Origin of the sequence: Pseudomonas sp. ES4, assembly GCF_050586665.1 — a bacterium.
GTDB lineage: Bacteria > Pseudomonadota > Gammaproteobacteria > Pseudomonadales > Pseudomonadaceae > Aquipseudomonas > Aquipseudomonas frederiksbergensis.
This window is the reverse complement of record NZ_JBOBDO010000008.1, coordinates 115,344-213,849: the sequence shown is the minus strand read 5'-3', so window position 1 is coordinate 213,849 and position 98,506 is coordinate 115,344. Positions and strand designations below refer to the sequence as shown.

Below are 98,506 nucleotides of genomic sequence, written 5' to 3'. Positions count from 1 at the left end.
GTCGACCGAGAAGATCGAACCGTCAAAAGAGCCAAACAACCCTGCTCTTTCAACTCCTTCTGGGCTTCGATGACCTGAAGCAACTCGCTGTCGAAAACTGCATAACTCATTGTTTACCAAGGAGTTTTCCGTTTCGACTGCGCCGGAAGTGGGGCGAATTATAGACTTCCAGAATCTGCCGTCAACCCCTAATTGCATTTTTCTATCAAGTACTTGCAGAGCGCTCAAAACAGCTCACACCCTCTTCTATATAGAAGAAGTCCTCAGAGCACTCCGGCCTCTTTGAATGCCGCCACAGCACCAGCATCCAGACCCAACACCCGCTGCAGAACCTCCAGCGTATGCTCCCCTAATAGAGGAGGTGCATTGCGATACTCCACAGGCGTTTCGGACAGGCGAATCGGACTCGCCACTTGCGGCACCATCCCGGCCAGCACATGGGGCAGTTCGATGGCCAACCCGCGCGCCTTAACCTGAGGATCAGCAAACATCTGAGCCAGATCATTGATCGGCCCGCACGGCACACCTGCCTGCTCCAGCTGCAGCACCCACTCAGCAGTCGTCTTGAATACAGTCGCCTGGCGAATAAGTGGGATCAACTCCGCGCGATTCGCCACCCGCAATTTATTGGTCGCAAAGCGTGGATCATCTGCCCATTGCGGCTGTCCAGCCACTTCAGCGAATTTGCGAAACTGCCCGTCATTACCCACGGTGAGGATGAAGTCTCCATCCGCCGTAGGAAAGTCCTGATAAGGCACGATATTCGGATGAGCATTGCCCAGGCGCTTAGGAGCATTGCCGGTAGTCAGGTAATTCATTGCCTGGTTAGCCAGGCAAGCCACCTGAACATCCAGCAACGCCATATCAATATGCTGACCGCCACCGTCATGATCCCGATGCGCAAGCGCTGCAAGGATCGCCACAGTGGAATAGAGACCGGTCAAAATGTCCGTCAGCGCCACGCCAACCTTCACCGGCCCGGCACCCTCATCCCCCTCGGGTCGCCCCGTCAGACTCATCAGGCCGCCCAACCCCTGGATCATGAAGTCATAACCCGCGCGCTTGGCATAAGGGCCGGTCTGACCAAACCCGGTAATCGAGCAATAAATCAGATTTGGATTAATCGCTTTTAGCGACTCATAGTCCAAACCATAGGCCGCCAACCCACCGACCTTGAAGTTCTCGATCAGGATGTCCGACTTCGCCGCCAGATCACGCACCAGCTTCTGCCCTTCAGGCCGAGTGAAGTCGATGGTGACCGATTGCTTGTTGCGATTGGCCGACAAGTAATAGGCGGCCTCGCTAGTGTTCTCGCCATAAGCGTCTTTAAGGAAGGGAGGCCCCCAGGCGCGCGTGTCATCGCCATTACCCGGGCGCTCGACCTTGATCACTTCGGCGCCAAGGTCAGCAAGGATCTGCCCGGCCCAAGGCCCAGCCAGCACCCGCGATAAATCCAGTACCCGTAGATGCGAAAGCGCGCCCATGGCCGTTCTCCTATTAATAGAACGCCTGAATGCCAGTCTGCGCACGACCGAGGATCAGCGCATGGACGTCATGCGTACCTTCGTAGGTATTCACCACTTCCAGGTTGACCAAGTGGCGAGCAACACCGAATTCATCGGAAATACCGTTACCACCCAGCATGTCGCGCGCCATGCGAGCAATGTCCAGGGACTTGCCGCAGGAATTGCGTTTCATCATCGAAGTGATCTCTACCGCTGCAGTACCCTCGTCCTTCATACGACCCAGACGCAGGCAGCCTTGCAGCGCCATGGTGATCTCGGTCTGCATGTCGGCCAGCTTCTTCTGGATCAGCTGAGTGGCGGCCAATGGGCGACCGAACTGCTTGCGATCCAGAGTGTACTGGCGAGCGGTATGCCAGCAGAACTCGGCAGCACCCAGCGCACCCCAGGAGATGCCATAGCGTGCGGAGTTGAGGCAGGTGAACGGACCTTTCAGACCGCGCACATCCGGGAAAATGTTTTCTTCGGGGACAAACACGTTATCCATGACGATCTCGCCCGTGATGGATGCACGCAGGCCGACCTTGCCGTGAATCGCTGGAGCGCTCAGGCCTTTCCAGCCCTTCTCCAGAACGAAGCCACGGATGTCACCCGCATCGTCCTTGCCCCATACGACGAACACATCGGCGATCGGGCTGTTGGTGATCCACATCTTGCTGCCGGTCAGGCTGTAGCCGCCTTCCACTTTGCGGGCACGAGTAATCATCGCGCCTGGGTCGGAGCCGTGGTCAGGTTCGGTCAGACCAAAGCAACCGATCCATTCACCCGAAGCCAGTTTCGGCAGGTACTTTTGCTTCTGCGCTTCGGTGCCGAATTCATTGATCGGCACCATGACCAGCGAGGACTGCACACTCATCATAGAGCGATAGCCGGAGTCGACGCGTTCGACTTCACGGGCAATCAGGCCGTAGCTGACGTAGTTCAGGCCGCTGCCACCATACTGCTCAGGGATAGTCGCGCCCAACAGGCCTACTTCTCCCATCTCGCGGAAGATTGCCGGGTCGGTCTTTTCATGGCGGAAAGCTTCGAGAACACGCGGCGCGAGCTTCTGCTGAGCGAATTGCTCAGCGGTGTCGCGGATCATGCGTTCTTCTTCGGTGAGCTGTTGATCCAGCAGCAGGGGATCGATCCAGTTGAAGCTAGCTTTACCGCCCATGAGTGTGTCCTCTCGAATCGGGTCAAATAACGTGGGCTGATCCTAGGCCGGGTTCGGCGTTACGGCAAACGAGGATTTTGCATACTGTTGTGCTAATTTCTCACTCCGAAACATCGCAAAATAGCTTTTATGCGATGTATTAGTGAGGTTGACGTACATGCGCAGGAAAATCCCCAGCACAACGGCCCTGATCAGCTTTGAAGCGGCCGCGCGGCACGAAAGTTTTACCAAGGCAGCTCAGGAACTTTCGCTCACTCAAGGCGCCATTTGCCGACAGATCGCCAGCCTTGAGGAGTTCCTCAGCGTAGAACTGTTCCGACGCTCGCGACGTGGGGTCAAGCTGACGGAGGCCGGTCTTTCCTACAGCCGCCGGGTGGCCACCCAACTCGATGCCGTTGAACGGGACACCTTGTCAGTGATGGGCCAGCAAGGAGCCAACGTGATTGAGCTGGCGGTGGTTCCAACCTTCGGCACTCAATGGCTGCTGCCAAGGCTCAAGGATTTCCAGCAAAAACACCCGGAAGTGACGGTCAACCTCACTAACCGAACGCGGCCCTTTCTGTTTGCCGACACCGACTTCGATGCCGCGATCTATTTTGGCGACGCGGACTGGTCGGGTACCGAATCCCACAGGCTGATGGGCGAAAATCCGATGCCGGTGTGCAGCCCCAATCTCATGGGGAAAAACACAACCCTGTCTCCCGGCGACATCGCCGAATTGCCCCTGTTGCAGCAGACCACTCGCCCTTATGCCTGGCGCCAGTGGTTCAACTCTCAAAACCTAAATATCCCGCGAGACATGACAGGGCCGCGCTACGAGCTATTCTCCATGCTTGCCCAAGCGGCCATGCACGATATGGGAATAGCACTGATTCCGCCGTTCCTGATTCAACGCGAATTGGCCGAGAAGCGCCTGGTCATTGCCAACCCCCAGGCGCTATCAAGTATCAAGGCGTATTACTTGATGATTCCCGAGCGAAAGGTCGAATCAGCCTCTTTAAGGGCATTTCGCGATTGGTTGGTCAATCAGGCACAGAGCTACAGCCTAGAAGGATAAAGGCTTTTCGCAACAATCTGACTGCGTAGTCAACAAAACCAAAACACTACAGATATAAGTATTTGTCGCATATTTGATAACTGTACCGACAAGCAGTACAAACGTCCCACAAGCGCCTGAAAACGTGGCCTTGAGCCTCTATTGCGGAGCAATAACGCCTCATTCACCTGACCGATGCGTAAATTCTCCAATTTTTATAAAAATCCTTACAAGGCACGGCCTGCAAGGGATTGAACCGGTTAGTTGCGACATTCGGTCACGGGGTGACTTGTAGTTAATTTTCCGTCACCCCTCATAAACCCTTGAAGGGCACTAAGTTCGCCTGCAAAATGCCGCGCCCCGCCCTGATTTGGCGGGATCGTGCTGATCGGCCGCCCCAGCCGCACCATCCGAAGTGCCTGGGTTTACTCAATAAGATCACGCAGGAGATTTGACGTGCACATTGGTGTTCCTCTCGAAACCCAGACGGGTGAAACGCGGGTTGCTGCAACCCCGGAAACCATCAAGAAGCTGATCGGCCAGGGTCATAAGGTCACTGTGCAAAGCGGCGCCGGTATTAATGCCAGCGTTGTCGACAGTGCCTATGAAGCGGCAGGCGCAATTATTGGCAGCGCCAACGATGCGTTTGGTGCCGAACTGATTCTCAAGGTGGTCGCCCCCAGCGACAGCGAGCTGACGCTGATTAAGAGCGGCACCGTTGTGGTGGGCATGCTCAATCCGTTCAGCAATGAAACCATTGCCAAGCTGGCCGAGTGCGGCATTACCGCGTTTGCGCTGGAAGCCGCGCCACGCACCTCCCGCGCTCAGAGCCTGGATGTTCTGTCCTCCCAGGCAAACATCGCCGGTTATAAAGCCGTGTTGCTGGCCGCTCACCACTATCCACGCTTCATGCCGATGCTGATGACGGCTGCGGGTACCGTGAAAGCGGCGCGCGTGCTGATTCTTGGCGCAGGTGTAGCCGGTTTGCAGGCGATAGCTACAGCGAAACGTCTGGGTGCAGTGATCGAAGCGTCTGATGTACGCCCTGCGGTAAAAGAGCAGATCGAATCCCTCGGCGCCAAGTTCGTCGACGTGCCTTACGAAACCGATGAAGAGCGCGAATGTGCCGTTGGTGTCGGTGGTTACGCGCGACCAATGCCTGCCAGCTGGATGCAACGTCAGGCCCTGGCCGTGCACGAACGCGCCAAACAGGCTGACATTGTCATCACCACCGCACTGATCCCGGGCCGTAAGGCGCCAGTATTGTTGAGCGCGGAAACCGTGGCGCAGATGAAGCCGGGCTCGGTGGTCATCGACCTCGCGGCAGCCCAGGGCGGCAACTGCCCGCTGACCGTGGCGGACCAGGTTGTGGTCGAGAACGGCGTAATCATTTGCGGCCCGACCAACCTGGCCGGCGCCGTCGCCGCAGACGCTTCGGCCCTGTACGCACGCAACCTGCTGGACTTCCTGAAGCTGGTCTTCAACAAAGAAGGCCAGTTCGAGATCAACCTCGAAGACGACATCGTCGCCGCGTGCCTGATGTGCCGCGACGGCCAAGTCATCCGCAAAAACGCCTAAGCAGGGATTCAGACGATGGAAGAGCTTATCTCCCCCGGTATCTACAACCTGATCATCTTCGTGCTGGCGATTTATGTCGGTTATCACGTGGTCTGGAACGTTACGCCCGCACTGCACACGCCTTTGATGGCGGTAACCAACGCAATCTCGGCGATCGTGATCGTCGGCGCCATGCTGGCCGCGGCTTTGACCGTAACGCCACTGGGCAAGACCATGGGCACCCTGGCGGTAGCCCTGGCAGCGGTGAACGTATTTGGCGGCTTCCTGGTTACCCGCAGGATGCTTGAGATGTTCAAGAAAAAAGCCCCGAAAGCAGTAAAAGAAGAGGCGCCTAAGTAATGAGCATGAATCTCGTAACGACGCTCTACTTGATCGCGTCGATCTGCTTCATCCAGGCCCTGAAAGGCCTGTCGCACCCGACCACCTCGCGGCGCGGCAATATGTACGGCATGCTCGGCATGGCTTTGGCAATTCTCACCACAGTGGGTCTCGTCTATAAGCTAGGTGCCGAATTGGCCACCGCCGGCATCGGCTACGTCATCGTAGGCCTGTTGGTCGGAGGTACCGCCGGGTCGATCATGGCCAAGCGCGTTGAAATGACCAAAATGCCGGAACTGGTCGCCTTCATGCACAGCATGATCGGTATGGCCGCGGTGTTCATTGCCATTGCAGCAGTTGTCGAGCCGCAATCGCTGGGCATCGTCAAGCAACTGGGCGATGCGATTCCTGCCGGTAACCGTCTGGAGCTGTTCCTCGGTGCGGCCATCGGTGCAATCACCTTCTCCGGTTCGGTGATCGCCTTCGGCAAGCTGTCGGGCAAGTACAAGTTCCGCCTGTTCCAGGGCGCACCCGTACAGTTCGGCGGTCAGCACAAGCTGAACCTGCTGCTGGGCCTGGCGACACTGGGCCTCGGCGTGACTTTCATGCTGACCGGTAACCTGAACGCCTTCGCGCTGATGCTGGCCTTGGCCTTCGTGCTGGGCGTGCTGATCATCATCCCGATCGGCGGCGCGGATATGCCGGTGGTTGTGTCGATGCTCAACAGTTACTCCGGCTGGGCAGCAGCAGGCATCGGCTTCTCGCTGAACAACTCGATGCTGATCATCGCCGGCTCGCTGGTAGGTTCGTCCGGTGCGATTCTCTCGTACATCATGTGCAAAGCGATGAACCGCTCGTTCTTCAACGTGCTGCTCGGTGGTTTCGGCAACACCGCGGACGCCGCCGGCCCTGCTGGCTCGAAAGAAGCCCGCCCGGTGAAATCCGGTTCGGCTGACGATGCAACCTTCCTGTTGACCAACGCCGACACCGTGATCATCGTTCCGGGCTACGGCCTGGCGGTAGCACGGGCGCAGCACGCGCTGAAAGAGCTGACCGAGAAGCTGACCCATCGCGGCGTGACCGTGAAGTATGCGATCCACCCGGTCGCCGGTCGTATGCCTGGCCACATGAACGTATTGCTGGCCGAGGCCGAAGTGCCTTACGACCAGGTGTTCGAAATGGAAGACATCAACTCCGAGTTTGGCCAAGCCGACGTGGTGCTGGTACTGGGCGCCAACGACGTGGTCAACCCGGCTGCCAAGAACGATCCGAAATCGCCAATTGCCGGCATGCCGATTCTCGAAGCGTTCAAAGCCAAAACCATCATCGTCAACAAGCGCTCGATGGCCAGCGGCTATGCCGGTCTGGACAACGAGCTGTTCTACCTCGACAAAACCATGATGGTCTTCGGCGACGCCAAGAAAGTCATCGAAGACATGGTCAAAGCCGTCGAGTAAAACCTGCTCCAGCGCAATACCCAAAACCTCAGCCTTTAGTAGGCTGGGGTTTTTTATTGCCCGCTAAAAACCGACCAAAGGCTCTAAATCGGGGCTCTGCATTCGACCATGGTAGCGGGAGGATTTTTTTTGAAATCACTAGACTGCACTCCTTGCTTTCGTTGCCCGAGATAACAATCCATGTACCGTGACCGTATCCGCTTGCCTTCGTTGTTGGATAAAGTGATGAGCGCTGCTGACGCCGCCGCTCTGATTGAGGACGGCATGACCGTCGGCATGAGTGGCTTCACCCGCGCCGGCGAAGCCAAAGCCGTGCCCCACGCACTGGCCGAACGCGCCAAAATCACCCCGCTGAAAATCACCCTGATGACCGGCGCCAGCCTGGGCAACGACCTCGATAAACAGCTCACCGAAGCTGGCGTATTGTCACGACGCATGCCCTTCCAGGTCGACAGCACCCTGCGCAAGGCTATTAATGCCGGCGAAGTGATGTTCATCGATCAGCACCTGTCGGAAACCGTGGAGTCGCTGCGCAATCAGCAACTCAAGCTGCCGGACATCGCAGTGATTGAGGCTGTGGCGATCACGGAGCAGGGCCATATCGTGCCGACCACGTCGGTGGGTAACTCGGCCAGCTTCGCGATTTTCGCCAAGCAGGTGATCGTCGAGATCAACCTCGCGCACAACCCGAATCTCGAAGGTCTGCACGACATCTATATCCCGACCTATCGGCCGACCCGCACACCGATTCCGCTGGTCAAGGTCGACGATCGCATTGGCAGCACTGCCATCCCGATTCCGCCGGAAAAGATCGTCGCCATCGTGATCACCAATCAGTCCGACTCGCCATCCACCGTGCTGCCGCCGGACGTTGATACCCAGGCCATTGCCGACCACCTGATCGACTTCTTCAAGCAGGAAGTGGCTGCCGGGCGCATGACCAATAAGCTCGGCCCGCTGCAAGCCGGGATTGGCAACATCGCCAACTCGGTGATGTGCGGGCTGATCGACTCGCCGTTCGAAGACCTGACGATGTATTCCGAAGTGCTTCAGGACTCGACCTTCGACCTGATCGACGCCGGCAAGCTGAGCTTTGCTTCAGGCAGTTCAATCACCTTGTCGAGTCGTCGCAATACCGATGTTTTTGGCAACCTTGAGCGCTACAAGGACAAACTGGTCCTGCGCCCGCAGGAGATTTCCAACCACCCGGAAGTGGTGCGCCGGCTCGGCATCATCGGCATCAACACGGCGCTTGAGTTCGACTTGTATGGCAACGTCAACTCCACCCACATCTGTGGCACGCGGATGATGAACGGTATCGGCGGCTCGGGCGACTTTGCGCGCAATGCTCACTTGGCAATCTTCGTGACCAAGTCGATCGCCAAGGGCGGTGCGATTTCCAGCGTGGTGCCGATGGTCAGCCACGTTGACCACACTGAGCATGACGTCGACATCCTTGTCACCGAGATCGGCCTGGCGGACTTGCGTGGCCTGGCGCCGCGAGAACGCGCACGGGTCATCATCGACAACTGCGTGCACCCGGACTATCGCCAAGCCCTGGATGACTACTTCACAGCCGCTTGTGCGCTCGGCGGTCACACACCGCACATCCTGCGTGATGCCCTTAGCTGGCACATCAACCTGGAAGAAACCGGGCAAATGCTCGCGGTGTAATTGGTACAGATAGCAGCTGACGCAAACACAGTTTCGTCAGCTTGCTGTTGCCAGACCAAATACTGAATAAAACTGTACTGCTGTACCGGTCTTTTCCTACCGTAATTGCCTACCTTTCCAAGTCAATCCAGCAAAAACGCACGATATTAGTGCAGACAAGTACAGTTGCCTCAATTTCGACCAGTACACCACCCTTTAACAGTTAACTGGTACCTCACAATACAGGTGAACTGTATCTAGAGAGACTGGCCAAACGAGAGGATCATTGGCATCAGTTAAACCACTACCTAATCCCGCCATAAGCGGAAGGATGTCAACCATGGAACGTACACTCAGTTCCGAGCTGTTTTTCGAAGACAACGCTGTAAAAACCCAGGCTTCCACGCCTCTTCGCGTTCTCGCCAACCTGATGCTGTGGCAGCGCCGCATCTCCAGCCGCCATCAACTGGCTCGTCTGGATTCGCGTCTGCTGGCTGACGCAGGGATTAGCGAAGCACAACGCTACGAAGAGCTGAGCAAGCCGTTCTGGCGCTAAGTTAGCGTCGCTGGCTCTGACCCACCGGGTCCACCGCCAGCACTCCAAATTGAAAAAACAAAGCCCGTCGTGGGAAACCACGACGGGCTTTGTCGTTTTGGCCCCTCAAAACGGGTAATACAGTAGAGACCCTGCTCGACAGGTACAGTTTTACTATTTAAACAATTGAACCAGTACAATTTTAGCGCGGTGTATCTGTTGCGGAAGAGAGGACGGGATCACCATGAAATCCTCAACTGCCAGCAAAAGGACCGCGCCATGAATCACTTACTGGATGTTTCCGTTTCTACACCCCAAACAACGCCTCGTTTCCTTGGGTTTCGTAGATGGCTGAGGGGCGTTGCCAACCACCTGGAAAGGGCCCGAACCCGGCGTTTGCTGGGCCAACTGGATGACCGGCAACTCTCGGACCTGAACATCAGCCACGCGGATCGTCTCCACGAAATGAATAAACCGTTCTGGCGTTAACTTCCTGCTTGAACAGACGGGACTGTGCGAACCGATACCATAGGCCTAATATCCAAATGGAGCGTGGCGAACGCTGCACGACTGGCGTCTGAATAAACAGACACTGCGCCACCTCTCAATCGGTTTTCCAAAGGAGTTCCACCATGTCCCGTCTTCGTCTGCTCAGCGCTGCAGCCCTGCTTGCCGTGGCCGCCAATTCCCACGCCACCAGCTTTATCGTGACCACCGATGCCGTCGTCGGCGCGCTCAAGGCCACGTCCGATGCGACCTCCGATGTCACTTCTTCCTTTCGCGATGACAAAATCGTACGTGCCGCACGCGACGACGCCGCCAGCTTCGTGGCCAGCGAAGGCGCCATTCGTGGCGTGAAACTGGAAAGTGCACTCGACCATATTCGCCACCAGGCACCTCAGTTGAACGCGAGTGACGCACAACTGGCGCAAGCCATACTGACTATCTAAGCGTCACCACTGAAGTGGGACACGCCCGCCGTGTCCCAATGTTTCGGCGCTGGCTCTAGACCGGGCGTTGCGCTAGCCTTGGGACTCGCCTTCAGCTATCGAGTCTCATGCGTTTTCTTTCAAATCTGCTGATCTCCCCGCTTTTCGTGGCAGCCTGCTGGGTGGGCTCGGTCCATGCCTATGACGCCTTCAATCTGTCTACCCAAGGCATCGTGGCTACCGGCTACGCCTCAAGCATGGTGACCTCCGCCCCCTTCGACCGTAAGCTGCTACTCGCGGCACACGATGACGCTGCGGCGTTCATCGCCAGTGACGGCCAACTGCGAGGAGCACAACTGGAGTCCGCCCTGGTTTATCTGCGCCGGACCCAGCCAAAACTTCGTGCCAGCGACCTTGAACTGGCGCAGGCAATTCTCGTCCAATAGTTATCCTTGTTCTTGCGGAGTCGTTCCATGCGTAGCCCTCTGATTGTTGCCGCCCTTGGCCTTCTGTTCCTGGTCGATGTGGCCCAGGCGCACACTCTGGTCGCCACCAGTAACATCCTCATCAATGCCACCCAGCGCACACTTGATTTCACTTCCGATACCACGACGTCCATCCGAGACTCAAAGATCGTTCGTGAAGCCCACGACGATGCGGCCAGTTTCGTCGCCAGCGATGGCGAGATTCGTGGCGCGCACCTGGAAGCGGCCTTCAACACGTTGCGTACCCGCGTACCGGAAGCTCGCGACGCCAGTGATCAGGTTCTCGCCGAAGCCATCCTCGCACTGTGAGGTCGCCAGGCGCCTGGCTGTTGGCCGGGGTCATGTTGCTGCTCGGCAACACGGCCCAGGCTGACTTGCAATTAAGGCTTAAAACCGAAGGCCTCAGCCCCGCTCAACAACAGGCCAGCCAGGCGCTGCTGGATGAAGCCATGCAGGCGCTGCCGCCGCGGTTCATCGAGCAGCTCGACCGACGCATCGACGTCGGCTGGACCGATAACATGCCGAGCAACGCTTATGGCCAGGCGTCGCTGGTGTCGGAGCTCGACCTGAACCGCAACCTGCTTGCCAGCCTCACTGACGGCAGCGCCGCGACCAAAAAGACTTATCGCCCCCATGGCACCGTGCGCCGCGAAATGCTTGCCACGGTGTTGCACGAGCTCACCCACATTTATGACCGCTCGCGCCTGTGGCCAGATGCGGAGCGCAGGCTGATTCAACGCTGCACCCGCCGTAACAGCAGCTCAGGGTTGATTGGCATTCCCGATCAATGCCGCGGCCAGTTCGACCGACGCTTTACGCTCAGCGACGACCCGCGCCTGCTGGACCTCGCCGGCTGGCCGCAATACGTAGGCCGTCGTGGCGAGCGCGAACAGCACAACCGGCAAATTGCTCGCAGCCCGGACATTTACGAGACGAGCAGCCCCAAGGAGTTCGTCGCGGTCAACATGGAGTATTTCCTTCTCGACCCGGCATACGCCTGTCGCCGTCCTGCGCTGTACCGTTATTACAAAGAACATTTCGGCTGGGCGCCCGCCGCTAAAGACACCTGCGGCAAATCCTTTTCCTTCCTCAATGCCGGCAATGATTTCGCCAAAACGCCCCTGGGCCAGGTCGATCCGGAACGGGTCTACGCCGTCGACTATCTGCTGGCTGAAGCCAACCAGAACTGGGTCAGCCGCTGGGGTCACAGCATGTTGCGGTTGGTGATCTGTGCACCCGGACGACCACGCGGGCCGGATTGTCGATTGGATCTGGATCAGCACCTGGTGTTGTCCTACCGCGCCTTCGTCGGTGATGTGCAACTGTCGAGCTGGGACGGATTGGTAGGCAAATATCCGTCACGCCTGTTTGTCCTGCCGTTGGCCCAGGTGATCGATGAATACACCAAGACCGAATTGCGCAGCCTGGCCTCGGTGCCGCTGACCCTGTCGCGCAGCGAGATCGAAGACGTGGTGGAACACGCCGCCGAAATGCACTGGAGTTACGACGGCAACTACTTCTTCCTGTCCAATAACTGCGCGGTAGAGGGCCTGAAGCTACTGCGTAGCAGCACCAACAATACAAAACTGGTCGGGTTGGACAGCATCATGCCCAACGGTTTGCTGGAAGTGCTCAAGGGCCGTGGGCTGGCGGACACCAGCGTGCTGGATGATCCCCGCGAAGCGCTGCGCCTGGGTTATCGTTTCGACTCCTTCCGCGATCGTTATCAAGCGATGTTCGAAGTGCTGAAGAAGCACTTGCCGATCAAGCAGGAAAAGGTCGAAGACTGGCTCGCCTTAAAAGCTGAAGAGCGCCGGCAATGGATCGACCAAGCCGATTTGCGCACCAGCGCAGCCCTGCTGTTACTGGAGCAGGCAGCCTTCCGCCAACAATTGGTGCTGGCCCAGGACGAAGTAAAGCAGCGCTATCTGGGCGCTCGGGAACTGAAAAATGGCGGCATGGACAAGGCCAACGCGACTTTGCAGCAAATCCTTGCCAACAGCGGCTTCCTCAGCCGTCCGGCAGAACTGCTCGGCACCGGTGGTTATGGATTGCCGCAGCCGAGCGAGTGGCAACGTCTTGAATCGGAAAGCAATCTGAGGCAGAAACAGCTTCAGGCGCTCACAGGCGATCTGGACAAAGAGGTAAGAGCGTTGCTCGAACCGAGTCGTGCAGCCGAGATGGCCGCCAACGAAGCCAACGTGAAACAGGTGGGTGAGCACCTGCGAAAGCTGCACAAAGCGTCAGGCGGATTGGAGTTGCCGTGATAGAAACACCGCGGACTTGTAGCAACTGCACATACAACAAAAAGGGCTTCAGAACGTAGTCCTGAAGCCCTTGATCTTGCTGTTTGTCTGTGACGCGAGCTCTGATTCCTCTAGCTGACGCGGGCTTTACGCACGCCATCAGCCAGCGCCGAGCAAAGGCTCAACACGCCATCAACTGCCTGATCCGGCGTCGAGGCATTGGCGATGTGATCGATCAACGCCGACCCCACCACCACGCCATCCGCCAGGCGCGCGATGGACGCCGCTTGCTCCGGTGTCCGAATGCCGAAACCGATGCTGATCGGCAGATCGGTATGGCGGCGCAGACGGGCAACGGCTTCTTCAACGTGTTCCAGCGTCGCCGCGCCCGCACCGGTCACACCGGCGACAGACACGTAATAGACGAAGCCTGAGCTGCCGTTCAAGACGGTCGGCAGGCGCACATCATCGGTCGTCGGGGTGGTCAGGCGGATGAAGTCCAGACCGGCAGCCTGAGCCGGGTCGCACAGCTCGCCGTTATGCTCGGGCGGCAGGTCGACCACGATCAAACCGTCAACGCCGGCCTCTTTTGCGTCCGCGATGAAGCGCGGCACGCCGTACATGTGGATCGGGTTGAAGTAACCCATCAGCACCAGCGGCGTCTCGGTATTGCCTTCACGGAACTCACGAACCATTTGCAGGGTTTTCGCCAGGTTCTGCTTGGCGCCGAGGGCGCGGATGTTGGCCAACTGGATGGCCGGGCCATCGGCCATTGGATCGGTGAAGGGCATGCCCAGCTCGATCACGTCGGCACCCGCGCCGGGCAAGCCTTTTAGGATCGCCAGGGAGGTGTCATAGCTCGGGTCGCCAGCGGTCACGAAGGTCACCAGGGCGGCGCGATTCTGTTCCTTGAGTTCGGCAAAACGCGTTTGCAGGCGGCTCATCAGTGTTTCTCCTGCTTCGATTGTTCCATATGGTGCATCACGGTTTGCATGTCTTTGTCGCCACGACCGGAAAGGTTGACCACCATCAGGTGATCTTTCGGCAGGGTCGGTGCGCGCTTGAACACTTCGGCCAGGGCATGGGCGCTTTCCAATGCAGGAATAATCCCTTCCAGGCGGCAGCATTTGTGGAACGCATCGAGGGCTTCGTCGTCGGTTACCGAGGTGTACTGAACGCGGCCGATGTCATGCAACCAGGCGTGTTCCGGGCCGATGCCTGGATAGTCGAGGCCGGCAGAGATCGAGTGAGCGTCGATGATCTGACCATCGTCGTCCTGCAGCAGGAAGGTACGGTTGCCGTGCAGTACGCCCGGTACGCCGCCGTTCAGGCTGGCCGCGTGTTTACCGGTTTCGATGCCGTAGCCGGCCGCTTCAACGCCAATGATCTCGACGCTCTTGTCGTCCAGGAACGGGTGAAACAGGCCCATGGCGTTGGAGCCGCCACCGATGCACGCCACCAGGCTGTCCGGCAGACGACCTTCCTGATCTTGCAGTTGAGTACGGGTTTCTTTGCCGATAACGGACTGGAAGTCGCGAACCATCGCCGGATAAGGGTGCGGGCCGGCCACAGTGCCGATCAGGTAGAAGGTGCTGTCAACGTTGGTCACCCAGTCACGCAGGGCTTCGTTCATCGCATCTTTCAAGGTGCCGGTACCGGCCACGACCGGGATCACTTCGGCACCCAGCAGCTTCATTCGAAATACGTTGGCCTGCTGACGTTCGATGTCAGTGGTGCCCATGTAGATCACGCAATCAAGGCCGAAACGTGCAGCCACGGTGGCAGTCGCCACGCCGTGCATGCCAGCGCCGGTCTCGGCGATGATGCGTTTCTTGCCCATGCGTCGCGCCAGCAGGATCTGGCCGATGCAGTTGTTGATCTTGTGCGCGCCGGTATGGTTCAGCTCTTCGCGCTTGAGGTAAATCTTCGCGCCGCCGCAGAACTCTGTCAGACGCTCGGCAAAGTACAGTGGGCTTGGACGACCCACATAGTCGCGCTGGAAGTAGGCCAATTCCTCTTTGAATGTAGGATCATCCTTGGCCAATTCGTATTCACGGGCCAGATCGAGGATCAACGGCATCAGGGTTTCGGCGACGTAACGGCCGCCGAACGCGCCAAACAGGCCGTTGGCGTCGGGGCCGTTGCGCAGGTTAGTCTGGGTCATGGGTCGCTCCAGTTGAATGCGTGGGATGCGTTTGAAGAGAGAGTGGGCTAACTCTACCCCTGACGCCTCAGGCTGAAAACCGATAAGATCGCGTCAACCTGTCAGGAAAACTCACAGATCTCATGAGCCATGACCTTCCCCCGCTAAACGCCCTCCGGGCCTTCGAAGCGACTGCCCGCCTGAACAGCGTCAGCAAGGCCGCCGAACAGCTGCACGTCACCCATGGCGCGGTCAGCCGACAACTCAAGGTGCTTGAAGAACACTTGGGCGTAAGCCTGTTGATCAAGGACGGGCGCGGCCTGAAACTCACAGATGCCGGTATTCGCTTGCGCGATGCCAGTGGCGAGGCGTTCGAGCGATTACGGACGGTTTGTGCAGAGCTGACCCAAAGCACCGCCGATGCCCCGTTCGTGCTGGGTTGCTCGGGCAGCTTGTTGGCACGCTGGTTTATTCCCAGGTTGGGACGATTGAATACCGACCTGCCGGACTTGCGCCTGCACCTGTCGGCTGGTGAGGGTGATCTCGATCCGCGCCGGCCGGGGCTGGACGCCTTGCTGGTATTTGCCGAGCCACCGTGGCCTGCGGACATGCAGGTCTATGAGCTGGCGAGCGAACGGATCGGCCCGGTCATGAGCCCGCGATTCGCGGGCTACGAACGACTGCAAAACGCACCGCCCGCAGCGCTGTTGGGCGAGCCATTGCTGCACACGACTTCACGCCCTCAGGCCTGGCCAAGTTGGGCACAGCAAAGCAGCCTCGACACCAAAGCATTGAAGTACGGACAGGGTTTCGAGCATTTGTATTATTTGCTGGAGGCCGCAGTGGCTGGCCTGGGTGTGGCGATTGCGCCCGAACCGCTGGTGGCCGAGGATTTGAAAGCCGGGCGCCTGGTTGCGCCTTGGGGCTTCAGTGAAACCCCGGCGCAACTGGCGTTGTGGCTACCCAAGCGCGCCGCGGACGGGCGCGCTCGGCAACTGGCGCAGTGGCTCAAAAACGAGCTGCGCCAGACGGATTAGTCACCGCGTTTGAACAGCAGATAAGCCGCGAGCAAACCCAATGCACCGACAGCCACACCCGCTGTCGTCCAAGGGTGTTCCTGGGCGTAGTCCCGCGTGGCAATCCCGGTTTCACGGGTTTTGACTTTGACTTCTTCGTAGGCATCGCTGAGCAGATGGCGCGAATGCTTCAGCGCGTTCTCGGCGTTGCTTTTCAGGACTTTCAGGGTTTTACGCGACTCGTCCGAGGCGTCGTCCTTCAGATTTTCCAAAGACTTCAGCAGACTCTCGATTTCGGCTTCCATGCTTTGCAATGAGGCTTTACGTAAAGAGGTGTTGGCCATGGTGGCTCTCCTGCATTGATTGAGTTGCGTGTGTTGGTTGGGACTTCAGGGCTTCGAGAAAGTGCAGTAAATCTGAACTTTCACTTCGGATTGGCCGACAGAAGTAATACGAAAAATCACTGCTAGGCTGTATTTCACACCCTGAGGAGAACGCCATGACCGACCATCACACCTACAAAAAAGTCGAACTCGTCGGTTCGTCCACCAGCAGCATCGAAGACGCCATCAACAACGCACTGGCCGAGGCCAGCAAAAGCCTTAAATATATGGAATGGTTCGAAGTGACCGAAACCCGCGGGCACATCAAGGACGGTAAGGCAGCGCACTTTCAGGTGACGCTCAAGGTCGGGTTCCGGATTGCCAGTAGCTGAGGTTGAGCTAATCTTCTGAGCCTGCGCGCTGGCCGAGCGCCATAGGGAATGGCAAAGCGCTACATATTTACACCCACTGATTGCTGGGTGCCCCTATTGATCCGACCAGGGAATGCGACCGATGAAGCATTTTATTTTAGCGGTAGGTTTGTTGAGTCTTGCGGGAACAGCCCTGGCTCAGAGCAAGTCGTGCGAAGAACTGAAAGCCGAAATCACAGCGAAACTCGATGCCAAGGGCATTTCTAATTATTCACTGGAAATCATCGATAAAGGCGCCGCTGCTGACGGGAAAGTCGTCGGCACCTGTGAAAAAGGCTCCAAGCAAATCGTCTACAAGCAAGGCTGACCACCCTCGAAAATGAAAAAACCGACGCAACGACGTCGGCTTTTTTGGGCTCGCTATTTGAACGTCAGCCCTTCATGACCTGCGCCAGCAGCTCATAGGAATGCACGCGATCGGCATGTTCGTACAAGTCGCAGGTAAAAATCAGCTCGTCCGCCTGGGTCTGCTCGATCAGCACGTCCAGTTTGGCGCGGATTTTCTGCGGACTGCCAACCATCGCCAGACCAAGGAAATCGCCGACGGCTTCTTTTTCATGAGGCAGCCACAGGCCGTCCATGGTTTTTACCGGCGGACGTTGCACCAGGCTCTGGCCACGCATCAACGCCAGGATGCGCTGATAGACCGAGGTCGCCAGATAATCGGCCTGCTCGTCGGTATCGGCCGCCACCAACGGCACACCGAGCATCACGTAGGGCTTATCCAATACCGCTGAAGGCTTGAAGTGATTGCGATAGACGCGAATGGCCTCATGCATGAAACGCGGTGCGAAATGTGAAGCGAAGGCGTAGGGCAAACCGCGTTCACCTGCCAGTTGTGCACTGAACAGGCTGGAGCCCAACAGCCAGACCGGGACATTGGTGCCGGTGCCTGGCATTGCGATAATCCGTTGGTCCGGGGTGCGCGGGCCGAGGTAGCGCATCAGCTCCGCCACGTCTTCCGGAAACTCGTCGGCGCTGCCAGAGCGTTCACGACGCAAGGCGCGAGCGGTCATCTGGTCGGAACCGGGAGCACGGCCCAGACCCAGGTCGATCCGGCCCGGGTACAGGCTTTCGAGCGTGCCGAACTGCTCGGCGATCACCAGCGGCGCGTGGTTTGGCAGCATCACACCGCCCGAGCCAACTCGAATGGTCGAAGTGCCGCCGGCCAGGTAGCCAAGCAGTACCGAAGTCGCCGAACTGGCAATGCCGTCCATGTTGTGGTGTTCGGCAACCCAGAAACGGTTGTAACCGAACTTTTCGACGTGCTGCGCCAGGTCCAGGGAATTGCGCAGCGACTGGGCCGCGCTGCCGTTCTCCCGCACGGGCACCAGATCGAGGGTGGAAAACTTGATATCGGACAGTCGTTTCATAAGCCTGCTTCTCCAATTGGGGGGCGCAGGTTTTTTCTTACAAACGAAAACCTGCCGAATCTATAAGCGTGATTCATGCAATGAGGGCATATACCCGAGTTTCAATGGCAGAGCCAAAATTCCTACGAAATAAGAGGAACAATCAGATCAGGTGAACTTTGCACCACGGTCTATCCTCAGAACCCTAGCAACCGAAAACCACGAAGGCGCGACGCTCGCGCCGGAATCTTGAGGAGGCATTCATGGCTATCACAAAGAAAGCATCAGCTCATTGGGAAGGTGATCTGAAAACCGGCATCGGCTCGATTTCCACGGAAACCGGTGTTCTCAGAGAAGCGCCCTACGGCTTCAAGGCGCGCTTCGAAGGCGGCAAGGGGACCAATCCGGAAGAGCTGATCGGCGCAGCGCATGCGGGCTGTTTCTCCATGGCATTTTCGATGATTCTCGGCGATGCCGGTCTCAAGGCTGACAGCATCGATACCAATGCCGAAGTCACTCTGGACCAGGTGGACGGCGGATTCGCGATCACGGCGGTGAAACTGATCCTCAAGGCGAAGATTCCTGGGGCGACCCAGGCGCAATTTGAGGAACTGAGCAATAAAGCCAAAGAAGGCTGCCCGGTTTCCAAAGTTCTGAATGCAAAAATCAGTCTGGATGCAACGTTGGTCAGCTGATAGCGGGTTATCGCAATCCCCGATAAAAAGATCGCAGCCTCGGCGGGCTGCGATCTTTTTTGCCCTTAAACAAACAGGGCTGGCGAAATTGTGGTCGAATAAATGGCAGCAGCTAACGCGCATTACTCTGCGCGCTGCCTCAAAGGAGCTTCAACCATGAAACGTTTTGCCTTGGCGATTATCTGTTGCGCGCTGGCCACATCGGCCCTGGCGGCAACGAAATCCTGTGAAGAACTCAAGGCCGAGATCGAAGCCAAGATCCAGGCCAATAACGTCTCGTCCTACACGCTGGAAATCGTCACCAACGACGAAGTACACGATCAGAACATGGTCGTCGGTTCATGCGAAGGCGGCACGAAGAAAATCATCTACCAGAAGAACGACCGCTGATTCTCCTCACATGAGGCAATAGGACTCTCGATCTTGCGCGACGATTTCACGCTTGGCGTTGTACAACCGGGCGCCAGGGGTGAACGCTATCGAACGGCCTTCGAGCACATAACGCTGGCCGGCTTCGAAATGATCGTAGTTGATGGTCAGGTAGCACAAGCGTTCCGAGGGGCCGTTCATCATGCCCAGGCCACCACCACCGGGCACTTCAAAGTCGAATCGAACAGTCAGCTCATGGCTACCGGGGGTGACCTGGAAAAAACGCCCGTCGGTCAACCGCTGATTGTCCAGGCGTTCGGCCATCAGCAATTTATCGTTGGGGAATGGTGTAGAAAACTCGACCCAGGCCATCTGCGGATTAACCGCTGGCAACGGGCTCTGACAGCCTGCAACGATGATTGCAGCAAGCAATAGCGGTAACCTGCGCATGATGATTTTCTCAAGGACCAGTCCTTTAGAATAGCGCCGATCAGGTGCGCTGGCAGCCTGCCGGTACACCTTGGCCAATCACTTTTCGCTGCTGATCATAAAGTTTTGCCCATGGCCGAAAGCCGATATTTCCTGCTTTGAGCTGATACCGCTCGCCGGCGTTGAAGTCGTTGAATTTCACGTTTAGCTGGCAGTCACGCCATAGCGGCTCGGCGTCTGGACCGATATTGGTGGGTGCGACCGGGAATTGATAACGAACCGTCAACTCATGGCTACCCGGCTGAACCTCGAAATAGCGTTTGTCGATGGCGGCCTTGTCATCGACTTCCAGCGCTTGCAGCGCGGTGTCTTCCTGCTTCGAATCCAGGTCGATCCACGCTTGAGACGGATCATGGGGGGGTAATCCGAATCCAGCACAACCTGCCAGCATCAACAGGGTTCCTGTCAGCATCAACGTGCGCATAGCGGAGCTCCAGTCAGGCGGGATAGTCTTGCGGGCAGACTCTCCAGGGATGATTCATTTTGATCAGGCCGCTTCCAAGCCTTGGGTTACTTGATCGCGTTTTACGCATTTTGTTTCCGGGCGTGCTGTTTTTGTTTCTCAACGGTTGCGCCGGCGTCAGCTATTACGGCCAATTGGCCAGTGGTCAGCTGCAATTGCTGCGGGCGCGTGAGCCGGTTTCCAAAGTGATTGCCGATCCCGGTCGCGATCCGCTATTGCGTGCGCACCTGACTCAATCGCAAAGGGCCCGCACGTTCGCCAGCCAACAGCTGCGGCTGCCGGATAACCAGAGTTACCGTTTGTACGCCGACATTGGCCGGCCGTTCGTAGTCTGGAACGTGTTTGCCACGCCGGAATTTTCCCTGACCCCACAGAACCATTGCTTCCCGATCGCCGGTTGCGTTGCCTATCGCGGTTATTACAGTCAGAGCGCGGCCCGCGGTGAGGCTGCGTTGCAACGTTTGCAAGGTATGGACGTGTCGATCGGTGGCGTCGAGGCTTATTCGACGCTCGGCTGGTTCAATGATCCGATTATCAGTTCGATGATGGCCTGGGGTGACGAACGATTGGCCACGCTGATCTTCCATGAGCTGGCGCATCAACGTTTTTATGTGAAGGACGACACGGAGTTCAATGAGTCTTTCGCCACCTTCGTCGAACAGGAAGGCACCCGCCAATGGCGTGCATTCCGCGGCCTGGCACCGGACAGCGGCGCGAAGGTGCAACAACGCAACCAGTTCGTTCAATTGGTTCTGGATACCCGCTCGCGACTCGAACGGCTATACACCCTGCCCCTGCCCGCCGACCAGATGCGTCAGCGCAAAGCCGACGAGTTCGAACGCTTGCGGGATGAATACCGGCAGCTGCGCGACAGCCAATGGGCTGGGGACAAACGCTATGACGCGTGGATCAATGCACCGATGAACAATGCCCGTCTGTTGCCATTTGGGCTGTACGACCAATGGGTGGCGGCGTTTGCGGCTCTGTTCAGACAGGTGGGCGGGGATTGGGTGAAGTTTTATGCAGCAGTCGAGCAGCTTGGTGCGTTGCCGGTCGGGGAGCGCAAGGCGGCGTTGAAGGCTTTGGCGGGATCATAAAATTTCAGTGGCTGAACGGGCGCCTTCGCGGGCAAGCCCGCTCCCACAGGATCCGTGTCGTATACGAAAAATGTGGACGACACGGATCCTGTGGGAGCGTGGCTTGCCCGCGAAAGCAATTTCATTAGCGCCGCAAAAACGCCTGGTGCATCTCCTCCAGCGTCTCGAAGTGCCAGGTCGGGGCTTCTGCGCTCAACTCTTCCCGGCTGCCAAAGCCATAACCCACCGCCGCGGCATCCAGCCCGTTACTGCGCGCCCCGATCAGGTCGTGTTTACGATCACCGATCATCAGGGTGCTGGCCGGGTCCAGGCCTTGTTCGGCCATCAAGTGGGCGATCAGCTCGACTTTGTTGGTCCGGGTACCATCCAGTTCGCTGCCATAGATCACTTTGAAGTGCTTGGCAAAGTCGAAGTGCCGGGCAATTTCCCGGGCAAAAATCCACGGTTTGGACGTCGCGATGTACAGCTGTCGCCCTTGCCCGCCGAGGGTTTGCAACAGGGGAGTGACGCCGTCGAATACGCGGTTCTCGTACAGGCCGGTGACCTTGAAGCGTTCGCGATAGAAGTTCACCGCTTCCCAGGCCTTGGGCTCGTCGAAGTCGTAGAACTGCATGAACGCCTGCAACAACGGCGGACCGATGAAGTGTTCAAGTTTGCTCAGGTCGGGCTCATCGATCCCCAGTTTGCTCAAGGCGTACTGGATCGAACGGGTGATGCCCTCGCGTGGATCGGTCAGGGTGCCATCGAGGTCGAACAATACGGTTTGGTAATGCATGTTGAATCCTGAATAAGGGCGCAGGGTCAGAGCTGGTCGTAGCCTTCAGCCAAGTGCAAATTCTTGAGCTTCACGTAGTTCGCTGCGCTGTAGGTGAAAAAGGCTTTTTCCTTGTCAGTCAGTGGCCGAATCTGCTTCACCGGGCTGCCCACATAAAGGAAGCCGCTTTCCAGGCGTTTGCCCGGTGGCACCAGGCTGCCAGCACCGATGATCACATCGTCCTCGACCACCGCACCGTCCATGACGATGCTGCCCATGCCGATCAGAATCCGATTGCCCACGGTGCAGCCGTGGAGCATGACTTTATGCGCGATGGTCACATCGTCGCCAATCAGCAACGGAAAGCCATCGGGATTGAACGGCCCGGCGTGGGTGATGTGCAGCACACAGCCGTCCTGCACGCTGGTGCGCGCGCCGATACGGATGCGGTGCATGTCGCCACGGATCACCGTCAGCGGCCAGACCGAGCTGTCTTCGCCGATTTCAACGTCGCCGATCACCACCGCCGAACCGTCGACAAAGGCGCCTTTGCCCAGTAGCGGCGTGTGGTTCTGATACTTGCGAAGGGTCACGATAGGCTCTCTCTCTTTTGCTGATAGCTGCGGTGAGCGTCGATTGTAATTAAGATGGCGCAATGTTTCTTCCAGCCAAGGTGCCAACCGTGAGCGTGAACAACCCTCTTTTGCAGTCCTACGACCTGCCGCCGTTCTCGGCGATCCGTGCCGAACACGTGCAACCGGCTATTGAACAGATCCTGGCTGACAACCGCGCCGCCATTACCGAGATCCTCAAAACCCAAGGCAAACAACCGACCTGGGCCGGCCTGGTGCTGGCGATGGACGAGCTGAACGATCGACTGGGCGCCGCCTGGAGCCCGGTCAGTCACCTGAACGCCGTGTGCAATAGCGCCGAATTGCGCGAAGCCTATGAGTCCTGTCTGCCGGCCTTGAGTGCCTACTCCACCGAATTGGGCCAGAACCGCGAGTTGTTCGAGGCATTCGAAGCGCTGGCCAACAGCCCTGAAGCGGCCGGTTTCGAGGTGGCGCAGAAAACTATCCTGGAACACTCCCTGCGTGACTTCCGTCTGTCGGGTATCGACCTGCCGGAAGCCGAACAAAAGCGTTACGCCGAAGTGCAGAGCAAATTGTCGGAGCTGGGCAGCCGTTTCTCCAACCAGCTGCTCGACGCCACTCAGGCCTGGACCAAGCACGTCACCGATGAAGCCGCCCTCGCCGGCCTGACCGATTCGGCCAAGGCGCAAATGGCCGCGGCGGCACAGGCCAAAGGCCTGGAAGGCTTCCTGATCACCCTGGAATTCCCGAGCTACTACGCGGTGATGACCTACGCCCAGGACCGCACCCTGCGCGAAGAAGTCTACGCCGCCTACTGCACCCGTGCGTCGGACCAAGGCCCGAATGCCGGTCAGAACGATAACGGCCCGGTCATGGAAGAAATCCTCGACCTGCGTCAGGAATTGGCGAAGCTGCTCGGTTTCGCCAGCTTCTCGGAGCTGAGCCTGGCCACCAAAATGGCCGAATCCAGCGATCAGGTGCTGAGTTTCCTGCGCGATCTGGCCAAGCGGAGCAAGCCGTTCGCCGCCCTGGATCTGGAACAGCTCAAGGCGTACGCCGCCGAACAAGGCTGCCCGGATCTGCAAAGCTGGGACAGCGGTTTCTACGGTGAAAAGCTTCGCGAGCAGCGCTACAGCGTTGCCCAGGAAGCCCTTCGCGCTTACTTCCCGATCGATAAAGTGCTGGGCGGTCTGTTCGCTATCGTTCAGCGCCTGTACGGCATCGAAATCGCCGAACTGAAAGGCTTCGACACCTGGCACCCGGATGTTCGCCTGTTTGAAATCAAGGAAAACGGCCAGCACGTCGGCCGCTTCTTCTTCGACCTCTACGCCCGCGCCAACAAGCGCGGCGGTGCCTGGATGGACGGCGCCCGTGACCGTCGCCGCACGATCAGCGGCGTACTGCAAAGTCCGGTGGCGAACCTGGTGTGCAACTTCACCCCGGCCGACAGCGGCAAGCCAGCGCTGTTGACCCACGATGAAGTGACCACCCTGTTCCACGAATTCGGTCACGGCTTGCATCACTTGTTGACCCGCGTTGAACACGCCGGCGTATCCGGCATCAACGGCGTGGCCTGGGATGCGGTCGAGCTGCCAAGCCAGTTCATGGAGAACTGGTGCTGGGAGCCTGAAGGTCTGGCGCTGATCTCCGGTCACTATGAAACCGGCGAACCGCTGCCTCAGGACCTGCTGGAGAAAATGCTCGCCGCGAAGAACTTCCAGTCCGGTCTGATGATGGTCCGCCAACTGGAGTTCTCGCTGTTCGACTTCGACCTGCACGCCACCCACGGTGATGGCCGTAGCGTGGCGCAGGTACTTGAAGGCGTACGCGACGAGGTCTCGGTCATGCGTCCGCCGGCCTACAACCGTTTCCCCAACAGCTTCGCCCACATTTTCGCCGGCGGTTATGCGGCGGGCTACTACAGCTACAAATGGGCTGAAGTGTTGTCGGCCGATGCCTTCTCGAAATTCGAAGAAGAAGGCGTACTCAACGCCGAAACCGGCCGCGCCTTCCGCGAAGCGATCCTGGCGCGCGGTGGCTCCCAGGAACCGATGGTGCTGTTCGTCGACTTCCGCGGACGTCCGCCGTCGATTGACGCACTCTTGCGCCACAGCGGCCTGAGTGAGGTCGCGGCAGCATGAGCGAGGGTCCTGTGATCACGAAAAAACGCTTTATCGCCGGGGCAGTCTGCCCGGCCTGCAGCGAGCCGGACAAGTTGATGATGTGGAACGAAGACGCAGTCCCGCACCGTGAGTGCGTGGCCTGCGGTTATTCCGACACGCTGAATGAACAAGGCCTGTCCGTGCCCAAGGAGTTGGGCACGCGGGTCAACACTTCGGCGCTGAAGGTCCCGGACGCCAAGGTTCAGGCCGTGCAGTTTTTCCCCAATCCGAAGCTGAAGAAAAAACCTGACGAGCAACACTGAGTCACCGCCACCTTCCACTTCAGAACGGAGTGGAAGGTGGTATCTATCTACCACCTTTGCCCTGCGCTTCCTTTATAGGCTGACCACATTCAGCCTCTACTCAAGGAAGACGCCATGCCCGACACCAATCCGCTTTTGCAGGCCTGGGACCTGCCGCCCTGGTCGCAGATCCGCACCGAACACCTCGTGCCGGCAATCACAACGATCATCACCGACAACCGACAGGTCATTGCCGAAACCATCATCAGCCAATCCGTACTTCCCAATTGGGATGATCTGGTTCTGGCCATCGATGAAGTCGATGCACGGCTGAGCGAGGCTTTGGACATCATCCAGACCCTGGCGATGACGAAACACGACGATACCGCCTGGAACACGGCAGTTGCTGCATGCAATGACGCCGGAGCGAAGTACCAATCCGAAAAAATGAGCAATCGCGCGTTGTTTGAGGCATACCAGCGGTTGGCGAACAGTTCGATCGCCCTCAACTTCGATGAGCCACGCAAGGCCGCGCTGGCCAAGATTCTGCGCAAATTTCAATTGGCGGGAATCGAATTGCCCCGGGCGCAACGGGAAAAGCTGGCCCGGTTGAACCTCGACATTAATCGACTCGAAGAGCTGTTTCTCATCCATCTGAAAAGTGCCAACGCTGCCTGGACCAAGCACGTCGATGACGTTGCGGTTCTGGAAGGTTTATACCCCACCGTAAAAAATCGCCTGAAACACCTGGCCAAAGAAGCAGGACATGAAGGCTGGCTGATTCCCCTGGATGAAAACACCTGCCAGCAAATCATGATGTACGCCGAAAATCGGGCATTGCGAGAAGAATATTTCGTGGCGTATTCCACGCGCGCGTCCGATCAAGGCCCGAATACCGACGAGTTCGATAATGATCCTGTACTGACGCTGATGCTTTCGCTGCGCCACCAGAAAGCCGAACTGCTTGGTTTCGACAATTTCGCGCAACTGCGTCTGGCCACCGCAGCGGCTGAGTCCACCGATCAGGTTCAGCGTTTTCTGCGTCGGCAAGTTACGTTGAACACACCGTCACTTGCACAGGATTCAAAGGAGCTACAAGCGTTTGCGCTCGAACGGGGCATTTCGGAAGTACAGGCCTGGGACCACGAATTTCTCGCTGAAAAACTGCGCCACCATCGTTTCCCTCAAGCCCTGGAGAATCTGCGCGACTATTTTCCCCTGGACGGCACCTTGCGACGACTCTGCCTGTTCTGCGAACGCCTGTTCGGGATCCGGATTCTCGAGCAGGCTGAATTCAGTCGCTGGCATAACGATGTGCGACTGTTTGAGATCAGCGAGCATGGCCAAACCCTCGGGCATATTTATCTTGACCCGTACCACCGCAAGGAAGCCCCGGATTACGCCTGGACCGGCACGCTGCGAAACCGACGAAGAAACGCCGAAGGCCGCGTAGCACTACCGATTGCCGATCTTCACTGCAACTTCACACCAGGGGTCGACGGCCATCCGTGCCTGCTTGAGCACAAGGATCTGCGGGTGCTTTTTCATGAGTTCGGTCATTGTCTGCAGCATGTGCTGACGAGTTCGCCGCATCACAACCTCTCCGGCATTTTCCAACTGGGGCGCGACAGTGCGGAATTTGCAGGGCAAGTATTCGAGCAATGGTGCCTGTCACGGGAGTTTCTGTTATGGCTGGGTGCCCACCACCAAAGCGCTGAACGCTTGACCGAGGCACGGGTAGACGCGGCATTGTCAGCCCTCGAAACCCAGACCAGCCGACAAACCGCACTCTTGCTGTTGGGCGCAATGTTCGATTTCGAAGTGCATCGCAGCCAAGGCGATGGTCGTAGCATCCAGCAAGTATTCGAAGAGGTTCAGCGGGAGCTTCCCCACGTGCAACTGCCGTCTTATTGTCGGTTCGCAAACAGCTTCGATTATCTGGTGACCGGTTACGCCGCCTCCGTTTACGCCTACCAGTGGTCACACGTATTGGCTATCGAAGCCTTCAAGCGATTCCAACAGGATTGGGTTTTCAATGCGCAAACAGGGCGAGCCTTTCGCGAAGCGTTTTTTTCTTCGGGCGATTCGCGTTCTTTGCTGACCGCTCTGGAAGCGTTTCTTGAACGGCCGATTGCCGAAGATCTGTTCGCGCTTTCGTCAGAGGCCGTTACCCCGCTGAGGCAACGATTTACTCGACATGGGCTGATTTGAACCAGTTCTTCATCGAACAACTGGCGAACGGACTGGTGCTGCAATCGCCGTTGGCCAACGCGGTGCGGAGCTTGTCGACATCGGCTTGCATCATGTAACGGACGCTGTCCTTGAAATGAGTGCTGTCACCAAAGCCGCCCTGGGTCATTTCGTTCAGGGCGTCTTCCTTGCTCCAGCCTTGCAACACGACCCGGTACATCGCCGCCATCAAGCCCGTGCGGTCCGAGCCATGTTTGCAGTGCATCAGCACCGGCCCCTTGGCTTCAGCGGTCTGGATCGTTCGAAGGGCATTGAGTACATCCGCGTCATCCACATGGTTGGTGCGGTAGGGCAGCTGTATTTGTGCGATTCCTGGCGTCGTTAACCAGCTTGAATCCGACTCGGGCAAGAACGAGATAACCGTCCCGACCTTGAGTTTTTCCAGTAACGGCACAGCGCCCCTGTCTGGCAATGCACTGCGATAGAGCGTCGGGGACATTTTGAAAAGGTTGTACTGCACCTCGACCGATTGAGCCCATTCCTCAGGTCGGGGTAATGCACTGTCGTCGGCAAGGGCCAGCGGCAGGTTTAAAAGTGCGGCCAGCGACAGGCAGATCGCCTGGGTACAACGCAGTAGAGACATGCTCGGGGTGACCGTTCAGGAATCGGGAAGATGACACTGAGCTTCAACTCCCAGCGGTCAAAGGCCTGTGACTCCTCTGTCAAAGAATCGTGAATCAGCCGATCGCTTTCGTTGCAAAACCGAGGTTTTTCAGCTGAATCGGTTCATCTTGATGCTTAGCCTGCTACCATTTGTTTCTCAATATTACCGATGCGGGGCGATCTTCATCGGTGCCAAAACGAAAAGTCGTCCTGCGAGACGGCTGAAAAACCGCTACTGCCTGATGAGGTGCCACCCTATGTCCGATCAAGATCGAGACAACCCGCGGCGTGAGTTTTTGCGCAAATCCCTGACCTTGATCCCGGTGGTCACCGTTGCCAGCAGCGGTCTGGGCAGCGCAGTCCTGATGGCCGCGCCCGAAGCAGCCCCGGCCGGTTCCGTCAAAGCGCCGGTCAGCACCAGCACCTATGAACCCAGCTACTTCACCGCCGAAGAATGGGCGTTCATCAACGCCGCTGTCGCCCAATTGATTCCGAGCGATGCCCAAGGGCCAGGCGCTCTGGAAGCCGGTGTGCCTGAATACATCGACCGCCAGATGAACACGCCTTACGCGGCCGGCGCGTTGTGGTTCATGCAGGGACCGTTCAACGCAGACGCCGCTCCGGAAATGGGCTGGCAGAGCAAATTGGTGCCCAAAGAGATTTATCGCCTGGGCATCGCCGCGACGGATGCGTGGTCGAAAACGCTCAACGGTAAAGTATTTGCTGAGCAAGACAGCGCTACCCGAGACGATTTGCTCAAGCAACTCGAAGTCGGAAAACCGCAGTTCGACAGTGTCCCCGCGAAGATTTTCTTCAACCTGCTGCTGCAAAACACCAAAGAAGGGTTCTTCTGCGACCCGATTCACGGCGGCAATAAAGGCATGGTCGGCTGGACCATGATCGGCTTCCCCGGCGCCCGCGCCGATTTCATGGATTGGGTGGACCGCAACGAGCAATACCCCTTCCCGGCAGTTTCAATTCGCGGCGAGAGGGCGTGAGCATGGCAACGGTAATGAAGAAGGTCGACGCAGTGATCGTCGGTTTTGGCTGGACGGGCGCAATCATGGCCAAGGAGCTGACAGAAGCCGGCCTGAATGTGCTGGCGCTGGAGCGCGGGCCGATGCAGGACACTTACCCCGATGGCAACTATCCACAGGTGATCGACGAACTCACCTACAGCGTGCGGAAAAAACTCTTCCAGGACATTTCCAAAGAGACCGTGACCATTCGCCACAGCGTGAATGACATCGCGCTGCCGAACCGCCAACTGGGCGCCTTCCTGCCCGGCAACGGTGTCGGCGGCGCCGGTTTGCACTGGTCCGGCGTGCACTTTCGGGTCGACCCGATCGAGTTGCGCATGCGTAGCCACTACGAAGAACGCTACGGCAAAAGCTTCATTCCCAAGGACATGACCATCCAGGACTTCGGCGTCAGCTATGAAGAGCTGGAACCGTTTTTCGATTACGCCGAGAAGGTTTTCGGCACGTCGGGACAGGCCTGGACGGTGAAGGGTCAGATGGTTGGCGAAGGCAAGGGTGGCAACCCGTACGCGCCGGATCGCTCCGATCATTTCCCGCTGGAATCGCAGAAGAACACTGTTTCCGCACAGCTGTTTCAGAAAGCGGCCACCGCAGTGGGTTACAAACCCTACAACCTGCCGTCGGCCAATACGTCAGGCCCCTACACCAACCCCTACGGCGCACAAATGGGCCCGTGCAACTTCTGCGGCTTTTGCAGTGGTTATGTCTGCTACATGTATTCCAAGGCATCGCCGAACGTAAACATTCTGCCGGCGCTAAAGCCGCTGCCCAATTTCGAGCTGCGGCCCAACTCCCATGTACTGCGGGTCAATCTCGACAGCACCAAGCGCAAGGCAACAGGCGTCACCTACATCGACGGCCAGGGCCGGGAAATCGAGCAGCCGGCAGACCTGGTGATCCTCGGTGCCTTCCAGTTTCACAATGTTCGGCTGATGCTGCTTTCGGGTATCGGCAAGCCGTATGACCCAATCAGCGGCGAAGGCGTGGTCGGCAAGAACTTCGCCTACCAGAACATGGCCACCATCAAGGCCTACTTCGACAAAGACACCCACACCAACAACTTTATTGGTGCCGGCGGTAACGGCGTGGCGGTGGACGACTTCAACGCCGACAACTTTGATCATGGCCCCCATGGTTTCGTCGGCGGCTCACCGATGTGGGTCAACCAGGCCGGCAGCCGACCGATCGCTGGCACATCCAACCCACCGGGCACCCCGGCCTGGGGCAGTGCCTGGAAACGTGCCACCGCCGATTACTACACCCATCAAGTGTCGATGGATGCCCACGGCGCGCATCAATCCTACCGTGGCAATTACCTCGATCTGGACCCGGTGTACCGCGATGCCTACGGCTTGCCACTGTTGCGGATGACCTTCGACTGGCAGGAAAACGACATCAAGATGAACCGCTTCATGGTCGAGAAAATGGGCAAGATCGCCGAAGCGATGAGCCCCAAGGCCATCGCCGTGCTGGGCAAGAAGGTTGGCGATCACTTCAACACCGCGTCTTACCAGACCACCCACCTCAACGGTGGCGCGATCATGGGCACCGATCCGAAAACCAGCGCCCTGAACCGTTACTTGCAGAGCTGGGACGTACACAACGTTTTCGTCCCCGGAGCGTCAGCTTTCCCACAAGGTCTGGGCTACAACCCTACCGGCCTGGTGGCCGCGTTGACCTACTGGTCGGCCCGGGCGATCCGCGAGCAGTACCTGAAAAACCCCGGCCCGCTGGTTCAGGCTTAAGGAGCGATGACCATGAAAGCATTTGTTATCGCGACCCTGGCACTGTTCGGTTGTGGCTTCCTCAACGCCGCAGAAATCGATCAAAACCTGATCAAACAAGGCGAGTATCTCGCCCGCGCAGGTGACTGCGTGGCCTGCCATACCGCCAAGGACGGCAAGCCGTTCGCCGGTGGTTTGCCGATGGAAACGCCGATCGGGACAATCTACTCCACCAATATCACGCCGGACAAAACCGGCCTGGGTGACTACAGCCTTGAGGATTTCGACAAGGCCGTGCGCCATGGCGTCGCCAAAAACGGTAGTACGTTGTACCCGGCGATGCCGTATCCGTCCTACGCCAGCGTCACCGAAACCGACATGAACGCCTTGTACGCCTACTTCATGCATGGCGTGGCGCCTGTCGCTCAGGCGAACAAGGCCAGCGACATTCCCTGGCCTTTGGGCATGCGCTGGCCGCTTGCGGGTTGGCGCTGGATGTTCGCCCCGGCTGTGGCGGACTACAAAGCGCCACCCGGCGAAGATGCCGTGGTCAGTCGTGGGGCGTATCTGGTGGAAGGTCTCGGACATTGCGGCGCGTGCCATACGCCGCGTGCCCTGACCATGCAGGAAAAATCCCTGAATGCAGGCGAAGGCAGCGCATTTCTGTCAGGCAGTGCGCCATTGGAAGGCTGGATCGCGAAAAGTCTGCGCGGTGATCACAAAGACGGCCTCGGCAGCTGGAGCGAAGAACAATTGGTGCAGTTCCTCAAGACCGGCCGCAGTGATCGCAGCGCCGTGTTTGGCGGCATGAGTGATGTGGTGACACACAGCATGCAGTACATGACCGACAACGATCTGACCGCGATTGCCCGTTACCTCAAGTCCCTGCCGGCGAATGATCCCAATGATCAGCCGCACCAGTACGACAAACAGGTGGCACAGGCGCTGTGGAACGGGGACGACAGCAAGCCCGGCGCTTCGGTGTACATCGACAACTGCGCGGCCTGTCACCGTACCGATGGCCATGGCTACACTAAAGTGTTCCCGGCGCTGGCAGGCAACCCGGTGTTGCAGTCGCAGGATCCGACGTCGCTGATTCACATCGTACTCAAGGGCGGCACGCTGCCGGCGACTCACACGGCACCTTCGACCTTTACCATGCCCGGTTTCGCCTGGCGCTTGTCGGATCAGGAAGTAGCGGATGTGGTGAGTTTCATTGCCACTAGTTGGGGAAACAAAGGGGGCCCTGTTAAAGCCAGTGATGTAATGGCGGTAAGGGAAGACTATTTGAGAACAACTTCAAGTGATGACAAGGGCGAAACGACGACTCATTAAATAAAAAAGCGGTATGGGAAATTCCATACCGCTTTTTTTAGATTTCAGTTACAACCTCAATCGCGATTAAGGTTTGACGATCTTCGAATAGGCACTCGCCAAGGCCAGCAGAACAGCCTTGTCTTGTGCGTCGATGTCACCATCGCCGTCCACATCAGCAGGGGCGGTACCCATGGTGAAAGTCACGCCGCCGTCGTTCGATACGGCCTCGCGGGTGCTCGAGTCCAGCAGAGCGTAAGTGACAGCACGGTTTTCCGGATCGTAACCCTCTTCCTTTAGTGCAAACTGCATGGAAACCCGAACTTCTTTTGGACTAACAGTAGAGGCTCGCATCAGTTGCAAAAAAATACCGCGCTGATTGTAATTCGACATTGATTAATTCCATTTAATAGTTGGTCACGACAACTTCGTGCGAGGTGATATTACTAATAGCTCTTAAAATTATTCCAGTCGTTATATGTATCTCATAGTGACGAACGTTTAATACAAAGAACCAGGCGCCGAACGGCACTGGCCGAATCTGCCGAGCCCCTATACTGTATGAACATACAGCCAAAGGACCCTTGTCGATGTCTACTCCCGTGCCACCTCGCGGCCGCGGCACCGCCACCAACCCGCACAACCGTTTCGCGCCGAATCGCTCGGTGGCCGAGGATGACGGCTGGTATCAGGAAGCGCCGATCACCCAGGGCACCGAGGTGCGCATCGAAACGGCGAAAACCATCATCACGCGCAACAACTCGCCGGACTTGCCCTTCGATCGCTCGATCAATCCCTATCGCGGCTGCGAGCACGGTTGCATCTATTGCTACGCACGGCCCAGCCACGCTTATTGGGACATGTCGCCAGGGCTGGATTTCGAAACCAAACTGATCGCCAAGACCAACGCCGCCGATGTACTGGAAGAACAACTGTCCAAGCGCGGCTATCAATGTGCGCCGATCAATCTGGGCTCCAATACGGATCCTTATCAACCGATCGAACGCGAACACAAAATCACCCGAAAAACCCTCGAAGTGCTGCTGCGCTATCGCCATCCCGTGACCATCATCACCAAGGGCTCGCTGATTCTTCGGGATCTGGACCTGCTGGCCGAACTCGCCGAGCAGAGGCTGGTAGCAGTGATGATCAGCCTCACTACCCTGGACGATGAGCTCAAACGTATCCTCGAACCGCGCGCCGCGGCACCCAAGGCTCGGTTGCGGGCGATCCGCGTGATGCGTGAAGCGGGAATTCAGGTGGGCGTTCTGTGCTCGCCGATGATTCCGATGATCAACGACAGTGAACTCGAAAGCCTGCTCACCGAAGCTCATGCCGCCGGGGCGCAAAGTGCGGCCTACATGATGCTGCGCTTGCCGCTGGAGGTTGCACCGCTGTTCGAAGAATGGCTGGCGGCCCACTATCCTCAGCGTGCCGCGCATGTGTTGAGCCTGATTCGCCAAAGCCGTGGCGGCGAGCTCTACGACAGTCGCTTCGGTGCCCGGATGCGTGGCGAAGGGCCGTTTGCCGATCTGCTGGCGCAGCGCTTTGCCAAAACCATCAAACGCCTGGGACTCAATCGTCGGGAAGGTTTTAATCTGGACTGCGAAGCCTTCTGTCCGCCCGGTCGCCAGATGTCGTTGATTTGAGGACAATTGGCCTATGGTTGAGTAGGGTGAAATGCACTTTGCCACTACGCCAGTCACGTTTTTTGTGAGCTGTAACACACGTTCTAGAGCGTTTTATTCAGTTTGAGTTAAGTTTCGACCGCTACCTTGTTCATCGAGTGACTGATGGGTCGAGGCTCTCGACCTGGATGTTTTTTAAACAGCCACTGGCTTCACACCGGACAAAACGGGAAAATTCCCTGACTCCGCCAAAGAGGATGAATCATGAGTGACAAGGATAAACAGCCGTTGGCTGCGTCGGCTTCAGCCCAACCGGAGGCGGAAACCGCCGATGCAGCGCTGCAGCATATCGTTGACGGCTTTTTGCATTTTCATCACGAAGTTTTTCCACAGCAGGAAGAACTCTTCAAAAAACTCGCCACGGCCCAGAGCCCCAGAGCGATGTTCATCGCCTGCGCCGATTCGCGCATCGTTCCCGAGCTGATCACCCAAAGCGCCCCCGGCGATCTGTTCGTCACCCGTAACGTCGGCAACGTTGTGCCGCCTTATGGGCAAATGAATGGCGGTGTATCCACGGCAATCGAATACGCCGTCCTGGCCCTCGGCGTGCAGCACATCATCATTTGCGGGCACTCCGACTGTGGCGCGATGCGCGCAGTGCTCAACCCGCAAAGCCTGGAAAAAATGCCGACGGTCAAAGCCTGGTTGCGTCATGCCGAAGTGGCAAAAACCATGGTCCAGGAAAACTGCCATTGCGCTGACGAAAACGAAAGCATGCACGTCCTCACCGAGGAGAATGTGATCGCCCAGCTGCAGCATTTGCGCACGCACCCGTCGGTAGCCTCGCGCATGGCCAATGGTCAGTTGTTTATCCATGGCTGGATCTACAACATCGAAACCAGCGAAATCAGAGCTTACGACGCGGACAAGGGTTGTTTCCTGCCGCTCGATGGCAGCCATCCGATTCCGGTGGCGACGCCTAAAGCGCGCTTCTAAATCTTCCTAAATCATTGTGTGGTTTAGCCGAGGCTGCCGATCAGGCAGCCTGGCTTCGCCATGCCTGAAGAAAACTTCGGGAGAGTCACCATGCGTGCTGCTCAACTTAAAGCTGTTCTGCCACGGGAGCTGCTAGCGTCCGTGGTTGTGTTTCTCGTCGCCCTGCCCTTGTGCATGGGCATCGCCATCGCCTCGGGGCTGCCGCCATCCAAAGGCTTGATCACCGGCATCATCGGTGGCCTGGTGGTGGGCTGGCTTGCCGGTTCGCCACTGCAAGTCAGCGGCCCGGCGGCCGGCTTGGCGGTTCTGGTGTTCGAACTGGTGCGCCAGCATGGTATCGCCATGCTCGGGCCGATCCTGTTACTGGCGGGTTTTCTGCAGTTGCTGGCCGGGCGCTTTAAATTGGGCTGCTGGTTCCGGGTGACGGCGCCAGCAGTGGTCTACGGCATGCTCGCCGGGATTGGTGTACTGATCGTGTTGTCACAGGTGCATGTGATGCTCGACGCCGTGCCCAAGCCTTCGGGGCTGGACAACCTGGCAGCCTTCCCCGCTGCCGTCGTGCAGGCCTTGCCCTCCTTCGGTTGGCAAGCCGGGTTGCTCGGACTGTCGACGATTGCGGTGATGTGGCTGTGGGAGAAATTCCGTCCCCATTCCCTGCGCTTCATTCCCGGCGCACTGCTGGGTGTAGGCCTGGCGACGGTCGCCAGCCTGATGCTCGCCTTGCAGGTCAAACGCGTGGAAGTCCCGGCCAACCTCGCAGAAGCCATCGACTGGCTGAAGCCTGCCGACTTGCTCAATCTGGCTGACCCGACCTTGCTGATCGCCGCATTTGCCGTGGCGTTTATCGCCAGCGCCGAAACCCTGCTTTCAGCCGCCGCGGTGGACCGCATGCACAGCGGCCAGCGCTCAGACTTCGACCGGGAATTGTCGGCTCAAGGCGTAGGCAACATGCTTTGCGGCCTGCTCGGCGCGCTGCCAATGACCGGCGTGATCGTACGCAGTTCGGCCAACGTCCAGGCAGGGGCCACCACGCGACTGTCGGCGATCTTCCATGGCTTGTGGCTGCTGGCTTTCGTGTTGCTGTTGTCTAGCGTGCTGCAAAGCATTCCGGTGGCGAGCCTGGCGGGCGTTCTGGTTTACACCGGTTTCAAACTGGTCGACCTCAAGGCCTTCCGCGGTCTGGGCCGTTATGGCCGGATGCCGATGTTCACCTACGCGGCAACAGCCCTGGCGATCATCTTCACCGACCTGCTGACTGGCGTGCTGATCGGCTTCGGCCTGACCCTGGCCAAACTGGCCTGGAAGGCTTCGCGGTTGAAAATCAGCCTGATCGACCTGCCCAAGGACGGCGAAATGGAATTGCGGTTGATCGGTGCAGCGACCTTTCTCAAAGTGCCGGCGCTGACCCAGGTGCTGGGAACCATTCCGGCTGGCGCGACGGTGCATGTGCCGCTCAATAACCTGAGCTACATCGATCACTCGTGCCTGGAGTTGCTGGAGGAATGGAGTCGGGCCAATGCGGCCAAGGGGTCAAAACTGTTGATTGAAGCGCGGGGGTTGAAGCGCAGGCTGGAAGGGCGATTGCGGACCACGACGGGCGTCGGCTCCGCAGCCGCTTAAAAAAAATCGCAGCCAACAGGCTGCGATTTTTTATGGGCAACGAATCAAGCCGCTGGCTGATCCAGCTCCAGGCCGACGCCCAACTGGCGCGACAGGCACGGCCAGCGCTTCCATGCAGCGCCGGTGTCGGGGCTGTTAAGTTTCTCGCGGTAGGCCTCGACGGACTCCAGCGCGAAACTGTCTTCATTGAGCATCTCGTCCACGGCGTGATGCACCGCCTCATCCAGTTGATTGGCGAACTCTTCGCCGATCAGTTGGTGGGCAATCAGGTTGGCAACCGTCATGTCCAAGGGGATCAGTGGCTGGCCAAAATGCTTGATGTACAGGTCATTGACCTCTTCGACCAGGCGGTGCGCCAGATAGGCTTCGTCCAGCAGGCTGTCCAGACCCACATGACCGGCCATGATCGCTGGCGGCTGAAGGAAGAACTGCTCGGCGATTTTCAGCACCGGTTTGATCTGTGATTCGATACCCGCTTCCCTGGCGACTTCATTGGCTGCGTCCAGCAGGTCCGGCACTTGCTCTATATACGCGGCCACAAAACGCGTCATCACGCCGTTGGCGTCGACATCCGGCAATTGGATGGCGGAGTGAAGGTGTGGCAATTGGGTTTCCAGCTGACGAGTCAGCAGGCCGGTTTCGGCTTCGTGTTGTTGGGCTTTTTGGATCTGCTCGCGCAATGCGGCGGTGTTCATGAAAACTCCAGGAAACAAAGGCAATGAAATAGGGAAGACATAACTTAGCTGGCATACGAAAAATGCTAAGACGCATTTGTCATAATTATTTCATCCTTGAGACATCAAAGTTATATCGATTTGCCACCACTCGTCTGCATCCTTCTCCATTCGTGCCCTGGAACGCAAGTCCCAGCTGTTTCAGATGATTTACGCCATCACGTTGCGAGGTGGCAGTCGCTGTCTATACTCGGGTGGGAATGGAGTTAGCTGATGACGCCCGACTGCACACGCAGCAAGGCTCGGCGATTCAAGTTCGTAGTCTGAAAAAGCCGCTCCCTTGCCGCAGGTGAAAGCCGGCGGGATAAAAAGAACTATAAGGGGAACCCGCAATGATGCGACATCCACATGTCTGGATGGGCCTCCTGTTGTGGTCGATTTTCAGTCAGGCGCAAGCGGCCTGGACTGTGAATATGGCGCCTGGAGCGACTGAAATCAGTCACGCAGTATTTGACCTGCACATGACCATTTTCTGGATCTGTGTAGTGATCGGCGTCATCGTCTTCGGCGCCATGTTCTGGTCGATGATTCTCCACCGCCGCTCGACCGGGCAGGTGGCCGCAAAATTTCATGAAAGCACCACCGTCGAAATCCTCTGGACCATCGTGCCCTTCCTGATCCTGGTGGCCATGGCGGTTCCCGCGACCGCAACCCTGATCAAGATGTACGACGCCAGTGAGCCGGATATCGATATCCAGGTCACCGGCTATCAGTGGAAGTGGCACTACAAATACCTGGGCCAGGATGTCGAGTTCTTCAGCAACCTGACCACGCCTGCCGATCAGATCAACAACAAGGAAGCCAAGAGCGAGCACTACTTGCTGGAGGTCGACAAGCCTTTGGTGCTGCCGATCGGCGCCAAGGTGCGCTTCCTGGTGACTTCCGCCGACGTTATCCACTCCTGGTGGGTGCCGGCCTTTGCAGTCAAGCGCGATGCGATTCCGGGGTTCGTCAACGAAGCCTGGACCCGTGTCGACAAACCCGGCCTCTACCGCGGTCAATGCGCCGAATTGTGCGGCAAGGACCACGGTTTCATGCCGATCGTGGTCGAGGTCAAGGAAAAGGCCGATTACGAAAAATGGCTGGCCGAACGCAAGGCTGAAGCCCTCCAACTCAAAGAGCTGACCAGCAAGGAATGGACCCTCGAGGAGCTCAAGGAGCGCGGCGACAAGGTCTATCACACCACCTGCGTCGCCTGTCACCAGGCCGAAGGTCAGGGCCTGCCGCCGATGTTCCCGGCGCTCAAGGGCTCGAAAATCGCTACCGGACCGATCAAGGATCACTTGGGCATTGTCTTCCACGGCAAGCCCGGAACCTCCATGGCGGCGTTCGGCAAGCAGCTCTCGGAAGTCGATATCGCAGCGGTCGTGACCTACGAACGTAACGCCTGGGGCAACAATAAAGGCGACATGGTCACCCCTAAAGAAGTGCTGGAGCTGAAACAGGCGGAAAGCAAATGACCCAGTCTATTGCGCACGTAAGCAACCCGTCGGGGCATCGCGCCCCGGCCTGCCCAGCCCATCTGTTTGCAGGAGACAGGACATGACTGCTGTCGTCGACGACCATGTTCATACCGGCACCGCCCACGCCCACGGCCCAGCCAAAGGCCTGATGCGCTGGGTGCTGACGACCAACCACAAGGATATCGGCACGCTGTACCTGTGGTTCGCGTTCTCCATGTTCTTGCTCGGCGGCTCGTTCGCGATGGTGATTCGTGCCGAGTTGTTCCAGCCGGGACTGCAAATCGTCCAGCCGGAATTCTTCAACCAGATGACCACCATGCACGGCCTGGTGATGGTCTTCGGCGCGGTGATGCCGGCTTTCGTCGGTCTCGCCAACTGGATGATCCCGTTGATGATCGGCGCGCCGGACATGGCACTGCCACGGATGAACAACTTCAGCTTCTGGCTATTGCCGGCGGCGTTCATCCTGCTGGTATCGACCCTGTTCACCCCCGGCGGCGGACCGAACTTCGGCTGGACGTTCTACGCCCCACTGTCGACGACCTACGCACCGGAAAGCGTGACCTTCTTCATCTTCGCCATCCACTTGATGGGGATCAGTTCGATCATGGGCGCGATCAACGTGATCGCCACCATCCTCAACCTGCGCGCCCCCGGCATGACGTTGATGAAAATGCCGCTGTTCGTCTGGACCTGGCTGATTACCGCGTTCCTGCTGATCGCGGTGATGCCGGTACTCGCCGGCTGCGTGACGATGATGCTGATGGACATCCACTTCGGCACCAGTTTCTTCAGTGCCGCCGGTGGTGGTGACCCGGTGTTGTTCCAGCACGTGTTCTGGTTCTTCGGTCACCCCGAGGTGTACATCATGATCCTGCCGGCCTTCGGTGCCGTCAGCTCGATCATTCCGGCCTTCTCGCGCAAGCCGCTGTTCGGCTACACCTCGATGGTCTATGCGACGGCGAGTATCGCGTTCCTGTCGTTCATCGTCTGGGCGCACCACATGTTCGTGGTCGGCATTCCGCTGGTGGGCGAGTTGTTCTTCATGTACGCCACATTGCTGATCGCGGTGCCGACCGGCGTGAAGGTGTTCAACTGGGCCAGCACCATGTGGCAAGGCTCGCTGACCTTCGAGACACCGATGCTGTTTGCGGTGGCGTTCGTGATCCTGTTTTCCATCGGCGGGTTCTCCGGGTTGATGCTGGCCATCGCCCCGGCGGACTTCCAGTACCAGGACACCTACTTTGTGGTCGCGCACTTCCATTACGTACTGGTACCGGGGGCGATCTTCGGGATCTTCGCCTCGGCCTACTACTGGCTGCCGAAATGGACCGGCCACATGTACGACGAAACCCTCGGCAAGCTGCACTTCTGGCTCTCGTTCATCGGCATGAACCTGGCGTTCTTCCCGATGCACTTTGTAGGGCTGGCGGGCATGCCACGGCGGATTCCCGACTACAACCTGCAGTTCGCCGACTTCAACATGGTCTCGTCGATCGGCGCATTCATGTTCGGCGCCACGCAGATCTTCTTCCTGTTCATCGTGATCAAGACCATCCGTGGTGGCGAGCCGGCACCGGCCAAGCCGTGGGATGGAGCAGAAGGCCTGGAGTGGAGCATTCCGTCGCCGGCGCCGTATCACACCTTCACCACGCCGCCGGAAGTGAAATGAACACTGCGACCTTTGTGGGGGCGAGCCTGTGTGGCGAGGGAGCTTGCTCCCGCTGCGTCGCGAAGCGGCCCCAAAAGGTTTGCGTCTGCTTCGCAGCCGAGCGGGAGCAAGCTCCCTCGCCACAAAGGGCAGCTCCCATAGGGTTCTCTGCGGAGGTTAGAAGCGATGGCTGACTCTATTTCTTTGAAGAAACTGGTCACGCGCCTGTTGCTGGTGGTGGTGGCGATGTTTGTCTTCGGGTTTGCCCTGGTGCCGATCTACGACGTGATGTGCAAGGCGTTCGGCATCAACGGCAAGACCGGCGGGCAGTATGAGGGCGAGCAAACGGTCGACACCTCGCGGCAGGTTCGCGTGCAGTTTCTGTCGACCAATTCCGCCGACATGTCGTGGGATTTCTACCCCAAGAGCGATGAGCTGACGGCGAATCCGGGAGCGGTGAACGAGATGATCTTCATCGCCCACAACCCTACAGATCAGCCGATGAGCGCCCAGGCGGTTCCGAGCATCGCGCCCAGCGCCGCGGCGGCGTATTTCCACAAGACCGAATGTTTCTGCTTTACCCAGCAAGTGCTGCAGCCCGGTCAACGGATCGAGATGCCGGTACGTTTCATCGTTGACCGTGACATGCCCAAGGATGTGAAGCACCTGACGCTTTCCTACACGCTGTTCGATATCACCGCACGTCATCCGCCCGCAGCTGTTGCTGCAAACACTGGTGGCTAGGCGTTAAAGCGTGCCCGATAAGGAGAACAATAAATGGCAACTCATGAGCATTATTACGTTCCGGCACAGAGCAAATGGCCGATCATTGCCACGATCGGTATGTTCGTCACCGTGTTCGGCCTGGCCACCTGGTTCAACGACCTGAAGGCGGCGCGGCCGGAGTCCCACGGCCCGCTGATCTTTTTCGTCGGTGGCCTGCTGCTGGCGTACATGCTGTTCGGCTGGTTTGGCACGGTCATCAAGGAAAGCCGCCAGGGCTTGTACAGCGCACAGATGGATCGCTCGTTCCGCTGGGGCATGAGCTGGTTCATCTTCTCGGAGGTGATGTTCTTCATCGCGTTCTTCGGCGCGCTGTTTTATGTCAGAGCCATTTCCGGCCCGGCGCTCGGGGGTGAAGGGGCCAAAGGCCTCGCTCATATGCTCTGGCCTAATTTCGAGTTCGTCTGGCCGTTGCTGAACAACCCTGATTCGAAACTGTTTCCGCCGCCCAAGGACGTCATCAGTCCCTGGGGCCTGCCGTTGCTCAACACCGTCTTGCTGGTGAGTTCCAGCGTCACCGTGACCATCGCTCACCACGCCTTGAAAAAGGGCCATCGCGGCGCGCTGAAAATCTGGCTGGCGCTCACCGTGCTACTGGGCTGCGCGTTCCTTGGTTTTCAGGCCGAAGAATACATACACGCCTACCACGAACTGGGCTTGACGCTCGGTTCGGGCATCTACGGCGCGACCTTCTTCATGCTCACCGGTTTCCACGGCGCCCACGTGACCATCGGCACCATCATCCTGTTCGTGATGTTGATGCGGGTCATGCGCGGGCACTTCGATGCCGACCATCAGTTCGCGTTTGAAGCGGCGAGTTGGTACTGGCACTTCGTGGACGTGGTGTGGATCGGTCTTTTCGTTTTCGTCTACGTGCTCTGAGGCTTACCAAGGTACGTGCGACACCAGTTGGCCGCTGAAAAAACCCCAGGCAATCAAGCCGACGGTAATGGCGGCCAGCGCAACACGAACACTCAAGGCAATGACGAGGCGGTTCGAGCTGCTGTCGTCCTTGACCAGAAAAAACAGGCCGCTGAACAGGCTGACAACCGTGGCAATCAGCATCAGGACGATGGCTGCTTTGAGCATGGTGAAACTCCGGGGGAAAGGCGATGCACTTGAGTATAGCTATCGCGACTACCGACTTTCTGGCGACGCCATGAAGCGTTTCCGGCCGGGCATCGTGCCGACCCTGGTGGTCGCGGTGTTGTTGCCCATGCTGGTGTCACTCGGGTTCTGGCAATTGAGCCGGGGCGCAGAGAAAAGTGCGCTGCTGCAAAGCTACGCCGAGCGCCGCGCCGCCGAACCGATGGCCAGTACCGAACTGCAACACGCCGCAGATCCGGCCTTCCGCCGGGTTCACCTGCACGGCCAGTTCGATGCCGCCCACAGCCTGTTGCTGGATAACCGTCAGCGCGACGGCAAGGTTGGCGTCGAACTGCTGCAACCGTTTCAGGATCAGGCGACCGGGCTTTGGCTGCTGATCAATCGCGGCTGGCTGCCGTGGCCGGATCGCCGCATCCCACCGCAATTCACCACGCCGACTCAGGCCTTGAGTCTCGTTGCCTGGGTCTACGTCTCCCCCGGCGCTACCTTCCAGTTGCACGCCGACCCGAACACCACGACCTGGCCACAACTGATCACCGCAGTCGAACCGGCCAGGCTCTGGACGGCGCTGAATCGTGAAGGTTTTGCCTACGAATTACGCGCAGAAAGCGCTCCCGCGACTTACCAGGCTGACTGGCCGGTAGTCGCCATGGGACCGGAAAAACACCTGGCTTATGCCGTGCAGTGGTGCGCCATGTCGATCGCCCTGTTCGGCCTCTATCTCTATCTCGGCTGGCACAACGCAAAGGAGAAACACCATGGGAGCGGCCATGAATCCACCCAGCATGTCTGAAGCGAAATCGCCGGTGAGTCGGCGCAAGGGGCGATTGCAGTTGCTGCTGATCCTGCTTGGGGTGATCGGTCCGATGATCCTCGCCACCGGCATGTACAAATTGCAGTTCTGGGTGCCGGAAGGTCGCAGCTATCACGGCGAACTGATCGGCAACGGCCAGACCCGCGCCGACCTCGGCGTGCAGGCGCAGGAGGATCGTTGGCAGATTTTGGTGACCGCGCCCAAGGATTGCTCGGTGGACTGCCAGCAACTGGTGTACCTAGCGCGGCAGATCCAGATCGGCCTCGGCCGTGATGCCGGGCGCGCCAGTCATGCCTTGGCCATGGCGCAACCGCTGAGCAGTGAGTACGACGCCAAGCTGACGCGCGAGTATCCTCAATTGCAGCGCTATCCACTGAGCCTGACCGAGTTCCACAAAACTGCTGGCGACAAGGCTGTGCCGCAGCTGTGGATCATCGACCCTCACGGCAATCTGGTGCTGCGCTACGACCCGACGGTGAAAGGCAAGGATCTGCTCAACGACCTGCGCCATTTGCTGAAACTGTCGAACATCGGATAAGGGCATCGTCATGGCCAAACCTGGATTTCGCCTCGCGCTGTTTGCCACCTTGCTGGCACTGATTGTGGTGTTGCTCGGGGCCTACACCCGCCTGACCCACGCAGGCCTCGGCTGCCCGGACTGGCCGGGTTGCTATGGCTTTATCAGCGTGCCGCAAAGCGAAGTTCAATTGGCCCATGCCGAACTGCATTTTCCCGACGCTCCCGTGGAAGCCCATAAGGGCTGGAACGAGATGGTTCACCGCTACTTCGCCGGCACGTTGGGGCTGCTGATCTCGGTGCTGGCGGGTCGCGCCTGGGTTCATCGTCGTCACCCCGGGCAGCCGGTGAAGTTGCCGTTGTTTTTGCTGGCGGTGGTGATTGCCCAAGCGGCATTCGGCATGTGGACGGTGACGCTCAAGCTCTGGCCGCAAGTGGTCACCGGGCATTTGCTCGGCGGCTTTGCGACGTTGAGCCTGTTGTTTTTGCTGACGTTGCGCCTGTCCGGCGTACTGCCAGCGCTGACCGTGCCCCGACGTTTGCAGTACTGGGCGACTGCCGGGTTGCTGCTGGTGATCCTGCAAATTGCCTTGGGTGGCTGGGTCAGTTCCAACTACGCGGCGGTGGCCTGTATCGACTTCCCGACCTGTCATGGGCAATGGCTGCCGCCCGCAGACTTCGCCAACGGCTTTCATCTGAGTCAACACATCGGTCCCAATTACCTCGGAGGGCAACTGGACAGCGATGCGCGTACGGCGATTCATCTGACTCACCGCATCGGTGCATTGCTGGTAACCCTGGTGTTGCTGGGGTTGGCCTGGCAACTGAAAGTCGTCGGCATGACGCGGTTGGCCAGGTTGGTGCTGATTGCCCTCGCTGCACAAATCACCCTTGGCATCAGCAACGTGCTGTTTCACCTGCCGCTGCCAGTGGCCGTCGCGCACAACGCGGGCGGCGCGGCACTGTTGCTGACGATGGTGCTGGTCAATTATCACGCGCGAACCAGTCTGGTTCGGGTCAAGCAGCAACCCCCTGCGCGCTGGCGGTTCAGCCCGCGCAAACACTCAGCCGGGCCCATAACAATAAAAGGAGAGATGCCATGGCGACTCTGATCGGCGCACGTCACAGTCAGGCGATCTGGCGTGACTATCTGGAGCTGACCAAGCCGAAAGTGGTGGTGCTGATGCTCATCACCTCGCTGGTCGGCATGTTCCTCGCGACTCGCGCCGGGGTGCCGTGGACGGTGCTGGTGTTCGGCAATCTGGGGATCGCGCTGTGTGCCGGTGGTGCAGCGGCGGTCAACCATGTGGTGGACCGGCGCATCGATGCGGTCATGGCCCGCACACACAAACGTCCCTTAGCCGAGGGCCGGGTGTCGCCGGCGGCCGCGCTGACATTTGCCTTGGTATTGGCGGTGCTTGGGCAAGCCGTACTGCTGATCTTCACCAATCCGCTGACGGCCTGGCTGACCCTGGCCTCGCTGCTCGGCTATGCGGTGGTCTACACCGGTTTCCTGAAACGCGCGACGCCGCAAAACATCGTCATCGGAGGCCTGGCCGGCGCCGCCCCGCCCCTGCTCGGCTGGACCGCCGCCACTGGGCATGTCAGCGCCGAACCGTTGCTGTTGGTGCTGATCATCTTCGCCTGGACCCCGCCGCACTTCTGGGCCCTGGCCATTCACCGCAAAGAGGAATACGCCAAGGCCGACATCCCGATGCTGCCGGTGACCCACGGCGAGCACTACACCAAGGTTCACATCCTGCTTTATACCTTCGCGCTGTTGGCAGTGAGCTTGATGCCGTACGTGATCCACATGAGTGGTGTGCTCTACCTGGTTTGCGCGCTGGGACTGGGCGCGAGGTTTCTGCAATGGGCCGTGGTGCTGTACCGTGGCACTCGGCCGCACGCGGCGATCAACACCTTCAAGTACTCTATTTACTACTTGTTCCTGCTGTTTATCGCCCTGCTCGTAGACCACTACTTACTGTTGAACCTATGACTCGAACCCAGAAAACCGTCTTCATCCTCGTCGCCCTGATCGCGCTGGTCCTGGGCCTGACCATCAACAAAGTGCTGTCCGGCAAAGGCGAGGGCGATCCGACGGCCCTGATCGATGCCGGGATCATTCTGCTACCGCAAAGCCGCAACCTGCCGACCGTCACCATGACCGATCAAAACGGCAAGCCAGTGGCGGTCAACGAGCTGAAAGACAAATGGTCGCTGCTGTTCTTCGGCTACACCTTCTGCCCCGACATCTGCCCGACCACCCTCGCCCAGCTACGTCAGATCAAAAGCGAGCTGCCGCCAGAGGCTGTGGCCAAGTTGCAGATCATTCTGGTCAGCGTCGACCCCAATCGCGACACGCCCCAGCAGCTCAAGCAGTACCTCGGCTACTTCGATCCACAGTTCCAGGGGCTGACGGCTTCGTCGGTGGAAGACATCCAGAAACTGGCCAACGCGGTGAGCATTCCGTTCATTCCGGCGGATACCAGCAAGCCGAACTACACCGTCGACCACAGCGGCAACCTGGCGGTGATCGGGCCGGACGGGACGCAGCGTGGGTTCATTCGGGCGCCGTTGAACAACGTGAAACTGGTAGAGCAGTTGCCGGTGATGCTTAACCGAAAATAAATCGACAAGCCAAAAAAAACCGCAGCCCATGGCTGCGGTTTTTTGTATCTGATCGTTCCCACGCTCCGCGTGGGAATGCCTCACCGGACGCTCTGCGTCCGCTCTTGGGACGCAGAGCGTCCCTGGCTGCATTCCCACGCAGAGCGTGGGAACGATCGGTTGTAGCGGGTTAATTCAGAACGCCGGCACTACCGCGCCTTTGTACTTCTCGAGGATGAAGGCTTTCACTTCCGGGCTGTGCAAGGCAGCAACCAGTTTCTGCATAGCGGCGCTGTCCTTGTCGTCCGGACGAGCAACGAGGATGTTCACGTAAGGCGAGTCGCTGCCTTCGATGACCAGCGCGTCCTTGGACGGATCAAGCTTGGCTTCCAGCGCGTAGTTGGTGTTGATCAGGGCCAGGTCGACCTGGGTCAGCACGCGCGGGATGGTCGCGGCTTCCAGTTCACGGAATTTCAGGTCCTTGGTGTTCTCGGTGATGTCCTTGACGGTCGCGAGGATGTTGTTCGAATCTTTCAACTTGATCAGGCCAGCCTTCGCCAGCAGCAACAGCGCACGGCCGCCGTTGGTGGCGTCGTTCGGGATCACCACGTTGGCGCCGCCTGGCAGCTCGGTCAGCGCTTTGTGCTTGCTGGAGTAAGCGCCCAGCGGTTCCAGGTGCACGCCAGCAACGGCCACCAGATTGGTGCCCTTGGCCTTGTTGAATTCATCGAGGTACGGCTGGTGCTGGAAGAAGTTGGCGTCCAGACGTTTTTCCGCCACCTGCACATTCGGCTGGATGTAGTCGGTGAAGACTTTGACCTTCAGGTCCACGCCTTCCTTGGCCAGGGCCGGTTTAACGAATTCGAGGATTTCTGCGTGCGGGACCGGGGTCGCCGCGACAGTCAGGGTATCGGCAGCGTGAGCGGAAAAGGCTGCAACGGCAGCGAACGCGACGAGTAGTTTTTTCATTCAGCTAACTCCTTTTGAGGCGCCTGAATTCGGCGCCTGCCAGCGAATGGCCGGCTCAATTGTCATTTACGAGAACTGTTTATTTCCTGGAAAAATGTACAACCAACTTGTCGCCAACGGTTTGCAGCACCTGAACGATCACCAGCAGCAACATCACCGTCACGACCATCACATCAGGCTGGAAACGCTGGTAACCGAAACGGATCGCCAGGTCGCCCAAACCACCCGCGCCGACGACACCCGCCATCGCCGTGTAGGACACCAGTGTAATGGCTGTCACCGTAATCGCCGCGAAGATGCCTGGGCGGGCTTCCGGCAGCAAGGCATTGGTGATGATCTGCCGGGTCGTCGCGCCCATGGCCTGGGTCGCCTCGATGATGCCGCGATCCACTTCACGCAGGGCGGTTTCCACCAGCCGCGCGAAGAATGGCGTAGCGCCCACTACCAGCGGCGGGATCGCACCAGCGACACCGAGGGACGTACCGGTGATCAACACCGTGAACGGAATCATCACGATCAGCAGAATGATGAACGGCAGCGAACGCAGGATGTTCACCACCAGCGACAGCATCGCGTAGACGCCCCTGGCTTCCAGCAACTGACGCGGGCTGCAGAGGAACAACAGCACGCCCAGGGGCAGGCCGAGCAAAACGGTAAACAACAGCGAACCGAAGAGCATCAGAAAGGTATCGCCGGTGGCCAGCCAGATTTCGTACCAGTCGATATTGACGAAGAAACTTGTCAGGACTTCCATCAGCGCAGCACCTCCATGTGGACGTCAGCTGCAGTGAAGTGGGCGAACGCCGCTTCCATGTCGCCACCGGTAACAGCCAGGGTCAACTGCCCGTAGGGCACGTCTTTGATGCGGTCGATACGACCGGCCAGGATGCTGTAGTCCACACCCGTTTCGCGAGCGACAGTGCCTAGCAATGGTGCGTAGGTCGATTCGCCCTGGAAGGTCAGACGCACGATACGCCCTGGAACATGAGCAAAGTCGTCGCGCTGTTCGCTTTCGTCGATCTGCTCGTCTTCTTGCACGAAGCGCTTGGTGGTCGGGTGCTTCGGATGCAGGAACACCTCAGCCACCGAACCTTGCTCGACGATCACGCCAGCGTCCATCACCGCAACCTGGTCGCAGACGCGGCGAATCACGTCCATCTCGTGGGTGATCAACACGATGGTCAGCTTCAGCTCGCGATTGATCTCGGCCAGCAATTGCAGGACCGACGCCGTGGTCTGCGGGTCCAGTGCGCTGGTGGCTTCGTCGCACAGCAGGATTTTCGGCTTGGTCGCCAGGGCGCGGGCAATGCCGACGCGTTGCTTCTGGCCGCCGGACAACTGCGCCGGGTACTTCCTGGCGTGGTCGGACAGGCCGACTCGTTTCAGCAATTCGGCCACACGCTGGTCGATCTCGCTGCGGGACATTTCGCCGGCCAGGGTCAGCGGCAGCGCGACGTTGTCGGACACGGTCTTGGACGCCAGCAAGTTGAAGTGCTGGAAGATCATCCCGACCTGCTGACGAAAGCGCCGCAGGCTGTTGGCATCGAGCGCGGTGACTTCTTCGCCGTCGACCAATATCTTGCCGCCACTGGACTCTTCCAGGCGATTGATCAGACGCAGCAGGGTACTTTTTCCCGCGCCGGAATGGCCGATCAGGCCAAAGACCTGACCGTTCTCAATCGTCAGACTGGTCGGATGCAGGGCGGGAATATCCTTACCGGCGACGCGGTAGGTTTTGTGGACGTTTTGAAACTCGATCACGTAGCGAACCTTGTGGGGCGCGTTGGAAAAGGATCAGCGGTTAGCCGGGCGCGCATTTTAGCCTGTCCGTATAGAGGTTATTAGCATTTATTCCGTATTCAACCTTCCATTTGGCAATAACGCGATCAAAGGTTAGAAAAAAGGAACGGCGCAAAACGTCATCAGTCACTAATTAGGCAACTCGAAAACGCCCCCGGTCCGTGCCTGGGGTATTGCTCAAGAATCCTGGCTACGGCGGGAATCGCAACGAGGAGTTTTGTCTGATGAGTATTAAAAAACCTGCCGCAACCAAAAGCGCACTGGCCGGGACCGATACCCCGGACCGCGGGAACACCAATGCCAAGCTCGACAGCCTGGAGCAATTTCGTTCCGACGCCACTGATCAGGCCCTGCGCACCAACCAGGGCGTGAAAATCTCGGACAACCAGAACACGTTGAAGGCCGGCGCCCGCGGGCCATCATTGCTGGAAGACTTCATCATGCGTGAAAAGATCACGCATTTTGACCATGAGCGCATTCCCGAGCGCATCGTCCATGCCCGCGGCACCGGTGCTCACGGTTACTTCCAGAGCTATGAAACCCATTCCGTGCTGACCAAGGCCGGGTTCCTACAAGACCCAAGCCAAAAAACCCCGGTCTTCGTCCGTTTCTCCACGGTGCAGGGCCCTCGTGGGTCGGGCGATACCGTGCGGGACGTACGAGGTTTCGCGGTGAAGTTTTTCACCGACGAAGGCAACTTCGACCTGGTGGGCAACAACATGCCGGTGTTTTTCATTCAGGATGCGATCAAGTTTCCGGACTTCGTGCATGCGGTAAAACCCGAGCCGCACAATGAGATCCCTACCGGTGGCTCGGCTCACGATACCTTTTGGGATTTTGTCTCTCTGGTGCCGGAGTCGGCGCACATGGTGATCTGGACCATGTCCGACCGGGCGATCCCGAAAAGCCTGCGCAGCATGCAAGGGTTCGGCGTGCACACCTTCCGCCTCATCAATGCCGAAGGTAAATCGCGCTTCGTCAAATTCCACTGGCGCCCCACTGCCGGGACCTGTTCGCTGGTGTGGGATGAAGCGCAGAAACTCGCCGGTAAAGACACCGATTACCACCGCCGCGATCTCTGGGAGTCGATCGAGATGGGCGACTACCCGCAATGGGAACTGGGCGTACAGATCATCGAGGAGGAGAACGAACATACATTCGACTTCGACATCCTCGACCCGACCAAGCTGATCCCGGAAGAACTGGTGCCGATCACCCCACTGGGCAAAATGACCCTCAACCGTAACCCCGACAACTTTTTCGCCGAAACCGAACAGGTCGCCTTCTGCCCTGGACATATCGTGCCGGGAATCGACTTTTCCAACGATCCATTGCTGCAAGGTCGGCTATTTTCCTACACCGATACGCAAATCAGCCGACTCGGTGGACCGAACTTTCACGAGATCCCGATCAACCGTCCGGTGGCACCGTTCCACAATGGTCAACGGGACGCGTTGCATCGCTCCACCATCGACAAGGGCCGCGCGTCTTACGAGCCGAACTCCATTGATAGCGGCTGGCCGAAAGAAACGCCGCCGGCAGCACAAGATGGCGGTTTCGAAAGTTATCCAGAGCGCATTGACGCCAACAAGATCCGTCAGCGCAGCGAATCGTTCAGCGACCACTTCTCCCAGGCGCGGCTGTTTTTCCACAGCATGAGCAAGCACGAGCAAGAGCACATCATCTCTGCGTACAGCTTCGAGCTGGGCAAGGTCGAGAGGGAGTTTATCCGCGCGCGCCAGGTGAATGAGATTCTGGCCAACATTGATCTGGAACTGGCCAAGCGCGTGGCGCAGAACCTGGGGTTGCCCGCGCCCAAAGCCGGGACGGTCGAAGTACGCAAAACCTCACTGGATCGCTCGCCAGCGCTGAGTCAGGCCAACTTGCTGCCGGCGGATATCAAAACCCGCAAAGTGGCCATCCTGGCAGCCAATGGCGTCGATGGTGCGGCGATTGACGCAATGAAGAAAGCGCTGAAGGCCGAAGGTGCGCACGCCAAACTGCTCGGCCCGACGTCTGCGCCTGTGACCACCGCCGATGGCAAGGCATTGCCGGTCGATGCGTCGATGGAAGGCTTGCCGTCGGTGGCGTTTGATGCGGTGTTTGTGCCCGGTGGCGCGGCGTCGATCAAGGCGTTGAGCACTGACGGCGTGGCGCTGCATTACGTGCTGGAGGCGTACAAGCACTTGAAAGCGATTGCGCTGCAGGGCGAGGCCAAACAGTTGCTGGATGTGTTGAAGCTCGAGGCTGATGCGGGGTTGATCGTGGGCACGGATGCGAAGTTGATCAAACCGTTTTTTGCCGCGATCGGGCAGCATCGGGTGTGGGACAGGGAGCCGAAAGCCAAGGCGATTCCGGCTTAAGGTTTTGTATCGGTAGTCAGGACGCCATCGCGGGCAAGCCCGCTCCCACAGGGTATGTGGTTGATCACAGACTTGTGATCACCGCCGATCCATTGTGGGAGCGGGCTTGCCCGCGATGCTTTTAGGGTTTACGCGGACTCAAAACCATCTGCGCCGGCACATTGCGCAAAATCTGCTTCTCCAGATTCAGATCAAAATCCGAATCGAGCTTCTTCACGCGCTTGGTCAGCAACGTGGTCAACCAAGGGAAGTCCTGGGTGCGTGGCGCCTGAATGCTCACATCGCACTGGTAATTCACCACATCGGCGGCGATCGCATCCAGTTGGCGACGAAGCTTGGTCATATCCGTCAGGTTCAACGCTACCGTGGTGCTTTCAGCCGTCGGATCAATAACCTTGGCCTGTGGCTTGGCTTCGGCAGCCATGAGCGCAGCTTCGGCTCTATCGAGTTCAGCTTTGCGGGCATCAACAATGGCATTGTTGACCCCACCGGTCAGCGCCGGAGCCTTGGGCATCAACGCCCGAGCACGGCTCAACGCCGTGGCAGCGGCATTCACATCACCTTTTTGCAGCACGATCCGACTGCGGTGCAGATAGGCTTCGGCCAGTTGCCGCTGGTATTGCTCAAGGGATGGATCATTGGGCGACTCGGCCTGCAAGGCCGCCAGTTGATCTTCGGCAGTCGCCAGTTCGCTGCTGGCCAGGCTTTGTTGCAGCTGTGCGATGGCCGTGGCCCGTGCACCGCTAGCCTCGGGGGCCGCCGGTGGCGTGCTTTGACAAGCGCCCAGTAGCAATGAAAATGCGACAAGGAGCAGATAACGGGAGGGGAACAGCTTCATTCCTGCGACTCTCTATTTGCGCAAAAAACGAGCAAGTCTACACCCCTCGACGGGGCAGGACAAAACTCAGCAGAAACAGTGCGGCGGCCGTCACAACAATCGATGGGCCCGCCGGGGTGTCCTTGAACCATGACAATGCCAGCCCGCCACAGACCGCGAGCATACCCAGCAGGCTCGCGCCCAGCGCCATCTGCTCCGGTGACCGGGCGTGACGTTGTGCCGCAGCCGCCGGGATGATCAGCAATGACGTAATCAACAACACCCCGACGATTTTCATCGCCACCGCGATCACCACGGCGATCAGCAACATCAGGGTCAAGCGCAACGCCGCCACCGGCAGGCCTTCAACCCTGGCCAGCTCTTCATGCACCGTGATGGCCAGCAATGGCCGCCACAACGTCACCAGCAACGCCAGGACGGCCGTGCTGCCGCCGAGTATCCAGGCCAGATCGGTCGGGCTGATCGCCAGCAAGTCGCCGAACAGATAAGCCATCAGGTCGATCCGCACTTCGTGCATGAAGCTTAGTACGACCAGGCCCAAAGAGAGCGTGCTCGGTGCGAGAATTCCCAAAAGCGTGTCAGACGCCAGCGGTTGGCGCTGTTGCAAGGTCACCAGCAACACCGCCAGCAGCAAACAGCCTACGGTGACCGCCACGGTCGGGCTGACATCCAGCAGAAACCCCAGCGCCACGCCGAGCAGCGCGGCATGGGAAAGGGTGTCGCCGAAATAGGCCATGCGCCGCCAGACCACGAACGAACCCAGCGGGCCCGCGACCAACGCCAGGGCCAGGCCTGCAAGCAGGGCGTAGAGCAGAAAATCAGCCATGCTTGCAGCTATCTCCGTGAACGTGGGTAGAGGCCGATGGGACGGCGCTGACCACCGAGCCATGCAAGTCATGGGCGTGGTCGTGATGGTGGTGATAAATCGCCAGGCTTTGTGCGTTCTTTCCGAACAGCTCGACGAAAGCCGGATCACTGCTGACTTGCTCGGGATGACCGGAGCAGCAGACGTGACGGTTGAGGCAGACCACCTGGTCGGTGGTACTCATTACCAGGTGCAGATCGTGAGACACCATCAACACGCCGCAGCCGTGACGGTCGCGCAATCGCGTGATCAGGCTGTAGAGCTCGGCCTGTCCGGCCACATCGACGCCTTGCACAGGTTCGTCGAGCACCAGCAGTTCCGGCTCGCGCAGCAATGCCCGGGCCAGCAGCACCCGCTGCATTTCGCCTCCGGAAACACTTTGCACCGGGCTGTCGATCACCTGTTCGGCGCCGACTTCCTTGAGTGCCGACAAGGCCATGGCGCGGTCCACGCCCGGCACCAGACGCAAGAAGCGCAGCACCGACAGCGGCAGCGTCGGATCGACGTGAAGTTTTTGCGGCATGTAGCCGACCCGCAGTTTCGGCTTGCGCCACACGCTGCCACTGTCCGGTTTCAACAGACCAAGTACAGCGCGAACCAGCGTGGTCTTGCCGGCGCCGTTAGGGCCGATCAGGGTGACGATCTGCCCGGGCTCGACGCTCAGCTCGATGTTATCCAGCACGTTTTGCCCGGCAAAGGTGACGGCAACCTGCTCGAGGCGGATCAGCGCGTTGCTCATCAAACCCCCTGGCAACCCGAACAGAGGCCGACCACTTCAACAGTCTGGCCTTCAACGACAAATCCGACATCCTTGGCGCTACTGATGATCGCGTCGCTGATGGATTTCTGTTCGAGCTCGATGGCGGCGTGGCATTCGCGGCAAATCAGGAACTGGCCTTGGTGAGCGTGTCCCGGGTGATTGCAGCCGACAAAGGCGTTCAGCGAGGAGATGCGGTGTACCAGGCCGTTTTCCAGCAGGAAGTCCAGCGCACGGTACACAGTGGGCGGCGCCGCACGGCGGCCATCCTGCTCGCTGAGTACGGCGAGAATGTCGTAGGCACCCAACGGTTTGTGGCTTTGCCAGACCAGTTCCAGCACCCGTCGGCGCAAGGCGGTCAGGCGCAGGCCTTGACGTGCGCACAGGACATCGGCCTCAGACAATGCGCTATGGACGCAATGAGAGTGGTCGTGGGGACGGCTGGCAATCGGTGTTTTAGGCATGAGCGGCGACGAGTTTTGTGAGAGACGTTATTATGTTACCCGTTCTCGCCTCTTCGAGTGGTCATCGTGTCCCGACTTTTTTCTATCTTTGTCGCATTTGTCGCCAGTTTTCTGCTGATCGGTTCAGCTCATGCCGAAGTCAAAGTTCTCACCAGTATCAAGCCTCTACAGCTGATCGCCGCGGCGGTGCAGGACGGCGTGGCGATTCCGGAAGTCTTGCTGCCGCCCGGTGCCTCGCCTCATAACTATGCCTTGCGCCCATCCGACGTACGGAAGGTGCAATCGGTGGATCTGGTTTACTGGATCGGTCCGAGCATGGAAGGTTTCCTGCCCCGCGTGCTGAATGGTCGTACGCTACCCAGCGTCGCCGTGCAGGATCTGCCGGGCCTGAAACTGCGACATTTCGCCGAAGAAAGCCACTCACACGCCGATGAAGCCGACGAGCATGATCACGATCACCGCCCCGGCAGCCTGGACGCGCACTTGTGGCTTTCGCCGGTCAACGCCCGTGTCATTGCCACAAAAATGGCCGCTGATTTGAGTGCAGCCGATCCGGCCAATGCCGCGCGTTATCAGAGCAACCTCAAGGCGTTCGATGAGCGCCTGGACGCCATGGATCTTCGCTTGAAGGCGCGCCTGGCCGGCATCGCGGGCAAACCGTACTTCGTATTCCACGAGGCCTTCGACTACTTTGAAGACGCCTACGGCCTCAAGCATGCCGGCGTATTCAGCGTCGCCGCCGAGGTCCAGCCCGGTGCCCAGCACGTCGCGGCGATGCGCACTCGATTACAGGAAGTCGGCAAAACCTGCGTGTTCAGCGAACCGCCTCTGCGCCCGCGCCTGGCGGAAACCCTGGTGGCGGGTCTGCCGGTGAAGCTGGCGGAACTGGACGCGCTGGGCGGATACACGCCAGCGACCGCCCAGGGGTATGAGCAGGTGCTGGAGAAATTGGGGAATGATTTGGCGGGGTGTCTGGAGTCGTTGTAACCGCCCCCCATATCCTGTGGCGAAGGAGCTTGCTCCCGCTGGACTGCGCAGCAGTCCCCTTCTTTTTAGGTAGAGAGTGGGGCCGCTTCGCGGCCCAGCGGGAGCAAGCCCCCTCACCACAATTTAAAGCGCGAACGGCAGCGGCGTGCTGACCTTCTGCCGCTGCGCCAGACGCTGCTGAAATTCCATCGGATCGTGAATCAACACGTCCTGCCCGGCAAACGACTCGGCGGCGATCAACCGCGACAACCAGAACCGCACACACGCCACTCGGAGCATGGTCGGCCACAATTCCGCCTCGGCCGCCGTGAACGGTCGCAGCGCTGCATAAGCGCCAAGCAACGCCCTAGCCCGCGGCCCGTCGATCAACCCGCTCTCGTCCGAACACCAGTCGTTCAAGGCGATCGCCACGTCGTAGAGCATTGGCCCCGAACACGCGTTATAGAAGTCGATCAACCCGGTCAGGTGCGTGCCTTCGAACATCGCGTTATCGCGGAACAGGTCGGCGTGGATATTGGCTCGCGGCAGCGCCAGAATTTTCGTCTTCTGTTGTGTAATTTCGTCCAGCGCCCGTTGCAGCAAATCGCTTTGCTCGGCATTGAGGTGCGACAGCAACTGCGTGCCCTCTTCCAGCATCCAGTCCAGGCCGCGATCGGTCTTGCGCTTGATCATGTTGGCCTGGGTCGCCAGATGCAGATGGCCGAGCAACTCGCCCACTTGAGCGCAATGCTGCGCATTGGCTTCCTTGATGTGCTTGCCGGCCAGACGTGGCTGCAACAGCGCAGGTTTGCCGGCCAGTTCGCGCAAGGCGACGCCATCGGTGGTGCGCAAGGCATAAGGCACGGGCAGGTCGGCGTCATGCAGCACGTCGAGCAGTTCAATGAAGAACGGCATCTCCTGAACCGGACCGCGCTCAACCAGGGTCAGGACAAATTCGCCCTGCTCCAGGCTGATGAAGAAATTGGTGTTTTCGCTACCGGCGGCAATCCCCTGGAAATCAAGCAGGCGGCCGAGCCCGTAAGGGGCGAGAAAGGTTTCCAGCTCGGGCCGAGCCAGCGGGGTGAACACAGACATGTTTGAACTGCCAGTACGGGCGCCGCTGCTTGAGCCAGCGCCGATTGAAATTAAGAAACTACTTCCACTCAAAGATCTTCCACGACGGAATCAGCATATCCGGCTGATCCGAGCGGATGAAATTTGCATCGGTCCCGTCCGCGCGCACCAGGAAATACGGTGGTGCGCCCTTCGGGGTGACCTTGATTGCATACAGGAAACCGTTTTGACGGTACTCCTGGATGGTTTTATCCCCTTCCGTGCGGATAGTGACTTCCGGCTCTGGTGTCGGTGCATCGTCCGCCGCCATGACGGCCAACGGAACGGTTACAAACAAGCCAGCCAGCAACAGGCGATTTAGTGTGCGCATGATAACCTTGTCCCTTTGTCGTCAACGGTCCCGCTATTCTAGCGCCGGACCCGCCGAAAAGGTTGATCCTGCTCATGAGCCAAGCCCCCCTCGTCCTGGTGGACGGTTCTTCTTACCTGTACCGCGCCTTTCATGCCCTCCCACCACTGACCACGTCCAAAGGTCTGCCGACCGGTGCGGTCAAGGGCGTATTGAACATGCTCAAGAGTCTGCGCAAGCAGTATCCGGACAGTCCGTTCGCTGTGGTGTTCGACGCCAAGGGCGGGACATTCCGCGACGAGATGTTCGCCGAATACAAGGCCAACCGCCCGAGCATGCCCGACGACATGCGGGTTCAGATCGAGCCGCTGCACCAGAGCGTGATCGCCCTGGGCTTTCCATTGTTGTGCGTCGAAGGCGTCGAAGCCGATGACGTGATCGGCACCCTGGCCCGCAGCAGTGCGGCGGCCGACCGCCCGGTGGTGATCTCCACTGGCGATAAGGACATGGCACAGCTGGTCGACGGCCACATTACCTTGGTCAATACCATGACCGGTAGCGCGCTGGACGTGGAAGGCGTGAAGGAGAAATTCGGCGTCGCTCCCGAGCAGATCATCGATTACCTGGCACTCATGGGCGATTCTTCCGACAACATTCCGGGCGTTCCGGGCATTGGCCCGAAGACTGCTTCCGGCCTGTTGGTCGGTGTGAACGGCGGCCTGACCGAGCTCTATGCGCAGCTCGACATCGTCCCGACCTTGCCGATTCGCGGGGCTAAAACCCTGCCCGCCAAGCTCGAAGAACACAAGGAGATGGCCTTTCTCTCCTATCAGTTGGCAACCATCAAGATCGACGTGCCGCTGGATATCGGCCTCGACGACCTGCGAATGGGCAAGCCGGATCACGACAAGCTCGCCGAGCTCTACACCTTGCTGGAGTTCAAGAGCTGGTTCGAAGAGAACCAGCGCGACGCCAAGCGTTCCGGCCAGGAAGTCGTCGCGCCGGTGGCTGAAGAAGCGGCTGTCGGCACCGAACTCAACTACACAACGATCCTCACCCAGGCTGATTTCGACCTGTGGCTGAAGAAGCTCAACGACGCCAAGCTGATTGCCTTCGACACCGAAACCACCGGCATCGATGCGCAGCAGGCGCAACTGGTGGGCCTGTCTTTCGCTGTACAAGCCAACGAAGCGGCCTACATCCCGCTGACTCATTCCTACATGGGTGTGCCGGATCAGCTCGATCGCGACACCGTGCTGCGCGCGCTGAAGCCAATCCTGGAAGACCCGAGCAAACTCAAGGTCGGACAGCACGCCAAGTTCGACATGAACATCCTGGCCAACTGTGCCATCGGTGGCGATCAGAGTTGTGGCATCACCGTGCAAGGCGTCGCTTTCGACACGATGCTCGAATCCTACGTGCTGGACTCCACCGCGACCCGCCACGACATGGACAGCCTGGCGCTCAAGTACCTGAATCACACCACCACCGGTTTTCAGGACATCGCCGGCAAAGGCGCCAAACAGCTGACATTTGACCAAATCTCCCTGGAACTGGCCGGACCTTACGCCGCCGAAGACGCCGACGTAACGCTGCGCCTGCATCAAACCCTGCTGGAAAAACTCAACGCCATCCCGAGCCTGAGCAAGGTCCTGAGCGAAATCGAAATGCCGTTAGTGCCGGTGCTGGCGCGGATCGAACGCCAAGGCGCGCTGGTCGATGCCAACCTGCTGGGCATTCAGAGCGTTGAGCTGGGCGAGAAAATGGTCGCCCTCGAGCGTGAGGCGTTCGCCATTGCCGGGGAAGAATTCAACCTCGGCTCACCGAAGCAATTGGGCGTGATCCTGTACGAAAAGCTCGGCCTGCCAATCCTCAGCAAAACCGCCAAGGGCCAGGCGTCTACCGCCGAAGCCGTGCTGGCGGAACTGGCCGAACAGGATTTCCCGCTGCCCAAAGTGCTGATGCAGTACCGCTCGATGAGCAAGCTGAAAAGCACCTACACCGATCGTCTACCAGAGCAGATCAACCCGCGCACCGGGCGAATTCATACCTCTTACCATCAGGCCGTCGCGGCAACCGGGCGCTTGTCGTCCAGTGACCCGAACCTGCAGAACATTCCGATCCGCACCGCTGAAGGGCGGCGGATTCGTCAGGCGTTCGTCGCCCCCAAAGGCTACAAGCTGCTGGCAGCAGACTATTCGCAAATCGAATTGCGAATCATGGCTCACCTGGCCAAGGACGAAGGGTTGCTGCACGCGTTCCGCAACGACCTGGACGTGCACAAAGCCACCGCAGCGGAAGTCTTCGGGGTTGAACTGGCGGACGTCACCACCGACCAACGGCGCAGCGCCAAGGCGATCAACTTCGGTTTGATCTACGGTATGAGCGCGTTTGGGCTGGCCAAACAGATTGGTGTTGATCGCAAGCAATCCCAGGCTTACATCGACCGATATTTCGCCCGCTACCCAGGCGTGCTGGAATACATGGAGCGCACTCGTACCCAGGCTGCCGAACAAGGTTTCGTCGAAACCATCTTCGGTCGTCGCCTGTACCTGCCGGAAATCAACGCGAAAAACCCGGCACTGCGAAAAGGTGCCGAACGCACGGCGATCAACGCCCCGATGCAAGGCACTGCGGCGGACATCATAAAGAAAGCCATGATTGCCGTGGACAGCTGGCTGACAGCGTCAGGCCTCGACGCCAAAGTCATCCTGCAGGTGCACGACGAATTAGTTCTGGAAGTGCGTGAGGATTTGGTCGATCAGGTCCGCGATGAAATTCGCGTGCACATGAGCGACGCAGCGAAGCTTGATGTGCCGTTGCTGGTAGAGGTTGGCGTAGGAAATAACTGGGATGAGGCTCACTGAACCGTCTGAAAAAAGTGTTTTCCGCTGCGGCATAGTGCCGCGGCAGAAAGACCGAAGGGCGCTTAGTTCGGAAAATTCGAAGGCCTATTCCAAAGGCTTTTTAAAAAATTCTGAACTAATCGTCGGAATCGCCACTCAGAGTTACTGAATGGGTGGTGAAGCCCTTCGATGCTCCTAATGTTGTGTTAAGTGTTGGCAGATATCTGGACCCCGCCCTAGCGGTCCGGAACTTGAACCCCGGAACTTCCCCCTCCCCATAAGAAGTCCGGGGTTTTTTTTGCCCGCGGTTTTTATAAACGAGCTTACTCCGCGAGCTCGGAGCCCTTGTCCGCCAGCTCCATCCAACCTGCCAGTACAGTGTAGGCGTCTTCCAGACCCAGGCGTTTTGGCGCCGAGAACAGCTGGATGCTGATCGCATCTCCCCAACCCTTGCGGATGTCTGCCTGAACCTTGAGCAGGACATTTTTTGCCGCGCCGTAAGTCAGCTTGTCGGCTTTGGTCAGCAAAATGTGCATCGGCATGCCGCTGGCGACAGCCCAGTCGAGCATCAGCAGGTCGAAGTCGGTCATTGGATGACGGATGTCCATCATCAAAATCAGCCCTTTCAAACTCTCACGACCACCCAGATAGGCTTCCAGGTGACGCTGCCAGTGCAGCTTCAACGGGATAGGCACTTTCGCGTAACCGTACCCCGGCAAGTCGACCAGACGACGATCATCGTCTAGCTTGAAGAAGTTCAAGAGCTGTGTGCGACCTGGAGTTTTCGAGGTCCGCGCAAGGCTGGCGTGCGTCAGGGTGTTCAGCGCACTGGACTTGCCGGCGTTGGAACGCCCGGCGAAGGCCACTTCAAAGCCTTCGTCGTCGGGGCATTGATCGACTTTGGCAGCGCTGAGCATGAAGGTGGACTGTTGGCACAGGCCGAGGATGGGGTTCTTGAGTTGCATGGGATTTCCGATGTGGGCGGCGCCGGGAATGGACGCGGCGAGCAGTGTCGTTTCCGTTTCAGTGACGCCAGTATATAATGCCGCAGATTTTGTGTGCGCTTTGTCCCAGCGTAGGATGAAGTTCACGAGAGCGATTGACCTTGATTGCGCACTAGAACGCAGAACGCTCTCAACCCTGAAAAGGTCGTTTTATGACGAAATGGCTGCTAGCTGCCGGTATCTTGATGCCGCTTTACAGCGCTCAGGCTACACAGGATCCGGAAGCTGTGTACAACCGTGTTTGTGGTGCCTGTCATTCCGGCCAACTCCCCATGGCCCCCAAAAAGGGCGATCAGGAAGCTTGGACGCCGAGGTTGGCGAAAGGTATGGAGACGCTGGTGCAACACGTGACCCAGGGTTTCAAGGCGATGCCGCCGCGTGGTTTGTGCATGGACTGCAGTGCCGAGGATTACCAAGCAATCATCCAGTGGATGAGCGAGTGATCCCGGTCCATAACTCTTTAACCCTTAGCCGTAGTTGGATTAGCTGATGAACAAATTGATCGTGAGTCTGCTGTTGACCGTGGGGATCTCCGGCATTGCCCATGCTGCAGGTGATGCGACTGCTGGTCAGGCGAAAGCCGCAGTATGTGGCGCCTGTCATGGCCCGGATGGCAACAGTATGGCGCCTAACTTTCCGAAACTGGCAGGCCAGGGCGAGCGTTATCTGAACAAGCAGCTACACGACATCAAGTCCGGCAAACGCACGGTACTGGAAATGACCGGCCTGCTGACCAACCTGAGCGATCAGGACCTGGCCGATATCTCCGCCTACTTCGCCAGCCAGAAAGGCAGCGTTGGCGCCGCCGATCCGAAAGTCGTTGCTCGCGGTGAAGCACTGTTCCGCGGCGGCGATCTGGCCAAGGGCCTGCCAGCCTGCACCGGTTGCCACTCGCCGGATGGTAAAGGCAACGCAGCTGCCGGCTTCCCCCACCTGGGCGGCCAGCACGCTCAATACATCGCCAAGCAACTGACCGATTTCCGCAAGGAAGAGGCCGGCCGCACCAACGATGGCGATACCAAGCCAATGCAGAGCATTTCCAAAAAGCTGAGCGACGAAGATATCGCAGCGGTGTCCAGCTACATTCAAGGCCTGCACTAAGACCGACGAATCGGGCGTTGCGCGAGGTGTACACCTCTCGCAACGTTAACGCTCGATTAATCCGTCGATGCAAGCATAAAAAGGGTGGCTTTGGCCGCCCTTTTTTGTGGCCGCTGCCGTTACACTACAGAACTCAAGCCCGCCAGTACCTGTCTGAAAACAGGTCGCGCGAGGCGACCAAAATTGTCCAGGAGTAAAGCATGCGTAATCTGATCATCAGCGCCGCACTCGTCGCTGCCAGCCTGTTCGGCATGACCGCCCAGGCTGCTGAAGCACCCGCCGCCCCATACGTCGAACTGACTAACGCGGTTCCGGTGGCTGTACCTGGCAAGATCGAAGTGGTGGAGTTGTTCTGGTACGGCTGCCCGCACTGCTATTCATTCGAACCGGTGATCAATCCTTGGGTTGAAAAACTCCCTTCCGATGTCAATTTCGTGCGTATTCCGGCCCTGTTCGGCGGCCCTTGGGACGCCCACGGGCAAATGTTTCTGACCCTGCAAAGCATGGGTGTCGAGCATAGCGTGCACGCTGCGGTGTTCAACGCCATCCAGAAGGAACACAAGAAACTGACCGACAAGGACGAAATGGCTGACTTCCTGGCGACCCAAGGCGTAGACAAGGACAAGTTCCTCGCTACCTTCGACTCCTTCGCCATCAAGGGTCAGATGACCAAGGCTCGCGAACTGGCCAAGAAGTATGAAATCTCGGGTGTTCCAACCATGATCGTCAACGGCAAGTATCGCTTCGACGTTGGCTCTGCCGGCGGTGCCGAACAAGCTCTGCAGTTGGCCGACAAACTGGTCGACAAAGAGCGAGCGGCTAACAAGGCTGCTGCCAACTAAGCGCGGCGACCACCATGCGCCGCTGGGGCAGTGAACGCGTCGTTGGCCTGCATGATCCGCGGGTCAACGAACATCATCTGGAATCGACGGGCCTGCCCGCAGACAGTCGTCTGCGCTTGCTCAGTTTCAATATCCAGGTCGGTATCAGTACCGAGCGCTATCACCACTACCTGACCCGGGGCTGGCAGCACCTGCTGCCGCACACCGGGCGTGCCGACAATCTGCAAAAGATCGGCAATCTGCTGGGCGACTTCGATCTGGTCGCCTTGCAGGAAGCCGATGGCGGCAGCCTGCGATCAGGCTACGTCAACCAGGTTGAACACCTGGCCCAGCTCGGCGCATTCCCCTACTGGTATCAACAACTCAATCGCAATCTCGGACGCCTCGGCCAGCACAGCAATGGTGTGCTCAGTCGCCTGCGCCCGTGGGCCATTGAAGATCATCCGCTACCGGGGCCCAAGGGTCGCGGGGCGATTCTGGTGCGCTTTGGCGAAGGTCCTGAGGCGCTGGTGGTGGTCATGATGCACCTGGCGCTGGGCGCTCGCGCCCGCAGCATGCAACTGGCTTATATCCGCGAGCTGATCGGCGGCTATAAACACCAGGTGCTGATGGGCGACATGAATACCCACGCCAGTGACTTGCTGCAAAACTCCCCGTTGCGTGACCTCGGCCTGCTCGCGCCGCAACTGGAAGCGACCTTCCCCAGCTGGCGCCCGCAGCGCTGTCTGGACCATATTCTGCTGAGCCCCACCCTGACCCTTGAAAAGGTCGAGGTGCTGGCACAACCCATTTCCGATCACCTGCCGGTCGCGGTAGAGATTCGTCTGCCGGGTTCGCTCACGGCCGATGCATTGCCCGCGTTGAGTCCTGCCCCTCGCGGATCCCATGAATGAGCGACGAAGCACAGCGCTGGAAAGAGAAATACCTCAAAAGCATCGAACAACAGGAAAAGCTCGAACGTCGATGGGACGCCCGGCTCGACCTGCTGCGTCGTGGCCTGGTACGCAGCACGCTGGCAGCCGAGGGCACCGACCGCGCCGTTGACCAATGCATGAAGGAAATGCGTGAAGTCGTGCGCACCGACGACATGGACGCCGGCCTGGCCGCCCTGCTTCCGCGGCTGGAAAAAGCCGTCCTCGACTCCGAACAACGTCGGGAAACCCGGGTCAATCAGACCAGCGCTGCATTGACCGCGCTGGTCTCGCAGCTGCAAACATTACCGCTGCCCCGCGAAGTAAGCAGGCCGCTGAAAAACTTCGCCAAGCAACTGGATGCAAGAGTCGGGCAGGCGCGCGAAATTCCGTTGCTGCTCAGCGAACTGAGTGGCCTGCAAGGCAAAGCCCTGAATCAGCTTGAAAACCCGGCAGAGCCCGGCCGCCCTGGTTTGCTGCAACGACTGTTTGGCAGCCGTGAAGCGGATGAAGCGGCATTGCAGGTTGCCTCCGGCACCTTCTCGACGCCCGCCCCGCAGCCAGCCAAAGCGGTTGCCGCGCCTCATGCCGCAACTCCACAGGTCACGGTCGATCTCGCACCAGGGATCGATATACCGCAAGTGCCCGCCGCACATGTTTCCGCGTCGGCTACTGCATCCGAGCCACCGACAATCGAGACGCCGTTCCCAGCAGCGCCTTCTCCAGCAGTGGTAACACTTGTCCCGCAGGAGCCGGAGCCTGAGCAAGCACGCGCCCAGACTCCAGAGGCGCAACCGCAACCAGACATAGAACATCCAGAAGCACCCGCTCCATCGATCATCGAGCCAGAAATACCGGCTCAATTGGCGATCAATCCCGACGAATTGACTCCGGTGGTCTATCTCGACAGCCTGCCGCTGCCCCCGGCCATGGCCGAGGCGTTGGCCGCCGCAGGCACTGAACAATCCGAGCCGGATGCTCTCTACGCCCTGCCGGACTCACCCGAGCCGTCCTACAGCTCGGTGGCCAAGCATATCGAAGACACGCTACTGGGCCTGCTGGACGACCTGACGCTGCCCGAGCGTCATCGTCCACAAGCCGAAGCGATGCGCGATCGTCTGCAAAACGGATTGAACTGGTACGAATTGCTGCCAATCCTCGACGATCTAGCCACCTTGATGCTGGCAATCACCGACAGCGGCCAGCATGAATTCGAAGCCTACTTGCAACAGCTGAACGAACGTCTCGAGTCGTTCCAAAGCAACTTGCAAGCCGCCAGCGAAGGCCATGCCGACAATCGCTCCGCCGCCCGCGACATGGACACGCAGATCCGTGAACAAGTGGACGGCTTGCAGAGCAGCATGCAGGAAGCCGCCGACCTGGACGATCTCAAGCACGTCCTGGAAAACCATCTGGAAGGCCTGCTCGGCACCATGGACCAGCACCAGAAGCAGCGGGACGAGCGCGAGCAAGAAGTCGCCGCCCGCCTTCACAGCCTGGCCGAACGCGTTGCGCACATGGAGCAGGAAGCCCTGGGCTACCGCGAGCATCTTGAGGAGCAGCGTCAGAAAGCCTTGATCGACCCGCTGACCGGCCTGCCTAACCGGGCCGCCTGGAGCGAACGGCTGGATCACGAAATCAACCTATGGCAGCAACACGGCAACACCCTGTTGCTGGCCATGCTCGACCTCGACCATTTCAAACGCATTAACGATAACTACGGTCACCTGGCGGGCGACAAAGTACTGAAAATCATCGCCAACGTGCTGCGCAAGCGCCTGCGCGGGACGGATTTCATTGCCCGGTTCGGTGGTGAGGAGTTTGTGCTGTTGATGCCAGACACTGGGCCAACCGCTGGTGCGAAATTGCTGGAAAAGCTGCGCGCCTCGATCGAAGCCTGCCCTTTCCACTTCAAGGGTGAGCCGGTAACCATCACCATTTCCATGGGCCTGACGGCCTTCAAACCCGGAGAACATAGCGATCTGGTGCTTAAAAGAGCCGATCAGGCCCTATATCGCGCAAAACATGCCGGTCGCAACCAAGTGGCACTGGGCTGAGAATCAATTGTTCCATTTTGTTTAAAATTGCCCGGCGGCCGTTTGCGTGCAAGGCCGTACGTTACACTGTTGCATTACTGTCTTGCGTGTATTGCCTTCTGCCATGAAATATCTAGCGTTTATCGTGTCTCTGATTCTGTTGGCCGGCTGTGCCAGCGGCCCCCGGTTCAACACCAGTCACCCTTCACCCAACTTTGACAGCCGAATTCAGTTCGTGGTCGTGCACTACACCTCCGCGTCACTGGAGCGTTCGCTGCAACTGCTGACTCACGGCGACGTCAGCAGCCACTATCTGATTGGCGACGACAAGGGCGCCACCATTTACAAGCTGATGGATGAAAACGTCCGAGCCTGGCACGCCGGGGAAAGCGAATGGCAAGGCCGGACCTGGTTGAACTCCAGCTCCATTGGCATCGAAATCGTCAACCCGGGTTTTAAAGACACCCCTGCCGGGCGCCTTTGGTATCCCTACAGCGAAGACCAGATCCAGTCCCTGATCGTCCTGCTCAAGGACATCAGCAAGCGTTACGCCATCAATCCCCGCAGCATCATCGGCCATAGCGACATCGCCCCGCTGCGCAAGCTTGATCCGGGGCCGCTGTTCCCCTGGAAGCGTCTGGCTGCCGAAGGCCTGGGAGTCTGGCCGAATGAGCAGGCCGTAACGCGTCAGCAAGTACAGTTCGAAGTACAATTGCCAACCATCAGCTGGTTTCAGGCACAGCTGGCCCGCGCGGGTTATCCCACGCCGCAAACCGGCGAACTGGATGTTGCGACACGTCATGTGATTGCGGCCTTCCAGATGCATTTCCGACCGACACGTTTCGATGGCACACCGGATGCGCAAACCGCGGCGCTTCTACAAGTCTTGAACCAGACAAAATACTGACGCCCGCCCGACGGTCAGGGCTTTTTTTCAATCAGCAGCTATAACTCATTGGTAATACTTCGGATATTCCTATGACGGCTGCTCGAGAGACACTACGTAGTTGGTTCTTTCGCCCTTGGTTTTTGGCGATGCTGGCTGCTGCCTTGAGCGCGATACTCCTGATGACCGGCAGCCTGTTCGTGGCCATGCATCAAGTCGAGCAGAACGAAAGCGCAGAGATGAATGCCCAGGGCGAGCGCTTCCTTGCTCGCCTGGAGCAGCTGTTCGGGCAATTGCGGGAAAGTCTCGACGACCTTGAAGCCCAGCCGTTACGCGGCTGCGATGACGAAATGATCGCGACCTTGCAACAGGTCAGCTTCAACTACCGTTTCGTTTACGAAGCCGCTTATATGGACGCCTCGCGGATCTGTTCCAACCGCCCCCGCCAGGAAGGGCTGTCGATGATAAGACCGCCCGACATCAAAGGGCCGACCTATAGTTATTGGCTGAACACCACCACCGAACCCGATGAAAACCGCGCCGCGCTGATGCTCGGACGCGGTAATTTTCGCGTCGCGACGTCTCGCGGGCATTTGACCGACATGGTCGACTTGCCACCGGGAAGCAGCCTGCTGGTGGTGCTCGACCACGGTACGCGAGCGATTCCGGTACTGGGTGTCCCCCAGGTCTGGCCACCAACAGAACCCTGGCCCCCGAGAAGCCTCGACGCACTACAAGTAACGCATTCCCGCTTGATCTACCGCATGCCCACCAACAACCCGGAATACCAATTGGTGCTGATCAGCCCGCGCACCGGCATGCATGTGCCCGCCGTCTGGTGGTGGTTGCTGCCGGCCAGCCTGTTACTCGCCTTATGCGTGGGTTTTCTGGTGCTTCTGCTGGTGCGCCAGCGACAGTCGCTGGACGCCGAACTGAGTGGCGCCATACGACGAGGCGAATTGCAGGTGCTGTATCAGCCGATATTCGACCTCGACAGCCGCAACTGTGTCGGGGCCGAAGCCTTGCTGCGCTGGCGAAGACCGGACGGCACCCTGACCAGCCCCGACCTGTTTATTCCAATGGCGGAGAACACCGGCCAGATCCGCCAGATGACCGATTTCGTCCTGCAACGTCTGCTTGAACAGCTGGGACACTTGTTGCGGGCCAATCCGCAGCTGTACATCTCGGTCAACCTGGCGGCCTGCGACGTCATGGTGCCGCGCATCGGCCAGGTAATGGCGCGCCTGCTGACCTTGCACCGCGTCGCAGCCAAGCAAATTGCCTTTGAGGTGACCGAGCGGGGATTGATCGATGTTGTGGTCGCCCGGGAAAACCTGCAAGCCTTGCGGGATGTCGGGCATCAAGTGCTGATCGATGACTTTGGCACCGGCTATTGCAGCCTCGCCTATCTGCAAACCCTGCCAGTCGATTGCCTGAAAATCGACAAGGCGTTTATCGATGCACTGGGTCATGACGCTGCAAGTAGCGGTGTCGCCCCGCACATCATTCATATGGCCCAGGCCCTGCAGCTCAAGGTGATCGCTGAAGGCATCGAACTTGAATCCCAGGCGGCGCTTCTGAGCAGCGAAGGTGTGAAGTTCGGTCAGGGCTGGCTGTTCGCCCATGCCTTGAGTGCGGTGCAATTCATCGAACTGATTACCCGTGGCCGCCGATTGACCGCCCGCCGTCTCGATGACGAAGCCTGAAGCGATTGCGGTCTAAACCGACAACGCCATATAAAACTGAGTCCCCTGCCCCGGTCGCGAATAAACACCCATTCGGCCGCCATGCAACTGCACAATTTCCTTGCACAGTGCCAGACCGAGCCCGGCACCGCCCTTCTTGCGACCCACCTGGACAAAGGGTTCGAAAATCCGCCCCTGCTGGCCATAGGCAATGCCTTCGCCGTTGTCCTCGACACTGATAATCACCCGCTCCCCATGGCGTCGAGCCTGCAAACGTATTTGCCCGCCGGTGGCGGTATGGCGCAACGCGTTGTCGATCAGGTTGTCGAGCACCCGATCCAGCTGCGGCTGATCGGCCTGCAATCGCGGTAATGGCCCTTGCACTTCCACTAGAAGTTCGAGGCCCTGCTCTTGTGCCTGGCCGGCAAAACGTGTCCGGGCCTGCTCCAGCAAATCCTCGATGGAGCACGGTGCCAATGTGAGTTTCTGCAATCCGTTCTGGTAGCGGGAGAAGTTCAGCAGGTCATTGATCAACTGCATCAAGCGCTGCATTTCCTCATTCACGGTGTCCAGCAGATCAGCTTCACGCGAGTCCTTGGCAAAGTGCGCGCGCTCGCGGAACAGGCCGAACGCCATGTGCATTCCAGTGACCGGCGTTCGCAATTCATGGGAGGCGCGCAGCACGAACTCGCTGCGCACCCGCTCAAACGCCCGCTGCTCGGTGACGTCATGCAGCACCATCACGGCGCCCAGAATATGCCCTTGGGTGTGGCTGACTGGCGTCAGGCTAAAGGTCAGCAACCGCGACTCCCCGTCGACCTCGATACTCAGGTCCTCAGGCGCGCGCTCCAGGGTGCCCCCGCGCAGTACCAGTTGCAGCTGATCATCGAGTTCGGGGCGCTCAAGCGCCACCCCCAGACCTTGACCGAGACGATCGCTTTCCCAGCCCAATTGACGTTGCGCAACCGGATTGAGGTGTTCCAGACGGCCATCGCGGTCGATCATCAGCAAGCCATCGTCGATGCTGTCGAGTACGGCCTGCAACCGCTGCTGGCCTGCGAGCAGCTCATCGATATTGGTGGCCTGGTGCTCACGCAGGGCCTCGGCCATGATCCCGAAACGCTTGGTCAGCAGGTTCATTTCCACGGCCGAGGAAATCGGCAGCGTCACTTCGAAATTGCCTTGGCCGATGTTGTCCGCCGCTTGGGCCAGCGCCTCGATCGGCGCACCAAAACGCTGAGCGATAGCGTGGGCGGTGACGAAGCCGATGATCAACACTGCCAGCCCCACCAGCCCGAGCAGGCCGGCAACCAGCAGCGCCCTCTCCCGGGCCTGCCGTTCGGTGGCATTGATGTTATCCAGCGCACGCTTTTGCTCGGCGATCAGACTATTGCGCAGCGCATTGAGTTTTTCGGTGAGCTCTTTGTTGCCACTCAACACCTGCGTCGAGTCACGCGACAGGTCGTACGCCTGGAGAAAGCTCAGGTAGTCCGTCCTGGCCCGTTCGAAACCTTGCTGATGCTCATCGCCAGCCTTGGCTTGGACAATGCCGTCGTCAAGCAACTGGAAATACTGCTGTTTGGATGCCTCGAACGCTACGGGATCCGGCTTCTCACTGAGCATGATCATCATCTGATCACCCAAGCTCTGGCGCAATTTCAGTCCCAGGTCGAGCGTGGCGAAATTGTTGCGAATCAGCGCTTCCTGGGAACTCGCCATCTGCATCACGCTGACCAGCCCGAGCAACAGCCCGAGCAGTGCCACGGTGATCAGCGCGGAAATACTCAAGAACAGCCGCGTGCGCAATTTCATTGCCAGTCTCATCGGAGACAGCTCACAAGTTGTACTGCTTGCGTTTTCGGTACAGCGTCGAGGCATCGATACCCAGGGTCTTGGCGGCCTGGTCCAGCGTATCTGCCGTGGCGAGGACCGCTCCGATGTGGGCTTTTTCCAATTCATCCAGGCTCAGCGCAGCGCCGATGCGAGGCGCGTTGTTCACCGGGGTTTCAGCCATGCCCAAGTGAGTGATCTCGACCCGTTCCTGTGGGCAAATGATGCTTGCCCGCTCCACAACGTTGCGCAGTTCGCGAATATTCCCCGGCCAGCGGTAACCGAGCAGCGCTTCACGGGCGTCATCGCTGAAACCCCGAGCCGGGCGTGCGTATTCCTTGACGAAACGGGCCAGAAAGCGATCGGCCAGATTCAGGATATCCTCCCTGCGCTCGCGCAGTGGCGGCAGGTGCAAGGTGATGACGTTCAGGCGGTAGAGCAAATCTTCACGGAAACGGCCGTCGCGGACCATGTCTTCGAGGTTCTGGTTAGTGGCCGCGAGGATGCGCACATCGGCGCGGCGGGTGATGGGGTCGCCCACCCGTTCGTATTCTTTATCCTGGATAAAACGCAACAGTTTTGGTTGCAAAACCAATGGAAAATCGCCGATCTCGTCAAGAAACAGCGTTCCCCCGTCGGCCTGGTTGACCCGCCCCAGAGTACTTTCGCTGGCCCCGGTGAACGCGCCACGACTGTGGCCGAAGAGCTCGCTTTCCATGAGTTCGGCGGTCAGGGACGGGCAGTTGATCGTGATGCAGGATTTCTTCGAGCGCTTGCTCCAGCCGTGAATGGCCTGGGACAGCTCGCCTTTACCGGTGCCAGACTCGCCGAGAATCAAAATGTTGGCATCGGTGTTGGCCACCTGGCGGGCGGTTTCGAGCACGACTTTCATCGCCGGGCTGTGAGAGTCCAGGCCATCCTTGGGTTTGCGCACTTCGCCTTCAAGAGCTTCCAGGCGTGCCGACAGTTGCCGCACTTCCAGTTGCTTGGCGGTGGCCAGGCGTAATTGGTCGGGGCTGCAAGGCTTGACCAGATAGTCAGCGGCCCCGGCCTGAATGGCATCGACCGCCGTGTCCACGGCCGAGTGAGCGGTGACGATCACTACTCTCATCCAGGGCGCCTGAATGCGCATTTGAGCCAGCACATCAAGGCCGTTGTCTTCCCCCAGGCGCAGATCGAGGAAACACAGGTCGAACACTTGACGCTGAAGCAGTGCATCAGCCTGAGCGGCGCTGTTGGCGGTAGCGACGCTGTAGCCTTCATCTTCGAGGCAATAACGAAACGTACGCAGGATGGCGGACTCATCGTCCACCAGCAGAATGCGGCCTTGATGCTCAGTGGCTGACTCCATTTTCCTACGCTCCTTAATGAATAATCTTGGTTAGTCCCGGAATAATCGGGCAAGTTGCATGGTTGATTCTGGTCGATTTCAGCCACAGCAGCGTAGCTTTCCCCTCACCCTACGGCTAATCGCCTGATTTTGTTGTTTTTTTATCAGATAGCCGGTTCGCAGGCGATTGCCGGTGTCCCCTTGTGACATCCATGTCCCCCTCGCAATTCAAAAATGTTGAAAGTTCCTACACAGCCCATCGTGCATTACGCACGACTTCCAAAGGGCCATCGTGCAGGATGCGTCCGCCACGTTTTCCACACCACTGATAACTAATTGATTTAATTGGATTTTTTTATCTCAAAAAGCTGGCATGGCGCCTGCAACACTCTGATTACCCGGGGCCTTCAAGATGTCGCCCCTAACAAAATCACCACAGAGTGGGAGGAGCTTCAGGATGAGTCGCCAACGTGCCGCCCAGTTGCGTATCTCGCCACTGCATATCCAGCAAGGTCTGTTTGCTGTTCTGGCGCTACTGATCACCTTGATCGCCGGCCAGCAGTTTCAGCGTTGGGAGCAGAACCAACAGCAAGAAGCGCCACGCTTGTCGTTTCAACAACCGACCCAAACCCATTTCAGTGCGGCCAGCAGCAACCAGGCTGACAGCCCCCCAATGCGAATGATGGACGTCGACCAGGCTCAGCCTGCGGATGAGATGCCTCACCAGGAACGTTGGGTGTTCTAAATACATGAACTTGGCGCGCTCGATGCGCCGGGAAACGCACCACAAGCAACACCTCTAATAGAAGTGTAAGGAGAATCACCATGTTGAGCTGGGCAATCACATTCTTGATCATTGCCATCATCGCTGCAGTACTGGGCTTCGGTGGTATCGCGGGCACCGCCACGGGTATCGCCAAGATTCTCTTTGTCGTGTTCCTGGTGATGTTCATTGCTTCCTTCTTCTTTGGCCGTCGCGGTCGAGGGTGAATATGAGCGTTTTGTTAAAGACACTGGCAGCCGCCCTGCTTCTGGGCGGTAGTGCCATGGCAACAGCGGCCAATGACGGCCAGGCGCGGGTCAATGAGTTGCTGACGGCAGACCCGCAGTACCGCGAAACCTGGCAAGGCGTGGTGAAGAAGGAAGAACGCTTGCGGGAATGGGTCATGAACCTGTCCGGCGACGCCGAGCAAATGAATGCCGTTGAAGAAGATGGTGAAAAGTATCTGGTTGGGCCGTTGTGCGAATTGCAGTCGACGTGCCTCAACAAGCGCTTGATCGTCGCCGTCAGCTTCGACAAGAAGGAAGCCTACGCCATGCTGGTCGAAGTGCCTGCGGGACTGCCGGCCGACAAGTCGCCCACGCGGCATGCCGACTACCGCTTTCTTGGAAAGCCAGACCAGGGCATGCAGGACTTGTTGATGGAACAACTGAAGAAAGATCCGAACTGGTACTGAATTCGTAACATGAAAGAAGCAGCATGGCTTCTTCCACTGCGCTACCCGAGGAGGGTAGGCGCATGATCAGGGGGCCGGGACGTTCTGCCTGTTGCAGGGGCGGAGTGACCTACGGGTACAGGGAGTGCCTGCGCAAAAGGGCCGGATCAGGCAGAAGCTGCGACGCAAGTTCGTCGGTCCCCTCGTGGATCGACGGGCTTGCGAAGAGCTTCATCAGCGCAAAGTGTTGTCCTAGAGCGTTCTGCTCGCCTCCTCCGCGCCCTCTTCGCTAATTCCTCGCAAAACCATTTCGCCGTGTTTCGTTGGTGACCGTATATCGAGAAAACTGCCACTCAAAGGCCGAGAGTTTTCGCCCTAGAACGTAGGCTTTTTCCCAAGTTTCAGTCCTCATTCCCTTGATCAAAAAACAACCAACCTCCTCTGCGATGGCCGGTTCACGGCACTTATGCCTGCCGAAATGTCGTATTCGAACCGGTTGGGACGCGAGTTTCAGTTGAAAAAGCTCATGCCGATTCGGCATAGGGTAGGCGTTTACGGCATTAGACGTCGCTTCCTTGCATCTGAATAGTTGCGCCTTTTTTCGCCTGCCAGAGAGCCGATAACAAGCGCTCCGGGGCACCTTATACGGGGGTAGATGCACAAGACTTTTTCGCCACAAGCGTTCCAGTTCTTGCATCTGCCTGAGTCAAACGCAAGTAAGGGTAAAGATATGAAGAAGGCAAAGCTTAGCCTCGCCTGGCAGATCCTCATCGGTCTGGTATTGGGGATTGCAATCGGTGCGCTGCTCAACCATTTCAGTGCCGAAAAAGCCTGGTGGATCAGCAACGTCCTGCAACCAGCAGGCGATATCTTTATCCGTCTGATCAAGATGATTGTGATCCCGATCGTGATCTCTTCACTGATCGTCGGTATTGCAGGCGTCGGCGACGCGAAAAAGCTCGGGCGTATCGGTCTGAAGACCATCATTTACTTCGAGATCGTCACCACCATTGCCATCGTGGTCGGTCTGGTGCTGGCCAACGTGTTCCATCCGGGCACCGGCATCGACATGAGCACCCTGGGTACCGTGGATATTTCCAAGTACCAGGCCACTGCCGCCGAGGTTCAGCATGAACATGCGTTCATCCAGACCATCCTCAACCTGATCCCGTCGAACATCTTCGCGGCCATGGCCCGCGGCGAAATGCTGCCGATCATCTTCTTCTCCGTATTGTTCGGCCTCGGTCTGTCGAGCCTGCAATCGGACCTGCGCGAGCCGCTGGTGAAGATGTTCCAGGGCGTGTCGGAAAGCATGTTCAAAGTCACCCACATGATCATGAACTACGCCCCGATCGGCGTGTTCGCACTGATCGCGGTGACCGTGGCCAACTTCGGCTTCGCCTCTTTGATTCCGCTGGCCAAACTGGTGATCCTGGTTTACGTCGCCATCGCCTTCTTCGCCTTCGTGGTGCTGGGCCTGATCGCTCGCCTGTTCGGCTTCTCGGTGCTCAAGCTGATGCGCATCTTCAAGGATGAGCTGGTGCTGGCCTACTCCACCGCCAGTTCCGAAACCGTGCTGCCGCGCGTGATCGAGAAAATGGAAGCCTACGGCGCGCCGAAAGCCATTTGCAGCTTCGTGGTACCGACCGGCTACTCGTTCAACCTCGACGGTTCGACCCTGTACCAGAGCATTGCGGCCATCTTCATTGCCCAGCTCTACGGCATCGACCTGTCGATCAGCCAGCAATTGCTGCTGGTATTGACCCTGATGGTCACCTCCAAAGGCATCGCCGGCGTTCCGGGTGTGTCCTTTGTGGTGCTGCTGGCCACCTTGGGCAGCGTGGGTATTCCGCTGGAAGGCCTGGCGTTCATCGCCGGTGTCGACCGCATCATGGACATGGCCCGTACCGCGCTGAACGTGATCGGTAATGCCTTGGCCGTGCTGGTCATCGCACGCTGGGAAGGCATGTACGACGATGCCAAGGGCCAGCGCTACTGGAACTCCTTGCCGCACTGGCGCAGCAAGGAAAAATTGCCAGTGGGTGAAGTTTCCAAGGGCTGATGCGTTGCCCTTGTAGGAGCGAGGCTTGTGTGGCGAGGGGGCTTGCCCCCGTTCGAGTCCGCAGCGCTCGCAAATCCGGGTCCGCTGCGCGGCCCAACGGGGGCAAGCCCCCTCGCCACAGTCGCTCCCACAAGAGCCAAAACAAACCCCGGAGAAATCCGGGGTTTGTCGTTTCTGGCTACCCCGCTATCATTCGCCGCATTCTTCGGGGGATTTAACTGATGCTCAATGGCCTGTGGCTAAGCTTCTTCATCGTGGCTGCCGTTTCGGCGCTGGCGCAATGGCTGATCGGCGGTAACGCCGGGATCTTCGCGGCGATGGTGGAAAGCATTTTTGCCATGGCCAAGTTGTCGGTCGAAGTCATGGTCCTGTTGTTCGGCACCCTGACGCTCTGGCTGGGCTTTCTGCGGATTGCCGAGAAGGCCGGGATCGTCGAGTGGCTGGCCAAAGCGTTGGGCCCGTTGTTCCTGCGGCTGATGCCGGGAGTGCCGGCCGGGCACCCGGCCATCGGCCTGATCACGCTGAACTTCGCCGCCAACGGCCTGGGCCTGGACAATGCCGCCACGCCAATCGGCCTCAAAGCCATGAAGGCGCTGCAAGAGCTCAACCCCAGCGACACCATCGCCAGCAACGCGCAGATTCTGTTCCTGGTGCTCAACGCCTCCTCCCTGACCCTGCTGCCGGTGACGATCTTCATGTACCGCGCCCAGCAAGGTGCGCCCGATCCGACCCTGGTGTTCCTGCCAATCCTGCTCGCCACCAGTTGCTCGACATTGGTCGGCCTGCTGTCGGTGGCGTTCATGCAGCGCCTGCGCCTGTGGGACCCGGTGGTGCTCGCCTACCTGATTCCCGGCGCCTTGGCCCTCGGTGCGTTCATGGCGCTGCTGGCGACGCTGTCAGCGACCGCTCTGGCCGGCCTGTCATCGATCCTCGGCAACGTGACGTTGTTCGGGCTGATCATGGTGTTTCTGGTGATCGGCGCGCTACGCAAAGTGAAGGTCTACGAAGCGTTCGTCGAAGGCGCCAAAGAAGGCTTCGACGTGGCCAAGAACCTGCTGCCGTATCTGGTGGCGATGCTGTGCGCCGTCGGCGTGCTGCGGGCATCCGGAGCGCTGGACTTTGGCCTGGACGGGATTCGGCACCTGGTGGAATGGGCCGGTTGGGACACGCGCTTCGTCGATGCGCTGCCGACCGCCATGGTCAAGCCATTTTCCGGCAGTGCCGCCCGGGCGATGCTGATCGAAACCATGAAAACCTCTGGCGTGGACAGCTTCCCGGCGCTGGTGGCGGCGACGATTCAGGGCAGTACTGAAACGACGTTCTATGTATTGGCGGTGTACTTCGGCGCGGTGGGGATCCAGCGGGCGCGGCATGCGGTGGGGTGCGCATTGCTGGCGGAGCTTGCCGGCGTTCTCGGCGCGATCGGCGTCTGCTACTGGTTCTTCGGCTAACCACAAAACCTGTAGCAGCTGGCGCAGCCTGCGTTCGGCTGCGAAGCAGTCGCAAAACCAGACACCGCGATCCACCTGATAGATGCGGGATAACGGATTGACGACTGCTTCGCAGCCGAACGCAGGCTGCGCCAGCTGCTACAAGGGATTCGCGGCGTTTCTGGCGGGCGGCGCAACTTTCTGTCCTTGCTCCACCGCCCAGCTCACCACCTGCGCCGTCAACTGGTCACTGGCCTGGCCAAACCCGGCCACCACCGCCGGTACCTGAGCATCGCTCAACGGCTGGCGCACTTCGAAGCGTCGGCTGGCGAGGATTCGCTGGTCATAACCGCGCACCAGCAACGCATCCAGTCGCACGACGACATTCGCATGCGTTCCTTGGTATTCAGTCTGAAATGCCTGCAGGCTACCGCCCAGTTCAAGATCCGCCTGGAAATTGCTGTCATCGGTGCTCAGCAATGTCACCCGACCATCACGCTGGAAACCATCCAACAGACGATTGCGCAGTAACACCGGTGCCGGGTCGCTCCAGCGTGAGGCCTTGTAGCTGCTGATCAGGTCACCTTGAGGGATCACGGCGATCCTCGAGCTGTTCAAGGCTTCGCTGGTCTGCGGCTTGGACAGGCGCAATGACCAGCGCTGCGGCGTCCCGTGACTGGCCGATGCGCTGCCCTGGGCCGAAGGCAACCGATAGACATCGGACGGCTCGGACTTGGGCAGGATCGAGCAGGCGCTGAGCACCATGAAGCTGGCGAGGAGGGTGAGGTGAAGCAGTTTCATGGCGTGAACTCCTTGTCCTTGTCATTGCCCAGCAAATAACCGGCGGGGTTGGCTTCCAGACGCTGGGAAATAGCCCGCAACGACGTCAGGGTGTCGCGCAGTTCACGCACCGCCGGGGCCAGGCCATTGAGGCCTTGCATGCCGCTGTTGATCGAGTCCTGATTGGTCGTGAGCAATGTGTTGATGGTCGCGCTGCTCTGTTCCAGCGACTTCATTGCCTGCTCGGCACTGCCGAACATCTGCTTGCCTTGATCGTTGAGCATGCCATTGGCGTTGCGCATCAGCGCCGACGTCTGCTCCAGCATGGCGCCGGCCTGCTTGCCGACCGAGGCCAGTTGCTGCATCGCCTGGCGAATATCGCCGCGCTGGTCGGCGATGGTGCCGGTGGTTTGTTCAAGATGCTCAAGGGTCTTGCTGATGCGCTCGACGTTCTGCGAAGAAAACACCTGATTGGCGTTGTGCAGCAGCATGTTCACGCCAGCCACGAGGTCGCCGCTGTCATTGAGCAAACGGGCGATGGGCGAGGGCGATGCAATGATCGTCGGCAAGTTACCGTCCTTGCCCTTGAGCGTCGGACTTTGCGGCGTACCACCGCTGAGCTGGATTATCGAAGTGCCGGTGATCCCGGTCAGCGCCAATATGGCCTGGGTGTCTTCCTTGATCGGTGTATCGCCGCCCAGGCGGATCCGCGCCAGCACCCGGCGCGGGTCTTTCGGGTCCAGACGCAAGGTCACCACGTCACCGACCTTGATCCCGCTGTACTGCACGGCGCTGCCCTTGGACAGGCCGCTGACGGCCTCGTTGAAGACGACTTCGTAATCCTTGAATTCGGTGTCGACGCTGGACTTGGCCAGCCACAAGCCGAAGAGCAGGGCGCCCGCCACCACAATCACGGTGAACAGGCCAATCAATACATGATGAGCTCGGGTTTCCATGTCAGACCTCCTTGAGCTGTTGAGCGGCCGTCAGCGCCGCGCGGCCGCGAGGGCCATGGAAGTATTCGTGAATCCACGGATCGTCGGTTTCCGAGACCTTGTCGATGGCGTCCGCCACCAGTACTTTCTTCTGCGCCAGCACCGCCACGCGGTCGGTGATGGTGTAGAGCGTGTCGAGGTCGTGGGTCACCAGAAACACACTCAGGCCCAACGCATCGCGCAGGGTCAGGATCAATTGATCGAACGCAGCCGCGCCAATCGGATCGAGGCCGGCAGTGGGTTCGTCGAGAAACAGGATGTCCGGGTCCAGCGCCAGCGCGCGGGCCAGTGCCGCACGCTTGATCATGCCGCCGGACAGCGAAGCGGGGTACTTGTCGGCCGCCGACAGCGGCAGACCGGCCAAGGCCATTTTCACTGCCGCCAGGTGCTCGGCGTCCTCTCGGCTCAAACCGGCGTGCTCGATCAGGGGCAGGGCGACGTTCTCGGTCACGGTCAGCGAAGAGAACAGGGCGCCTTTCTGGAACAGCACGCCAAAGCGTCGTTCGACCATCGAGCGTTCGTGTTCAGGCAGCGTCGGCAGGTTTTTGCCGAAGACTTTCACCATCCCTTCGCTGGGCTGGCGCAAGCCGACGATGCTGCGCAACAGCACTGACTTGCCGCTGCCGGACCCGCCGACCACCGCCAGGATTTCGCCCTTGTGCAAATCCAGATCGAGGTTCTCGTGCACGCTCTGACGGCCGAAGCGATTACACAGACCACGGACTTCGATCACCGCCTCGGAGGGCGCTCGGGTTAGACGACTCACCAGCCCATCTCCATGAAAAACAGCGCAGCCACGGCGTCGAGCACGATCACCACGAAAATGGACTGGACCACGCTCGACGTGGTGTGCCCGCCGACGGACTCGGCACTACCGCTGACCTTGAAGCCTTCAAGACAGCCGATGGCGGCGATCAGAAACGCGAAGATCGGCGCTTTGACCATCCCCACCAGAAAGTGCTGAACACCGATGTCGGTTTGCAGCAATGACAGGAACATCGCCGGTGAGATATCCAGCGACAGCGCGCAGACTACGCCGCCGCCGATGATCCCCGACAACATCGCCAGAAAGGTCAGCATCGGCAGCGCGATCAGCAGGGCCAACACGCGCGGCACCACCAGCAGCTCCATCGGGTCGAGGCCCAGGGTGCGGATAGCGTCGATTTCTTCGTTGGCTTTCATCGATCCGATCTGCGCGGTGAAGGCACTGGCGGTGCGGCCGGCCATCAGGATCGCGGTCAGCAACACCCCGAATTCGCGCAGGAAGGAGAACGCCACCAGGTCTACGGTAAAAATACTCGCGCCGAAACTCGCCAACACCGTCGCCCCGAGAAACGCCACCACCGCGCCCACCAGAAAGGTCAGCAGGGCGACGATGGGGGCGGCGTCGAGGCCGGTCTGTTCGATGTGCGCGACCATCGGCGTCAGGCGCCAGCGTTTGGGGCGAAACAGGCCGCGAGCGATAGTTTCCAGAATCAGGCCGACAAAACCCAGCAGTTGCAGAGTGTCCTGCCAGACCGCGTCGACCGCGCGGCCGATGCGGGTCAGCAGTTGAATGCCGACGTTGATTTCCGGTTCCTTGATCGGCACGCAGAAGTCGGTCAGCGAGCAATAGACGGTCTGCAACAACGCGCGGTCAGCCGAGGACAGTGTGCAATCGGGATGCTCGGCGGATCGACCCAAACGCTCGGAACCCAGCAACTCCACCAGCAGCGATGCGCCAGCGGTGTCGAGCGCGCCGAGGCCGTTGAGGTCGATGTGGGTGTTGTTGTCGTATTGGCCGCGGAGCTTTTCGCTCAGGCGGCTGAGATCGGTGTAATGGGCGAGCGTCCAGTCACCCGTGACCCGCAATAGGGCAGGGCTTTGCGAGGTGTCCAGTCGGGCACTGCCAGGCAATGTGCTGCTAGTCATAAGCTCCGTGCTTGTTCGGCTATTACGCAGATCTGACTAATAGCACGAACCGCGTTACTTTTCTTTGATGGGTGTGCTGTCCTTGACCTTGAAGCGCAGCACGCCAATCAACTGACCGTCCTCGGTCAGCACCCGGACCTGCCATTTGCCTGCGGGGTTGCCGGGGAAGTTCTGCTTGTGGGTCCAGGCGCGATAGCCTTCCTTGCGCCCTCCATTGATATCCAGAGGGATACGGTCGACTTCTTTACCGTTGAACATCCAGACGTGATAAATCCGTTCGGCCAGACCTCGCGGGGCGTTGATCGCGGTGTACGCGTACAGCCCACCCCCGCGAATCTGCTCGGCGCTGACTTCTTCCAGGCTCTTGCCGGGGGTGCGGTCCTGCATTTGGGTGCTGATCGCCACATCGGTCATCCACAGGGTCGCCGGCGGAACCCAGGAGCGCAGCACCCAACCGGCGGCGCCGATGCCGACGGTGATGCTGAGAATCGCCAACGCATTGCGCACCGTGCGAATCGGGAAGATCGAGGCCAGGCTCGGGAACGACAGCAACATGGCAATGCCCAGCGCCAGCTTGAAGCTCTGGGCGGTGGTGAGGTGCAAAATGACGGGCAGGGCGGTCAGCAGGGCCGCGAACAGGGTCAGGGTGTGCAGCGCCAGGAACGCCCAGCGGCGCGGTGCCAGCCATTTGTAGTAGAGCGGGTCGATGATCGAAATCAGCGCCGCCATGCTCAGTAATCCAGTGAAGAACAACTGGCCGCTGTTCCAGGTGGTGGTGATCAAAAAGAACGGCAGGACGAAGAACAGGCTTTCCTGATGGATCATCTGCGTTGCATAACGCAGCAATGGCTGGGGTATTTCGCGCTTGAAGACCCTGGCGAACAGCTTGGTGAGGCTGTTTTCCAGCATCAGCCAGACCCAGCTGACCAGCATGATGGTGGTGATCCAGGTCGCCAGCCCCTGTTGGCGATCCACCAGCATGAAGCTGCCGACCCCTGAAATGAACCCACCGAGCGCAATGGCCCCCGGGTAGCGCTTCATCAGCTCCAGGATGCGCTGGACGTATAGGGTCAGATTAGGCATTCGGCGGTTCACAATAGTCGTGGGAAAAATCCTCGACAGGGTAACCGCCGAGAGGGCGGCGTGGCGAGGGGCTACGTCCGATTGCCCCATACAGCATTGTGGCGAGGGAGCTTGCTCCCGCTGGGGTGCGAAACGCCCCCAAAACTAATCGACGCGTATTTTCAGGCCGGTCTAGGATGCCGATTTACGACTGCTGCGCAGCCGAGCGGGAGCAAGCTCCCTCGCCACAGGGAATACTCACTTTCGGCGATGGACGCGCCAAGCCAACAGACTGAGTACAAGCAAACCGAGCACCCCGGCAATCATCCACACAAACTGATCATCACTGATCAACGGCTGTTCGATGCGCAGGTAGCCCGGCTGCATCAGCAATTCACGCATGGCCTTGTTTGCTTCTTCCAGCGTCACCCCTTGGAGTTCCTTGGCCGGGTTGGCGAAGCGGCCATTCTCATAGTCCCCAAGGGCACTCCAGTAATAATCGGCCAGCGCGCTGTTGCCTTGCACGGCCCAGGCCTGGCGGGCGATGGCGGCCTGCTTGATGCGGTTGAAAGTGTCGGCATTCAGACCGTCCCTGAGCAACCCGGCCTTCAAATCATCCAGCACCCGTTTGGCTTGGGGCACGTCGTCGCGCTCAAGGTCCGCGTTCAGGCTCATGAAGCCCACACCGCCAAACACCTCGCGCTCGGCCGAAGGCCCGTAGGACAGGCCATGGGCCAGGCGCAATTGGCGGTAGAGCGCCCAGTCCAGATAATCCTTGAGCAAGTCGAAGGTTTGGTCGTGCTGATCTTCCAGCACCGGCTCTGGCACCAGCCAATGCAACTTGGCACTGCCGCCAACCAGACCGCGACTCAGGGTGCGTTCATGGGCAGCACTGGCCTGGATCGCCGGCAGGGGCAGGTGATCAGTCGGATCGACCGCTTCAAGCGCGCCATAAGACCGCTCCAGATAGGCCGGCAGCAACCGCTCAAGGTCGCCGACGACGATCAGGGTCATGTTGTTGGGCGCGTACCAGGCCTCGCGCACCTTTTCCAGCTGATCGCGGCTCAGGTGATCGACCTCAGGCCGCTCGGGGCATTTGAGGCCCAGTTCCACCGCCAGCTGATTACTCGCCGTGTGGCCAAGATCCTGGCGATCCAGCCAGCGTTGCAGGTGCGTGTAATGGCCGCCGTCTTCACGCTCGACCACTTGTTTGGCGGCGTTGATGGCGTTGTCGTCGATTCGGGTCTGGGTCAGCAGCGCCAGCAGCAGGTCGAGGACCTTGCGCTGGTTTTTCGCCGGGGCTTCGATGACGAACGTCGTATCGGCATTGCTGGTGTAAGCGTTCCACTCTCCACCCAGGGCCTGCATGCGCTCTTCCAGCCCGCCTTCGCCCGTGGCGTCGATGCCGCTGAACAGCAAGTGCTCAAGCAGGTGCGGCAGCGCCTTTTCGGCGCAACTGAAATCATCGATGCCGACGCCGACCACCAGACGAATCGCCACATGCCCGCGCTCGGTACCGGGCTTGAGCAGCAACTGCAGGCCGTTGGGCAGCGTGTAGCCCTCGACCTGAAAGCGATCCAGGGCAAATGAAGGGAATGAGCCAAGCAACAGACAAGCGAACAACAGACAACGCATAACAAGCTTCCAGGCAACCCATCGGAGATCCGTGTCGTCAGCCAGGCCGCCATCGCGAGCAGGCTCGCTCCCACAGTGGATCTCCGGTGAAATCGGAAAGTGTGTCCGACTCAGATCACCTGTGGAAGCGAGCCTTCTCGCGATGGCGGCCTTAATGCTGAATCAATGTTACTGACTGACCACTCTGCCAGACGTTCAAGGTGAATGTGTGATGTCAGCCAAATCGTCGACCGCCAGGGCTCCGGTGTCGGAAGTTTCCAGCACCACATAGGCGCTGCTGCAAAACAGCGAATTCAGACGTTTCATGTCGGCAATCAACTCAAGGTGCAACGAGCTGGTCTCGATACTCTGCATGATCTTACGTTGCAGTCGGCTGACGTGAGCATGGGCCAGGCGCCGTTCCTGTGCGCGAAAGCGCCGTTTCTCACGCAATAACTGGCGGGCACTTTCCTTATCGGCACTAAGGAACACCGACAACCCCAGGCGCAGGTTGGATATCAATTGACTGTGCAGCCCCGCCAACTCTTCCAGGCCAGCCTCGGAAAAAGACCGACGCTGCGAGGTTTTCTGCTGCTGAACCTTGCGCAGCATGCGTTCGATGAGGTCGCTGGCGAGTTTAAGGTTGATCGCCAGCTCGATGATTTCCGCCCAACGCCGGCTGTCCTGCTCGCTGAGGTCTTCGCGGGGCATTTGCGCCAGATACAGTTTGATCGCACCGTAGAGCGATTCCACATCATCGGTCAGGCGCCGCATTTCCTGGGTCACGGCGGTTTGTTTGCCGTGCAGCACGTCGAGCATGGCTTCGAGCATGTTGTCGATCAGGTCGCCGATGCGCAGGGTTTCCCGGGCGGCATTGGCCAGTGCCAGGCTGGGCGTAACCAGCGCTGTTGGATCAAGATGCCGCGGTTTGGCAGTACCGTTGATTTGCGGGCGCTCCGGCAGCACCCACGCACAGAATTTGGCCATCGGTCCGACGCTGGGCAGCAAGATCAGGCAACGCGTGGTGTTGTAGAGCAGGTGAAAGCCAATGACCATTTCCTGAGGGCTGAAGTCCAGGCTGTCGATCCAGTGCACCAACGGTTCAAGCACCGGAATGATCAGCAACAGGCCGATCAGTTTGTAGAGCAGGCTGCCCAACGCCACCTGGCGGCCGGCGGCGTTCTGCATGCTGGTGCTGAGGAAGGCAAGGATACCGCTGCCGATGTTGGCGCCGATCACCAGACCGATGGCCACGGGCAGACTGATCACCGCAGCACCGGCCAGGGTCGCGGTCAGCAGGACGGCGGCGAGGCTGGAGTAGGAAACCATCGCAAACAGCGCGCCGACCAGGGCATCGAGCAAGATGTCGCCGGTGAGCGAAGCGAAAATCACCTTCACGCCTTGGGCCTGGGTGATCGGCGCGGCAGCCTCGACGATCAGCTGCAGCGCCAGGATGATCAGCCCCAGGCCGATACTCACCCGGCCCATCTGTCCTGCCCGGGTCTGTTTGCGCGACAGGAAGAAAATCACCCCGAGAAAGATCAGTAGCGGCGACAGCCATGACAGGTCCAGGGTCAGCACCCGCGCCATCAGCGCGGTACCGACGTCGGCCCCGAGCATGGTCGCCAGGGCCGGGGTCAGCGCCATCAGGCCCTGACCGACAAAGGAAGTGACGAGCATGGCGGTGGCGTTGCTGCTCTGGACCATCGCTGTCACGACGATCCCCGAGATGAACGCCAGCCAGCGCTTGGACATGTTCCGCCCAATCACATGGCGCAGGTTGGAGCCGTAGACCCGCAGAATGCCGGTTCGGACGATATGCGTGCCCCAAATCAACAAGGCCACGGCGGATAACAAATTGAGCAGGGTGAGCATATAGACCCCCTGTGGTGGTAGCGCCCCAAAGGGGCAAGTTGACGGTGCGGCGTGTTCTTCTACGTTCTGTACTTAAGCTGTAGTTGGCTAACGGTCTGCGCGCCAGCATCGCACAGCTAAAGAAGCGATTGAAACAAAACTGTCATGAAAACAGCTTGATGCAGATATGAAAAAGGGACCCGAAGGTCCCTTTGTCATCACATGGCATTCGGGTTACTGCCCCGGAATGTCCTTGCGCAGCTTCACCGGATCCTGCTGTTTGCGCTTTCTCGCCATGGCGGTGCGCATCTTGATGTTGATCGCTTCCACCGCCAGCGAGAACGCCATGGCGAAGTAGACGTAGCCTTTTGGTACGTGAACGTCGAGGGATTCAGCAATCAGCACAGTACCGACAATCAACAGGAACGACAGCGCCAGCATCTTCAGCGACGGGTGCTTGTCGATGAACGCACTGATGGTGCCGGAAGCCCACATCATCACCAGCACGGCCACGATGATCGCCGCGACCATGACCGGTACGTGGGACACCATGCCAACAGCGGTGATGACCGAGTCCAGCGAAAACACGATGTCGATGATTGCGATCTGAATGATGGTGTAGAGGAAGTTGCCGCCTTTGCCGCCCGGCTCCTCATTGGTTTCGTCTTCACCTTCCAGCGCGTGGTACATCTCTTGCGAGCTCTTCCACAGCAGGAACAGGCCACCGAAGAACAGGATCAGGTCACGCCCGGAAATCCCCTGGCCGAACACTTCGAACAAGTCGGCGGTAAGGCGCATGACCCAGGTGATCGACAGCAGCAACAGGATCCGCGTGATCATGGCCAGTGCCAGGCCGAAAATCCGGGTGCGCTGTTGCATGTGCTTGGGCATGCGGCTGACCAGGATCGAAATCATGATGATGTTATCGATACCCAGGACGATTTCCAGGGCGGTCAGGGTAAAGAAGGCAACCCAGATTTCAGGGTTGGTCAGCCATTCCATGTGTATTCCTTTGTGCGAGTGTTAAACCACGAAGGGCCCAGGCTTCAAACAACAAAGCCTGGACCCGTCATGGTGAGTCTTGGGCTTATAGAGTGCTGAACAGCGGAAAAATCCCCATCAGCAAGGCGGCGACCAGTATGCACATGCAAACCAGTACTGCCCACTTCAGGGTGAAACGCTGGTGATCACCGAAGTCGATACCGGCCAGGGCCACCAACAGGTAGGTCGATGGTACCAGCGGGCTCAGCAAGTGGACGGGCTGACCGACGATCGAGGCACGTGCCATTTCAACCGCGGTTATACCGTAATGGCTGGCGGCTTCCGCAAGTACCGGTAACACGCCGTAATAAAATGCATCATTCGACATGAAGAACGTGAACGGCATGCTCACCAGTGCAGTGATCACCGCCAGGTACGGGCCGAGAAAGTCCGGGATGACCGCCAACAGGCTTTTCGACATCGCATCGACCATGCCGGTGCCCGTCAGGATACCGGTGAAGATACCGGCCGCGAAGATCAAGCCGACCACCGCCAGCACGCTACCGGCGTGGGCCGCGACGCGGTCCTTCTGCTGTTGCAGGCACGGGTAGTTGACGATCATCGCGATACTGAACGCCACCATGAACAGCACCGGCAGCGGCAACAGACCGGCGACCAGGGTGCACATCAGGGCCAGGGTCAGGGCGCCGTTGAACCAGATCAACTTCGGACGACGGGCATCCGGGAATTGCGAAACGCTGATTTCACTGTGATCGATTTCCTCGCCCACCAAGTGCAGCTCACCCAGGCGCGCACGTTCACGCTTGCCATAGAAGTAGGCAATCACGAGGATGGCCAGCACCCCGAAAGCCATCGCCGGAATCATCGGTACGAAGATGTCGGACGGGTCCACGTGCAGCGCACTGGCCGCACGAGCGGTCGGGCCGCCCCAGGGCGTCATGTTCATCACGCCACCGGCGAGGATGATCAAGCCGGCCATGATCCGCGGGCTCATGCCGATACGGGCGTAGAGCGGCAGCATGGCGGCCACGCAGATCATATAAGTGGTCGCGCCGTCCCCATCGAGGGAGACGACGAGCGCCAGTACGGCGGTGCCGACCGAAACTTTCAACGGGTCGCCCTTGACCAGTTTGAGGATCTTGCGCACGGCCGGGTCGAACAGGCCGGAATCGATCATCAGGGCGAAGTACAGAATGGCGAACATCAGCATCACACCGGTCGGTGCGAGCTTGGTGATGCCTTCGAGCATCATCGGGCCGATCTTCGGCGCAAAACCACCGAACAGAGCGAACAGGATCGGGATGATGATCAGAGCGATCAGCGCGGACAGGCGCTTGGTCATGATCAGGAACATGAACGTGATGACCATGGCAAAGCCAAGGAAAGTCAGCATGGGAATACTCCAGGCATAGCGCGGCTAGGGAATGGGCGAACCGGGTGGGTCAGCGCAGAACGGGAAGCACAAGGCGTATGGGTGGAGTGACAGCGAAGTGGCGGGTTGCAAAGGACATCAGGATCACCATTGTTGTTGTTAAATGGGCTGTGCGAGCGATAAAACACTGGCATTGGCCGACCGGTCTGTTGCCGGTAGTGGGGGCGATCCTAATCGGGGAAGCTTTCACCCAGCTTTCGCGGATGAAAGCATTGACCAGATGTGCAACCGGTCGTCGGGCGGGTTCAAAGTCCCTGAATACGGGGCAGGAGGACAAAACATGGGCGAAGTTCATACGGGCGGCTGCCACTGCGGACATCTGCGCTATCAATTCAGCGGGCCTTTGCGCGACATCGCCCATTGTCATTGTTCGATTTGTCGGCGGGTCAGCGGCGGGATCGTGACCACTTGGATCACCGTACCTGCGTCAGCCTTTGAATGGGTGAAAGGAACGCCAGCGCAGTACGACTCTTCAACAACCTGCGTGCGGTATTTCTGCGGCAACTGTGGGGCGCAGCTGGCGCTGGTCACCGACCTGAGCCCGGACAGCATCGACGTGACCATCGCCACCCTCGATCATCCCGAGCACGCACCCGCCCAAAGGCATATCTGGACTGACAACCGACTGCCCTGGCTGCACCTGGATGAACATTTGCCCGGCGAAGCCGAGGAACAGTTGTAAACTGATCAAAAAATAGACAGATCCAGTGGCCGAATCGCGCCCATCCAGATCGCGTGCTCAGTGTGGTCGAGCAGATCGTCGCCGGTGTCCGGGTGCAGGAACACCACCAAACCCTTGCGGTTGAGCGCAAGCCAGGGCAGCACGTCGCCGATGTATTGCGGCTCGAACGCCAACTGGCAGCTCCAGTCGGGGTGCGGGCCCACCGGGCGTTCATGGACGCGCCCCATCTTCACTGGAAACAATTGCGCTGCCTCCTCACACAAGGCTCGCGCCTGAGCAAGGGTGTTGGCGTCGAAGTAGACATGGGCGTGGTAGCCCTTGATCTGCTGCATTTGAAACCCTCTGAACCGAGTCGAACCGGCGTTGTTGCCCACAGGTCACACGCCATAAAGATAGGAAGAACGGAGCACGGCCATGAAAAATGCCGAAACCCCCGTAGTGAAAGTAGTGCTTTATGGTGCCATGAGTAGCCTGGGCAGTGCGCTAATGGCTGAAATGCTGCGGCGCCAACATGAAGTGATCGCCATTCTTGATGACCTGACAGCGCTCGCGCCGCGCCCGGGATTGCGCACCAAGACCGGTGATTTGTTCGACGCCAAGCGGGTCAAGCAGAGCGTCGCCGGATGTTCTGCGGTGATCTGCCTGCTGGATGCACCCGGATTGCCGATGAGCAGCGAGCACGTGGAAAAATCCATTGTGCCCGGCCCGGTCGAGCAAGTGCTCGCGGTGGACGCTCTGATCGATGGCATGCAGGCCTCAGGGATTGCCCGGCTGTTTCTGGTCGGTGATTTCGAGGCACTGGACGATCCGGAGATAGAAGATCGACTGCAACGCCACGCCGCCGAAGAAATCCGCGAGGCCCTGCAAAGCAGCACCTTGCACTGGACGCTGGTGAATGCGCCGCGCGGGGTGCCAGGGCTGACCATCGAGCATTTCAGCCACGTCAGCCGCAGCCTGGAGCCGGGCCTCGCCGAGCCGCTTGAACGGCTGAGCCGGGTGGCGGTGGGGATTGCCGATGAATTGCGGTTGAACCTGCATGTCGGCGAACACGTGACCTTTGTCGCGACCGAGGCTATACAGCAATAGACGGCAACGGTAAGCCATTGAGCGATTGCGCACTACTGGCCTGCTCGGCCATCAGCCAGTCCACGAACTGTTGAATCAGCGCACCACGCCGTTTCCGCTGGGGCAGGACCACGTAATAGCCGAGTTTGGAGATCACTGTTTCCGCGATCGGTCGGCACAACAAACCTTGCGCCAGCAAGTTATCCACAAGGTGCCGCCACCCAATCGCCACCCCTTGGCCGCCAATCGCGGCCTGGATCAGCAGCGTGTAATTGTCGAAGCGCAATTGCCCGGGCGCAGGTGCCGAAGCGATCCCCAACTCGCGAAACACGCCGCTCCAGTCGAACCAGTTGCTGCTGTTCTCGCCTCGAAGGTGCAGCAGCGGGAACTCGAGCAATGATTGGCAGGGCAAGGGCAGCGGACGATCCTTTAACAGCAGCGGGCTGCACACCGGAAACACTTCTTCGCTGAACAGCCAATGGCTTTCGCCCTGCTTGAATCGGCCATCCCCAAACAACACCGCCACATCGATATCGGTGCGCAGCATATTAAGGCTGCGTTCGCTGGTCACCAGGCTGACGTCCACCTGAGGATTGGCGGCATGGAAGCGGTGCAGGCGCGGCATCAGCCAATACGCGGCGAAGGCGAAATCGGTGGCGACCTGCAACACTTCATGTTGGTGCTGTGTGCTGATTGCGCTCAATCCTGCATCGATATTCTGCAATCCGAGCTGAACCTGCTCAAACAGGATGGTCCCGGCCTCGGTCAGTTCGATGCCGCGATAGATCCGGTCAAACAGCCGCGTCCCGAGTTGCTCTTCCAACCGTTTGATCTGCTGGCTGATGGCCGGTTGCGTGGTGCCGAGCTCCACCGCGGCCGCCGTGAAGCTGCGCTGACGGGCCGCCGCTTCAAAGGCGCGAAGCAAATCCAGAGACAAATCACCAAGGGCGTCATACATAAGCTGTGCTTATCCTAGTCATTGCCGTGCATGGGCTTTACCACAAATTGCTTGGGCTACATGCTCGATCGCAGCACTTTCGCATAAATATTCACTATGGAATGCCGCGATCACATGAAGCGCAAGAATATTCTTTTCATCATGGCCGATCAGATGGCCGCGCCAATGTTGCCGTTCTACGGCCCTTCGCCCATCAAACTGCCGAATCTCAGCCGCCTCGCCGCCGAAGGCGTGGTATTCGACGCCGCGTATTGCAACAGCCCATTGTGCGCGCCGTCGCGTTTTACCCTGGTCAGCGGTCAGTTACCGAGCAAGATCGGCGCCTACGACAACGCGGCCGATTTCCCCGCCGACGTACCGACTTATGCCCACTACTTGCGTCGACTCGGCTACCGCACCGCGCTGTCGGGCAAGATGCATTTCTGCGGACCGGATCAGTTGCATGGTTATGAAGAACGCCTGACCAGCGACATTTACCCGGCCGATTACGGTTGGTCTGTGAACTGGGACGAGCCAGACGTGCGTCCAACCTGGTTTCACAATATGTCATCGGTGTTGCAGGCCGGGCCGTGCGTACGCACCAATCAGTTGGATTTCGACGAAGAGGTGGTGTTCAAGGCCCAACAGTACCTGTTCGATCATATCCGCGAGGATGGCGATCAGCCGTTTTGCCTGACCGTTTCGATGACTCACCCACACGACCCGTACACCATTCCCAAGGCTTTCTGGGACCTGTACGACGATGCCGATATCCCGTTGCCCGAAACCCCGGCGCAGGCTGAACTGGATCCGCACTCCCAGCGTTTACTCAAGGTTTACGACCTGTGGGACAAACCGCTGCCTGTGGATAAGATTCGCGATGCGCGCCGTGCGTACTTCGGTGCGTGCAGCTATATAGACAGTAATGTCGGCAAGCTCCTGCAAACACTCGAGGAAACCGGCCTGATCGAGGACACCATCATCGTCTTCTCCGGCGACCATGGCGACATGCTCGGCGAGCGTGGGCTCTGGTACAAGATGCACTGGTTCGAAATGGCCGCCCGCGTGCCGCTGTTGATCAGTGCGCCAGGACAATTCGGGGCTGGCCGGGTCAGCGCGGCGGTCTCGACTGCCGATCTGTTGCCGACCTTCGTCGAACTGGCCGGTGGGTCGCTGGAGCCTGGGTTGCCGCTGGATGGCCGCTCGCTGGTCTCGCACCTGCAAGGGCAGGGTGGTCACGACGAGGTCTTCGGCGAGTACATGGCTGAAGGCACCATCAGCCCGCTGATGATGATTCGCCGTGGCAACTACAAATTCATCTACAGCGAAGACGACCCTTGCCTACTCTTCGACGTACACAACGATCCGCGCGAACTGGAAGAACTCAGCCAATCGCCACAACATCAGTCGCTTTTCGATGAATTTCTCGCCGAAGCCCGGGCCAAATGGGATATCCCGGCGATCCATCAACAGGTGCTCGCCAGCCAGCGGCGCCGACGTTTTGTCGCCGAGGCATTAACCATCGGCAAGTTGAAGAGCTGGGATCACCAGCCGCTGGTGGACGCCAGTCAGCAGTACATGCGCAACCACATCGACCTCGACGATCTGGAGCGTAAAGCACGTTATCCACAACCCTGCCAAAACCAATAATGTTAAGGGGAATGCCATGCGTAGGTTATCCACAGCAATGACGGTCGGGCTTCTGGCTCTGGGCAGTGCATCGGCGTATGCCGAGCAGAGTTGCGAGACGGTAAAAATGGCCGACCCTGGCTGGAGCGACATTGCCGCCACCAACGCCATCACCGGGTTTCTGCTGGACGGCATGGGTTACAAGGCCAAGGTCGACACGCTTGCAGTGCCGATCACCTTTGGCGGCTTGAAAGATGGCCAGGTCGACGTGTTTCTCGGTAACTGGATGCCGGCGCAACAGGGTTTCTACGACAAATTCGTGGCCACCGGCGATGTCACGCAACTGGCGAAGAACCTCGACGGCACCGAATTCACCCTCGCGGTCCCGGATTACGTCTGGGACGCGGGTGTGCGTAATTTTTCCGACCTGAACAAATACGCCGACAAGTTCGACAAGAAAATCTACGGCATTGGCTCCGGCGCTCCTGCCAACATCTCCTTGCAGGAAATCATCAAGAAGAACGACTTCGACATGGGCCAGTGGAAACTGGTCGAGTCCAGCGAGCAGGCAATGCTGGCCGAAGTGTCTCGCGCGGTGAAAAAACAGAAGTTCGTGACCTTCCTCGGCTGGACCCCGCACCCGATGAACGTGCAACTGAAGATGCATTACCTCAAAGGTGGCGAGAAGTACTTCGGCGACACCGGCAGCGTTTATACCCTGACCCGCAAAGGTTATGCACAGGCCTGCCCGAATGTCGGCAAACTGCTCACCAACCTGAGTTTCACCCAGGAAATGGAGAACAGCATCATGGCCGAGGTGGTGAACAAGAAGGTCAGCAACGCTGATGCGGCCAAGGCCTGGATCAAGGCGAATCCGGCGGTGCTGGATAAATGGCTGGATGGGGTGAAGACAGTGGATGGGAAGGATGCGTTGGGGGCCGTCAAAGCCAAACTCTGAATCCCTGCCGCCGATCGTTCCCACGCTCTGCGTGGGAATGCCGCAATGGACGCTCCGCGTCCGCTCGGTAATGTGACGCGGAGCGTCACGGGATGCATTCTCACGCGGAGCGTGGGAACGATCAACGGCTAGTCCTGCTACCCTTGCGCAAAATCCCACCCGAGAGGACCCATGGCCTTCCCCAGCCGCCATTCACTCTTCCCTTTCCTGACCTGGATGCCCCGGCAAACCCGCGCCAGTGTCGGTCGTGACCTGATTGTCGGCCTCAGCGGTGCGATTCTCGCGTTGCCGCAATCCATTGCCTACGCGCTAATCGCCGGCCTCCCACCTGAATACGGCCTGTACGCGGCGATTATTCCGGTGCTGATCGCCTGTCTCTGGGGTTCTTCGTGGCACTTGATCTGCGGTCCTACGGCGGCGATTTCTATCGTCCTGTACGCCAGCGTCAGTCCGCTGGCCGTTCCGGCGTCAGAGGACTACGTCACCCTGATCCTGTTGCTGACGCTGCTTGCCGGCATTTTCCAGTGGCTGCTCGGTTTGCTGCGCTTCGGCGCCTTGGTCAATTTCGTCTCGCACTCGGTGGTGCTGGGTTTCACCCTCGGCGCGGCGGTGGTGATTGCCATCGGTCAACTGCCGAATCTGCTGGGGTTGGAGTTACCCAACCAGGCCACAGCGCTGAACAGCTTGGTGACGCTCTTCAGTCACCTCGGCGAAGTGGACAAACCGTCGCTGATGCTGGGCCTGGCGACGGTCCTCGTCGGCGTCATCCTCAAATTGCTCCTGCCGCGCTGGCCGACGCTATTGATCACCCTGGTGCTGAGCGGATTGCTGGTCTGGCTTTGGCCATCGATGTTCGGCCATGTGCAATTGGTCAGCGCATTTGTCGGGCGGCTGCCGCCTTTCAGCCCGCTGCCGCTGGATCTGGAGCTGATTCTACGTTTGCTACCCAGTGCAGTGGCGGTGGGCATGCTCGGGCTGGTCACCAGCCTGTCGATTGCCCGATCCTTGTCGGCCCGCTCCCAGCAGTTGCTCGACGCCAACCAAGAGGTCCGCGCCCAGGGTTTATCGAACATGGTCGGAGCGTTTTTTTCCGGATCGCTGTCAGCCGGTTCCTTCACCCGCTCCGGCCTGAGCTACGAAGCAGGCGCCTGTTCGCCGTTGGCCGGGGTTTTTTCGGCGATGTGGGTGGCGCTGTTCGCCATCTTCGGCGCGAATTTGATCGCGCACATTCCGATCCCGGCCATGGCCGGCAGCATTCTGTTGATCGCCTGGGGGCTAGTGGATCATCGCGGCATTCGCGCGTTGTTGCGGGTCAGCCGCGCCGAATTCCTGGTCATGGCGCTGACCTGCGTCGCCACACTACTGCTGGAATTGCAGACCGCGATCTACGCCGGGGTGCTGGCTTCGCTGTTCTTCTACCTCAAACGCACCTCGCAACCGCGGGTGCAGCATTGGCAGGATGGGGATGAAGACATTCTGCGGGTGGGCGGCTCGATCTTTTTCGGCGCCAGCCATTACCTGCAAGTACGCCTGCAACGGATGCACGGCGCGCGCGTGGTGATCGAAGCGCAGCAGATCAACTTCATCGACTATTCAGGTGTGGAGATGCTGCACCAGGAAGCGCGGCGGCTATTGCGCCAGGATCGCAGCCTGACCCTGCGGCGCGCGCGACCGCAGGTGGTGGAGGAATTGAGGAAGCTGGAAGGGGCGGAGAAGTGCCCGATCCGGTTTGAGGACTGATCTAAATCGGTGTCGCAGCCATCGCGAGCAGGCTCGCTCCCACAGGTTTTCGGTGATCCCCTGTGGGAGCGAGCCTGCTCGCGATGCTTTTAAAGGGCCAACTGCCGACGCAACTCGGCCAGCACCGGCGCCGTATCCGGGCGCACACCGCGCCACAGGAAGAAGGCTTCTGCCGCTTGTTCAGCGAGCATTCCCAACCCATCCATCGACACCGCCGCGCCATGTTCACTGGCCCAACGGCAGAACGAGGTCGGCTCCTTGCCATACATCATGTCGTAGCACACCGTTTTGCCCGGCTCGATCAAACTGCTCGCAATCGGCGGTACATCCCCTGACAGGCTGGCGGACGTCGCGTTGATGATCAGGTCCACCGATTCCTTCAACCAATCAAAACCACTGGCCGACACCGGCCCCAGGTCCGCGAATAATTCCGCTAACAGTTCGGCTTTTTCCACCGTGCGGTTGGCGATGATCACCGAGGCGGGTTGCTCGGCCAGCAGCGGCTCCAGCGCGCCGCGCACCGCGCCACCGGCACCAAGCAGCAGGATGCGTTTGCCCTTGAGGCTGAAACCGGCGTTGACCGTCAGGTCCCGCACCAGCCCGGCGCCATCGGTGTTGTCACCCAGCAGGCCGCCATCAGCGAGTTTGCTCAGGGTATTCACCGCACCGGCGCGTTGCGCCCGCGCCGTCAGACTGTTCGCCAGACGATAGGCTTCTTCCTTGAATGGCACTGTCACATTCGCCCCGCGGCCTTCGAGGAAAAACGTCCGGGCGCAGGTGGAAAAATCGTCGAGGGGCGCCAGCAACGTGCTGTAGTCCAGTTTCTGAGCCGTCTGCTCGGCGAACAGACGGTGGATCAGCGGCGACTTGCTGTGGCCAATCGGGTTACCGAATACGACGTAACGGTCCATCAGGATTCCTCGTTCAGGCCTTGGCCAACCAATCGCGGTCTTGCAGGAAGTACTCGGTCAGCCGCGCTTCTTCGCTGCCCGGCTCGGCTTTCCAATCGTAACTCCAGCGTACTTGCGGCGGCAGGGACATCAGGATCGACTCGGTGCGCCCGCCCGATTGCAGACCGAACAGCGTGCCACGATCGTAGACCAGGTTGAATTCAACGTAGCGCCCACGGCGGAATTCCTGGAACTCACGCTGTTTGGCGGTAAACGCATCGTTTTTGCGGCGCTGCACGATCGGCAGGTAAGCGTCGATGAACGCGTCACCGATGGCACGCATGAAGGCGAAACTGGTGTCGAAGTCCCACTCGTTCAAATCATCAAAGAACAGCCCGCCGATACCGCGTGGCTCGTGGCGATGCTTGATGTGGAAATAGCTGTCGCACCAGGCTTTGTAGCGCGAGTAGACGTCCGGACCGAACGGCGCGCAGGCCTGCTCGGCGACGCGGTGCCAATGCACGCAGTCTTCTTCATTGCCGTAGTAAGGGGTCAGGTCGAAGCCACCGCCAAACCACCACACCGGTTCTTCGCCTTCTTTTTCAGCGATGAAAAAGCGCACGTTGGCGTGGGACGTCGGCACATGCGGGTTGTGCGGGTGAATGACCAAAGACACGCCGAGGGCTTCGAAGCCACGGCCGGCCAGTTCTGGTCGATGGGCGCTGGCGGACGGTGGGAGGCCGCTGCCGAAGACGTGGGAAAAGTTGACGCCGCCCTTTTCGATGACCGCGCCGTTTTCGATCACCCGGGTGCGACCGCCACCGCCGGCAGGCCGGGTCCAGGCGTCTTCGACGAACTGCGTGCCGCCGTCTTCAGCTTCGAGGGCCGCGCAAATGCGGTCTTGCAGGTCGAGCAGGTAGGCTTTTACGGCCTCGGTGCGGGTCGTCATGTCATCACCTTGAATCGGGCAAAGCTACGCGGCGCTCCATGGGAGCGGGGCCGGCGCAAATGGGCGCGTAGCATAACATCGCAGATGGGCCTGCCGCAGTTGACGAAGATCAAGCATGGGAGTTCGATAGGGAGCTTCGCGCTACAACTCCAGTAGCCAAGACCTAAGGAGAGTTCTGATGGCTAAGCGTATCCAGTTCCGCGCCCATGGCGGCCCCGACGTACTCGAGCATGTCGATTACCAACCCGCCGAGCCCGGCCCGCAGCAGGTTCGCGTGACCAACAAGGCCATCGGCCTGAATTTCATCGACACCTATTACCGCAGCGGTCTCTATGCACCCCCAGCCCTGCCATCGGGTGTGGGCTCGGAAGGTGCAGGCGTGGTCGAGGCGGTGGGCAGTGAAGTCACCCGGTTCAAAGTGGGAGATCGCGTGGCGTACGGCAGCGGTCCGTTGGGCGCCTACAGCGATGTTCATGTGTTGCCGGAAGCCAATCTGGTGCATCTGCCGGACGCGATCAGCTTCGAACAGGCCGCCGGGGTCATGCTCAAGGGCCTGACCGTGCAGTACCTGCTGCGTCAGACCTATGAATTCAAGGGTGGCGAAACCATTCTGTTTCACGCCGCGGCCGGTGGCGTCGGCTCCCTGGCTTGCCAATGGGCCAAGGCCTTGGGCGTGAAGTTGATCGGCACGGTCAGCTCACCGGAAAAAGCCGCACTGGCCAAGGCCAACGGCGCTTGGGCGACCATCGATTACAGCCACGAAGACGTCGCACAACGCGTACTGGAATTGACTGACGGGAAAAAAGTCCCGGTGGTGTACGACGGCGTGGGCAAGGACACTTGGCTGACTTCGCTTGATAGCGCGGCGCCTCGCGGCATGGTGGTGAGCTTCGGCAATGCGTCGGGTGCGGTAGACGGGGTGAACCTGGGCATTCTGTCGGCGAAGGGTTCGCTGTACGTGACCCGCCCGACCCTGGCGACTTACGCCAACAATGCCGAGAACCTGCAGCGTATGGCGGATGAGCTGTTCGAGATGATCATCAGCGGCAAGCTGAACGTGGACATCAGCCAGAAGTACCCATTGGCCGAAGCGGCGAAGGCGCAGACCGAGTTGTCGGCGCGACGTACGACTGGCTCGACTGTTTTGTTGCCCTGAGGACGCCATCGCGAGCAGGCTCGCTCCCACATTGGATCGGCGTCGAACACGAAATCCGTGTTCACTGAAAATCTAATGTGGGAGCGAGCCTGCTCGCGATTGGCTGCGCCGCGGTGTCAGTCCGGGCGCACAACGTGACCAGTCGCCAGATCGCGGATCACGCTCGGGTTCTTGCGGCCACCGAGGTTACCGCCGAGCACCAAATCAACCTGCCCACGGAAATACTGCTCCACGCGAATCCGTGTGCGCGCCGCCGGCCGGCCCTGTGGGTTGGCCGAGGTCGACACCAGCGGCCCGACCAAGGCACACAAATCCCGCACCTGCGGATGATCGCTGACCCGCAATGCCACCGTTTCATGCACGCCGGTAATCCACTGCGGCAACATATTCTGATGCGGCACCAGCCAGGTGTTCGGCCCTGGCCAGGTGCTGGCCATGCGGTCCATCCACAATTCAGGAAAGTCTTCGAAGAGGAAGTCGAACTGGCGAATGTTGTCGGCCACCAGAATCAACCCTTTTTCCACCGACCGCCCCTTGATCGCCAGCAGGCGATAGACCGCCTCTTCGTCCCACGGGTCGCAACCCAGACCCCAGACCGCTTCGGTTGGGTAGGCAATCACCGCGCCTGCGCGAATGGCTCGTGCGGCTTGTTGCACACGCCAACTGTTGACCATGAAAAACTCTCCGGAATAAGGCTCTGCGCAGTTTACCGATCTTCCTTATAAAACCTAGCTCACCCGCGCAAACCAACGCCCGCTTTCGCAGACTGCCCGGCCGTCCATTTCCAGCTCGGTCAACGCTGCCAGCACTTTCGGCAAGGCCCAGCCGCTGGTGACGGACAACGCTTCACTGGTGTGTGGCGCGGCATGCAGCAGCATGAGCAACGGATGTGTCACCGCAGGTGTCGCTGTGGATAACGGCAACTGCTGCCAGCCACGCAATGCTTCAAGGATATGCTCGATGGTTTCCACCAGCACCGCGCCGTCGCGAATCAGCTGATGACAACCCTTTGCGCCCGGGTGATGAATCGACCCGGGGATCGCATACACCTCGCGCCCTTGTTCCGCCGCCAGCCTCGCGGTGATCAACGAACCGCTGGCGACACTCGCCTCGACCACCAGTACGCCCAGGGATAAACCACTGATGATCCGATTGCGCCGGGGGAAGTTACTGGCGGTCGGCCCGGCGTCCAGCGGAAACTCCGAAAGCACTGCGCTGCCCGAGGCGATCATGGCGTCTGCCAGCCGTCGATTGCGCTGTGGATAAAACTTTTCAAGTCCCGTGCCAAGTACACCGACCGTTCGACCGCCCACGTCCAAAGCGGCTTGATGGGCGGCGGCATCAATGCCCAGCGCCAGGCCGCTGGTAATGACAAAACCGGCACCGGCCAGACTGCGGGAAAAAGCCGCTGCGGTGTCCATGCCCGGCCGCGAAGCGCGACGGCTGCCGACCATCGCCAGTTGCGGCTTTTCCAGAATGCCGGGATCGCCCGCCACGAATAACAGCGGCGGCGCATCACTGATTTCCGCCAGCAGTGCCGGGTAGTCAGGTTGGTCCCACATCAATAAATGCTGGCCCTGGCGCTCTAACCAGGCCAATGCATGGCTCGCGCCATCACGGATTTCACTGGAGCGCCTGGCCTCTGCGCAAGCGAGGGGCAAACCCAGCGAACGCCAGGCACTGGCCGGCGCGCTGATAGCCTTGGACGCCGAGCCGAAGGCCTCAAGCAATTTCTTGAAACGCACAGGACCGAGTTCCGGCAGGCGATGCAAACGTAAACGAGCTTCCAGTTCCGCAGGGGAAACCGGTGCAAAAGCAGACAGCGACATGGATCATCCTTGATCGTTATGAGCCCCGTTCAAACGGGAATAAGCTGTGGATAACTCTGTTGGTAACTTGTGGAGCCTGTTAAGGATTTCGCACCTTGTCCAGCACCGCCAGGGAGCGTGATGCATTGAGCACCAGACCGTAGCTGAGCTTGTCGTAGGTGCGGAAAACCATCAGCAGACCGGCGCGCTCATCCGGGATTTTCAGTGGTTGACCGGTGATCCGGTCCCGCACGGTCTCGCCGGTCTTCATCACCACCAAGACGTTGCCTTCGACCAGGC

98 protein-coding genes (1 of these 98 running past the window's edge) are annotated in these 98,506 nt (G+C 59.2%); 56 read left to right on the top strand and 42 right to left on the bottom strand.

Annotated features, from left to right (window positions below):
- Positions 1-263 precede the first annotated feature (263 nt).
- A complete protein-coding gene (locus tag ACQ4OB_RS12400; RefSeq protein WP_074872390.1) occupies positions 264-1,484 on the bottom strand; it encodes a CaiB/BaiF CoA transferase family protein in 1,221 nt (406 codons plus the stop codon).
- A 13-nt stretch (positions 1,485-1,497) separates the two neighbouring features.
- Positions 1,498-2,679 carry an acyl-CoA dehydrogenase gene (locus ACQ4OB_RS12395; protein ID WP_008154475.1) on the bottom strand — a complete coding sequence of 394 codons (1,182 nt, stop codon included), beginning with the start codon at positions 2,677-2,679 and terminating at the stop codon, positions 1,498-1,500.
- Positions 2,680-2,836: 157 nt separating this feature from the next.
- On the opposite strand from ACQ4OB_RS12395, the gene ACQ4OB_RS12390 reads away from it, so the two are divergent.
- From ACQ4OB_RS12390 to ACQ4OB_RS12340, 11 genes are all read left to right on the top strand, one after another.
- A complete protein-coding gene (locus ACQ4OB_RS12390; RefSeq protein ID WP_074872388.1) occupies positions 2,837-3,736 on the top strand; it encodes a LysR family transcriptional regulator in 900 nt (299 codons plus the stop codon).
- A 435-nt stretch (positions 3,737-4,171) separates the two neighbouring features.
- Positions 4,172-5,293: a Re/Si-specific NAD(P)(+) transhydrogenase subunit alpha gene (locus ACQ4OB_RS12385; RefSeq protein ID WP_074872386.1), complete on the top strand. Its 1,122-nt coding sequence runs from the start codon at positions 4,172-4,174 to the stop codon at positions 5,291-5,293.
- A 15-nt stretch (positions 5,294-5,308) separates the two neighbouring features.
- Entirely contained in the window at positions 5,309-5,632 is a 324-nt protein-coding gene (locus ACQ4OB_RS12380) for an NAD(P) transhydrogenase subunit alpha (protein WP_003187010.1), read from the top strand.
- Entirely contained in the window at positions 5,632-7,068 is a 1,437-nt protein-coding gene (locus ACQ4OB_RS12375) for an NAD(P)(+) transhydrogenase (Re/Si-specific) subunit beta (RefSeq protein WP_430955758.1), read from the top strand. Before ACQ4OB_RS12380 ends, ACQ4OB_RS12375 begins: the two co-directional genes overlap by 1 nt.
- A 180-nt stretch (positions 7,069-7,248) precedes the next feature.
- On the top strand, positions 7,249-8,742 hold the full coding sequence (locus ACQ4OB_RS12370) for an acetyl-CoA hydrolase/transferase family protein (protein WP_430955757.1): 1,494 nt from the start codon (positions 7,249-7,251) through the stop codon (positions 8,740-8,742).
- 319 nt (positions 8,743-9,061) lie between these two features.
- Positions 9,062-9,277 carry a DUF1127 domain-containing protein gene (locus ACQ4OB_RS12365; RefSeq protein ID WP_008154465.1) on the top strand — a complete coding sequence of 72 codons (216 nt, stop codon included), beginning with the start codon at positions 9,062-9,064 and terminating at the stop codon, positions 9,275-9,277.
- 258 nt (positions 9,278-9,535) lie between these two features.
- Positions 9,536-9,745: a DUF1127 domain-containing protein gene (locus ACQ4OB_RS12360; RefSeq protein WP_074872381.1), complete on the top strand. Its 210-nt coding sequence runs from the start codon at positions 9,536-9,538 to the stop codon at positions 9,743-9,745.
- A 143-nt stretch (positions 9,746-9,888) separates the two neighbouring features.
- Positions 9,889-10,206, top strand: coding sequence for a DUF2388 domain-containing protein (locus ACQ4OB_RS12355; protein WP_074872379.1), 318 nt, complete (start codon positions 9,889-9,891; stop codon positions 10,204-10,206).
- A 107-nt stretch (positions 10,207-10,313) separates the two neighbouring features.
- Complete coding sequence (locus tag ACQ4OB_RS12350) at positions 10,314-10,631, top strand: DUF2388 domain-containing protein (RefSeq protein WP_074872377.1); 318 nt, start codon at positions 10,314-10,316, stop codon at positions 10,629-10,631.
- A gap of 27 nt (positions 10,632-10,658) precedes the next feature.
- Positions 10,659-10,979 (top strand): DUF2388 domain-containing protein, encoded by a 321-nt coding sequence (locus ACQ4OB_RS12345; protein ID WP_074872375.1) that lies wholly within the window; start codon positions 10,659-10,661, stop codon positions 10,977-10,979.
- Positions 10,976-12,937, top strand: a complete 1,962-nt coding sequence (locus ACQ4OB_RS12340; protein ID WP_430955756.1) for a DUF4105 domain-containing protein — start codon at positions 10,976-10,978, stop codon at positions 12,935-12,937. Before ACQ4OB_RS12345 ends, ACQ4OB_RS12340 begins: the two co-directional genes overlap by 4 nt.
- A 110-nt stretch (positions 12,938-13,047) precedes the next feature.
- Here the strand turns inward: ACQ4OB_RS12340 and trpA are convergent, their stop codons facing one another.
- Together trpA and trpB are read right to left on the bottom strand one after the other, a co-directional pair.
- Complete coding sequence (gene trpA / locus ACQ4OB_RS12335; protein ID WP_008152530.1) at positions 13,048-13,860, bottom strand: tryptophan synthase subunit alpha; 813 nt, start codon at positions 13,858-13,860, stop codon at positions 13,048-13,050.
- Positions 13,860-15,080, bottom strand: coding sequence for a tryptophan synthase subunit beta (gene trpB / locus ACQ4OB_RS12330; RefSeq protein WP_430955755.1), 1,221 nt, complete (start codon positions 15,078-15,080; stop codon positions 13,860-13,862). Before trpB ends, trpA begins: the two co-directional genes overlap by 1 nt.
- Before the next feature lie 122 nt (positions 15,081-15,202).
- Here trpB and ACQ4OB_RS12325 point away from each other — a divergent pair, with 122 nt between their 5' ends.
- A complete protein-coding gene (locus tag ACQ4OB_RS12325) occupies positions 15,203-16,096 on the top strand; it encodes a LysR family transcriptional regulator (RefSeq protein ID WP_076029114.1) in 894 nt (297 codons plus the stop codon).
- On the opposite strand, the gene ACQ4OB_RS12320 is transcribed toward ACQ4OB_RS12325, so the two are convergent.
- Positions 16,093-16,419 (bottom strand): DUF883 family protein, encoded by a 327-nt coding sequence (locus ACQ4OB_RS12320; protein ID WP_074872366.1) that lies wholly within the window; start codon positions 16,417-16,419, stop codon positions 16,093-16,095. The genes ACQ4OB_RS12325 and ACQ4OB_RS12320 overlap by 4 nt on opposite strands.
- A gap of 155 nt (positions 16,420-16,574) precedes the next feature.
- Here ACQ4OB_RS12320 and ACQ4OB_RS12315 point away from each other — a divergent pair, with 155 nt between their 5' ends.
- Entirely contained in the window at positions 16,575-16,790 is a 216-nt protein-coding gene (locus tag ACQ4OB_RS12315; protein WP_008027736.1) for a dodecin, read from the top strand.
- 121 nt (positions 16,791-16,911) lie between these two features.
- Positions 16,912-17,136 (top strand): DUF1161 domain-containing protein, encoded by a 225-nt coding sequence (locus ACQ4OB_RS12310; protein WP_074872364.1) that lies wholly within the window; start codon positions 16,912-16,914, stop codon positions 17,134-17,136.
- A gap of 64 nt (positions 17,137-17,200) precedes the next feature.
- Here ACQ4OB_RS12310 and ACQ4OB_RS12305 read toward each other — a convergent pair whose 3' ends face one another.
- A complete protein-coding gene (locus ACQ4OB_RS12305; RefSeq protein ID WP_102615813.1) occupies positions 17,201-18,202 on the bottom strand; it encodes an LLM class flavin-dependent oxidoreductase in 1,002 nt (333 codons plus the stop codon).
- A 242-nt stretch (positions 18,203-18,444) separates the two neighbouring features.
- Here ACQ4OB_RS12305 and ACQ4OB_RS12300 point away from each other — a divergent pair, with 242 nt between their 5' ends.
- Both ACQ4OB_RS12300 and ACQ4OB_RS12295 read left to right on the top strand, forming a co-directional pair.
- A complete protein-coding gene (locus ACQ4OB_RS12300) occupies positions 18,445-18,876 on the top strand; it encodes an OsmC family protein (protein ID WP_008152515.1) in 432 nt (143 codons plus the stop codon).
- Positions 18,877-19,032: 156 nt separating this feature from the next.
- Entirely contained in the window at positions 19,033-19,266 is a 234-nt protein-coding gene (locus tag ACQ4OB_RS12295) for a DUF1161 domain-containing protein (protein ID WP_074872359.1), read from the top strand.
- 6 nt (positions 19,267-19,272) lie between these two features.
- Here ACQ4OB_RS12295 and ACQ4OB_RS12290 read toward each other — a convergent pair whose 3' ends face one another.
- Together ACQ4OB_RS12290 and ACQ4OB_RS12285 are read right to left on the bottom strand one after the other, a co-directional pair.
- Positions 19,273-19,695, bottom strand: a complete 423-nt coding sequence (locus tag ACQ4OB_RS12290) for a hypothetical protein (protein WP_074872356.1) — start codon at positions 19,693-19,695, stop codon at positions 19,273-19,275.
- 40 nt (positions 19,696-19,735) lie between these two features.
- A complete protein-coding gene (locus ACQ4OB_RS12285) occupies positions 19,736-20,158 on the bottom strand; it encodes a hypothetical protein (RefSeq protein WP_074872354.1) in 423 nt (140 codons plus the stop codon).
- A 59-nt stretch (positions 20,159-20,217) separates the two neighbouring features.
- Between ACQ4OB_RS12285 and ACQ4OB_RS12280 the strand changes: the two genes are divergently transcribed.
- The gene (locus tag ACQ4OB_RS12280; protein WP_430955754.1) at positions 20,218-21,294 is read left to right on the top strand and encodes an aminopeptidase; all 1,077 of its coding nucleotides are present in this window, start codon (positions 20,218-20,220) and stop codon (positions 21,292-21,294) included.
- Positions 21,295-21,418: 124 nt separating this feature from the next.
- Here the strand turns inward: ACQ4OB_RS12280 and ACQ4OB_RS12275 are convergent, their stop codons facing one another.
- Together ACQ4OB_RS12275 and ACQ4OB_RS12270 are read right to left on the bottom strand one after the other, a co-directional pair.
- A complete protein-coding gene (locus ACQ4OB_RS12275; protein ID WP_074872351.1) occupies positions 21,419-22,069 on the bottom strand; it encodes an HAD family hydrolase in 651 nt (216 codons plus the stop codon).
- A 26-nt stretch (positions 22,070-22,095) separates the two neighbouring features.
- A complete protein-coding gene (locus ACQ4OB_RS12270) occupies positions 22,096-22,641 on the bottom strand; it encodes a gamma carbonic anhydrase family protein (protein ID WP_102615810.1) in 546 nt (181 codons plus the stop codon).
- A 62-nt stretch (positions 22,642-22,703) separates the two neighbouring features.
- Between ACQ4OB_RS12270 and prlC the strand changes: the two genes are divergently transcribed.
- From prlC to ACQ4OB_RS12255, 3 genes are all read left to right on the top strand, one after another.
- Positions 22,704-24,782 (top strand): oligopeptidase A, encoded by a 2,079-nt coding sequence (prlC, locus tag ACQ4OB_RS12265; protein WP_162842848.1) that lies wholly within the window; start codon positions 22,704-22,706, stop codon positions 24,780-24,782.
- Positions 24,779-25,066, top strand: a complete 288-nt coding sequence (locus ACQ4OB_RS12260) for a YheV family putative zinc ribbon protein (protein WP_074872347.1) — start codon at positions 24,779-24,781, stop codon at positions 25,064-25,066. The genes prlC and ACQ4OB_RS12260 overlap by 4 nt, the downstream gene beginning before the upstream one ends.
- A gap of 114 nt (positions 25,067-25,180) precedes the next feature.
- Positions 25,181-27,256 carry a M3 family metallopeptidase gene (locus ACQ4OB_RS12255; RefSeq protein ID WP_074872346.1) on the top strand — a complete coding sequence of 692 codons (2,076 nt, stop codon included), beginning with the start codon at positions 25,181-25,183 and terminating at the stop codon, positions 27,254-27,256.
- On the opposite strand, the gene ACQ4OB_RS12250 is transcribed toward ACQ4OB_RS12255, so the two are convergent.
- Positions 27,234-27,878, bottom strand: coding sequence for a tyrosine-protein phosphatase (locus ACQ4OB_RS12250; protein ID WP_102615808.1), 645 nt, complete (start codon positions 27,876-27,878; stop codon positions 27,234-27,236). The genes ACQ4OB_RS12255 and ACQ4OB_RS12250 overlap by 23 nt on opposite strands.
- Positions 27,879-28,155: 277 nt before the next feature.
- Between ACQ4OB_RS12250 and ACQ4OB_RS12245 the strand changes: the two genes are divergently transcribed.
- From ACQ4OB_RS12245 to ACQ4OB_RS12235, 3 genes are read left to right on the top strand one after another with little or no spacing between them, the layout of a single operon-like run.
- Positions 28,156-28,896, top strand: coding sequence for a gluconate 2-dehydrogenase subunit 3 family protein (locus ACQ4OB_RS12245; protein WP_074872343.1), 741 nt, complete (start codon positions 28,156-28,158; stop codon positions 28,894-28,896).
- A gap of 2 nt (positions 28,897-28,898) precedes the next feature.
- Entirely contained in the window at positions 28,899-30,683 is a 1,785-nt protein-coding gene (locus ACQ4OB_RS12240; RefSeq protein WP_430955753.1) for a GMC family oxidoreductase, read from the top strand.
- A gap of 12 nt (positions 30,684-30,695) precedes the next feature.
- Positions 30,696-31,997 carry a c-type cytochrome gene (locus ACQ4OB_RS12235; RefSeq protein ID WP_430955752.1) on the top strand — a complete coding sequence of 434 codons (1,302 nt, stop codon included), beginning with the start codon at positions 30,696-30,698 and terminating at the stop codon, positions 31,995-31,997.
- A gap of 66 nt (positions 31,998-32,063) precedes the next feature.
- Here ACQ4OB_RS12235 and ACQ4OB_RS12230 read toward each other — a convergent pair whose 3' ends face one another.
- Positions 32,064-32,369: a hypothetical protein gene (locus ACQ4OB_RS12230; protein WP_074872337.1), complete on the bottom strand. Its 306-nt coding sequence runs from the start codon at positions 32,367-32,369 to the stop codon at positions 32,064-32,066.
- Between the two features lie 197 nt (positions 32,370-32,566).
- On the opposite strand from ACQ4OB_RS12230, the gene ACQ4OB_RS12225 reads away from it, so the two are divergent.
- The 3 genes from ACQ4OB_RS12225 to ACQ4OB_RS12215 all read left to right on the top strand — a co-directional run bounded on the left by ACQ4OB_RS12225 (position 32,567) and on the right by ACQ4OB_RS12215 (position 36,220).
- Positions 32,567-33,625 (top strand): PA0069 family radical SAM protein, encoded by a 1,059-nt coding sequence (locus ACQ4OB_RS12225; protein WP_074872335.1) that lies wholly within the window; start codon positions 32,567-32,569, stop codon positions 33,623-33,625.
- A gap of 243 nt (positions 33,626-33,868) precedes the next feature.
- Positions 33,869-34,600, top strand: a complete 732-nt coding sequence (locus tag ACQ4OB_RS12220; RefSeq protein ID WP_033059830.1) for a carbonic anhydrase — start codon at positions 33,869-33,871, stop codon at positions 34,598-34,600.
- A gap of 90 nt (positions 34,601-34,690) precedes the next feature.
- The gene (locus tag ACQ4OB_RS12215; protein WP_074872333.1) at positions 34,691-36,220 is read left to right on the top strand and encodes a SulP family inorganic anion transporter; all 1,530 of its coding nucleotides are present in this window, start codon (positions 34,691-34,693) and stop codon (positions 36,218-36,220) included.
- Between the two features lie 44 nt (positions 36,221-36,264).
- On the opposite strand, the gene ACQ4OB_RS12210 is transcribed toward ACQ4OB_RS12215, so the two are convergent.
- Positions 36,265-36,915, bottom strand: a complete 651-nt coding sequence (locus ACQ4OB_RS12210) for a hypothetical protein (protein WP_008152480.1) — start codon at positions 36,913-36,915, stop codon at positions 36,265-36,267.
- Positions 36,916-37,286: 371 nt separating this feature from the next.
- Here ACQ4OB_RS12210 and coxB point away from each other — a divergent pair, with 371 nt between their 5' ends.
- From coxB to ACQ4OB_RS12190, 4 genes are all read left to right on the top strand, one after another.
- Positions 37,287-38,414, top strand: coding sequence for a cytochrome c oxidase subunit II (gene coxB / locus ACQ4OB_RS12205; protein WP_074872331.1), 1,128 nt, complete (start codon positions 37,287-37,289; stop codon positions 38,412-38,414).
- 82 nt (positions 38,415-38,496) lie between these two features.
- Positions 38,497-40,089, top strand: a complete 1,593-nt coding sequence (gene ctaD, locus ACQ4OB_RS12200) for a cytochrome c oxidase subunit I (protein WP_074872329.1) — start codon at positions 38,497-38,499, stop codon at positions 40,087-40,089.
- A gap of 165 nt (positions 40,090-40,254) precedes the next feature.
- On the top strand, positions 40,255-40,812 hold the full coding sequence (locus ACQ4OB_RS12195) for a cytochrome c oxidase assembly protein (RefSeq protein ID WP_074872327.1): 558 nt from the start codon (positions 40,255-40,257) through the stop codon (positions 40,810-40,812).
- 33 nt (positions 40,813-40,845) lie between these two features.
- Complete coding sequence (locus ACQ4OB_RS12190) at positions 40,846-41,733, top strand: cytochrome c oxidase subunit 3 (protein ID WP_074872326.1); 888 nt, start codon at positions 40,846-40,848, stop codon at positions 41,731-41,733.
- A 3-nt stretch (positions 41,734-41,736) separates the two neighbouring features.
- Here the strand turns inward: ACQ4OB_RS12190 and ACQ4OB_RS12185 are convergent, their stop codons facing one another.
- The gene (locus tag ACQ4OB_RS12185; RefSeq protein WP_008152470.1) at positions 41,737-41,940 is read right to left on the bottom strand and encodes a twin transmembrane helix small protein; all 204 of its coding nucleotides are present in this window, start codon (positions 41,938-41,940) and stop codon (positions 41,737-41,739) included.
- 70 nt (positions 41,941-42,010) lie between these two features.
- On the opposite strand from ACQ4OB_RS12185, the gene ACQ4OB_RS12180 reads away from it, so the two are divergent.
- Genes ACQ4OB_RS12180 through ACQ4OB_RS12160 form a run of 5 tightly spaced genes read left to right on the top strand, consistent with a single transcriptional unit; the run spans position 42,011 to position 45,919 of the window.
- Positions 42,011-42,751: an SURF1 family protein gene (locus ACQ4OB_RS12180; RefSeq protein ID WP_430955751.1), complete on the top strand. Its 741-nt coding sequence runs from the start codon at positions 42,011-42,013 to the stop codon at positions 42,749-42,751.
- Positions 42,717-43,310, top strand: a complete 594-nt coding sequence (locus ACQ4OB_RS12175; protein ID WP_430955750.1) for a hypothetical protein — start codon at positions 42,717-42,719, stop codon at positions 43,308-43,310. Before ACQ4OB_RS12180 ends, ACQ4OB_RS12175 begins: the two co-directional genes overlap by 35 nt.
- 10 nt (positions 43,311-43,320) lie before the next feature.
- Positions 43,321-44,400, top strand: coding sequence for a COX15/CtaA family protein (locus ACQ4OB_RS12170; RefSeq protein ID WP_430955749.1), 1,080 nt, complete (start codon positions 43,321-43,323; stop codon positions 44,398-44,400).
- A complete protein-coding gene (gene cyoE / locus ACQ4OB_RS12165; RefSeq protein WP_430955748.1) occupies positions 44,388-45,287 on the top strand; it encodes a heme o synthase in 900 nt (299 codons plus the stop codon). The genes ACQ4OB_RS12170 and cyoE overlap by 13 nt, the downstream gene beginning before the upstream one ends.
- Positions 45,284-45,919 (top strand): SCO family protein, encoded by a 636-nt coding sequence (locus ACQ4OB_RS12160; RefSeq protein WP_074872317.1) that lies wholly within the window; start codon positions 45,284-45,286, stop codon positions 45,917-45,919. The genes cyoE and ACQ4OB_RS12160 overlap by 4 nt, the downstream gene beginning before the upstream one ends.
- 174 nt (positions 45,920-46,093) lie before the next feature.
- Here the strand turns inward: ACQ4OB_RS12160 and ACQ4OB_RS12155 are convergent, their stop codons facing one another.
- The 3 genes from ACQ4OB_RS12155 to ACQ4OB_RS12145 all read right to left on the bottom strand — a co-directional run bounded on the left by ACQ4OB_RS12155 (position 46,094) and on the right by ACQ4OB_RS12145 (position 48,628).
- Positions 46,094-46,867, bottom strand: a complete 774-nt coding sequence (locus tag ACQ4OB_RS12155) for a MetQ/NlpA family ABC transporter substrate-binding protein (RefSeq protein WP_102615799.1) — start codon at positions 46,865-46,867, stop codon at positions 46,094-46,096.
- Positions 46,868-46,946: 79 nt separating this feature from the next.
- The gene (locus ACQ4OB_RS12150; protein WP_074872313.1) at positions 46,947-47,621 is read right to left on the bottom strand and encodes a methionine ABC transporter permease; all 675 of its coding nucleotides are present in this window, start codon (positions 47,619-47,621) and stop codon (positions 46,947-46,949) included.
- On the bottom strand, positions 47,621-48,628 hold the full coding sequence (locus ACQ4OB_RS12145; protein ID WP_430955747.1) for a methionine ABC transporter ATP-binding protein: 1,008 nt from the start codon (positions 48,626-48,628) through the stop codon (positions 47,621-47,623). Before ACQ4OB_RS12145 ends, ACQ4OB_RS12150 begins: the two co-directional genes overlap by 1 nt.
- A 263-nt stretch (positions 48,629-48,891) precedes the next feature.
- On the opposite strand from ACQ4OB_RS12145, the gene katE reads away from it, so the two are divergent.
- A complete protein-coding gene (gene katE, locus ACQ4OB_RS12140; RefSeq protein WP_430955746.1) occupies positions 48,892-51,030 on the top strand; it encodes a catalase HPII in 2,139 nt (712 codons plus the stop codon).
- Between the two features lie 121 nt (positions 51,031-51,151).
- On the opposite strand, the gene ACQ4OB_RS12135 is transcribed toward katE, so the two are convergent.
- The 4 genes from ACQ4OB_RS12135 to zur are packed head-to-tail and all read right to left on the bottom strand — an operon-like array spanning position 51,152 to position 53,954.
- Positions 51,152-51,868: a PA5502 family lipoprotein gene (locus ACQ4OB_RS12135; protein WP_076029139.1), complete on the bottom strand. Its 717-nt coding sequence runs from the start codon at positions 51,866-51,868 to the stop codon at positions 51,152-51,154.
- A gap of 37 nt (positions 51,869-51,905) precedes the next feature.
- Entirely contained in the window at positions 51,906-52,694 is a 789-nt protein-coding gene (gene znuB, locus ACQ4OB_RS12130) for a zinc ABC transporter permease subunit ZnuB (protein WP_074872307.1), read from the bottom strand.
- Positions 52,687-53,472, bottom strand: coding sequence for a zinc ABC transporter ATP-binding protein ZnuC (gene znuC / locus ACQ4OB_RS12125; RefSeq protein WP_430955745.1), 786 nt, complete (start codon positions 53,470-53,472; stop codon positions 52,687-52,689). The genes znuB and znuC overlap by 8 nt, the downstream gene beginning before the upstream one ends.
- The gene (gene zur / locus ACQ4OB_RS12120; protein ID WP_074872304.1) at positions 53,472-53,954 is read right to left on the bottom strand and encodes a zinc uptake transcriptional repressor Zur; all 483 of its coding nucleotides are present in this window, start codon (positions 53,952-53,954) and stop codon (positions 53,472-53,474) included. Before zur ends, znuC begins: the two co-directional genes overlap by 1 nt.
- Before the next feature lie 66 nt (positions 53,955-54,020).
- Between zur and ACQ4OB_RS12115 the strand changes: the two genes are divergently transcribed.
- A complete protein-coding gene (locus ACQ4OB_RS12115; RefSeq protein ID WP_430955744.1) occupies positions 54,021-54,941 on the top strand; it encodes a zinc ABC transporter substrate-binding protein in 921 nt (306 codons plus the stop codon).
- A 123-nt stretch (positions 54,942-55,064) separates the two neighbouring features.
- On the opposite strand, the gene ACQ4OB_RS12110 is transcribed toward ACQ4OB_RS12115, so the two are convergent.
- Both ACQ4OB_RS12110 and ACQ4OB_RS12105 read right to left on the bottom strand, forming a co-directional pair.
- On the bottom strand, positions 55,065-56,015 hold the full coding sequence (locus tag ACQ4OB_RS12110) for a homoserine kinase (RefSeq protein WP_046044879.1): 951 nt from the start codon (positions 56,013-56,015) through the stop codon (positions 55,065-55,067).
- Between the two features lie 58 nt (positions 56,016-56,073).
- Positions 56,074-56,364: a DUF2782 domain-containing protein gene (locus ACQ4OB_RS12105; RefSeq protein ID WP_074872303.1), complete on the bottom strand. Its 291-nt coding sequence runs from the start codon at positions 56,362-56,364 to the stop codon at positions 56,074-56,076.
- Between the two features lie 74 nt (positions 56,365-56,438).
- Here ACQ4OB_RS12105 and polA point away from each other — a divergent pair, with 74 nt between their 5' ends.
- Positions 56,439-59,210, top strand: coding sequence for a DNA polymerase I (polA, locus tag ACQ4OB_RS12100; protein WP_430955743.1), 2,772 nt, complete (start codon positions 56,439-56,441; stop codon positions 59,208-59,210).
- 302 nt (positions 59,211-59,512) lie between these two features.
- Here polA and yihA read toward each other — a convergent pair whose 3' ends face one another.
- Positions 59,513-60,154, bottom strand: coding sequence for a ribosome biogenesis GTP-binding protein YihA/YsxC (yihA, locus tag ACQ4OB_RS12095; protein WP_074872299.1), 642 nt, complete (start codon positions 60,152-60,154; stop codon positions 59,513-59,515).
- Positions 60,155-60,345: 191 nt separating this feature from the next.
- Here yihA and ACQ4OB_RS12090 point away from each other — a divergent pair, with 191 nt between their 5' ends.
- From ACQ4OB_RS12090 to ACQ4OB_RS12060, 7 genes are all read left to right on the top strand, one after another.
- Positions 60,346-60,636 (top strand): c-type cytochrome, encoded by a 291-nt coding sequence (locus tag ACQ4OB_RS12090; RefSeq protein WP_074872298.1) that lies wholly within the window; start codon positions 60,346-60,348, stop codon positions 60,634-60,636.
- A gap of 46 nt (positions 60,637-60,682) precedes the next feature.
- Positions 60,683-61,294, top strand: a complete 612-nt coding sequence (locus tag ACQ4OB_RS12085) for a c-type cytochrome (RefSeq protein ID WP_102615793.1) — start codon at positions 60,683-60,685, stop codon at positions 61,292-61,294.
- 200 nt (positions 61,295-61,494) lie between these two features.
- A complete protein-coding gene (locus ACQ4OB_RS12080; protein WP_074872292.1) occupies positions 61,495-62,136 on the top strand; it encodes a thiol:disulfide interchange protein DsbA/DsbL in 642 nt (213 codons plus the stop codon).
- 14 nt (positions 62,137-62,150) lie between these two features.
- Entirely contained in the window at positions 62,151-63,029 is an 879-nt protein-coding gene (locus ACQ4OB_RS12075) for an endonuclease/exonuclease/phosphatase family protein (RefSeq protein ID WP_074872291.1), read from the top strand.
- Entirely contained in the window at positions 63,026-65,104 is a 2,079-nt protein-coding gene (locus ACQ4OB_RS12070) for a diguanylate cyclase (RefSeq protein ID WP_430955742.1), read from the top strand. Before ACQ4OB_RS12075 ends, ACQ4OB_RS12070 begins: the two co-directional genes overlap by 4 nt.
- 103 nt (positions 65,105-65,207) lie before the next feature.
- Complete coding sequence (locus ACQ4OB_RS12065; RefSeq protein WP_074872287.1) at positions 65,208-65,990, top strand: N-acetylmuramoyl-L-alanine amidase; 783 nt, start codon at positions 65,208-65,210, stop codon at positions 65,988-65,990.
- A gap of 71 nt (positions 65,991-66,061) precedes the next feature.
- Positions 66,062-67,675 carry an EAL domain-containing protein gene (locus ACQ4OB_RS12060; RefSeq protein ID WP_430955741.1) on the top strand — a complete coding sequence of 538 codons (1,614 nt, stop codon included), beginning with the start codon at positions 66,062-66,064 and terminating at the stop codon, positions 67,673-67,675.
- Between the two features lie 12 nt (positions 67,676-67,687).
- Here ACQ4OB_RS12060 and ACQ4OB_RS12055 read toward each other — a convergent pair whose 3' ends face one another.
- Positions 67,688-69,478, bottom strand: a complete 1,791-nt coding sequence (locus tag ACQ4OB_RS12055; RefSeq protein ID WP_074872284.1) for a KinB sensor domain-containing domain — start codon at positions 69,476-69,478, stop codon at positions 67,688-67,690.
- 10 nt (positions 69,479-69,488) lie between these two features.
- Positions 69,489-70,835 carry a sigma-54-dependent response regulator transcription factor AlgB gene (algB, locus tag ACQ4OB_RS12050; RefSeq protein ID WP_074872282.1) on the bottom strand — a complete coding sequence of 449 codons (1,347 nt, stop codon included), beginning with the start codon at positions 70,833-70,835 and terminating at the stop codon, positions 69,489-69,491.
- A 436-nt stretch (positions 70,836-71,271) separates the two neighbouring features.
- On the opposite strand from algB, the gene ACQ4OB_RS12045 reads away from it, so the two are divergent.
- The 5 genes from ACQ4OB_RS12045 (at position 71,272) to ACQ4OB_RS12025 (ending at position 75,763) form a co-directional block, all read left to right on the top strand.
- The gene (locus ACQ4OB_RS12045; RefSeq protein ID WP_074872280.1) at positions 71,272-71,559 is read left to right on the top strand and encodes a hypothetical protein; all 288 of its coding nucleotides are present in this window, start codon (positions 71,272-71,274) and stop codon (positions 71,557-71,559) included.
- Positions 71,560-71,639: 80 nt separating this feature from the next.
- Positions 71,640-71,804, top strand: coding sequence for a DUF1328 domain-containing protein (locus ACQ4OB_RS12040; RefSeq protein ID WP_003177151.1), 165 nt, complete (start codon positions 71,640-71,642; stop codon positions 71,802-71,804).
- Between the two features lie 2 nt (positions 71,805-71,806).
- Positions 71,807-72,271 carry an inhibitor of vertebrate lysozyme family protein gene (locus tag ACQ4OB_RS12035; protein ID WP_430955740.1) on the top strand — a complete coding sequence of 155 codons (465 nt, stop codon included), beginning with the start codon at positions 71,807-71,809 and terminating at the stop codon, positions 72,269-72,271.
- 709 nt (positions 72,272-72,980) lie between these two features.
- A complete protein-coding gene (gltP, locus tag ACQ4OB_RS12030) occupies positions 72,981-74,312 on the top strand; it encodes a glutamate/aspartate:proton symporter GltP (RefSeq protein ID WP_074872276.1) in 1,332 nt (443 codons plus the stop codon).
- A gap of 221 nt (positions 74,313-74,533) precedes the next feature.
- Positions 74,534-75,763: a nucleoside recognition domain-containing protein gene (locus tag ACQ4OB_RS12025; protein WP_074872274.1), complete on the top strand. Its 1,230-nt coding sequence runs from the start codon at positions 74,534-74,536 to the stop codon at positions 75,761-75,763.
- Between the two features lie 138 nt (positions 75,764-75,901).
- Here the strand turns inward: ACQ4OB_RS12025 and ACQ4OB_RS12020 are convergent, their stop codons facing one another.
- The 9 genes from ACQ4OB_RS12020 to ACQ4OB_RS11980 all read right to left on the bottom strand — a co-directional run bounded on the left by ACQ4OB_RS12020 (position 75,902) and on the right by ACQ4OB_RS11980 (position 86,353).
- Positions 75,902-76,543: an ABC-type transport auxiliary lipoprotein family protein gene (locus tag ACQ4OB_RS12020; RefSeq protein WP_074872273.1), complete on the bottom strand. Its 642-nt coding sequence runs from the start codon at positions 76,541-76,543 to the stop codon at positions 75,902-75,904.
- Positions 76,540-77,478: an MlaD family protein gene (locus ACQ4OB_RS12015; protein ID WP_102615788.1), complete on the bottom strand. Its 939-nt coding sequence runs from the start codon at positions 77,476-77,478 to the stop codon at positions 76,540-76,542. Before ACQ4OB_RS12015 ends, ACQ4OB_RS12020 begins: the two co-directional genes overlap by 4 nt.
- A gap of 1 nt (position 77,479) precedes the next feature.
- On the bottom strand, positions 77,480-78,283 hold the full coding sequence (locus ACQ4OB_RS12010; protein WP_074872269.1) for an ABC transporter ATP-binding protein: 804 nt from the start codon (positions 78,281-78,283) through the stop codon (positions 77,480-77,482).
- Positions 78,280-79,428 (bottom strand): MlaE family lipid ABC transporter permease subunit, encoded by a 1,149-nt coding sequence (locus ACQ4OB_RS12005; protein ID WP_430955739.1) that lies wholly within the window; start codon positions 79,426-79,428, stop codon positions 78,280-78,282. The genes ACQ4OB_RS12010 and ACQ4OB_RS12005 overlap by 4 nt, the downstream gene beginning before the upstream one ends.
- Positions 79,429-79,482: 54 nt before the next feature.
- Positions 79,483-80,511 carry a DUF5924 family protein gene (locus ACQ4OB_RS12000; protein ID WP_074872266.1) on the bottom strand — a complete coding sequence of 343 codons (1,029 nt, stop codon included), beginning with the start codon at positions 80,509-80,511 and terminating at the stop codon, positions 79,483-79,485.
- Between the two features lie 237 nt (positions 80,512-80,748).
- On the bottom strand, positions 80,749-82,125 hold the full coding sequence (locus tag ACQ4OB_RS11995; RefSeq protein WP_430955738.1) for a M16 family metallopeptidase: 1,377 nt from the start codon (positions 82,123-82,125) through the stop codon (positions 80,749-80,751).
- Between the two features lie 195 nt (positions 82,126-82,320).
- Positions 82,321-83,979 (bottom strand): Na/Pi cotransporter family protein, encoded by a 1,659-nt coding sequence (locus ACQ4OB_RS11990; protein ID WP_074872263.1) that lies wholly within the window; start codon positions 83,977-83,979, stop codon positions 82,321-82,323.
- Positions 83,980-84,192: 213 nt separating this feature from the next.
- A complete protein-coding gene (locus tag ACQ4OB_RS11985; RefSeq protein ID WP_074872261.1) occupies positions 84,193-84,960 on the bottom strand; it encodes a TerC family protein in 768 nt (255 codons plus the stop codon).
- A gap of 85 nt (positions 84,961-85,045) precedes the next feature.
- On the bottom strand, positions 85,046-86,353 hold the full coding sequence (locus ACQ4OB_RS11980; protein ID WP_074872260.1) for a CitMHS family transporter: 1,308 nt from the start codon (positions 86,351-86,353) through the stop codon (positions 85,046-85,048).
- 319 nt (positions 86,354-86,672) lie between these two features.
- Here ACQ4OB_RS11980 and ACQ4OB_RS11975 point away from each other — a divergent pair, with 319 nt between their 5' ends.
- Positions 86,673-87,074 carry a GFA family protein gene (locus ACQ4OB_RS11975; protein ID WP_074872258.1) on the top strand — a complete coding sequence of 134 codons (402 nt, stop codon included), beginning with the start codon at positions 86,673-86,675 and terminating at the stop codon, positions 87,072-87,074.
- Between the two features lie 5 nt (positions 87,075-87,079).
- Here the strand turns inward: ACQ4OB_RS11975 and ACQ4OB_RS11970 are convergent, their stop codons facing one another.
- Positions 87,080-87,406, bottom strand: coding sequence for a DOPA 4,5-dioxygenase family protein (locus tag ACQ4OB_RS11970; RefSeq protein WP_074872256.1), 327 nt, complete (start codon positions 87,404-87,406; stop codon positions 87,080-87,082).
- Between the two features lie 82 nt (positions 87,407-87,488).
- On the opposite strand from ACQ4OB_RS11970, the gene ACQ4OB_RS11965 reads away from it, so the two are divergent.
- On the top strand, positions 87,489-88,160 hold the full coding sequence (locus ACQ4OB_RS11965; protein ID WP_074872254.1) for an NAD(P)-dependent oxidoreductase: 672 nt from the start codon (positions 87,489-87,491) through the stop codon (positions 88,158-88,160).
- On the opposite strand, the gene ACQ4OB_RS11960 is transcribed toward ACQ4OB_RS11965, so the two are convergent.
- Positions 88,147-89,097, bottom strand: coding sequence for a choline sulfate utilization transcriptional regulator (locus tag ACQ4OB_RS11960; protein WP_074872252.1), 951 nt, complete (start codon positions 89,095-89,097; stop codon positions 88,147-88,149). The two genes, ACQ4OB_RS11965 and ACQ4OB_RS11960, sit on opposite strands and share 14 nt — an antisense overlap.
- 114 nt (positions 89,098-89,211) lie before the next feature.
- Between ACQ4OB_RS11960 and betC the strand changes: the two genes are divergently transcribed.
- From betC to ACQ4OB_RS11945, 3 genes are all read left to right on the top strand, one after another.
- On the top strand, positions 89,212-90,726 hold the full coding sequence (gene betC / locus ACQ4OB_RS11955) for a choline-sulfatase (RefSeq protein WP_074872250.1): 1,515 nt from the start codon (positions 89,212-89,214) through the stop codon (positions 90,724-90,726).
- Between the two features lie 16 nt (positions 90,727-90,742).
- Complete coding sequence (gene choX / locus ACQ4OB_RS11950; protein ID WP_076029164.1) at positions 90,743-91,663, top strand: choline ABC transporter substrate-binding protein; 921 nt, start codon at positions 90,743-90,745, stop codon at positions 91,661-91,663.
- 171 nt (positions 91,664-91,834) lie between these two features.
- Positions 91,835-93,403 (top strand): SulP family inorganic anion transporter, encoded by a 1,569-nt coding sequence (locus ACQ4OB_RS11945; protein WP_430955737.1) that lies wholly within the window; start codon positions 91,835-91,837, stop codon positions 93,401-93,403.
- Between the two features lie 89 nt (positions 93,404-93,492).
- Here the strand turns inward: ACQ4OB_RS11945 and aroE are convergent, their stop codons facing one another.
- Together aroE and hemF are read right to left on the bottom strand one after the other, a co-directional pair.
- Positions 93,493-94,314: a shikimate dehydrogenase gene (aroE, locus tag ACQ4OB_RS11940; protein ID WP_076029166.1), complete on the bottom strand. Its 822-nt coding sequence runs from the start codon at positions 94,312-94,314 to the stop codon at positions 93,493-93,495.
- Positions 94,315-94,327: 13 nt separating this feature from the next.
- On the bottom strand, positions 94,328-95,242 hold the full coding sequence (gene hemF / locus ACQ4OB_RS11935) for an oxygen-dependent coproporphyrinogen oxidase (protein ID WP_008155665.1): 915 nt from the start codon (positions 95,240-95,242) through the stop codon (positions 94,328-94,330).
- Between the two features lie 178 nt (positions 95,243-95,420).
- Between hemF and ACQ4OB_RS11930 the strand changes: the two genes are divergently transcribed.
- Positions 95,421-96,398 (top strand): NADPH:quinone reductase, encoded by a 978-nt coding sequence (locus tag ACQ4OB_RS11930; protein ID WP_074872244.1) that lies wholly within the window; start codon positions 95,421-95,423, stop codon positions 96,396-96,398.
- Between the two features lie 116 nt (positions 96,399-96,514).
- On the opposite strand, the gene ACQ4OB_RS11925 is transcribed toward ACQ4OB_RS11930, so the two are convergent.
- The 3 genes from ACQ4OB_RS11925 to ACQ4OB_RS11915 all read right to left on the bottom strand — a co-directional run.
- Positions 96,515-97,072, bottom strand: coding sequence for an L-threonylcarbamoyladenylate synthase (locus ACQ4OB_RS11925; protein ID WP_074872243.1), 558 nt, complete (start codon positions 97,070-97,072; stop codon positions 96,515-96,517).
- Between the two features lie 54 nt (positions 97,073-97,126).
- Positions 97,127-98,227 carry a DNA-processing protein DprA gene (gene dprA / locus ACQ4OB_RS11920; RefSeq protein ID WP_430955736.1) on the bottom strand — a complete coding sequence of 367 codons (1,101 nt, stop codon included), beginning with the start codon at positions 98,225-98,227 and terminating at the stop codon, positions 97,127-97,129.
- A gap of 79 nt (positions 98,228-98,306) precedes the next feature.
- A protein-coding gene (locus ACQ4OB_RS11915; protein ID WP_074872239.1) for a LysM peptidoglycan-binding domain-containing protein crosses the window boundary here: on the bottom strand, positions 98,307-98,506 show its 3' end. 826 nt of this gene lie beyond the right edge of the window; 200 of the gene's 1,026 nt are visible here — the last part of the coding sequence; its start codon lies beyond the right edge, outside the window — the gene reads right to left on this strand; it ends in the stop codon at positions 98,307-98,309.

Coding starts and splice junctions, on each gene's coding strand:
- ACQ4OB_RS12240 (WP_430955753.1), top strand. CDS start 28,899: ATGGCAACGGTAATGAAGAAGGTCGACGCAGTGATCGTCGGTTTTGGC.
- ACQ4OB_RS12230 (WP_074872337.1), bottom strand. CDS start 32,369: ATGTCGAATTACAATCAGCGCGGTATTTTTTTGCAACTGATGCGAGCC.
- ACQ4OB_RS11980 (WP_074872260.1), bottom strand. CDS start 86,353: ATGCTGACTTTCCTTGGCTTTGCCATGGTCATCACGTTCATGTTCCTG.
- yihA (WP_074872299.1), bottom strand. CDS start 60,154: ATGCAACTCAAGAACCCCATCCTCGGCCTGTGCCAACAGTCCACCTTC.
- ACQ4OB_RS12155 (WP_102615799.1), bottom strand. CDS start 46,867: ATGAAAAAACTACTCGTCGCGTTCGCTGCCGTTGCAGCCTTTTCCGCT.
- ACQ4OB_RS12175 (WP_430955750.1), top strand. CDS start 42,717: ATGGGAGCGGCCATGAATCCACCCAGCATGTCTGAAGCGAAATCGCCG.
- ACQ4OB_RS12075 (WP_074872291.1), top strand. CDS start 62,151: ATGCGCCGCTGGGGCAGTGAACGCGTCGTTGGCCTGCATGATCCGCGG.
- ACQ4OB_RS12285 (WP_074872354.1), bottom strand. CDS start 20,158: ATGCGCACGTTGATGCTGACAGGAACCCTGTTGATGCTGGCAGGTTGT.
- ACQ4OB_RS12245 (WP_074872343.1), top strand. CDS start 28,156: ATGTCCGATCAAGATCGAGACAACCCGCGGCGTGAGTTTTTGCGCAAA.
- cyoE (WP_430955748.1), top strand. CDS start 44,388: ATGGCGACTCTGATCGGCGCACGTCACAGTCAGGCGATCTGGCGTGAC.
- ACQ4OB_RS12170 (WP_430955749.1), top strand. CDS start 43,321: ATGGCCAAACCTGGATTTCGCCTCGCGCTGTTTGCCACCTTGCTGGCA.
- ACQ4OB_RS12020 (WP_074872273.1), bottom strand. CDS start 76,543: ATGAAACTGCTTCACCTCACCCTCCTCGCCAGCTTCATGGTGCTCAGC.
- ACQ4OB_RS12310 (WP_074872364.1), top strand. CDS start 16,912: ATGAAGCATTTTATTTTAGCGGTAGGTTTGTTGAGTCTTGCGGGAACA.
- ACQ4OB_RS12325 (WP_076029114.1), top strand. CDS start 15,203: ATGAGCCATGACCTTCCCCCGCTAAACGCCCTCCGGGCCTTCGAAGCG.
- ACQ4OB_RS12180 (WP_430955751.1), top strand. CDS start 42,011: ATGAAGCGTTTCCGGCCGGGCATCGTGCCGACCCTGGTGGTCGCGGTG.
- ACQ4OB_RS12160 (WP_074872317.1), top strand. CDS start 45,284: ATGACTCGAACCCAGAAAACCGTCTTCATCCTCGTCGCCCTGATCGCG.
- ACQ4OB_RS12110 (WP_046044879.1), bottom strand. CDS start 56,015: ATGTCTGTGTTCACCCCGCTGGCTCGGCCCGAGCTGGAAACCTTTCTC.
- ACQ4OB_RS12210 (WP_008152480.1), bottom strand. CDS start 36,915: ATGAACACCGCCGCATTGCGCGAGCAGATCCAAAAAGCCCAACAACAC.
- ACQ4OB_RS12295 (WP_074872359.1), top strand. CDS start 19,033: ATGAAACGTTTTGCCTTGGCGATTATCTGTTGCGCGCTGGCCACATCG.
- ACQ4OB_RS12320 (WP_074872366.1), bottom strand. CDS start 16,419: ATGGCCAACACCTCTTTACGTAAAGCCTCATTGCAAAGCATGGAAGCC.
- ACQ4OB_RS12290 (WP_074872356.1), bottom strand. CDS start 19,695: ATGCGCAGGTTACCGCTATTGCTTGCTGCAATCATCGTTGCAGGCTGT.
- ACQ4OB_RS12400 (WP_074872390.1), bottom strand. CDS start 1,484: ATGGGCGCGCTTTCGCATCTACGGGTACTGGATTTATCGCGGGTGCTG.
- ACQ4OB_RS12300 (WP_008152515.1), top strand. CDS start 18,445: ATGGCTATCACAAAGAAAGCATCAGCTCATTGGGAAGGTGATCTGAAA.
- ACQ4OB_RS12365 (WP_008154465.1), top strand. CDS start 9,062: ATGGAACGTACACTCAGTTCCGAGCTGTTTTTCGAAGACAACGCTGTA.
- ACQ4OB_RS11925 (WP_074872243.1), bottom strand. CDS start 97,072: ATGGTCAACAGTTGGCGTGTGCAACAAGCCGCACGAGCCATTCGCGCA.
- ACQ4OB_RS12105 (WP_074872303.1), bottom strand. CDS start 56,364: ATGCGCACACTAAATCGCCTGTTGCTGGCTGGCTTGTTTGTAACCGTT.
- algB (WP_074872282.1), bottom strand. CDS start 70,835: ATGGAGTCAGCCACTGAGCATCAAGGCCGCATTCTGCTGGTGGACGAT.
- ACQ4OB_RS12195 (WP_074872327.1), top strand. CDS start 40,255: ATGGCTGACTCTATTTCTTTGAAGAAACTGGTCACGCGCCTGTTGCTG.
- ACQ4OB_RS12375 (WP_430955758.1), top strand. CDS start 5,632: ATGAGCATGAATCTCGTAACGACGCTCTACTTGATCGCGTCGATCTGC.
- ACQ4OB_RS12390 (WP_074872388.1), top strand. CDS start 2,837: ATGCGCAGGAAAATCCCCAGCACAACGGCCCTGATCAGCTTTGAAGCG.
- ACQ4OB_RS12315 (WP_008027736.1), top strand. CDS start 16,575: ATGACCGACCATCACACCTACAAAAAAGTCGAACTCGTCGGTTCGTCC.
- dprA (WP_430955736.1), bottom strand. CDS start 98,227: ATGTCGCTGTCTGCTTTTGCACCGGTTTCCCCTGCGGAACTGGAAGCT.
- ACQ4OB_RS12090 (WP_074872298.1), top strand. CDS start 60,346: ATGACGAAATGGCTGCTAGCTGCCGGTATCTTGATGCCGCTTTACAGC.
- trpA (WP_008152530.1), bottom strand. CDS start 13,860: ATGAGCCGCCTGCAAACGCGTTTTGCCGAACTCAAGGAACAGAATCGC.
- ACQ4OB_RS12235 (WP_430955752.1), top strand. CDS start 30,696: ATGAAAGCATTTGTTATCGCGACCCTGGCACTGTTCGGTTGTGGCTTC.
- ACQ4OB_RS12045 (WP_074872280.1), top strand. CDS start 71,272: ATGAGTCGCCAACGTGCCGCCCAGTTGCGTATCTCGCCACTGCATATC.
- ACQ4OB_RS11995 (WP_430955738.1), bottom strand. CDS start 82,125: ATGCGTTGTCTGTTGTTCGCTTGTCTGTTGCTTGGCTCATTCCCTTCA.
- ACQ4OB_RS12220 (WP_033059830.1), top strand. CDS start 33,869: ATGAGTGACAAGGATAAACAGCCGTTGGCTGCGTCGGCTTCAGCCCAA.
- ACQ4OB_RS12005 (WP_430955739.1), bottom strand. CDS start 79,428: ATGACTAGCAGCACATTGCCTGGCAGTGCCCGACTGGACACCTCGCAA.
- trpB (WP_430955755.1), bottom strand. CDS start 15,080: ATGACCCAGACTAACCTGCGCAACGGCCCCGACGCCAACGGCCTGTTT.
- choX (WP_076029164.1), top strand. CDS start 90,743: ATGCGTAGGTTATCCACAGCAATGACGGTCGGGCTTCTGGCTCTGGGC.
- ACQ4OB_RS12025 (WP_074872274.1), top strand. CDS start 74,534: ATGCTCAATGGCCTGTGGCTAAGCTTCTTCATCGTGGCTGCCGTTTCG.
- znuB (WP_074872307.1), bottom strand. CDS start 52,694: ATGGCTGATTTTCTGCTCTACGCCCTGCTTGCAGGCCTGGCCCTGGCG.
- ACQ4OB_RS12055 (WP_074872284.1), bottom strand. CDS start 69,478: ATGAGACTGGCAATGAAATTGCGCACGCGGCTGTTCTTGAGTATTTCC.
- katE (WP_430955746.1), top strand. CDS start 48,892: ATGAGTATTAAAAAACCTGCCGCAACCAAAAGCGCACTGGCCGGGACC.
- ACQ4OB_RS12260 (WP_074872347.1), top strand. CDS start 24,779: ATGAGCGAGGGTCCTGTGATCACGAAAAAACGCTTTATCGCCGGGGCA.
- ACQ4OB_RS12355 (WP_074872379.1), top strand. CDS start 9,889: ATGTCCCGTCTTCGTCTGCTCAGCGCTGCAGCCCTGCTTGCCGTGGCC.
- ACQ4OB_RS12135 (WP_076029139.1), bottom strand. CDS start 51,868: ATGAAGCTGTTCCCCTCCCGTTATCTGCTCCTTGTCGCATTTTCATTG.
- ACQ4OB_RS11965 (WP_074872254.1), top strand. CDS start 87,489: ATGAAAAATGCCGAAACCCCCGTAGTGAAAGTAGTGCTTTATGGTGCC.
- polA (WP_430955743.1), top strand. CDS start 56,439: ATGAGCCAAGCCCCCCTCGTCCTGGTGGACGGTTCTTCTTACCTGTAC.
- ACQ4OB_RS12070 (WP_430955742.1), top strand. CDS start 63,026: ATGAGCGACGAAGCACAGCGCTGGAAAGAGAAATACCTCAAAAGCATC.
- ACQ4OB_RS12085 (WP_102615793.1), top strand. CDS start 60,683: ATGAACAAATTGATCGTGAGTCTGCTGTTGACCGTGGGGATCTCCGGC.
- ACQ4OB_RS12150 (WP_074872313.1), bottom strand. CDS start 47,621: ATGGAAGTCCTGACAAGTTTCTTCGTCAATATCGACTGGTACGAAATC.
- ACQ4OB_RS11975 (WP_074872258.1), top strand. CDS start 86,673: ATGGGCGAAGTTCATACGGGCGGCTGCCACTGCGGACATCTGCGCTAT.
- ACQ4OB_RS12015 (WP_102615788.1), bottom strand. CDS start 77,478: ATGGAAACCCGAGCTCATCATGTATTGATTGGCCTGTTCACCGTGATT.
- ACQ4OB_RS12225 (WP_074872335.1), top strand. CDS start 32,567: ATGTCTACTCCCGTGCCACCTCGCGGCCGCGGCACCGCCACCAACCCG.
- ACQ4OB_RS11960 (WP_074872252.1), bottom strand. CDS start 89,097: ATGTATGACGCCCTTGGTGATTTGTCTCTGGATTTGCTTCGCGCCTTT.
- prlC (WP_162842848.1), top strand. CDS start 22,704: ATGTTTCTTCCAGCCAAGGTGCCAACCGTGAGCGTGAACAACCCTCTT.
- ACQ4OB_RS12065 (WP_074872287.1), top strand. CDS start 65,208: ATGAAATATCTAGCGTTTATCGTGTCTCTGATTCTGTTGGCCGGCTGT.
- aroE (WP_076029166.1), bottom strand. CDS start 94,314: ATGGACCGTTACGTCGTATTCGGTAACCCGATTGGCCACAGCAAGTCG.
- ACQ4OB_RS11970 (WP_074872256.1), bottom strand. CDS start 87,406: ATGCAGCAGATCAAGGGCTACCACGCCCATGTCTACTTCGACGCCAAC.
- ACQ4OB_RS12040 (WP_003177151.1), top strand. CDS start 71,640: ATGTTGAGCTGGGCAATCACATTCTTGATCATTGCCATCATCGCTGCA.
- ACQ4OB_RS12060 (WP_430955741.1), top strand. CDS start 66,062: ATGACGGCTGCTCGAGAGACACTACGTAGTTGGTTCTTTCGCCCTTGG.
- ACQ4OB_RS12345 (WP_074872375.1), top strand. CDS start 10,659: ATGCGTAGCCCTCTGATTGTTGCCGCCCTTGGCCTTCTGTTCCTGGTC.
- ACQ4OB_RS12275 (WP_074872351.1), bottom strand. CDS start 22,069: ATGCATTACCAAACCGTATTGTTCGACCTCGATGGCACCCTGACCGAT.
- ACQ4OB_RS12395 (WP_008154475.1), bottom strand. CDS start 2,679: ATGGGCGGTAAAGCTAGCTTCAACTGGATCGATCCCCTGCTGCTGGAT.
- ACQ4OB_RS12250 (WP_102615808.1), bottom strand. CDS start 27,878: ATGTCTCTACTGCGTTGTACCCAGGCGATCTGCCTGTCGCTGGCCGCA.
- zur (WP_074872304.1), bottom strand. CDS start 53,954: ATGCCTAAAACACCGATTGCCAGCCGTCCCCACGACCACTCTCATTGC.
- ACQ4OB_RS12360 (WP_074872381.1), top strand. CDS start 9,536: ATGAATCACTTACTGGATGTTTCCGTTTCTACACCCCAAACAACGCCT.
- ACQ4OB_RS11945 (WP_430955737.1), top strand. CDS start 91,835: ATGGCCTTCCCCAGCCGCCATTCACTCTTCCCTTTCCTGACCTGGATG.
- ACQ4OB_RS12380 (WP_003187010.1), top strand. CDS start 5,309: ATGGAAGAGCTTATCTCCCCCGGTATCTACAACCTGATCATCTTCGTG.
- ACQ4OB_RS12190 (WP_074872326.1), top strand. CDS start 40,846: ATGGCAACTCATGAGCATTATTACGTTCCGGCACAGAGCAAATGGCCG.
- hemF (WP_008155665.1), bottom strand. CDS start 95,242: ATGACGACCCGCACCGAGGCCGTAAAAGCCTACCTGCTCGACCTGCAA.
- ACQ4OB_RS11930 (WP_074872244.1), top strand. CDS start 95,421: ATGGCTAAGCGTATCCAGTTCCGCGCCCATGGCGGCCCCGACGTACTC.
- betC (WP_074872250.1), top strand. CDS start 89,212: ATGAAGCGCAAGAATATTCTTTTCATCATGGCCGATCAGATGGCCGCG.
- ACQ4OB_RS12305 (WP_102615813.1), bottom strand. CDS start 18,202: ATGAAACGACTGTCCGATATCAAGTTTTCCACCCTCGATCTGGTGCCC.
- ACQ4OB_RS12000 (WP_074872266.1), bottom strand. CDS start 80,511: ATGCCTAATCTGACCCTATACGTCCAGCGCATCCTGGAGCTGATGAAG.
- ACQ4OB_RS12350 (WP_074872377.1), top strand. CDS start 10,314: ATGCGTTTTCTTTCAAATCTGCTGATCTCCCCGCTTTTCGTGGCAGCC.
- znuC (WP_430955745.1), bottom strand. CDS start 53,472: ATGAGCAACGCGCTGATCCGCCTCGAGCAGGTTGCCGTCACCTTTGCC.
- coxB (WP_074872331.1), top strand. CDS start 37,287: ATGATGCGACATCCACATGTCTGGATGGGCCTCCTGTTGTGGTCGATT.
- ctaD (WP_074872329.1), top strand. CDS start 38,497: ATGACTGCTGTCGTCGACGACCATGTTCATACCGGCACCGCCCACGCC.
- gltP (WP_074872276.1), top strand. CDS start 72,981: ATGAAGAAGGCAAAGCTTAGCCTCGCCTGGCAGATCCTCATCGGTCTG.
- ACQ4OB_RS11990 (WP_074872263.1), bottom strand. CDS start 83,979: ATGCTCACCCTGCTCAATTTGTTATCCGCCGTGGCCTTGTTGATTTGG.
- ACQ4OB_RS12370 (WP_430955757.1), top strand. CDS start 7,249: ATGTACCGTGACCGTATCCGCTTGCCTTCGTTGTTGGATAAAGTGATG.
- ACQ4OB_RS12035 (WP_430955740.1), top strand. CDS start 71,807: ATGAGCGTTTTGTTAAAGACACTGGCAGCCGCCCTGCTTCTGGGCGGT.
- ACQ4OB_RS11985 (WP_074872261.1), bottom strand. CDS start 84,960: ATGGAATGGCTGACCAACCCTGAAATCTGGGTTGCCTTCTTTACCCTG.
- ACQ4OB_RS12080 (WP_074872292.1), top strand. CDS start 61,495: ATGCGTAATCTGATCATCAGCGCCGCACTCGTCGCTGCCAGCCTGTTC.
- ACQ4OB_RS12215 (WP_074872333.1), top strand. CDS start 34,691: ATGCGTGCTGCTCAACTTAAAGCTGTTCTGCCACGGGAGCTGCTAGCG.
- ACQ4OB_RS12255 (WP_074872346.1), top strand. CDS start 25,181: ATGCCCGACACCAATCCGCTTTTGCAGGCCTGGGACCTGCCGCCCTGG.
- ACQ4OB_RS12185 (WP_008152470.1), bottom strand. CDS start 41,940: ATGCTCAAAGCAGCCATCGTCCTGATGCTGATTGCCACGGTTGTCAGC.